The 115,343-nt window shown below is 33.5% G+C and carries 88 protein-coding genes, 4 tRNA genes and 3 rRNA genes (2 of these 95 cut by a window edge); 70 read left to right on the top strand and 25 right to left on the bottom strand.

Going from position 1 to position 115,343, the window contains the following annotated elements; genetic code table 11:
* The 27 genes from O5O44_RS13845 to O5O44_RS13715 all read left to right on the top strand — a co-directional run.
* Window positions 1-1,149: the 3' portion of a putative porin gene (locus tag O5O44_RS13845; protein ID WP_289194828.1), read on the top strand. 843 nt of this gene lie to the left of the window's left edge; 1,149 of the gene's 1,992 nt are visible here — the last part of the coding sequence; the start codon falls outside the window, past its left edge; the stop codon is at window positions 1,147-1,149.
* A gap of 730 nt (window positions 1,150-1,879) precedes the next feature.
* A 16S ribosomal RNA gene (locus O5O44_RS13840) occupies window positions 1,880-3,401 on the top strand.
* A gap of 143 nt (window positions 3,402-3,544) precedes the next feature.
* Window positions 3,545-3,618: transfer RNA gene (locus tag O5O44_RS13835), tRNA-Ile, on the top strand.
* Between the two features lie 165 nt (window positions 3,619-3,783).
* Window positions 3,784-3,857 (top strand) — tRNA-Ala (locus O5O44_RS13830).
* 260 nt (window positions 3,858-4,117) lie between these two features.
* Window positions 4,118-6,940: ribosomal RNA gene (locus tag O5O44_RS13825) — 23S ribosomal RNA — on the top strand.
* Between the two features lie 134 nt (window positions 6,941-7,074).
* A 5S ribosomal RNA gene (gene rrf, locus O5O44_RS13820) occupies window positions 7,075-7,182 on the top strand.
* Together the 16S, 23S and 5S rRNA genes with 2 tRNA genes alongside form the textbook arrangement of a ribosomal RNA operon.
* A gap of 573 nt (window positions 7,183-7,755) precedes the next feature.
* Window positions 7,756-9,051, top strand: coding sequence for a site-specific integrase (locus O5O44_RS13815; protein ID WP_289194827.1), 1,296 nt, complete (start codon window positions 7,756-7,758; stop codon window positions 9,049-9,051).
* Window positions 9,052-9,065: 14 nt separating this feature from the next.
* The gene (locus O5O44_RS13810) at window positions 9,066-9,824 is read left to right on the top strand and encodes a hypothetical protein (RefSeq protein ID WP_289194826.1); all 759 of its coding nucleotides are present in this window, start codon (window positions 9,066-9,068) and stop codon (window positions 9,822-9,824) included.
* A 98-nt stretch (window positions 9,825-9,922) separates the two neighbouring features.
* Window positions 9,923-10,210, top strand: coding sequence for a helix-turn-helix domain-containing protein (locus O5O44_RS13805; protein ID WP_289194825.1), 288 nt, complete (start codon window positions 9,923-9,925; stop codon window positions 10,208-10,210).
* Window position 10,211: 1 nt separating this feature from the next.
* Complete coding sequence (locus tag O5O44_RS13800) at window positions 10,212-10,877, top strand: hypothetical protein (RefSeq protein ID WP_289194824.1); 666 nt, start codon at window positions 10,212-10,214, stop codon at window positions 10,875-10,877.
* A gap of 7 nt (window positions 10,878-10,884) precedes the next feature.
* Window positions 10,885-11,616 (top strand): hypothetical protein, encoded by a 732-nt coding sequence (locus tag O5O44_RS13795; protein ID WP_289194823.1) that lies wholly within the window; start codon window positions 10,885-10,887, stop codon window positions 11,614-11,616.
* A gap of 56 nt (window positions 11,617-11,672) precedes the next feature.
* Window positions 11,673-12,122, top strand: a complete 450-nt coding sequence (locus O5O44_RS13790; RefSeq protein ID WP_289194822.1) for a hypothetical protein — start codon at window positions 11,673-11,675, stop codon at window positions 12,120-12,122.
* Between the two features lie 75 nt (window positions 12,123-12,197).
* Entirely contained in the window at window positions 12,198-15,329 is a 3,132-nt protein-coding gene (locus tag O5O44_RS13785) for an Eco57I restriction-modification methylase domain-containing protein (protein ID WP_289194821.1), read from the top strand.
* Between the two features lie 81 nt (window positions 15,330-15,410).
* Window positions 15,411-15,806, top strand: coding sequence for a hypothetical protein (locus tag O5O44_RS13780; protein ID WP_289194820.1), 396 nt, complete (start codon window positions 15,411-15,413; stop codon window positions 15,804-15,806).
* Between the two features lie 122 nt (window positions 15,807-15,928).
* A complete protein-coding gene (locus tag O5O44_RS13775; protein ID WP_289194819.1) occupies window positions 15,929-20,263 on the top strand; it encodes a CusA/CzcA family heavy metal efflux RND transporter in 4,335 nt (1,444 codons plus the stop codon).
* A 4-nt stretch (window positions 20,264-20,267) separates the two neighbouring features.
* Entirely contained in the window at window positions 20,268-21,473 is a 1,206-nt protein-coding gene (locus O5O44_RS13770) for an efflux RND transporter periplasmic adaptor subunit (RefSeq protein WP_289194818.1), read from the top strand.
* 2 nt (window positions 21,474-21,475) lie between these two features.
* Window positions 21,476-21,892, top strand: a complete 417-nt coding sequence (locus O5O44_RS13765; RefSeq protein ID WP_289194817.1) for a Fur family transcriptional regulator — start codon at window positions 21,476-21,478, stop codon at window positions 21,890-21,892.
* 53 nt (window positions 21,893-21,945) lie between these two features.
* Window positions 21,946-22,530, top strand: a complete 585-nt coding sequence (locus O5O44_RS13760) for a methyltransferase family protein (RefSeq protein ID WP_289194816.1) — start codon at window positions 21,946-21,948, stop codon at window positions 22,528-22,530.
* A gap of 30 nt (window positions 22,531-22,560) precedes the next feature.
* Window positions 22,561-24,513 (top strand): heavy metal translocating P-type ATPase, encoded by a 1,953-nt coding sequence (locus tag O5O44_RS13755; RefSeq protein WP_289194815.1) that lies wholly within the window; start codon window positions 22,561-22,563, stop codon window positions 24,511-24,513.
* Window positions 24,514-24,530: 17 nt separating this feature from the next.
* The gene (locus O5O44_RS13750; RefSeq protein WP_289194814.1) at window positions 24,531-25,142 is read left to right on the top strand and encodes a class I SAM-dependent methyltransferase; all 612 of its coding nucleotides are present in this window, start codon (window positions 24,531-24,533) and stop codon (window positions 25,140-25,142) included.
* A 119-nt stretch (window positions 25,143-25,261) separates the two neighbouring features.
* Entirely contained in the window at window positions 25,262-25,675 is a 414-nt protein-coding gene (locus O5O44_RS13745) for an HYC_CC_PP family protein (RefSeq protein WP_289194813.1), read from the top strand.
* Window positions 25,676-25,784: 109 nt separating this feature from the next.
* Window positions 25,785-29,492 (top strand): efflux RND transporter permease subunit, encoded by a 3,708-nt coding sequence (locus O5O44_RS13740; protein ID WP_289194812.1) that lies wholly within the window; start codon window positions 25,785-25,787, stop codon window positions 29,490-29,492.
* Window positions 29,489-30,724: a TolC family protein gene (locus tag O5O44_RS13735; RefSeq protein WP_289194811.1), complete on the top strand. Its 1,236-nt coding sequence runs from the start codon at window positions 29,489-29,491 to the stop codon at window positions 30,722-30,724. Before O5O44_RS13740 ends, O5O44_RS13735 begins: the two co-directional genes overlap by 4 nt.
* Window positions 30,725-30,727: 3 nt before the next feature.
* Window positions 30,728-33,106 (top strand): multicopper oxidase domain-containing protein, encoded by a 2,379-nt coding sequence (locus O5O44_RS13730; protein WP_289194810.1) that lies wholly within the window; start codon window positions 30,728-30,730, stop codon window positions 33,104-33,106.
* A gap of 16 nt (window positions 33,107-33,122) precedes the next feature.
* Window positions 33,123-35,645, top strand: coding sequence for a heavy metal translocating P-type ATPase (locus tag O5O44_RS13725; RefSeq protein ID WP_289194809.1), 2,523 nt, complete (start codon window positions 33,123-33,125; stop codon window positions 35,643-35,645).
* Between the two features lie 4 nt (window positions 35,646-35,649).
* Window positions 35,650-37,422, top strand: coding sequence for an efflux RND transporter periplasmic adaptor subunit (locus O5O44_RS13720; RefSeq protein ID WP_289194808.1), 1,773 nt, complete (start codon window positions 35,650-35,652; stop codon window positions 37,420-37,422).
* A 21-nt stretch (window positions 37,423-37,443) separates the two neighbouring features.
* The gene (locus O5O44_RS13715; RefSeq protein WP_289194807.1) at window positions 37,444-37,851 is read left to right on the top strand and encodes a heavy-metal-associated domain-containing protein; all 408 of its coding nucleotides are present in this window, start codon (window positions 37,444-37,446) and stop codon (window positions 37,849-37,851) included.
* A gap of 86 nt (window positions 37,852-37,937) precedes the next feature.
* Here O5O44_RS13715 and O5O44_RS13710 read toward each other — a convergent pair.
* Window positions 37,938-38,010: transfer RNA gene (locus tag O5O44_RS13710), tRNA-Phe, on the bottom strand.
* A 180-nt stretch (window positions 38,011-38,190) separates the two neighbouring features.
* On the opposite strand from O5O44_RS13710, the gene O5O44_RS13705 reads away from it, so the two are divergent.
* The 7 genes from O5O44_RS13705 to O5O44_RS13675 all read left to right on the top strand — a co-directional run bounded on the left by O5O44_RS13705 (window position 38,191) and on the right by O5O44_RS13675 (window position 46,085).
* A complete protein-coding gene (locus O5O44_RS13705) occupies window positions 38,191-38,919 on the top strand; it encodes a type III pantothenate kinase (RefSeq protein ID WP_289194806.1) in 729 nt (242 codons plus the stop codon).
* On the top strand, window positions 38,919-40,223 hold the full coding sequence (gene bamG, locus O5O44_RS13700; protein ID WP_289194805.1) for a BamG family beta-barrel-assembly machinery protein: 1,305 nt from the start codon (window positions 38,919-38,921) through the stop codon (window positions 40,221-40,223). The genes O5O44_RS13705 and bamG overlap by 1 nt, the downstream gene beginning before the upstream one ends.
* Window positions 40,224-40,242: 19 nt before the next feature.
* Window positions 40,243-41,625, top strand: coding sequence for a tetratricopeptide repeat protein (locus O5O44_RS13695; RefSeq protein WP_026010067.1), 1,383 nt, complete (start codon window positions 40,243-40,245; stop codon window positions 41,623-41,625).
* The gene (lptC, locus tag O5O44_RS13690) at window positions 41,625-42,179 is read left to right on the top strand and encodes an LPS export ABC transporter periplasmic protein LptC (RefSeq protein ID WP_289194804.1); all 555 of its coding nucleotides are present in this window, start codon (window positions 41,625-41,627) and stop codon (window positions 42,177-42,179) included. The genes O5O44_RS13695 and lptC overlap by 1 nt, the downstream gene beginning before the upstream one ends.
* Window positions 42,180-42,245: 66 nt before the next feature.
* The gene (locus O5O44_RS13685) at window positions 42,246-42,440 is read left to right on the top strand and encodes a hypothetical protein (RefSeq protein ID WP_019387946.1); all 195 of its coding nucleotides are present in this window, start codon (window positions 42,246-42,248) and stop codon (window positions 42,438-42,440) included.
* Complete coding sequence (locus O5O44_RS13680; RefSeq protein ID WP_289194803.1) at window positions 42,441-43,733, top strand: hemolysin family protein; 1,293 nt, start codon at window positions 42,441-42,443, stop codon at window positions 43,731-43,733.
* A 222-nt stretch (window positions 43,734-43,955) separates the two neighbouring features.
* Window positions 43,956-46,085 carry a peptidylprolyl isomerase gene (locus O5O44_RS13675; RefSeq protein WP_289194802.1) on the top strand — a complete coding sequence of 710 codons (2,130 nt, stop codon included), beginning with the start codon at window positions 43,956-43,958 and terminating at the stop codon, window positions 46,083-46,085.
* Between the two features lie 57 nt (window positions 46,086-46,142).
* Here O5O44_RS13675 and O5O44_RS13670 read toward each other — a convergent pair whose 3' ends face one another.
* Together O5O44_RS13670 and O5O44_RS13665 are read right to left on the bottom strand one after the other, a co-directional pair.
* Window positions 46,143-47,075 carry a GYDIA family GHMP kinase gene (locus tag O5O44_RS13670; protein ID WP_289194801.1) on the bottom strand — a complete coding sequence of 311 codons (933 nt, stop codon included), beginning with the start codon at window positions 47,073-47,075 and terminating at the stop codon, window positions 46,143-46,145.
* Window positions 47,065-48,393, bottom strand: coding sequence for a hydroxymethylglutaryl-CoA reductase, degradative (locus O5O44_RS13665; RefSeq protein ID WP_289194800.1), 1,329 nt, complete (start codon window positions 48,391-48,393; stop codon window positions 47,065-47,067). The genes O5O44_RS13670 and O5O44_RS13665 overlap by 11 nt, the downstream gene beginning before the upstream one ends.
* A 240-nt stretch (window positions 48,394-48,633) precedes the next feature.
* On the opposite strand from O5O44_RS13665, the gene O5O44_RS13660 reads away from it, so the two are divergent.
* From O5O44_RS13660 to O5O44_RS13640, 5 genes are all read left to right on the top strand, one after another.
* Entirely contained in the window at window positions 48,634-50,868 is a 2,235-nt protein-coding gene (locus O5O44_RS13660; RefSeq protein ID WP_289194799.1) for a S9 family peptidase, read from the top strand.
* A 21-nt stretch (window positions 50,869-50,889) separates the two neighbouring features.
* Entirely contained in the window at window positions 50,890-52,443 is a 1,554-nt protein-coding gene (locus O5O44_RS13655; protein ID WP_289194798.1) for a peptide MFS transporter, read from the top strand.
* A gap of 56 nt (window positions 52,444-52,499) precedes the next feature.
* Window positions 52,500-54,284 (top strand): peptide MFS transporter, encoded by a 1,785-nt coding sequence (locus O5O44_RS13650; protein WP_019387939.1) that lies wholly within the window; start codon window positions 52,500-52,502, stop codon window positions 54,282-54,284.
* Window positions 54,285-54,372: 88 nt separating this feature from the next.
* On the top strand, window positions 54,373-54,921 hold the full coding sequence (locus O5O44_RS13645; RefSeq protein WP_289194797.1) for a thioredoxin family protein: 549 nt from the start codon (window positions 54,373-54,375) through the stop codon (window positions 54,919-54,921).
* Window positions 54,922-54,936: 15 nt separating this feature from the next.
* A complete protein-coding gene (locus O5O44_RS13640; RefSeq protein ID WP_289194796.1) occupies window positions 54,937-55,407 on the top strand; it encodes a thioredoxin family protein in 471 nt (156 codons plus the stop codon).
* 5 nt (window positions 55,408-55,412) lie between these two features.
* On the opposite strand, the gene O5O44_RS13635 is transcribed toward O5O44_RS13640, so the two are convergent.
* The 5 genes from O5O44_RS13635 to surE all read right to left on the bottom strand — a co-directional run bounded on the left by O5O44_RS13635 (window position 55,413) and on the right by surE (window position 60,303).
* A complete protein-coding gene (locus tag O5O44_RS13635) occupies window positions 55,413-57,452 on the bottom strand; it encodes a ComEC/Rec2 family competence protein (RefSeq protein ID WP_289194795.1) in 2,040 nt (679 codons plus the stop codon).
* 24 nt (window positions 57,453-57,476) lie between these two features.
* Window positions 57,477-58,025 (bottom strand): C40 family peptidase, encoded by a 549-nt coding sequence (locus O5O44_RS13630; protein WP_289194794.1) that lies wholly within the window; start codon window positions 58,023-58,025, stop codon window positions 57,477-57,479.
* A gap of 7 nt (window positions 58,026-58,032) precedes the next feature.
* Complete coding sequence (gene lpxB, locus O5O44_RS13625) at window positions 58,033-59,145, bottom strand: lipid-A-disaccharide synthase (protein ID WP_289194793.1); 1,113 nt, start codon at window positions 59,143-59,145, stop codon at window positions 58,033-58,035.
* Between the two features lie 86 nt (window positions 59,146-59,231).
* A complete protein-coding gene (locus tag O5O44_RS13620) occupies window positions 59,232-59,513 on the bottom strand; it encodes a hypothetical protein (protein ID WP_019387933.1) in 282 nt (93 codons plus the stop codon).
* A 19-nt stretch (window positions 59,514-59,532) separates the two neighbouring features.
* Window positions 59,533-60,303 (bottom strand): 5'/3'-nucleotidase SurE, encoded by a 771-nt coding sequence (gene surE, locus O5O44_RS13615; protein WP_026010065.1) that lies wholly within the window; start codon window positions 60,301-60,303, stop codon window positions 59,533-59,535.
* 174 nt (window positions 60,304-60,477) lie between these two features.
* On the opposite strand from surE, the gene O5O44_RS13610 reads away from it, so the two are divergent.
* Window positions 60,478-62,616, top strand: coding sequence for a carboxy terminal-processing peptidase (locus O5O44_RS13610; RefSeq protein ID WP_289194792.1), 2,139 nt, complete (start codon window positions 60,478-60,480; stop codon window positions 62,614-62,616).
* A gap of 8 nt (window positions 62,617-62,624) precedes the next feature.
* Window positions 62,625-63,719: an ABC transporter permease gene (locus O5O44_RS13605; protein ID WP_289194791.1), complete on the top strand. Its 1,095-nt coding sequence runs from the start codon at window positions 62,625-62,627 to the stop codon at window positions 63,717-63,719.
* A 43-nt stretch (window positions 63,720-63,762) separates the two neighbouring features.
* Here the strand turns inward: O5O44_RS13605 and yihA are convergent, their stop codons facing one another.
* A complete protein-coding gene (gene yihA, locus O5O44_RS13600; protein ID WP_019387929.1) occupies window positions 63,763-64,374 on the bottom strand; it encodes a ribosome biogenesis GTP-binding protein YihA/YsxC in 612 nt (203 codons plus the stop codon).
* A 44-nt stretch (window positions 64,375-64,418) separates the two neighbouring features.
* Window positions 64,419-65,186 carry an alpha/beta fold hydrolase gene (locus tag O5O44_RS13595; RefSeq protein ID WP_289196451.1) on the bottom strand — a complete coding sequence of 256 codons (768 nt, stop codon included), beginning with the start codon at window positions 65,184-65,186 and terminating at the stop codon, window positions 64,419-64,421.
* A gap of 311 nt (window positions 65,187-65,497) precedes the next feature.
* Here O5O44_RS13595 and mraZ point away from each other — a divergent pair, with 311 nt between their 5' ends.
* From mraZ to O5O44_RS13510, 17 genes are all read left to right on the top strand, one after another.
* Window positions 65,498-65,968 (top strand): division/cell wall cluster transcriptional repressor MraZ, encoded by a 471-nt coding sequence (gene mraZ, locus O5O44_RS13590; RefSeq protein ID WP_289194790.1) that lies wholly within the window; start codon window positions 65,498-65,500, stop codon window positions 65,966-65,968.
* A complete protein-coding gene (rsmH, locus tag O5O44_RS13585; RefSeq protein ID WP_289194789.1) occupies window positions 65,943-66,851 on the top strand; it encodes a 16S rRNA (cytosine(1402)-N(4))-methyltransferase RsmH in 909 nt (302 codons plus the stop codon). The genes mraZ and rsmH overlap by 26 nt, the downstream gene beginning before the upstream one ends.
* Window positions 66,852-67,169: an FtsL-like putative cell division protein gene (locus O5O44_RS13580; RefSeq protein ID WP_019387925.1), complete on the top strand. Its 318-nt coding sequence runs from the start codon at window positions 66,852-66,854 to the stop codon at window positions 67,167-67,169. It begins immediately after the preceding gene.
* 64 nt (window positions 67,170-67,233) lie between these two features.
* On the top strand, window positions 67,234-69,195 hold the full coding sequence (locus O5O44_RS13575) for a penicillin-binding protein (protein WP_289196450.1): 1,962 nt from the start codon (window positions 67,234-67,236) through the stop codon (window positions 69,193-69,195).
* Window positions 69,192-70,655, top strand: coding sequence for a UDP-N-acetylmuramoyl-L-alanyl-D-glutamate--2,6-diaminopimelate ligase (locus tag O5O44_RS13570; protein WP_289194788.1), 1,464 nt, complete (start codon window positions 69,192-69,194; stop codon window positions 70,653-70,655). The genes O5O44_RS13575 and O5O44_RS13570 overlap by 4 nt, the downstream gene beginning before the upstream one ends.
* Window positions 70,656-70,697: 42 nt before the next feature.
* Window positions 70,698-71,939: a phospho-N-acetylmuramoyl-pentapeptide-transferase gene (gene mraY / locus O5O44_RS13565; RefSeq protein WP_019387922.1), complete on the top strand. Its 1,242-nt coding sequence runs from the start codon at window positions 70,698-70,700 to the stop codon at window positions 71,937-71,939.
* Window positions 71,940-71,981: 42 nt separating this feature from the next.
* Window positions 71,982-73,319 carry a UDP-N-acetylmuramoyl-L-alanine--D-glutamate ligase gene (gene murD, locus O5O44_RS13560; protein WP_289194787.1) on the top strand — a complete coding sequence of 446 codons (1,338 nt, stop codon included), beginning with the start codon at window positions 71,982-71,984 and terminating at the stop codon, window positions 73,317-73,319.
* A gap of 12 nt (window positions 73,320-73,331) precedes the next feature.
* Complete coding sequence (locus O5O44_RS13555; RefSeq protein ID WP_019387920.1) at window positions 73,332-74,525, top strand: FtsW/RodA/SpoVE family cell cycle protein; 1,194 nt, start codon at window positions 73,332-73,334, stop codon at window positions 74,523-74,525.
* A complete protein-coding gene (gene murG / locus O5O44_RS13550) occupies window positions 74,526-75,626 on the top strand; it encodes an undecaprenyldiphospho-muramoylpentapeptide beta-N-acetylglucosaminyltransferase (protein WP_019387919.1) in 1,101 nt (366 codons plus the stop codon). It begins immediately after the preceding gene.
* On the top strand, window positions 75,623-76,975 hold the full coding sequence (murC, locus tag O5O44_RS13545) for a UDP-N-acetylmuramate--L-alanine ligase (protein WP_289194786.1): 1,353 nt from the start codon (window positions 75,623-75,625) through the stop codon (window positions 76,973-76,975). The genes murG and murC overlap by 4 nt, the downstream gene beginning before the upstream one ends.
* On the top strand, window positions 76,965-77,684 hold the full coding sequence (locus O5O44_RS13540) for a cell division protein FtsQ/DivIB (protein ID WP_289194785.1): 720 nt from the start codon (window positions 76,965-76,967) through the stop codon (window positions 77,682-77,684). Before murC ends, O5O44_RS13540 begins: the two co-directional genes overlap by 11 nt.
* Before the next feature lie 3 nt (window positions 77,685-77,687).
* Window positions 77,688-79,001 (top strand): cell division protein FtsA, encoded by a 1,314-nt coding sequence (ftsA, locus tag O5O44_RS13535; protein ID WP_019387916.1) that lies wholly within the window; start codon window positions 77,688-77,690, stop codon window positions 78,999-79,001.
* A 91-nt stretch (window positions 79,002-79,092) separates the two neighbouring features.
* Window positions 79,093-81,081 (top strand): cell division protein FtsZ, encoded by a 1,989-nt coding sequence (gene ftsZ / locus O5O44_RS13530; RefSeq protein ID WP_289194784.1) that lies wholly within the window; start codon window positions 79,093-79,095, stop codon window positions 81,079-81,081.
* A gap of 133 nt (window positions 81,082-81,214) precedes the next feature.
* Complete coding sequence (locus tag O5O44_RS13525; RefSeq protein ID WP_289194783.1) at window positions 81,215-81,664, top strand: GatB/YqeY domain-containing protein; 450 nt, start codon at window positions 81,215-81,217, stop codon at window positions 81,662-81,664.
* Between the two features lie 22 nt (window positions 81,665-81,686).
* Window positions 81,687-81,760, top strand: a tRNA-Arg gene (locus O5O44_RS13520).
* Window positions 81,761-81,986: 226 nt separating this feature from the next.
* Window positions 81,987-82,406 (top strand): CBS domain-containing protein, encoded by a 420-nt coding sequence (locus O5O44_RS13515; RefSeq protein WP_289194782.1) that lies wholly within the window; start codon window positions 81,987-81,989, stop codon window positions 82,404-82,406.
* A 101-nt stretch (window positions 82,407-82,507) separates the two neighbouring features.
* Window positions 82,508-82,924, top strand: a complete 417-nt coding sequence (locus O5O44_RS13510; RefSeq protein ID WP_289194781.1) for a CBS domain-containing protein — start codon at window positions 82,508-82,510, stop codon at window positions 82,922-82,924.
* On the opposite strand, the gene rpe is transcribed toward O5O44_RS13510, so the two are convergent.
* The 3 genes from rpe to O5O44_RS13495 all read right to left on the bottom strand — a co-directional run bounded on the left by rpe (window position 82,921) and on the right by O5O44_RS13495 (window position 85,079).
* The gene (gene rpe, locus O5O44_RS13505; RefSeq protein WP_289194780.1) at window positions 82,921-83,583 is read right to left on the bottom strand and encodes a ribulose-phosphate 3-epimerase; all 663 of its coding nucleotides are present in this window, start codon (window positions 83,581-83,583) and stop codon (window positions 82,921-82,923) included. The two genes, O5O44_RS13510 and rpe, sit on opposite strands and share 4 nt — an antisense overlap.
* 47 nt (window positions 83,584-83,630) lie before the next feature.
* Window positions 83,631-84,041 carry a BLUF domain-containing protein gene (locus O5O44_RS13500; RefSeq protein WP_289194779.1) on the bottom strand — a complete coding sequence of 137 codons (411 nt, stop codon included), beginning with the start codon at window positions 84,039-84,041 and terminating at the stop codon, window positions 83,631-83,633.
* Between the two features lie 174 nt (window positions 84,042-84,215).
* The gene (locus O5O44_RS13495; RefSeq protein WP_019387909.1) at window positions 84,216-85,079 is read right to left on the bottom strand and encodes a sigma-70 family RNA polymerase sigma factor; all 864 of its coding nucleotides are present in this window, start codon (window positions 85,077-85,079) and stop codon (window positions 84,216-84,218) included.
* A 369-nt stretch (window positions 85,080-85,448) separates the two neighbouring features.
* Here O5O44_RS13495 and O5O44_RS13490 point away from each other — a divergent pair, with 369 nt between their 5' ends.
* The 5 genes from O5O44_RS13490 (at window position 85,449) to O5O44_RS13470 (ending at window position 92,155) form a co-directional block, all read left to right on the top strand.
* Window positions 85,449-86,762 (top strand): TolC family protein, encoded by a 1,314-nt coding sequence (locus O5O44_RS13490; RefSeq protein WP_289194778.1) that lies wholly within the window; start codon window positions 85,449-85,451, stop codon window positions 86,760-86,762.
* 137 nt (window positions 86,763-86,899) lie between these two features.
* On the top strand, window positions 86,900-87,109 hold the full coding sequence (locus tag O5O44_RS13485; RefSeq protein ID WP_289194777.1) for a hypothetical protein: 210 nt from the start codon (window positions 86,900-86,902) through the stop codon (window positions 87,107-87,109).
* A gap of 71 nt (window positions 87,110-87,180) precedes the next feature.
* Complete coding sequence (locus O5O44_RS13480) at window positions 87,181-88,356, top strand: protein kinase domain-containing protein (protein WP_289194776.1); 1,176 nt, start codon at window positions 87,181-87,183, stop codon at window positions 88,354-88,356.
* A gap of 114 nt (window positions 88,357-88,470) precedes the next feature.
* Window positions 88,471-90,861, top strand: a complete 2,391-nt coding sequence (locus tag O5O44_RS13475; protein ID WP_289194775.1) for an ABC transporter transmembrane domain-containing protein — start codon at window positions 88,471-88,473, stop codon at window positions 90,859-90,861.
* 1 nt (window position 90,862) lies between these two features.
* Window positions 90,863-92,155, top strand: a complete 1,293-nt coding sequence (locus O5O44_RS13470) for an HlyD family secretion protein (protein WP_289194774.1) — start codon at window positions 90,863-90,865, stop codon at window positions 92,153-92,155.
* Between the two features lie 7 nt (window positions 92,156-92,162).
* On the opposite strand, the gene O5O44_RS13465 is transcribed toward O5O44_RS13470, so the two are convergent.
* Both O5O44_RS13465 and O5O44_RS13460 read right to left on the bottom strand, forming a co-directional pair.
* Complete coding sequence (locus O5O44_RS13465) at window positions 92,163-92,537, bottom strand: hypothetical protein (RefSeq protein ID WP_289194773.1); 375 nt, start codon at window positions 92,535-92,537, stop codon at window positions 92,163-92,165.
* A gap of 71 nt (window positions 92,538-92,608) precedes the next feature.
* Window positions 92,609-93,610: a hypothetical protein gene (locus O5O44_RS13460; protein WP_289194772.1), complete on the bottom strand. Its 1,002-nt coding sequence runs from the start codon at window positions 93,608-93,610 to the stop codon at window positions 92,609-92,611.
* A gap of 176 nt (window positions 93,611-93,786) precedes the next feature.
* Between O5O44_RS13460 and O5O44_RS13455 the strand changes: the two genes are divergently transcribed.
* On the top strand, window positions 93,787-94,281 hold the full coding sequence (locus O5O44_RS13455; RefSeq protein ID WP_289194771.1) for a hypothetical protein: 495 nt from the start codon (window positions 93,787-93,789) through the stop codon (window positions 94,279-94,281).
* A 68-nt stretch (window positions 94,282-94,349) separates the two neighbouring features.
* On the opposite strand, the gene O5O44_RS13450 is transcribed toward O5O44_RS13455, so the two are convergent.
* Window positions 94,350-96,605, bottom strand: coding sequence for a polyribonucleotide nucleotidyltransferase (locus O5O44_RS13450; RefSeq protein WP_289194770.1), 2,256 nt, complete (start codon window positions 96,603-96,605; stop codon window positions 94,350-94,352).
* 318 nt (window positions 96,606-96,923) lie between these two features.
* Window positions 96,924-97,193 (bottom strand): 30S ribosomal protein S15, encoded by a 270-nt coding sequence (gene rpsO / locus O5O44_RS13445; protein WP_019387903.1) that lies wholly within the window; start codon window positions 97,191-97,193, stop codon window positions 96,924-96,926.
* Between the two features lie 138 nt (window positions 97,194-97,331).
* On the opposite strand from rpsO, the gene O5O44_RS13440 reads away from it, so the two are divergent.
* The gene (locus O5O44_RS13440) at window positions 97,332-98,432 is read left to right on the top strand and encodes a sensor histidine kinase (protein WP_289194769.1); all 1,101 of its coding nucleotides are present in this window, start codon (window positions 97,332-97,334) and stop codon (window positions 98,430-98,432) included.
* 74 nt (window positions 98,433-98,506) lie between these two features.
* On the opposite strand, the gene accD is transcribed toward O5O44_RS13440, so the two are convergent.
* The 3 genes from accD to tamL all read right to left on the bottom strand — a co-directional run bounded on the left by accD (window position 98,507) and on the right by tamL (window position 103,497).
* Window positions 98,507-99,364, bottom strand: a complete 858-nt coding sequence (accD, locus tag O5O44_RS13435; RefSeq protein WP_019387901.1) for an acetyl-CoA carboxylase, carboxyltransferase subunit beta — start codon at window positions 99,362-99,364, stop codon at window positions 98,507-98,509.
* Between the two features lie 312 nt (window positions 99,365-99,676).
* Window positions 99,677-100,744, bottom strand: coding sequence for a class II fructose-bisphosphate aldolase (gene fbaA / locus O5O44_RS13430; RefSeq protein WP_019387900.1), 1,068 nt, complete (start codon window positions 100,742-100,744; stop codon window positions 99,677-99,679).
* Window positions 100,745-100,947: 203 nt separating this feature from the next.
* The gene (tamL, locus tag O5O44_RS13425) at window positions 100,948-103,497 is read right to left on the bottom strand and encodes a translocation and assembly module lipoprotein TamL (protein ID WP_289194768.1); all 2,550 of its coding nucleotides are present in this window, start codon (window positions 103,495-103,497) and stop codon (window positions 100,948-100,950) included.
* Window positions 103,498-103,614: 117 nt separating this feature from the next.
* Here tamL and O5O44_RS13420 point away from each other — a divergent pair, with 117 nt between their 5' ends.
* Window positions 103,615-104,337: a TrmH family RNA methyltransferase gene (locus O5O44_RS13420; RefSeq protein WP_289194767.1), complete on the top strand. Its 723-nt coding sequence runs from the start codon at window positions 103,615-103,617 to the stop codon at window positions 104,335-104,337.
* A gap of 55 nt (window positions 104,338-104,392) precedes the next feature.
* On the opposite strand, the gene porT is transcribed toward O5O44_RS13420, so the two are convergent.
* Together porT and ubiE are read right to left on the bottom strand one after the other, a co-directional pair.
* Window positions 104,393-105,124, bottom strand: a complete 732-nt coding sequence (gene porT, locus O5O44_RS13415) for a type IX secretion/gliding motility protein PorT/SprT (protein WP_289194766.1) — start codon at window positions 105,122-105,124, stop codon at window positions 104,393-104,395.
* Between the two features lie 4 nt (window positions 105,125-105,128).
* Entirely contained in the window at window positions 105,129-105,854 is a 726-nt protein-coding gene (gene ubiE / locus O5O44_RS13410) for a bifunctional demethylmenaquinone methyltransferase/2-methoxy-6-polyprenyl-1,4-benzoquinol methylase UbiE (protein ID WP_289194765.1), read from the bottom strand.
* A gap of 137 nt (window positions 105,855-105,991) precedes the next feature.
* Between ubiE and trkA the strand changes: the two genes are divergently transcribed.
* On the top strand, window positions 105,992-107,341 hold the full coding sequence (trkA, locus tag O5O44_RS13405) for a Trk system potassium transporter TrkA (protein ID WP_019387895.1): 1,350 nt from the start codon (window positions 105,992-105,994) through the stop codon (window positions 107,339-107,341).
* 13 nt (window positions 107,342-107,354) lie between these two features.
* Window positions 107,355-108,848, top strand: a complete 1,494-nt coding sequence (locus O5O44_RS13400) for a TrkH family potassium uptake protein (protein ID WP_289194764.1) — start codon at window positions 107,355-107,357, stop codon at window positions 108,846-108,848.
* A 191-nt stretch (window positions 108,849-109,039) separates the two neighbouring features.
* Here O5O44_RS13400 and O5O44_RS13395 read toward each other — a convergent pair whose 3' ends face one another.
* Both O5O44_RS13395 and O5O44_RS13390 read right to left on the bottom strand, forming a co-directional pair.
* Window positions 109,040-110,224: a pyridoxal phosphate-dependent aminotransferase gene (locus O5O44_RS13395; protein WP_289194763.1), complete on the bottom strand. Its 1,185-nt coding sequence runs from the start codon at window positions 110,222-110,224 to the stop codon at window positions 109,040-109,042.
* 36 nt (window positions 110,225-110,260) lie between these two features.
* Complete coding sequence (locus tag O5O44_RS13390) at window positions 110,261-111,355, bottom strand: fatty acid desaturase family protein (RefSeq protein ID WP_019387892.1); 1,095 nt, start codon at window positions 111,353-111,355, stop codon at window positions 110,261-110,263.
* A 226-nt stretch (window positions 111,356-111,581) separates the two neighbouring features.
* On the opposite strand from O5O44_RS13390, the gene rsmG reads away from it, so the two are divergent.
* Window positions 111,582-112,211, top strand: coding sequence for a 16S rRNA (guanine(527)-N(7))-methyltransferase RsmG (gene rsmG, locus O5O44_RS13385; RefSeq protein WP_289194762.1), 630 nt, complete (start codon window positions 111,582-111,584; stop codon window positions 112,209-112,211).
* On the opposite strand, the gene O5O44_RS13380 is transcribed toward rsmG, so the two are convergent.
* Entirely contained in the window at window positions 112,212-113,171 is a 960-nt protein-coding gene (locus O5O44_RS13380; protein WP_289194761.1) for a tetratricopeptide repeat protein, read from the bottom strand.
* Between the two features lie 265 nt (window positions 113,172-113,436).
* On the opposite strand from O5O44_RS13380, the gene O5O44_RS13375 reads away from it, so the two are divergent.
* Window positions 113,437-115,343: the 5' end (the start) of a DUF8202 domain-containing protein gene (locus O5O44_RS13375; RefSeq protein ID WP_289194760.1), read on the top strand. 3,037 nt of this gene lie beyond the right edge of the window; only the first 1,907 of its 4,944 coding nucleotides appear in the window; its start codon is at window positions 113,437-113,439; the stop codon falls past the right edge of the window.

The raw sequence follows: 115,343 nt of genomic DNA, 5'->3' as shown, positions 1-115,343 counted from the left end.
CTTCCTAACACCTTAAACGATTCTACTTCAAAAAGCAGACTTAGTGTAAGACACATCATGACTTTTGAAGATAAATACTATCAATATAAACAAACAACAGCGAATACGACTATTTTTGGAGATGCATTCAAATCAAGAAGTTTATCAGATAAAGCAACACTAGAAAATTTCTATAACGAGCTGCAACTAGATTACTATAATAACGTATTAGGTAACGTTCAAATAAATGTAAACAATACCAACTATAACTACGGTTATAATAAGTTAGTAGTTTTAAACAGTAATACTATTGTAAATCGCTTAAAAGGAAATGTGTTTGGTGTAGGCGGTAAATATAGTAAACGCTATAAAGGCTTTCGATTAAACGGAGAGTTGGGAGTAAATGTCACTGGAGATTTTGAAGGCAATTACCTCAAAGCAGATGCAACCTTTAAATTAAACGACGATATTTCGGCATCGGCATCCTTAAATCACAGTTCAAAAGTGCCAAACTTTAATACATTATTATACCAAAGTGATTATTTAAATTACAACTGGCAAAATAATTTCAATAATATCGAAGCCCAGCAAATAGGGTTCAATCTTAAATATAAAGAACTTGCAAACATCACCGCAGATTTCTCAACAATAAATGATTACGTATACTTTAAAAAAGACGAAACCACAGCACAAGTCAATCCATTTCAAAACAATAAATCCATATCCTACTTTAGGGTTAAGTTAGAAAACGAAATAAAATTCGGAAAATTCGCCCTAAACAATACTATAATGTATCAAAACGTAAAGGACGATAATCAGGTATTAAACGTTCCCGAAATAAACACCCGAAACACATTCTATTTCTCAAGTCACCTATTCAAAAAAGCCATGTATCTTCAAACCGGTGTAACATTAAATTACTTCTCAAAGTATTATATGGATGCTTACAGTCCATTACTATCAGAATTTTATGTACAAAACGAAACCCAATATGGCGATTTTCCAAGGTTAGATTTTTTCTTAAACGCAAAAATCCGTCAAACCCGTATCTATTTCAAGCTCGAACATTTCAATTCCTCATTCACAGGCTATAACTTTTATTCAGCACCAACGTATCCATACCGCGATTTCGCAATACGTTTCGGCTTAGTATGGAATTTCTTCCTATAAAATTTTTTTATTAGTGCGTTCCCCAAAGGGGTCGGGCTGAATTTTATCCTGAGCGGAGTCTAAGGGTTTCAAGTGCTCGCGTCGTACCTCCGCTGTGGGCTATCCACTACAATCCCTAACGCGGGCATAACGATATAATGATTAAATACGATAACAATACCGTTCACATAATAAAAGAACAATTCAAGCCTACAAGATTCACAGGTCAAAATAGCTGATCAATTAACAGTATATAATCCGTACCTAGATGCTTTTAGTCATAAGATTAAAAAAAAGTTAAATAAAATTAAGGGTTATAAATAACAGAAAACAAGGCAGTTAAAAGTGATATAAAAAAAAGGCAAAAAAAAGTTTAAAAAAGCCATTGCGTAATTAAAAATAGGTAGTATGTTTGCACCCGCTAAAAACAGCAGTAGAGTTGTTTGGCGAAGTTCATAAAATGTTACTTATTTAGTTGGGAAAGAAAAAGGTTCATATTTTTTTCAAAAAAGATTAAAAAAGTATTGTGGAGTTTAAAAAAGGGTTTTATATTTGCACCCGCTTAAGGAGGAAAGACTTTAAGAAAAGATAAAAAAAGTTCATAAACATATTGAATTGACAGCGTAAGAAAGTTATTGGAAACGATAATTTTCAACAAAGAGAATAGACCATTTTGAGTACTAGAGATTCTGATTAGTTGTTAAAAGTTGTTGCATTGTATTATAAATATGATAGTAACACACAAAAATTAACGATGAAGAGTTTGATCCTGGCTCAGGATGAACGCTAGCGGCAGGCCTAACACATGCAAGTCGAGGGGTAACAGAGAGAAGCTTGCTTCTTTGCTGACGACCGGCGCACGGGTGCGTAACGCGTATACAATCTACCTTGTACTGGGGGATAGCCTTTAGAAATGAAGATTAATACCCCATAGTATGTTAAGTTCGCATGGACCTAATATTAAAGGTTACGGTACAAGATGAGTATGCGTCCTATTAGCTAGTTGGTATGGTAACGGCATACCAAGGCAACGATAGGTAGGGGCCCTGAGAGGGGGATCCCCCACACTGGTACTGAGACACGGACCAGACTCCTACGGGAGGCAGCAGTGAGGAATATTGGACAATGGAGGCAACTCTGATCCAGCCATGCCGCGTGCAGGAAGACTGCCCTATGGGTTGTAAACTGCTTTTATACAGGAAGAAACATCGCTACGTGTAGCGACTTGACGGTACTGTAAGAATAAGGATCGGCTAACTCCGTGCCAGCAGCCGCGGTAATACGGAGGATCCAAGCGTTATCCGGAATCATTGGGTTTAAAGGGTCCGTAGGTGGATAATTAAGTCAGGGGTGAAAGTCTGCAGCTCAACTGTAGAATTGCCTTTGATACTGGTTATCTTGAATTATTATGAAGTAGTTAGAATATGTAGTGTAGCGGTGAAATGCATAGATATTACATAGAATACCAATTGCGAAGGCAGATTACTAATAATATATTGACACTGATGGACGAAAGCGTAGGTAGCGAACGGGATTAGATACCCCGGTAGTCTACGCCGTAAACGATGGATACTAGCTGTTCGGATTTATCTGAGTGGCTAAGCGAAAGTGATAAGTATCCCACCTGGGGAGTACGTTCGCAAGAATGAAACTCAAAGGAATTGACGGGGGCCCGCACAAGCGGTGGAGCATGTGGTTTAATTCGATGATACGCGAGGAACCTTACCAGGGCTTAAATGTAGATTGACAGGTTTAGAGATAGACTTTTCTTCGGACAATTTACAAGGTGCTGCATGGTTGTCGTCAGCTCGTGCCGTGAGGTGTCAGGTTAAGTCCTATAACGAGCGCAACCCCTGTTGTTAGTTGCCAGCATGTAAAGATGGGAACTCTAACAAGACTGCCAGTGCAAACTGTGAGGAAGGTGGGGATGACGTCAAATCATCACGGCCCTTACGTCCTGGGCTACACACGTGCTACAATGGTAGGGACAGAGAGCAGCCACTGGGTGACCAGGAGCGAATCTATAAACCCTATCACAGTTCGGATCGGAGTCTGCAACTCGACTCCGTGAAGCTGGAATCGCTAGTAATCGCATATCAGCCATGATGCGGTGAATACGTTCCCGGGCCTTGTACACACCGCCCGTCAAGCCATGGAAGCTGGAAGTGCCTGAAGTCCGTCACCGCAAGGAGCGGCCTAGGGTAAAGTCGGTAACTAGGGCTAAGTCGTAACAAGGTAGCCGTACCGGAAGGTGCGGCTGGAACACCTCCTTTCTAGAGAAAGACGACTAAAAAGTATCATAACTATTACGAGAGATAGTTTATTCTCATTGCTGTTAATTTAAAAAATAAGTCACCAGAAAACGGTGGTCGGTAATAAATATATTACTGAAAACTGAACACTGACGACTATAAACAGTCTCATAGCTCAGCTGGTTAGAGCGCTACACTGATAATGTAGAGGTCGGCAGTTCGAGTCTGCCTGAGACTACAACCTAAGGTTGATTTTATTATTAGATAATTATTATTTAATAAAGAATTGATTTTAGACGTTCATTACAAATTGAAAAGGAAATTCTAGAAGAGGACTATCCACCAACGAGTCGGCAACAAGCGACTGCATACTGCAGACTGTGGACTGTCAACTTAAAGAAACGGGGGATTAGCTCAGCTGGCTAGAGCGCCTGCCTTGCACGCAGGAGGTCATCGGTTCGACTCCGATATTCTCCACGATTCTAGATGGTTAGAAAGTTAGACCATTAGATGTTTAGATATTGTCTAGCAATCTAAAAATCTAACGTTCTAAAAATCTTTAGAAAAACGTTCATTGACATATTGAAAAAAGATACATGAAAATATGATTAGATTAGTCTAATCATATTTAAGTAATAATTAGGATTAATTAGAATCACGAGCGATATCTAATTAATCATATTATGTTTATCAAATCGTTGATAGACATAGTAAACTCATTAAAAAAGCAAAAAGTACAATAAGCTAAATAAGGGCGTATGGGGAATGCCTAGGCTCTCAAAGGCGAAGAAGGACGTGATAAGCTGCGAAAAGCTGCGGGGATCAGCACACATGAATTGATCCGCAGATATCCGAATGGGGCAACCCACTATATTGAAGATATAGTATCCGCAAGGAGGCGAACCCGGAGAACTGAAACATCTAAGTACCCGGAGGAGAAGAAAACAAAAGTGATTCCGTTAGTAGTGGCGAGCGAACGCGGATTAGCCCAAACCAGTGTTGTTACGGCAATACTGGGGTTGTAGGACCACGACATTAGAAGCATAATGAATTAGAACTGTTTGGAAAGACAGGCCATAGACGGTGATAGCCCGGTATAAGTAAAGCATGTGGATATAGTGGTATCCTGAGTAGTGCGGGGCACGTGAAACCCTGTATGAAACAGTCGGGACCATCCGATAAGGCTAAATACTCTTGAGAGACCGATAGTGAACTAGTACCGTGAGGGAAAGGTGAAAAGAACCCTGAATAAGGGAGTGAAATAGAACCTGAAACCATACGCTTACAAGCGGTCGGAGCAGACTTGATCTGTGACGGCGTGCCTTTTGCATAATGAGCCTACGAGTTACCGTTGCTAGCAAGGTTAAGCACTTCAGGTGCGGATCCGTAGCGAAAGCGAGTCTGAATAGGGCGCTTTAGTTAGTAGTGGTAGACGCGAAACCGTGTGATCTACCCATGGGCAGGTTGAAGCAGTAGTAACATACTGTGGAGGACCGAACCGGTTGACGTTGAAAAGTCTTCGGATGACCTGTGGGTAGGGGTGAAAGGCCAATCAAACTCGGAAATAGCTCGTACTCCCCGAAATGCATTTAGGTGCAGCGTTGATTAATAGTTTTATAGAGGTAGAGCTACTGATTGGATGCGGGGGCTTCACCGCCTACCAATTCCTGACAAACTCCGAATGCTATAAAATGTTTATCAGCAGTGAGGGCATGGGTGCTAAGGTCCATGTCCGAGAGGGAAAGAACCCAGACCATCAGCTAAGGTCCCAAAATATATGTTAAGTTGAAAAAACGAGGTTGAACTGCTTAGACAGCTAGGATGTTGGCTTGGAAGCAGCCATTCATTTAAAGAGTGCGTAACAGCTCACTAGTCGAGCGGTTCGGCATGGATAATAATCGGGCATAAACATATTACCGAAGCTATGGGATAGAAATATCGGTAGGGGAGCATTGTAGTGTCGTCGAAGGTGTGTTGTGAGACATGCTGGAGAAGCTACAAAAGAAAATGTAGGCATAAGTAACGATAATGCGGGCGAGAAACCCGCACTCCGAAAGACTAAGGTTTCCTCAGCTATGCTAATCAGCTGAGGGTTAGTCGGGACCTAACGCGAACCCGAAAGGGGTAGTGGATGGACAACAGGTTAATATTCCTGTACCCGCTCTCAATAAAAGTGACGGAGGCGTATATTTGGTGCGAACTGACGGAATAGTTCGTTGAAGCCAGTGGTAACACGGCGATAGTACACTGAGGTTTCGGCCAAGGTGATAATCCAGAGAAGCGACTTCCAAGAAAAGCGAGAGAAGCGGCCCGTACCCTAAACCGACACAGGTAGTTGGGATGAGAATTCTAAGGAGCTCGAGAGATTCATGGCTAAGGAATTAGGCAAAATAGACTCGTAACTTCGGGAGAAGAGTCGCCACCCTTCGGGGTGGCCGCAGTGAAAAGGTCCAGGCGACTGTTTATCAAAAACACAGGGCTATGCTAAATTGAAAGATGATGTATATGGCCTGACACCTGCCCGGTGCTGGAAGGTTAAGTGGAGTTGTTAGCTTCGGCAAAGCAATCAAATGAAGCCCCAGTAAACGGCGGCCGTAACTATAACGGTCCTAAGGTAGCGAAATTCCTTGTCGGGTAAGTTCCGACCTGCACGAATGGTGCAACGATCTGGACACTGTCTCAGCCATGAGCTCGGTGAAATTGTAGTATCGGTGAAGATGCCGATTACCCGCTGTGGGACGAAAAGACCCCGTGCACCTTTACTATAGCTTAGTATTGGTTTTGGATAAGTAATGTGTAGGATAGGTGGGAGACTTTGAAGTGGCGTCGCTAGGCGTTGTGGAGTCATTGTTGAAATACCACCCTTTGCTTATCTAGAGTCTAACCTTCTTAGGAAGGGACAGTGCTTGGTGGGTAGTTTGACTGGGGTGGTCGCCTCCAAAAGAGTAACGGAGGCTTCTAAAGGTTCCCTCAGCACGCTTGGTAACCGTGCGTAGAGTGCAATGGCATAAGGGAGCTTGACTGAGAGACCTACAAGTCGATCAGGTACGAAAGTAGAGCATAGTGATCCGGTGGTTCCGCATGGAAGGGCCATCGCTCAAAGGATAAAAGGTACGCCGGGGATAACAGGCTGATCTCCCCCAAGAGCTCATATCGACGGGGGGGTTTGGCACCTCGATGTCGGCTCGTCACATCCTGGGGCTGGAGAAGGTCCCAAGGGTTGGGCTGTTCGCCCATTAAAGTGGCACGCGAGCTGGGTTCAGAACGTCGTGAGACAGTTCGGTCTCTATCTACAGTGGGCGTTAGAAATTTGAGTGGATCTGACTCTAGTACGAGAGGACCGAGTTGGACAAACCTCTGGTGTATCTGTTGTTCCGCCAGGAGCATTGCAGAGTAGCTACGTTTGGAAGGGATAAGCGCTGAAAGCATATAAGCGCGAAACCCACCACAAGATGAGATTTCTTTAAAGGGTCGTGGGAGATGACCACGTTGATAGGCTATAGGTGTAAAGGCAGTAATGTCATAGCCGAGTAGTACTAATAACCCATAGGCTTATTGTACGCCTGTTTTTTTATAAAGTTCAATAGAATTATTACAATCATGTTCTTATTTTCAATATGTTAAGATATTTGTTCCGATTTTAATCGGAACGCTGAAGACTAGAAGCGAAAGCCGACAGTCAGCAGCTATAACTTAAGGTGGTTATAGCGATGGGGCTCACCTCTTACCATTCCGAACAGAGAAGTTAAGCCCATTAGCGCCGATGGTACTACATTTGTGGGAGAGTAGGTCGTTGCCTTTTTTGAAAGCCCTTCATGGAAACATGGAGGGTTTTTTTGTGCTTTAAATCGAAATAGTATTGAAAAGCAAACCATCGGTGCCGATGGTACTACATTAGGGGAGCTTAGAATAGTTGCCTTTTATGGATCCCAATTCTTATTCTAGAATCGGGATTTTTTTTGATCTAAACTCAAAACATACCAAAACGGTATTAATGGCAAGCGGGAAGTTAACACAGACTTGCGGGAGTGATAGTAGAGGATAGCTTTTGGCGAGGCGAGCATCGAGCCAAAACTAGTAACGGATAGCGCGGTTTTTGCTTTTTCTGGAAAAACCCGCCCTAAAAATCATTATGAATATTTTAAAAACAAAAAATCCCGTAAACATTAAAGTTTCGGGATTTTTTTGTGGTACCTCCAGTACCATTATTTGCTTGAATCTATGTTATGCTATTTTATATAATAATCTTTTTGTGCCTTTATTTATAATACTTATGAGATATTTTAAATAATTTATATACTTTTGAAATAACAATAGTTAAAGGAGATGTTGTCCCTTTTGTTGTCCCTTTTTATATAAATCATTTATTGAAATTATGAGTAAATCAATTAAACCTACTTCGGGAACGATTAAATATAGATTAAAAGATGGTAATTCCAAAAAGGAAACCTCTATAATTTTAGATTATAGTTTTGGTAGAAACAATCGCATAAAATTTGCCACGGGTTATAAAGTTTTACCTAAAAATTGGGATAAAACATACCAAAGAATTAGAGCGGTATCTACGATAAGAAATAGGGAAAAAGTTAATAGTGATTTATTGAACTTCTCTTCAGAATTTGTAGATGCAGTATCTAAATTAGATGACTTAGAAAAACAAAACAAGAATGTGTTAAAATCACTTCTTTTCAAAATTGTTCGAAAAAATGAAAACAATGACAGCTTAATTACTACTTTTTTTGAATATGCAGATGATTATATTGAAAAAAGAGAAAATCAAGCTAAGAATATTGATGCTGTAAAATTAAGTCCAATTACTATTAGGTCTTACAAGCAAACTGTAAATAGGCTAAAAGAATTTAATAGTCGTGTTAACTATAATTTAGATTTTGATAATATTAATATGAATTTTTATTATACGTTTATAAAATATTTGGAGGATAATAATTATTCTGTGAATACTATAGGTAAGCATATAAAGAATTTGGTAACTATTTTAAATAGAGCTACTGAAGACGGAATTAATACTAATCTTAAATATAAGCACTCTGAATTTAAAATGGTTTCTGAAGAAACTGTTTCAATTTATCTTACCGAAGCTGATATAGATGCTTTATATAAAACAGACTTGTCGAAAACAAAAGATTGGGAACTAGCTAGAGATATATTTTTAATTGGCTACTACACAGGGCAGAGAGTTTCAGATTATAATGGAATTACTAAAGACCAAATAAAAACGTTTAACGGAAAAGAAGTGTTTGAATTTAAGCAACAAAAAACTAGTAAGCGTGTTTATGTTCCAATTCATAGACGTGTTAAAAAAATAATGGAACAACGTTATAATGGTTTTCCTCCTCGTAAATTAAATAATCCAGATATTAACGAATATATTAAAGAAGCAGGAAGAAAAGCAGAGATAAATGAGCAAGTCACAATTCAAAAAACGGTTGGTGGAAAAAAGACTTCAGAAACAGTACCTAAGCACAAGCTCATTGTTTCACATACTGCAAGAAGATCATTTTGTACAAATGCTTATTTATCTAAAATGCCAACAATTGATATTATGTCTATCAGCGGTCATTCTACAGAGCGAGAATTTTATAAATACATAAAAGTGACACCTCAAGAAAGAGCTGTAAAAATTGCTGATAGTGCCTTTTTTAAAAATTAATTAATAACCTATAAATGAATTACAAAGATGCATTTGCAATTGATGAAAAGTCAAGTTTAGATCAAGGAAATAAAGATTATAAGTTTAACCTAAAAAATTACAGTAATTACGAGCCGAAATTAGTTGACGACTTCTATTTAAAGTACTTTATACGTTTGCTGCTTTTTGAAACTCGAATTTTAGAACTACATGGTTTTTTACAACATCATTACGATTATTGTAACGACCCAGAGCTCTACTATTCGGTTCTTGATCTTGAGGTTGTACCTAAAATTGAGGAGATTATTGACCATGCACAGGTGCGCCTAGAAGGACGAGGCTACTACAAAGAAGTAAAGTTAGAAAACGGTTTCACAGAAAGTGAAGGTATAATACAAAATTATGATTTAGATTACCCCCTAATGTTTCATCAGACATCTTTGAGCAGAAAACATAAAGAATTTGCGAAAAGAGTTGAAATCATCAATAAATTTATTTTAGACTACAAAGGTAAAAAAGAGAAAAGACCATTAAAGTGGATAGCAGGTCCATCCCAGTTAGCTGTGATTATTCAGGAGTTAATTTTACAAGGTTATATGGAAGGTGATATGCGAAATGGCGATGTAAATTGCCGCAAATTAGCACGAGAACTTTATGATGTTTTTGATATTAAAGATTGTGATTCAGCTAGCTCTATAGAAATATATCTCAGTCCAGGTAATAAGCGACATAAAGGAGCAAAACAAAAATTTGATGATAGAAACTTTCTTATTCCTCCAGCACGTTTAACATAGTTATTTAATACTGTTTATAAACTGGCGTATACACCTAAAGTCTAAATTAGGTGATGTTAATTGTAATATTGTACTATTAAGAATTAAACATAGTACAAATGAAGTCAACACAACTGCATGTTATTGAAACTACTCCCGAGGAGCTTACTGAAAATATCTTGATTGGTGTTGATTGTAAGTTAAAGGAGTTTTTTGATAAATATAAGCCACCTAAAAAAGATGAAGAAGAGCTACTCACAGTTGATGAAACTCTTGAAATTCTAAAATGTTCCAAACAAGCACTTTGGAATTGGCGCAAAAACGGTATACTCCCTAGTTATCGATTAGGGAATCGTGTCTACTACAAAAAGAGTGATATTTTTTCGAAACTCATTAAACAGGAATAGTATGATAAACAAAGGATTTATAATGCTACATCGTGAGTTAATCGATTGGGAATGGTATACGGATGTTAATGTTTGCAAATTGTTTGTGCATTGTTTGCTAAGGGTTAACTACAGCAAAAAAAAATGGCAGGGGATTGTTGTGAATAAAGGAGAGTTTATTACATCTTACGATAAACTTGCAGTCGAAACGGGGCTAACGGTAAGTAAGATAAGAACAGCTTTATCAAAATTAGAAAAAACAAATTACCTCAAAGTAGAAACTACAACAACTTATACTAAAATCAGCTTTCCAAAATTAAATGATTTTGTTGTTGAAGTTGGTCAGTCACAAAATGACACGCCAAATGACATACCAAATAGCAATGAAGTGGCAAACATTTCACAATCAAATGACAATCATTTAGCAACAACGAATACTAATAATAATTTAATAAAAAATAGAAAAAAGATATTTAGAGACAAGGTTTTCTCTCACTCCACTTTTGATAATATAATTTTAGAATCTTTTTTTGATTACTGGAGCGAGCTTAACACTAATAAAACAAAAATGCGTTTTGAAACAGAACGATTTTTTGAAATTGAGAAACGTTTAAAAAAATGGGCTGCAAATGAACGACCTAAAATGATTTCAACAAAAGTTAAACCTGAATTATTAACCAATAGATAATGAAATTATGAGACTTAACCAAACACAAAAAATCGGGGAAGTAGTCAGCAATTTTAAAACACAAAAAGTGAAAACTGATTGTCCGAAATTGATAATGCATCCACAACAAATCTTCACCAAACAGCAGTTATGGGAAGAATTTGTTATCGAGTTTCAAATGGAATATCGTAGAGAATTTAAAGGGTCTACTGATAACTTGACAAATATTAAGGTGCTGTTTTACTACTTTTTAAATGATTTGGAGTTCTTTAAATGTGAAAACCTTATACATGCTGAAAATGAACCATCTTTTAAGAAAGGATTGATGGTAGTGGGGAGTTATGGCATTGGCAAAAGCGCATATTTTAAGGTGTTTGAGAAAATATTTAATAAGCATAAAGTATTAAGGTTTAAAGGCTATGGTGCAAAAGATTTGGTAAAAAGTTATGAAGTATGTCCTACACCATTTGAAAGGAGTTATATGTTGGATAAAACAGTAAGGCCAAAGTTGTTTATTGACGATATTAATTCAGAACGAATTGCAAGCAACTACGGAAATTGTGATGTAATTGAGGAAATTCTCTTTAAACAAAACGAAAAAAAATACATGACTTATGTAACGTGCAACCATACCAATCACGAAAACAACATAGAGCAAACATTGTTCGATTTAGGTAATAGGTATGGTGGAAGGATGCACGACCGTTTCTTTGAAATGTTTAACATTGTTGTTTTTAAAGGAAAGAGCATGAGAAGATAAAAGGTTAAATTAAACTTTATTTTACGTTTTAATCAATTAAAATCTTGAAAACGACTATGAAAACAACAAAATTATGCAAACATTGTTGCCAAACTTTTGAAGCTAGAAGAAGTAATCACGTCTATTGCACCACAAGTTGTAAAACAAAAGCAAGCTATAAAAGAAATGACTATAAATATGTTTCAGGTCACTATCAAAAGGAAGAAACATTACCCAAAGGGGAAGGTTTAAGCCTACCTGTAAAAACCGATATTATAGATTCCATAAAAATCTTAGAAACTAAGATTGAAAGTATTCAAAAAGCACCAAAGATTAATGCAAATTCTATTTCAAATACGGCTATAGGATCTGCTACAGCAGATGCTGCAGTTTTTGCAGCAAAGAAATTATTTGCGCCAAATTCTCTACCTGCTACAAAAGGAGATATTGCAATTTTAAAGAATGAGTTAAATCAACTAAAAAGAATGATTCAGAATAGTACACCTAATAAGTCGTCATTATTTTGAAATTAGATATTTATTTAATCTATTTCTCATGAGATTTCTTACTTTTATGCAACCGCATTATTGGTAATTTAATTTATGGCATTATTCCAAACTTCAGTATTAAAAACCTATTTAGCCCAACGAGATAATTTAGCAGTAGAACGTGCTTATAAAAAATACATCAAGTATTTTCATAACCCTATAATTCAAGAAAATATTAAAAACTCTAAAGAAGAGCAATATCAAGCTAAATTCTTAGACGAGCTTTTTGTAAATATTCTAGATTACACCTTAAACCCAAAGCCCAACTTCAATATTACCACTGAGTTTAAAAACCAAAAAGGGGCAGGGAAAGCAGATGGAGCAATTTTAAGTAAAGGAATCGCTGTTGGTGTTATAGAATTAAAAGGTACAAATACTAAAGATTTAGAAAGCATTCGTAAACAAGCATTCGATTATAAAGCCAACCAAAAAGATTGTGTTTATGTTGTTACATCTAATTTTGAAAAATTACGTTTTTACATTAACGATGCTACCGAGTTTTTAGAGTTTAATCTCTTTCAGTTAGCACCAGAGGAATTTGCTTTAATGTATTTATGTCTTCAAAAAGACAATATTCTTAACAATCTACCACTCACTATTAAAGAAGCCTCCTTAGTAGAAGAAGATAAAATAACCAAGCAGTTTTATAACGATTACTCGGTATTTAAACGCGAACTTTTTAGAGACCTCGTAAAACGCAATGCCAAACGGATTAAAACGGAAGCTGTCATTGCGAGCGAAGCGCGGCAATCTCATGAAGAGAACAACGCTAATGAAAACAAAGCCCTCGAAAAAAACGTCAAACTATCCCTATTCAAAAAATCGCAAAAACTAATAGACCGTTTCCTGTTCATTTTCTTTGCTGAAGATAGAGACCTGTTACCTCCAAACTCAACCATCCAAATTTTGGATAAGTGGAAAGCCGACATCGATTTTGGAGACGAACGCCCACTGTATAACCTCTTTAAGCAATACTTTCATTTTTTAGATGAAGGTAGAAAAGGCACCACCTCAAGGGCAGAGATTTATGCCTACAATGGCGGTCTCTTTAAACCCGATGCCATTTTAGATAATTTGGAGATTGACGATGCTTTGCTCTACAAACACACCTACAAATTGGCTAAATACGATTTTAGCTCTCAGGTGGATGTTAATATTTTAGGGCATATTTTTGAAAACTCACTCAACGAAATTGAAAGCGTTAATGCCGAAATTGAAGGTGGTGCGTTCGATAAACAAAAAAGCAAACGTAAAAAAGATGGTGTTTTTTACACACCCAAATACATCACCAAATACATTGTAGAAAATACCGTTGGCAAACTCTGCCAAGAGAAAAAAGAAGCACTTGGTTTTAAAGAAGAAGCATATTTTGAAGTAAAAAAAGGCACACACCAAAACACCAAAAAACAACTGTTGGAAGTACTGGACAGCTATCGCGATTGGCTACTGCAAATAACCATTTGCGACCCAGCCTGTGGTTCGGGCGCATTTTTAAACCAAGCGTTGGACTTTTTAATAAAGGAACACCGCTATATTGACGAGCTAAAAGCAAAAGTTTTGGGTGGTGGCATGATATTAAGCGATATAGAAAACACTATTCTGGAAAACAATATTTACGGGGTAGACCTTAACGAAGAAAGCGTAGAAATAGCCAAACTCTCCTTATGGTTGCGTACCGCACAACCACGCCGAAAACTGAACGATTTAAGCAACAACATAAAATGTGGCAACTCGCTTATAGATAGTAAAGCCGTAGCAGGCGATAAAGCGTTTAATTGGCAGGAGCAATTCCCACAAATATTTAAAAACGGGGGTTTTGATGTGGTGATTGGGAATCCGCCATATGTTGCAAGGTCTCTTGACGATGGTACAAAAAAATATATTAACAAACATTTTCAAACTGCACAATATCAAATTGACCTATATGTTTCATTTATGGAAAAAGGAACTGAAATTTTAACTAATAATGGAGCAATAAGCTACATAGTTCCAAATTCTTGGTTGAAAAATCTTAAAATGTCTGATTGTAGAAAGTATGTGTTAAATAATCTTCATTTTACAGTTTTAATTCCAAATTTAGATAATGTATTTCCTGACGCTTCAGTAGACACCTTGGTGTTTGTTGCTCAAAAGAACGCTAATACTAACGGTAAGATAGATATTGTTGAGATTGCTGAAAAACAAACTTTTTTAAAACACGAAATAAAGCAAAATAGATTCTTAAATAATGATGGGTACATATTTGATGTTGAAATAAGCGAATCTATTCTACCAATTATTCAAAAAGTTAGAAGCGAAGTTATTTCAGTTGGAGAAATAATGGATGTAACAAGGGGTGTAAATCCTTATGATAAATATACTGGTCAAAGTGATGAAGTAATTAAAAATAGAGCTTACCACGCAAATTATAAGAAAGATGAATCATTTGTTCCAGAATTAAAAGGAAAGCACGTAAGTACCTATAATTATAATTGGGATGAAGAGCATTATATAAGTTATGGAGATTGGTTAGCTGCACCACGTCAAGAGAAATACTTCAAAGGCCCAAGAATTGTTTTTAGAGAAATATTAGGAAAGACACTCGTTAGTACTTTGATTAGAGAGCGATTTATTATTGACCGCAGTTTGTATATCGCTCGAATAGATGATGAGACTCAATCAAACTTCATTATTGAATATATAATAAGTATATTAAATTCAAAATTAATGTCATTTTATTTTCGTTATTCGAATAATGAGTTCGATACTTTGTTTCCAAAAATAAGAGTTGCAGAATTTAAAAAGCTCCCTATTAAAATAACCAGACCGGAAGTTCAACATAAGGCAAAAAAAGTAGTGGATGATTTATTATCAGGAAAGTCGAATCTAATTACTACTATTGAAAAATTCAAAATCTTTTTTAATCATAGCTTTTCATTAAACAAAATTCCTCGCAAACTCGAAAACTGGCACGATTTAAACTTTTCAGAATTTATAAAAGAACTCAACAAAGCCATTAAAAAAGCAGGCGGTACGCCACTTACCAAAAAAGACGAGTTTGAGTGGCTGGAGCTTTTTAAAGACAACAAGAAAAAAGCCCAAGACCTACAAACCCAAATTACCCAAACAGAAAAAGAAATTGATGCTATGGTGTATGAGCTGTATGGCTTAACAGAGGAGGAGATTGCTATTGTTGAGCAATCATAATTTTAACGGGGTATAATTGACTTGTTATAAAATTTTTGCACAACCATTGCATTAAATAATTGATATATTTGTATAAATTATATGAAAATCTTTTTTTCCATATCAATGTCTATTTTACTCTTTTTTCAAGGGATTAGCATAGATATGGACTTTTGTGGCCCAATTAAAGAAATTTCAAACGTTATTAACCATTATCAAGACCATAAAGTTTATGGTGACTCTTTCCTTGAATATGTAGTTGAAGATTACTTTGGCAGTGATACTCAAAATGAAGAGCATCATCATAACCCAGATAGGGAAAATACACCTGTTCATTCCCATAATCAATGTTGTCATCCTTTAGTATTAATTATTGCTAACAACAATTTGGCTTTAACCCATCGATTAAAATTTGAAGAGAAAAAACAGTATAATTTACATAAAGTAAACTTCACTTCCAGATATTTGGAATCACTTTTCCAGCCACCAAGGGCATAATTCAGTTTTTTTAAGGATAACTATATCCAATTTTGAGCCTATATGGTTCTTTTCATTTCGTGTAATTCTATTTCTTATATCAGAATTGTACCGAAAAGTTTAACTGAATTAATACATTTTCTATGATTAATAAAATCATTGATTTTTCAATCAATAACAAATTCATTATTGGTTTGCTAACGCTTACCATTGTTGGAGCAGGTATTTGGAGTATGACCCAAGTACCCATCGATGCTGTTCCAGATATTACTAACAATCAAGTACAGGTCATTACACAAGCGCCAAATTTAGGTACAGAGGACATTGAACAATTTGTAACCTATCCAGTAGAAGTGGCAATGAGCAACTTACCTGATGTGAAGGAAATCCGTTCTATTTCTCGTTTTGGTTTATCTGTGGTCACTATAGTTTTTGACGATGATATGGGAACGTATCTACCGCGTCAATTAGTAGCTGAAAAACTAAACGAAGTCAAAGAACAAATTCCGAGTGGTTTTGGCGAGCCAACTATGGGACCTATCTCTTCTGGTTTAGGAGAAATCTATCAATACACACTAAAAGTAACACCAGAGTATAAAGACACATATTCGGTGACTGATTTACGCACCATGCAAGATTGGATTGTGCAACGTCAAATGGCAATGGTGGAAGGTGTAGTTGAAGTAAACGCCATAGGTGGAAAAATTAAACAGTACGAAGTTGCTGTTGACCCAAACGAACTAAAAGCTATTGGTTTAACAATTACCGATGTTTTTGAAGCACTTGAAGCCAACAACCAAAACACAGGTGGTGCATACATTGAAAAGAACCATCAAGCCAATTTTATTCGTGGCGAAGGTTTGGTGCGTAGTTTAGAGGATATTAAAAAGATTACGGTTAAAAACACAAATAATATTCCAATTACCGTTGGTGACATTGCTACGGTACAATTTGGTGCTGCTATTCGTTATGGCGCTTTAACCCAAGATGGAGAAGGCGAAGTAGTTGGTGGTTTGGTTATGATGCTTAAAGGCGCTAATTCAAACGATGTTATTGAGAATGTAAAAGTGCGAATGGCTCAAATTGAAAAATCGCTGCCAGAAGGAGTCATTATCGAACCTTTGTTAGACCGAAGCAAATTAATAGCAGAAACAACTTCAACGGTTGCTACCAACCTAATTGAAGGCGCATTGATAGTCATTTTCGTTCTTATTTTCTTATTAGGTAATTGGCGAGGTGGTTTAATAGTAGCTTCAACAATTCCATTATCACTATTATTCGCATTTATACTAATGAATGTGTTTGACGTTTGGGCTAATTTGATGAGTCTGGGTGCAATAGATTTCGGAATTATTGTCGATGGTGCTGTAATTATTGTAGAAAGTACTGTATTTCTGATTGCTTCGCAAGTCTTAAAGAAAAGGAAATTGACATCCAAAGAACGTGATGGTGTTGCGGCAGATGCCTCAAAAAAAATGATGAATGCTGCCTTTTTTGGTCAGTTAATTATTCTAATTGTATTTCTACCAATATTAGCATTAGAAGGTATTGAAGGGAAAATGTTCAAACCAATGGCATTGACCTTTATTTTTGCGATGATTGGTGCAATGGTACTCTGTTTAACCTACGTTCCAATGATGTCTGCATTGGTATTAAGAGCACCAAAAAGCGATAAAAAATCGTATGGAGATAGATTTGTGCATTGGGTTGAAGATAAGTATCAACCATTATTGGTAAAGGCATTGCAAAAAGGAAAATGGATTATTGGTATTGCAGTCGTGCTATTCGGTATTACAGTCTTTATGTTCACAAAAATGGGTGGCGAATTTATTCCACAATTGGATGAAGGCGACATTGCATTTCACGCCATTTTAAAACCCGGAAGCTCGCTTACTGAAACGATTGAAACAACCACAAAAATTGAGCAAATTGTAAAAGCTAAATTTCCAGAAGTTGAAAAAATAGTCAGTCGAATTGGTGTTGCAGAAATTCCAACCGATCCCATGCCAATGGATTTAGCAGATGTATTTGTAATACTGAAACCTAAAAGCGAATGGACAACTGCCGAAACTAAAGACGAACTGATTGAAAAAATGAAAGAAGCGGTAGAAATCGTACCGGGCGTTAATTATGAATTTACCCAACCCATTGAAATGCGATTTAATGAGTTGCTTGAAGGTGTTAGAGAAGACATTGCCATTAAACTTTATGGTGAAGATATTGAGGTACTCTCTCAAAAAGCAGAAGAAATATCTAAAATTATAGCTGGTACAGAAGGAATTGGAGATATGAAAGCGGAAGCTACAACAGGGTTGCCACAAATGACCATTTCGTATAACAGAAATAAATTGGCACAATACGGACTTCAAATAAATACCTTAAACCAAATTGTACAATCAGCATTTGCAGGAGGAACAGCGGGCGTTATTTTTGAAGGTGAAAAGCGATTTGATTTAGTGGTTAGGTTAAGTTCTCATAATCGTAAAGACATAACTGATGTTCAAAATTTGTTTATCAACTTGCCTTCTGGTGCACAAATTCCACTTCGCGAAGTAGCTGATGTAAGTTACAAAGGCGGTCCAATGCAAATCAGTAGAGACAATACCAACAGAAGAACCTACGTAGGTATCAATGTAAGAGGGCGTGATGTAAAATCGTTGGTAACTGAAATAAAATCAAAATTAGATACACAATTAGAACTGCCTTCTGGTTATTTCATTCGCTATGGTGGTGCATTTGAAAATTTAGAACGTGCCAGTAACCGTTTACAAACTGTTGTTCCTATTGCCTTGTTACTCATTTTTGTACTGATTTATTTTGCATTAAAATCCTTACCACAAACGTTGATGATTTACATCGCAATCCCCATGGCAATCATTGGTGGTGTAGTAGCATTGTGGTTACGAGATATACCATTTAGTATTTCGGCAGGAGTCGGTTTTATCGTTTTATTTGGTGTTGCGGTATTAAACGGATTGGTAATGATTAGTGGTTTGAATGAATTAAAAGAAGAAGGTGTTACCAATCTAAAAGATAGAATCATTGAAGGTACAAAGCGAAGAATTAGACCAATTATGTTAACCGCTTTTACAGATGTTTTAGGCTTTTTGCCTATGGCAATTTCAGCATCAGCTGGTGCAGAAGTTCAACGACCTTTAGCAACCGTTGTAATTGGTGGTTTATTAACGTCTACCTTATTAACATTATTCGTTTTACCTATATTATACCATTGGGTAGAAAACAAATCTTTCAAGTTTAGAGTAAATAAAAAAGTAATTCCAGTTACTGCGATGGTAGCTTTTATGTTTTTGTTACCAATAACAGGAAATGCGCAACAAATAAATGATTCGTTACCTATTATTTCGATGCAAGAAGCTGTAAAATTGGCTAAAGAAAACTATCCAAGTTTAAAACAGCAACAACTTGAAATTGATAAGCAACAACAATTAAAAGGAACTGCTTTCGATTTTGGTACTACTCAAATTTTTACGGGAGGTGAAGAAATTAATAACGGAAATGGTATTTACACCACTATTGGAGTTGGTCAATCGAATATTGATGTATTTGGTATAGCACCAAAGAGAAAATTACTGGAGCAACGCATTCAATCAGCTCAAAAAGCGTTTCAGCTTTCAGAATTAGATTTAGAATTGGAAGTAAAGAAAGCGTGGGCAAATGCTTTACAGAGTAAAAGGAATTATAATTTATACAAAGAGTTAGATTCTATTTATACCAACTTTGAAAAAGCAGTAGCATTAAATTATGAAGTCGAAGCCATTTCTAAATTAGAATATTCAGCAGCCAAAAATCAAGCTTTACAGATTCAGAATAAATTAATGCAATCAAAAAGTGAATATGCTATTGCATTACAACAGTTAAACCTTTGGTTGGTTTCAGATGATTTTTTCACGGTTTCAGATGAAATTGATATAGAGAGCGAAATAAATGTAGAATCCTTTAGTATAGAAGCACACCCTTTATATACTGTTTCTCAACTTCAACTCGCAGAGGCAGAAGCAAACTTTAAAGCTGCCAAAGCTGAAAATTTACCAAAGTTAAACCTGCAAGGTGGTTTGCAAAAAGTAAACGGAAATTCAGGGTTTTATACCTATCAAGCTGGTATTTCCATACCGTTTTTATCTGTTACAACAAAAGCACAAGTTAGAACTGCAAAAATTGATAGGCAAATTGCCGAATCAAATATGCAGTTCAAGCAAAAGGAAGTGCAATCTAAATTTAATCAAGCCAAAGAAAATCACCAAAAATGGAAAACATCTTGGCTGTTCTATAAGAATGAAGTATTACCACTTATTAAAGAACAAAAAACTGGTGCTTTGTTTGCCTATAGAGAAGGAGAGATTGATTACACGGCGTTTACACAACTTATAAAAGAAGCTATTCAATCTGAATTACAAGCTCAAGAAGCATTAATAAATTATTTAGAAAGCACATTTCAACTACAATATTTTAATCAATAAGACAATGAAATACACACAATATATAATTTTAGCATTACTAACAGTTTCATTTTTAGTTGTTGCTTGCGGAAATAAAGAAAGCCACAAAGAAGGTGATGGTCATTCTCATAACGAAGAACAAAAGATTGAAGAAAAAGATGACCATAGCGAAGGCGAAGAAGTGATGCTTTCAGAACAACAGTTTGAAGCCTTAAAAATGAAAATAGACACCATTGCATTGCGTAATATGAGTGGTTATGTAGAAGCCAATGGCACATTGGAAGTACCACCACAAAGTGAAGCAGCAATAACTTCTGTAGTTGGTGCAAATGTATTATCCATAAAAGTGATTGAAGGAGACAAAGTGAATAAAGGTCAAGTTGTGGCATATCTTTCACATCCAAATATTATTCAAATGCAAACCGATTATTTGAATGCTTTTAGCAATAGTAATTTTTTAAAGAAGAACTTTGAGCGTCAGCAAAAATTATATGATGCAGGAGTTGGCTCTGGTGCAAATTTTCAAAAAGCTGAAGCCGAATATGAGGCTTCTAAAGCTATGGTAAATGGTTTGGAGGCCCAGTTGAAACTATTAAACATTAATACGTCATCAGTACGAAATGGAACAATTGCTCAAAGTATTTCCTTACGCAGTCCTATTGAAGGCTATGTGCAAAAGGTAGAAGTAAAAACAGGACAGTATGTTGAACCTCAAACCGAACTCTTTGAAATAGTAAATACACATCACGTTCACGCTGATTTAATGGTGTTTGAAAAAGATGTGTATAAAGTTAAGAAAGGTCAAAAAGTAACCTTTAATGTACAAACAATGCAAGATGAAGAATTAACAGCTGAAATTTATTCGGTAAGTAAAACTTTCGAAGACAATCCCAAAGCGGTACACGTGCACGCAGAAATTGAGAATAAAAAAGGGATTCTTATTCCTGGAATGTATATCCAAGGTAAAATCCAAACTAAAAATACGAAAACTACAGCATTGCCCGAAAGTGCGATAGTAAAAGAAGGTGATAAATTTTTTGTGTTTTCGGCAGAAAAAGAAAATGACGATTGGAGTTTTAAACCAGTTGAAGTGCTTTTAGGAGCGAAAGATGGCAATTGGATAGCAGTTCAATTTACTGAAGAACAAGATAAAATCACAAAATTCGCTTATAACAATGCGTATTATTTAATAGCCGAAATGAAAAAAGGCGAAGCAGAACACGAACATTAATTATGCAAACAATAGAACAATTATTAGAGTCAAAAGATATACGTGTTACGGCAATGCGTTTATTGATTTATAAGTTTCTTGTAGAGAAACAAGTAGCAGTAACATTAAGTGATATTGAAAATGCTTTTGATAAAGCAGATAGAACTACGCTTTACAGAACCATAAAAACTTTTGAAGAAAAGGATATTGTACATCAAATAGACGATGGTACAGGTATTACCAAATACGCTTTATGTGAACACGGTTGTAGTTGTGATATAAAAACCGATTTACACTTACATTTCCATTGTAACAATTGCAATGAAACCATTTGCTTAACAGAACATAAAATCCCACAGATTAAAGTTCCTGATGGTTTTGTTTCGGAAAATGTAAACTTGGTGGTAAAAGGTATCTGTGATAAATGTAGTGGACAATAATTGCACTTCCATTGCATTGATAATTAAAGCATTTTTGTATCAAATTAGAAACTATGTTATTATTTGCTTATCTCGTATTGTATTTTTTATTAGTCTTTGTATTAAGGTCTTTATTACTTTGGAAAAAAACAGGTATAAACCCATTAACGTTTAATAAAACTGATGATGCTCACGGTTTTAATAGCAAGGTATTTACATTAATCACGTTTTTGGAATTAATAGTTGTTGGAATCTATGCTTTTAAAAGTGATTGGTATGAATACTTGCTTCCATTTTGGTGTATAGAAAACTCTACTTCACAAAAGATTGGTTGGACACTTTTGTTTCTATCGTTAATCGTAGTATGGATTTCTCAAAGCCAAATGGCGAATTCTTGGAGAATTGGGATTGATGAAAATAACAAAACTAAATTAGTAACAAATGGAATGTTTTCAATTTCAAGAAACCCAATTTTTCTTGGTATTATGATAGCAAATATCGGATTGTTTTTAGTGATACCAAACGCTTTTACATTATTAATAATTTCATTATCAACAATAAGTATAAACACCCAAATAAGATTAGAAGAAGAGTTTTTAAAAAGAGAATTCGAGAATGATTATTTAGAGTATGCAAAAAAAGTGAGACGTTGGATATAAATATTTTGTATTTGAAGAATTAGAATAATAATGAAAAAAAAGAAAATAAATTTAAGAGACTTAAAGCCCAGTTCAGAAAAAGAACATAGTCACTATGATGGTCACAATCATAGTGGCAGTTCAAGTAATATTAAAGCCTATATTCCAGCAATCATAAGTTTTTCAATCCTTATTATTGGTATTGGGTTAGACTATTTTGATGTTACCTTTTTCAAGGATTGGATTCGCATTATATGGTATGGTATTGCTTATTTACCAGTTGGACTTCCTGTTGTAAAAGAAGGTTGGGAAAGTATTAAAAAAGGCGATGTATTTACAGAGTTCTTTTTAATGTCTATAGCCACTATTGGAGCCTTTATTATTGGCGAATATCCTGAAGGTGTTGCAGTAATGTTGTTTTATGCAGTTGGGGAATTATTCCAAAATGCAGCAGTTAACAGAGCAAAAGGAAATATAAAAGCCTTATTGGATGTAAGACCAAATGAAGCTCTGGTATATCGCAACAATGATTATGTGTCTGTAAGTCCAGAAACGGTTGAAATTGGTGAAAAAGTGCAAGTACGTGTTGGAGAAAAAATCCCTTTAGATGGTATTCTACTTTCCGACAAAGGTTCATTCAACACAGCAGCATTAACAGGCGAAAGCAAACCTGATACGATTGTAAAAGGCGAAAAAGTATTTGCAGGAAGTATTAATTTGGATGGAGTAATTGAAATTGAAACCACCAAAGAATTTAAAGATAGTTCCATAGCCAGAATTTTGGATATGGTACAGAACGCAACAGCTCGCAAATCTAAAACAGAATTGTTCATTAGAAAGTTTGCACGTATTTATACACCAATAGTTGTGTTTTTAGCAATAGGTGTTACGTTTCTACCATACTTTTTTGTGGATGATTATGTTTTTAGAGATTGGCTATACAGAGCCTTAATTTTCTTGGTGATTTCCTGTCCGTGTGCTTTGGTAATCTCAATTCCGTTAGGCTATTTTGGTGGTTTGGGAGCAGCTTCAAAAAACGGAATTTTATTTAAAGGAGCGTCCTTTTTAGATGCAATGACCAAGATAAATACATTGGTAATGGACAAAACAGGAACAGTTACCAAAGGTGTTTTTAAAATCAAAGAAGTAAAAGCAATCGGTTGGAATGAAACCGAATTTATGCAATACTTAATGGCGATGGAAGAACAATCCACGCATCCAATTGCTAAAGCAATTTTAGAGTATAAAGCAGAAGGAGAAGATTTTGAAGCTACCGAAGTATCTGAAATTGCAGGTAAAGGTTTAAGAGGGATTGTAAATGGTAAAACAGTTTTAGTAGGAAATAAAGCCTTAATGACTTCTAATAATATTGATGTTCCATCTGAAACGGAATCTATTGTAGAATCTATCGTTTTAGTTGCAATCGATAATCAATTTGCAGGTTATGTAGTCATAGCAGATGAATTAAAGGAAGATGCAAAAGAAACTATTACAGCATTACACAAAGTAGGTATCAAAAATATTATGATGCTTTCCGGTGATAAAGATTCCATCACGCAACAAGTCGCTAAAGAGTTGAATATCAAAAATGCTAAAGGTGGTTTACTTCCAGAAGATAAATTAAACGAAGTTGAAATTTTAAAGAAAAATTCTGAAAATAAAGTAGCTTTTATAGGTGATGGTATTAACGATGCACCAGTTTTAGCAGCGAGTAATGTTGGTATTGCAATGGGTGGTTTAGGTAGTGATGTCGCTATTGAAACAGCAGATGTCATCATTCAAACAGACCAACCTTCAAAAGTCGTGAGAGCGATTAAAATAAGTCGTTCCACACGAAAAATAGTTTGGCAGAATATCATTTTAGCTTTTGGTGTTAAAGTCATTGTCTTGATATTAGGAGCTGGTGGTTTAGCCACAATGTGGGAAGCAGTTTTTGCAGATGTAGGAGTAGCATTATTAGCAATTTTAAACGCAGTCAGATTACAAAGAATGACTTGGAGTTAAAGTTTAAATACTATGCTATGAATAGAAAAGAGCATTGGGAAAACGTTTTTAAAACAAAATCTTTAGATGAAGTGAGTTGGTATGAGGTGGTACCAGAAACTTCTTTATCCTTTTTTAAGGAATCGAATATTTCAAAAGGAGCAAAAATTATCGATATTGGTGGTGGCGATAGTTTTTTAGTAGATAACTTGTTAAAGTTGGGGTACAAAGATATTACAGTTTTAGATATTTCTAAAGCGGCGTTAGATAGAGCAAAACTTCGTTTGAAAGACAAATCGAAGCATGTTAAATGGATAGTGGCAGATGTAGCGAATTTTTCACCAACTGAAAATTATGATTTTTGGCACGACAGAGCAGCATTTCACTTTTTAACAGATAAACAAAGTATAGACAACTATGTTAAAACGGTTCAAAACTATCTAAACAAGAATGGTAATTTAGTTATAGGTGCTTTTTCTGAAAATGGCCCCAAAAAGTGTAGTGGTTTAGCGATAAAGCAATATTCAGAAGCGACAATGACTAATCAATTTAAAATGTTTTTTGATAAAATTAGGTGCATTAAAATAGACCATATAACTCCTTTTGATACAAATCAAAATTTTATATTTTGCTGGTTCAAAAGAAAATAATGTCTTTTAATATGACGTATGGTTTAACTTTTTTTACCATTGTTGTTTAAATTTCAAGGTTTTAAATTTCTGTTAAACAAAATCGACATTTGTTAAAATTTCGTAACTTCGCAAATAGTATGAAACAAGTATTCCATAAAATAATGTCTTTAGCAATGGCTTTTGTAGTGTTATTCTCTACAATGTCATTTACTATGAATATGCATTATTGCGGAGATACTTTAGTAGAAACAGCTATTTTCCATAAAGCCAAAGGTTGCGGTATGGAAATGGAAAAACCTTCTACTGAAGGTTGTTCTATTACCAAGAAAAATTGTTGCGATGATAAACAATTAGCAATTGAAGGTCAAGACGAACTTCAATTACAAGTTGACAAAATTTCATTTGAACAACAGGTATTCATTGCTTCATTTGTTCACACATATATTAACCTTTTTGAAGGTTTAGAAAATAATGTATCTTCTTACGAAGAGTACAAACCACCACTCGTCATACGGCAACTCTACAAAATAGACGAGACTTATTTAATTTGATTTTTAAACAATAGACTTTTTTATCCTATGACTGCAATGTCGTAAGGATAAGTTGTTGTATTCGGTGTTCTCCAAACACTAATGTCTAACTGTTTAATAATAAAACTATATGCTTAATAAAGCAATCAAATTTCTTATAGAGAATAAACTCGTTGCAGTACTACTACTCGTTCTTTTCGTAGGATGGGGAACAGTAAATGCGCCTTTCAATTGGGATACAGGATTTTTACCAAGCAATCCTGTAGCTGTAGATGCAATTCCAGATATTGGAGAAAACCAACAAATTGTATTTACAAAGTGGGATGGTCGTTCACCACAAGATATTGAAGACCAAATTACCTATCCATTAACCACATCCTTGTTAGGTATTCCTGGAGTAAAAACTATTCGTAGTTCGTCTATGTTCGGCTTTTCAAGTATCTATATCATTTTTGAAGAAGACATAGAATTTTACTGGAGTCGAAGTCGTATTCTCGAAAAACTAAACTCATTACCAAGTGGTTTACTCCCTGAAGGTGTTAATCCTGCATTGGGTCCAGATGCTACAGGATTAGGACAAATATTTTGGTATACACTTGAAGGTCGAGATGAAAGCGGAAATGTAACAGGTGGTTGGGATTTACAAGAATTGCGAAGTATTCAAGATTACTATGTTAAATATGCACTATCCTCTGCAAGTGGAGTATCAGAAGTCGCTTCTATTGGTGGTTATGTTCAGGAATATCAAGTAGATGTTGATCCAGAGTTGATGCGCCAATATAATATTGGATTACAACACGTTGTAATGGCAGTTAAAGAAAGTAATAAAGATATTGGTGCTCAAACTATTGAAATCAATAATGCAGAATATTTAGTGCGTGGTTTAGGTTATGTGAAATCTATTTCAGACATAGAAAATGCAGTCGTTACTTCCGAAGATTATACAGCAATACGAATTAAAGATATTGGAAAAGTATCATTAGGTCCTGCAACCAGACGTGGCTTATTAGATAAAGAAGGTGCAGAAGTTGTTGGTGCTGTTGTAGTAGCGCGTTATGGTGCAAACCCAATGGAAGTTATCAATAATGTAAAAGAGAAAATTAACGAATTAAGTGCAGGATTACCTTCAAAAGTATTAGCAGATGGTAGAACATCACAACTAACCATTGTACCATTTTACGATAGAACAGTATTAATTCAAGAAACATTAGGTACACTTAACGAAGCATTGACTTTAGAAATTCTAATAACCATTTTGGTTATTGTCATTATGGTGTTTAATCTTCGAGCTTCGGTATTAATTTCTGGCTTATTGCCTGTAGCAGTATTGATGGTTTTTATAGCCATGAAACTCTTTGGAGTAGATGCAAACATCGTCGCTTTATCTGGTATCGCTATTGCCATTGGTACAATGGTTGATGTTGGTGTCATACTTTCAGAAAACATTATAAGGCATCTAGATGAAGATGATGGAACACAATCTATTAATGCGGTAGTTTATAACGCCACAGCTGAAGTATCTGGTGCCATCGTTACCGCGGTAATGACCACAATAATCAGTTTCATTCCTGTATTTACAATGATTGGAGCAGAGGGAAAACTATTCAGGCCATTAGCTTTTACAAAAACCTTTGCTTTAACAGCATCTATTATTGTCGCTTTATTTTTAATTCCACCGTTTGCCGCCTTTTTATTCAGAAAGAAAAGCATTAAAAACACTTTTAAAACTATTTTAAATGGGGTTTTAATAGTATTGGGTATTGCAGCGATAATCTACGGTTATTGGTTAGGGTTAGTGTTGATAGCATTTGGAATTACGGCACTTCTCAATCTTCAAAATAAAATAACAGACAAACAAGCTAATCTTGTCAATATCATTATTTCAGCATCAGCAATCATATTTCTGTTAGCTGAATATTGGAGACCATTAGGCGTTGATAAAAGCATCTTCTGGAATCTCATTTTTGTTAGTGTTATATGTTTTGGTTTATTAGGTGTTTTTTCGCTATTCATCAAATACTATACTCGTATTTTAAGTTGGTGTTTAGATAATAAATTATTGTTTCTATCTGTACCAACAGCTATTGTAATTGCAGGATTTTTTATTATGAAGAACACAGGTAAAGAGTTTATGCCATCCTTAAACGAAGGCTCATTTCTACTTATGCCAACATCAATGCCACATTCTGGCGTAGAAGAAAACAAACTAGTTTTACAGCAATTGGATATGGCAGTAGCCAGTATTCCAGAAATTGAAACAATTGTAGGTAAAGCAGGTAGAACAGAATCAGCGTTAGACCCAGCACCTCTATCAATGTATGAGAACATCATTCAGTATAAATCAGAATATATGCTGAATGCAGATGGAGAAAGGCAACGCTACAAAGTAAATGATGATGGTTTGTTTGAATTAAAAGATGGTCGTACTATTTCTAATCCAAATAATTCCGAAAATGTTGCTTTTAGCACAGTTAAAAGGTCTCAACTAATTGAAGATTACGATGGTGAATACTATCGCAATTGGCGACCAGAAATTGAATCACCAGACGATATTTGGAATGAAATTGTAAGAGTCACCAAATTACCGGGAGTTACGTCAGCACCAAAACTACAACCTATTGAAACCCGATTGGTAATGCTTCAAACAGGAATGCGAGCACCTATGGGAATAAAGGTAAAAGGACAAGACTTAAAGCAAATTGAAGCGTTTGGCGTCCAATTAGAGAACATCATCAAGGAAGCTGAAGGTGTTAAAAAAGAAGCTGTTTTTGCAGACCGTATTGTTGGTAAACCGTATTTGTTGATTGATATTGATAGAGAGAAAATCGCACGATATGGCATTTCAATACAAGATGTTCAAGATGTATTGAAAGTCGCAGTTGGTGGTATGGTTTTAACACAAACGGTTGAAGGTCGAGAGCGATATGGTGTTCGTGTGCGATACCCAAGAGAATTACGAGCAAACCCAACAGACTTACAACAGATTTATGTGCCAGTTGAAAAAGGCAGTCCTGTTCCATTAAGTGAATTGGCAACCATTCGCTACGAACAAGGACCACAAGTCATAAAAAGTGAAGACACCTTTTTAGTAGGTTATGTCTTGTTTGATAAATTAGATGGTTTTGCAGAAGTAAGCGTTGTTGAAAATGCACAAGCATTGATTCAAGAAAAGATAGATTCTGGTGAGTTAATTGTGCCAAAAGGTATCAATTATGCATTCACAGGAACTTACGAAAATCAATTACGAGCAGAAAAAACGCTATCCGTTGTTGTGCCATTAGCCTTGGCAATCATCTTTTTAATACTGTATTTCCAATTCCGTTCTGTTGGCACATCATTAATGGTGTTTACAGGTATCGCAGTAGCGTTTGCAGGTGGCTTTATAATGATATGGCTCTATGGTCAAGATTGGTTTTTAAACTTCAACTTCTTTGGCGAAAACCTACGTGATTTATTCCAGATGCATCCCATTAATTTAAGTGTAGCAGTTTGGGTTGGGTTTATTGCACTTTTCGGTATTGCAACAGATGATGGTGTAGTAATGGCTACCTATTTAACGCAAACTTTTAATAGAAATACACCAGAGAATAAAAAGGAAGTAAGAGCGTCCATAGTAGAAGCAGGAGAAAAACGTATCAGACCTTGCTTAATGACAACAGCTACTACCATATTAGCATTATTGCCAGTATTAACCTCTACAGGACGAGGAAGCGATATTATGATTCCAATGGCAATACCAAGTTTTGGCGGAATGCTCATAGCCTTAATAACCTTATTTGTAGTTCCAGTATTATATAGCTGGAAATCCGAAGTTCAACTTAAAAGAGCAACAAAATGAAATATATAAAATTCAATATAAAAACAGTCTTTGTGCTTTGTTCTTTATGCTTTGTTCTTTCTGCACAAAGTCAAGAGTTAGAAACGCTTATTGATGTAGCATTAAATAACAATCCAGAAATTCAAAAATTTGAGTTGCAATACAAAAGAGTTTCCGAAAAGGTAAACGAAGTCAATACGATTCCTAATACTGAATTTGGTGTAGGTTATTTTGTAAGCGAACCAGAAACGAGAACAGGAGCGCAACGATTTAAAGTATCTGCCAAACAAATGTTACCGTGGTTTGGCACAATTACATCAAGAAAAAATTATGTCAGTTCATTAGCTGATGCTAAATATGAAGACATTGTTATTGCAAAGCGAAAATTGATGGCTTCTGTATCACAATCCTATTATAATCTTTACGCTAATAAAGCAAAACAAGAGGTTTTATGCGAGAATATTAAACTACTGGAAACCTATGAGACATTGGCTCTAACATCGGTTGAGGTTGGTAAAGCATCTGCTGTAGATGTGTTGCGATTACAAATGCGTCAAAATGAAATGCAACAATTAAAAGATGTTTTAAGTCAACAGTTTTTAGCAGAACAAACGAATCTTAATAATCTTTTGAATAGAGAAAATGATGTTGCTGTTACTGTGGTAGATAGTTTAATGATGCCTTCAGAAGACTTTGAAATCATTACTGAAAATTTAGCATTACATCCTGAATTGTTGAAGTATGATAAACTATATCAATCCATAGAACAATCAGAATTATTAAACCAAAAAGAAAGCAGTCCTTTGATTGGTTTTGGCTTGGACTATATCAACGTTTCTGAAAGACCAGATATGAATTTCTCGGATAACGGTAAAGATATTGTGATGCCAATGGTTTCGGTATCCATCCCAATTTTTAATAAAAAATATAAATCTCAAACCAAGCAAAATGAGTTAGAACAGCAAGAAATAACAGCTCAAAAACAGGAACGCTTAAACACTTTGGAAACACTTTTAAGCAAGACGATTAATGAGCGTATTTCGGCAAGAATAAGTTATGAGACTCAAACCAAGAATTTAAAACAAGCTAAAGATGCAGAAGACATCTTAATCAAAAGTTACGAAACAGGAACTATAGATTTTAATGATGTTTTGGATATTCAGGAATTGCAACTAAAGTTTCAAATGAACCAAATAGAGTCTATTAAGGGCTACTATGTGCAAAGCACAATTATTAATTATTTAATTCAGTAAACAATGAAAATATTAAACACAATACTTCTTTTATTCCTAACGTCAATCGCATTTGCCCAAGTAGGGACTAATGGAGATGATAGAAACGAAGAAGGAAGGAAAATAAAAGAATATAACCTCACTATAGAAGAAAATGAAATGACACTTGCTGGTGTAACTGCAAAAGGTATGACAATCAATGGTAGTATTCCTGGGCCAGTTTTAGAATTTAATGTAGGAGACCTCGCCATTATTAATGTTACCAATAAAATGGATGAAGAAACCTCTGTGCATTGGCACGGATTAATTCTTCCTAATTTTTATGATGGTGTGCCCTATTTAACAACGCCACCAATAAAACCTGGTACAACATTTCAATACAGAATCCCTATCAATCAATCTGGTACATATTGGTATCATTCCCATACCATGTTACAAGAACAGATAGGAGTATATGGCTCAATTGTTATTCAGCCTAAAGAAAAAACATTGGAATATGATACAGATTTAGTCGTAGTGCTTTCGGATTGGACAAATGAAAAACCAATGAATGTGCTTCGTAACCTTAAACGAGGTAACGAATGGTATCAAGTTAAAAAAGGAACAGCAGTACCGTTAAGTAGAGTTGTAAAAGAAGGTGCATTAGGCGCGCAATTTAAATTTTGGCGTGATAGAATGGAAGGTGCAGATATTGCAGATGTTTACTATCCTGCTTTTCTTTCAAATGGTAAAAAAATGGCGCAATATCCAGAGTTTAAACCTGGAGAAAAAGTAAGACTTCGTTTCATCAACGCTTCTGCATCGACTTATTATTGGATGGATTTTGGAGCAGGTAATCCAACAATTGTTTCTAGTGATGGTGTTGATGTAACACCAGTCAATAAAAGCAGATTTCTCTTTGGTATCGCAGAAACCTATGATGTTATAGTGACTATTCCTAACGGTACATTGGAAGTTATAGCAACAGCACAAGATGGCTCTGGCAGTACATCCATTCGTTTAGGAAGTGGCAAACTTTTTCCTGCAACTGTAATAGATAGACCAGACAAAGTTGCGATGATGAAGCAAATGGCTAAAATGGATATGAAAATGGGAGCACCTGCAATGGTAGGAAATCAAAAGAAAAATACACCGGAAGCTTTAATGAAAAGGTATGGAATGCAAATGGATATGAAAGATGGCAAGATGAATATGGATATGAATAATAAGATGTCGATGCAAGATGGTAAGATGGATAATCAAATGAGTATGAAAAAGGACGACCAAAAACCTATGAATGATAATCATATGCAAATGGAAATGGACAAAAAGATGGATATGAAAAAGGATTCTATGCCAATGAACCATAATATGTCTATGATGCCAAAAGACAGTTCGTCGTTTGATTATAATACACGTAAAACTTATTTCAACTATGATTTTTTAAAGGCAAAAGAAAATACGACTTATAAGAAAGATTTACCTGTAAATGACCTTTTGCTCAACCTAACAGGTAATATGCAACGCTATGTGTGGAGTATTAATGGTGTGCCATTATCCGAAACAGATAAGATTAAAATTAAAGGTGGAGAAGTAACCAGAATAACCTTAAATAACTTAACAATGATGCACCATCCAATGCATCTTCACGGTCATTATTTTAGAGTTATTAACGAAAATGGAGAACGTTCGCCTTTAAAACATACGGTCAATGTGCCACCAATGCAAAAAGTGATTATTGAATTTTATAACGAAGAATATGGCGATTGGTTTTTTCATTGCCACATATTATATCATATGATGGGTGGTATGGCAAGAGTGTTTAGTTATGATACACCAAGGGATGAAAGAATGGAAGCCTATCCAGTTCAAAAACTCATCAATGAAACAGACCATTATTATTCTTGGGGAAGAGCTCGTGCAGGTTCAAATTTCACAGAATTAAACCTTATGTCCAGTAATATTAGAAATGAATTTGGCTTGCGTGCCGAATTTGACTATGACCGAAATGCTGAAGTAGAAGTAAATTATAACCGATACTTAAATGATTGGATGCGTGTGTATGCAGGTGTAAATACCGAAACGTCAATACCAAATTCTTATGATACGTTTAATACTGTTGGTTTAGTTGGTATTAAATACTTTACACCATACAGGTTTAATGTTGATGTGAGTATGGACCATCAATTGCGTCCAAGAATCCGTTTAGATAGAGAGCTTTTACTTTTTCCAAGGCTTTTTATAGAGGGCGAATATGAATACAGAGCAGACTTTGGTTGGGTCAATGATATAGGGAATACATCCTATCAAGGTGAAACCCAATGGTTAGTTGGAGCCTCTTATATTTTATCACGAAATTTTTCAATACAAGGCAACTATAACAACCGATACGGTTGGGGTGGCGGACTTTTGGTAAGATTTTAATTAAAAAAAATAGACAATGAAACACACATATCACATACACGGAATGACTTGCAACGGTTGTCGCAGTCACGTAGAAGAAACACTTTCAAAAGTAGAAGGTGTTTCAAAAGCAACAGTCAATTTAGAAAAGGCAGAAGCTACAATCGAAATGGAATCGCATATTCCTATAGAAACATTTCAAGAAGCCTTAAAAAATGATGGTGGGAGATACAGTATTCATAAACAAGGTGAACAGCTCCATCTAACTTCCCCGAAGGGGAAGAAAAATAAACGTCGCGAAAAAGCCCCCTTTGGGGGTTTGGGGGATGGCACATTTTATTGCCCAATGCATTGCGAAGGTGATAAAACCTACGATAAACCTGGCGATTGTCCTGTTTGCGGAATGGATTTGGTTGAAGAACAAAATCTATCATCAGCTACAACAGAACAATGGACGTGTTCAATGCACCCAGAAGTAGTAAAGGATGAAGCAGGTTCGTGTCCTATTTGCGGTATGGATTTAGTACCAATACAACCAGACCTTTCTGCTGAAGAAAAGACCTATAAAAAATTATTGAAGAAGTTTTGGATAGCAACTGCATTCACATTACCAATATTCTTAATGGCTATGAGCGAAATGCTCAATAACAATCCATTGTACAATATAATGGAACAGAAATATTGGAATTGGATTCAGTTTGCATTATCTATTCCAGTTGTATTTTATGCGACTTGGATGTTCTTTGAACGTGCTTATAGAAGTATAAAAACGTGGAATCTCAATATGTTTACACTCATTGGAATAGGTGCAGGTGTAGCTTGGTTATTTAGTGTTTTTGGCATGTTTTTTCCAGATGTATTTCCCGCACAGTTTAAAACAGAATCAGGTGCAGTACACGTCTATTTTGAGGCTGCAACGGTTATTCTAACCTTGGTGCTTTTAGGACAGTTGTTAGAAGCGCGTGCGCATAGTAAAACCAATTCGGCAGTCAAAGAGTTACTAAAGTTAGCACCTAATAAAGCCATTAAAATGGTAGATGGTTCAGCAATTGAAGTCAGTATAGATAAGATAGAATTAAATGATATTCTAAAAGTAAAACCGGGCGATAAAATTCCTGTAGATGGAGTGATAGCCGAAGGTGATACAACCATTGACGAATCTATGATTACAGGAGAACCCATTCCTGTAAATAAAACTATAGGTGATAAAGTAACTAGTGGAACAATTAATGGTAATCAATCTTTCTTAATGAAAGCTGAAAAAATTGGCAGCGATACATTGCTTTCACAAATCATTCATATGGTTAATGATGCTAGTAGAAGCCGTGCACCAATTCAGAATTTAGCAGATAAAGTATCGGGTTATTTCGTACCAGTTGTAGTTATCATATCGATAATCACATTTATTGTTTGGGCTATTTGGGGTCCACAACCAGTTTATGTGTATGCGTTTGTGAATGCAATTGCAGTACTAATCATTGCGTGTCCGTGTGCTTTAGGTTTGGCAACACCTATGTCTGTAATGGTTGGTGTTGGTAAAGGTGCTCAAAACGGTGTATTGATTAAAAATGCCGAAGCTCTTGAAAAAATGGACAAGGTAGACGCTTTAATTATTGATAAAACGGGAACGATTACAGAAGGTAAACCTACTGTAGAAAAAGTAGGCTCTTTCAGTGAAAGTTATAGTGAAAGCGAAGTGCTTCAATACATTGTATCATTAAACAGCAACAGCGAACATCCATTAGCCGAAGCAACAGTTAAATATGGAAAAGAGCATAATGCTGAAATAATAAAATCTGAAAACTTTAGTGCTGTTACAGGAAAAGGCGTTGAGGCCATAATAAACAATAAAAAAGTAGCATTAGGAAATCCTAAAATGATGGAATATGCCAAGGCAGATATTACTTCTAAAATGAAAGACGAAGCTAAAACGTATCAAAAGCAAGGCAAAACAGTTTCTTATTTATCAATAGATGAAACCGTTGTTGGGTATGTAGTTATAGGCGATAAAATAAAAGAAACAAGTGTCAAAGCGATTAAAGTACTTCAAGATAAAGGTATTGACGTTATAATGCTAACAGGCGATAATCACGACACAGCACAAGCAGTAGCATCAGAGCTTAATCTTGCAGATTTTAAAGCCAGTATGTTACCAGAAGATAAACTCAAAGAAGTAGAGAAACTGCAAGAAAAAGGAAAAGTGGTTGCAATGGCAGGTGATGGTATTAATGATGCACCAGCATTGGCAAAAAGTGATGTAGGTATTGCGATGGGTACAGGAACAGATGTAGCGATAGAAAGTGCAATGATTACCTTGGTAAAAGGTGATTTACACGGAATAGTAAAGGCTAAAAATTTAAGCCATTCCGTAATGAAGAATATAAAGCAGAATCTATTTTTCGCACTTATTTACAACACATTAGGAGTACCTATTGCAGCAGGTGTTTTATTTCCTTTTTTCGGAATATTACTCTCACCAATGATAGCAGCGTTAGCAATGAGTTTTAGCTCTGTTTCAGTAATAGTAAACGCATTACGATTAAGAAATATTAAAATATAACACTATGAAAAAATATATAATTTACTTCGGAATATTGTTAGTTGGGTTGTTGTTAGGATGGTTGATTTTTGGTGATTCATCAAAAAAAGAAGCAGAACATAATCACAATGAAGTTTCAGAAACCAATCAAATCTGGACGTGTTCAATGCATCCACAAATTATGCAACCAGAACCAGGCGATTGTCCTATTTGTGGTATGGATTTAATTCCTGCCGAAAGTGGAAGTGATGGTCTATTAGCAGACCAATTCAAATTAACCAAAAATGCTATGGCTTTAGCCAATATCCAAACAACCATAATCGGTAATGGAAATGTTGATGGCAACACAATTAAATTATCTGGTAAAATTGCTGAAAATGAAGAAGCTAATGCAGTACAAGTAAGTTATTTTTCGGGTAGAATAGAACGTTTGAATGTCAGTTTTACAGGAGAAGATGTCCGTAAAGGTCAATTATTAGCAACCATTTATTCGCCAGAATTGTATGCAGCACAACAAGAGTTAATTACAGCATCATCTTTAAAGGAATCGCAACCTACATTGTACAAGGCGGTTCGCAATAAATTGAAGTTGTGGAAGCTATCTGAAAATCAAATCAATCAAATAGAAGAAACTGGAAAAGTAAAAGAAAACTTTCCAGTTTATGCAACCGTTTCAGGAACAGTTACCGAAAAATTAGTAGAACAAGGCGATTACATTAAACAAGGTCAACCATTACTTAAAATTGCAAATCTCAATACGGTTTGGGCAAACTTTGATGTCTATGAAAATCAAATCGATTTTTTTAAAAAGGGACAAGAAGTTTTAGTGACTACAAACGCTTATGCTAATAAGGAATTTAAAGGGAAAGTAGATTTCATTGAACCAATATTGAATACCAAAACAAGAACGGTAACCTTACGTGTGGTGCTTAATAATAAAAACGATGTATTTAAACCAGGAATGTTTGTAACCGCCAATATTGAACGAGTTTCAAGAAGTAATGATGAGGTATTAACAATCCCAGCATCTGCTGTACTTTGGACAGGTGAACGTTCTGTTGTCTATTTAAAAACCAATCCAGACCAAACCGTTTTTGAAATGCGTGAAGTTGTTTTAGGTAATCAAATTGGTAATGAATATGAAGTTTTAGAAGGATTATTTGTTGGAAATGAAATCGTAACTAACGGAACTTTTACGGTTGATGCAGCAGCTCAATTAAAAGGTAAAAAATCAATGATGAATAAAGATGGTGGCAAAGTAATGACTGGTCACGAAGGACATTTAGGAATGGATAATAATGCATCAAAAAAAGAAAGTGGTCATACTAATATGAACGAAAGATTGACAGTATCAGAGAAATTTCAAGAACAACTAAAAGTTGTTTACATTGACTATATCAATTTAAAAGATGCTTTAGTTAAAGAAGATTCAAAAAATACTTCAGTTAATGCAACAAGTTTATTAAACAATTTGAGTAAAGTGGATATGAAATTATTATCAAACAATAATGCTCATACACATTGGATGTCATTAGTAAAAGAAATACAATCTTCTGCGACATCTATTTCTAAAACCTCTGATATAAAGGCTCAAAGAGACCATTTCAAGCATTTATCATCACATCTAATCAATACGGTTCAATTATTTGGTGTCAATGAAAAAGTGTATGTAGAATTTTGTCCAATGGCAGATAATAACAATGGTGCATACTGGTTGAGCAAAGAAGAAAAAGTAATCAATCCATATTTTGGTGAAGCAATGCTAACCTGTGGAGAAGTAAAACAAGTAATAGAATAATAACAATTAAATTTTAAAACAATGAAAAGAGTAATTTTAAGTGTAACTGTAATAATGGCTATAGGTTTAACAAGTTGTAAAAACGAAGCCAAGCAAGAAAAAGAAACAACAGAAACAAAAACAGAAGTATCTGAAGATATGGCTATGGCAGATATATCTTTTGGTGTTAGAGGTAATTGTGGAATGTGTAAAAGTACCATTGAAAAAGCTGCCAATAGTGTTGAAGGTGTTGCAAGTGCCAATTGGGATGTCGATAAAAAGAAGATTGATGTTTCTTTTGATGATACCAAAACAGATGCAATGGCAATTCATAAAGCAATAGCAGCTTCAGGTTACGACACCGAAAAAGTTGCAGGAAGTGAAGAAGCCTATAAAGATTTACCAGGTTGTTGTCAATACGATCACGAAATGACGATGAATCAAAAATAAAGAAGTAAAATTGTGTATACTGTCCCTTATGTTGTCCCTGTAAAAACAAAAAACCCCGTAAACATTGAAGTTTCGGGATTTTTTCGTGGTACCTCCAGGAATCGAACCAGGGACACAAGGATTTTCAGTCCTTTGCTCTACCAACTGAGCTAAGGTACCTCGCCAAAGCGGTTGCAAATATATATTCAATTTTGTTATTCGCCAAGAGAAAATTGTAAAAAATTAAATATTTTGCTGGAAAATTTTAATATGAACAGATAACTTATTTCTAATTAATAATATAGATAAACTTGGACTGGTTATTGTGTGTCATTTTGTAAATTTAAGTTTTTTAGAGATATGAATTTAATAATTGATGTTGGGAATTCTTATGTAAAACTTGCTGTTTTTAAAGGCATAGATATAAAATATAAGACAACCGTAGAACTGAATAGGATTTTAAAAGAACTTAAGGCTATTAAAAAGGAGTTTAAGCTAATTGAGCACGCGATAATTTCATCGGTAGGAAAACTTGAAAAAAGGGATTTAAGTGCTATTTCAAAATATTTTGATATAATTATTTTAGATGCTAATATAAAGGTTCCATTTAAAAACTTATATAAAACGCCAAAAACGCTAGGTGTTGATAGAATTGCATTGGTTTGCGCTTCAATGATAAACTACTCAAATAATAATGTTTTAATTATTGATGCTGGCACCTGTATTACATACGATTTTATAAATAATAAGAATGAATATTTGGGTGGAGCTATTTCTCCTGGAATAAGAGTACGCTATAAATCGTTAAATAATTTAACTGCGAATTTACCGTTATTAGAAACGGAAATGCCTAAAAATATTGTTGGAGAGTCTACTGAGGAGTCTATACATTCTGGAGTTATTCATGGCGTTTTGAATGAAATTGATGGGGTTATTGAATCTTATAAAATGAATTATTTAGATTTAACAGTAATTTTAACAGGTGGCGATGGTAAATTCTTGTCTAAACAATTAAAAAGTAGCATATTTGCCAATCCTAATTTTCTTTTAGAAGGATTGAACTTTATTTTACAATATAACTCAAACTAATGATTAAAAAACTTGTACTAGTTTTTATTGCAGTAACCGCTATTAATAGTTACGCACAACAAGGAACAACATCACCTTATTCTTTTTATGGTATTGGAAGTTTAAAATTTAAAGGGACTGTTGAAAATAGAAGTATGGGAGGTTTGAGTATTTATACCGATAGTATTCATGTGAATTTGAGAAATCCAGCATCTTACGCAGGTGAAAACTTAGAAATGTGGGGAGGCGAAAGCAGGCCCGTAAAGTTTGCTGTTGGAGGGAGTTATTCTAATACGAATTTAGAAAGCGATAAAGGCAGTGATAAGGCCTCGTCTTCAACCTTTGACTATTTAGCACTAAATATTCCAGTTGGAAAGTTTGGTTTTGGCTTTGGTTTATTGCCATATACAGCTGTTGGTTATAAACTAGAATCGTTAAATGCTAGTGAAGATCCTGCATATAAATTTGAAGGAGAAGGGGGTTTAAATAAAGCTTTTTTAGGTTTCGGCTATCTTTTGGCTAAAGGATTATCAGTTGGAGTAGATATACAATATAATTTTGGAAATGTTCAAAATAGTATCATTGCTTACCAATATTCTGATGGCTTACCTACACAATATCAGTCTCTTGAAAAAAATAGATCGGATTTAAGTGGGTTAAATTTAAATTTTGGAGTATCTTATAAAACCATGTTAAACCAGAAATTAGAATTAGTTTCTAGTTTGGCTTATAGACCTGAAAGTAATTTAACATCGAAGAACGAAAGATCGTTATCTACGGTAACAATAAATAGTTCAGGTCAAGTGTTTGAAAGAAATACTATAGAAGCAGATTTGGCTGCTTCGAATTTAGATGAGACAGATTTAATCTTACCTTCGAGGCTGTCATTTGGTGCAGGTATAGGTGAACCTAGAAAGTGGTTCGTTGGAGCAGAAACCACCTTTTTAAAGTCTGGTGATTTTTCGTCTGAATTATCGAGCAACAACACAGCCTATGAGGATGCCTACTCGTTGTCTATTGGAGGATTTTATATCCCGCAGTATAGTTCTTTTTCAAGTTATTGGAAACGGGTTGTATATCGTGCAGGATTTAGAACTGAAGAAACTGGGTTAAACATTAATAACGAATCCATTAAAGAGTTTGGCATATCTTTTGGTATAGGTATACCAGTTGGAGATGCAAGATTACTGTCAAACGCAAATTTAGGCTTCGAAATTGGACAACGAGGTACAAAAAACAGTAATTTAATACAAGAGAATTTTATTAATTTCCAATTAAGTTTATCTTTGAACGATAGATGGTTTAATAAAAGGAAGTATGACTAAACAGGACAAAATTAAAATCATGAAAACAAAAATTACATTATTACTAGCTTTTTTATTTTTTGGGTTGAACTTAGGTTTTGCGCAACAAGATGAAGAATGTATGACGAAGCTTTCGATATTCCATGAATATACTAAAGCGAAAAACTTCGATGCTGCTTATGAGCCTTGGATGGCGGTAAGAAATAAGTGTCCTAAGTTTAATAACGCAATATATGTTGATGGTGAAAAAATTCTAGAACATAAGATTGATAATGCAACTGGTGCGGAAAAAGTGGCTTTTATTAATGACCTTATTAAATTATGGGAACAAAGAGCAGAACATTTTGCAAACAAAACACCAAAAGGTGAATACGCTGCACAATCTTGTCAATTAATGTATGACAATAGAAAAGAGTTAGGGAAATCAGATCAAGAATTATACGATTGTTTTGATGCTGCTTATAAGTTAGATAAAGAAACATTTTCAAACCCTAAAAGCTTATACACCTATTTTTCTTTAATGGTTGATTTGTATGATGCCGGTAAAAAGCCTGCTGCAGATTTATTTAATAAATATGATGATGTTGTTGAAAAGGTTGAAGATGAAGTAAAGAGTTTTTCTGGAAAGTTAAATAAGCTTATTGAAAAAGAAGAAGCTGGTACAGCTTTAACTAGTAAGGAAGGTAAATACAAAAAGTATTATGAAAGCTATTTAAAGGCTTACGATCAAATTTCTGGAAGTATAGATGGAAAGCTAGGTGATAGAGCAAATTGCCAAAACTTAATTCCATTATATAAGAAAGATTTTGAGGCAAATAAAGGCAATGCAGTTTGGTTACAAAGAGCAGCTGGAAAAATGTCTGAAAAAGAATGTACAGATGATCCATTATTCTTTGAATTAGTAAACGCTTATCATAATTTAAGTCCTTCGGCTAATTCAGCTTATTACTTAGGTCTTTTAAAAGATAAAGATGGAGATACAAATGGTGCCATATCATTTTTTGAGCAAGCCATTGGTTTAGAAACAGATGATTTCAAGAAATCTAAACTATATTATAAAATTGCTACGAAACTTAAAGCTAGAGGAAGCTTTGGAAAGGCAAGAAACTATTACAGACAAGCTTTAAAGTTAAATCCATCAAATGGAAGACCTTATATAGCTATAGCATCTATGTACGCTTCAAGTGCTAATAACTGTGGCGATACTAATTTTGATAAAAGAGCAGTGTATTGGTTAGCGGCAGACGAGGCTAGAAAAGCGGCTCGTGTTGACCCAACATTAAGTAAAGCAGCTGGACAATCAATTGCTAACTATATGGCTAAAGCACCTCAAAAAGCTGAAATCTTTAGTTCGGGAAGAGCTGGACAAACTATTAAAATTAATTGTTGGATTGGAGCTTCTGTTACAGTGCCAAATATTTAATGAAAAAAAGAGTAACATATTATATATTAAACATAGTCACAATATTTATTGTGACTATGTTTTTTTCATGTAATGATAGTTTTAAACAAGTACAGAAAATAGGTATTTCTGAAAACGAACCTATAGGTGTAGATTATAATATTAATGTGAAGTATACGGATTCTGGTAGGGTTTCTGCAAACCTCATTAGTTCAAAAATGTTAGACTATTCCAACAGAGATTTTCCATTTCATCAGTTTACAGATGGTGTAACACTTTATGTATATGATAAGCAAAATAAAAAAAGTACCGTAGTGGCAGAAAATGCCTTTGTATACGCGAATACAGATTTAATTGATATGCAGGATAATGTGGTGATTACTACGCATGATAATAGAGTACTAAAAACGGATCAATTGTTTTATGATCAAAAAAAAGAATGGTTGTACACGAATAAACCCGTAAGTTTCAAAACCGATCAAGATCTCATAAATGGCAATGGTTTTGATTCCAATGCCGATTTTACAAATGCCGAAGTATTAGAAGTAACTGGAATTATTACTTTGGAAGATTAGTTTTATCAAATTAATCGAATTTACCTTTCTCAATTTTAAGTATCTTTACGCTTTAAATTTTAAATGATGAAATATTCTAAGATTTTTCAGTACGCTTACCTGGTTTTTGCGGTATTATTTATTTATGATGGCATAACTAAATGGGGTAACGGTACTAATGGTGCTTACATTTCTTTGGGATTAGCTGCATTGGCTATTTTTATGTACTTCTTTAGAAGACGCTTTAGTGATAAATTTGAGAAAAGAGACAATTCTAAATAAATGAGCATTTATGTTATCATTATAATTTTATCACTAATCCTTTCTGCATTTTTTTCAGGGATGGAGATCGCTTACGTGTCTTCAAATAAAATTCATATTGAAATTGAGAAAAAACAGGATGGTATTCTTGCTAAAGCTCTAACAAAACTAACTGCGAAACCCTCTAAATTTATAACTACAATGCTTATTGGAAACAATATTGCACTAGTTATTTATGGGTTTTTTATGGGCGATTTGTTAGTGGGTTGGTTTCAGTCTTTACTGCCAACAAGTTATGGCTTACTTGATTATATGTTAACCGATTTGAGTTTGTTAACACAAACTATCATTTCAACATTTATTATTTTAATTACCGCCGAGTTTTTGCCGAAAGTTTTTTTTCAGATTTATGCGAATACTTTAATTAAAGCATTGGCAATACCTGCCTATATTTTTTATATCGGATTTTCATTAGTATCAGAATTTGTGATTTGGATTTCAGATTTTGTGTTGAAAGTGCTTTTTAAAACGGATGGAGATCAGATTCAATTAGCTTTTACAAAAGTGGAGTTAGGTAATTACATAAGCGAACAAATGGAGTCGGTTGAAGAAAAAGATGATGTAGATAGCGAAATTCAAATTTTTCAAAATGCACTTGAATTTTCAGAAGTAAAAGCTCGAGAAGTAATGATTCCAAGAACTGAAATTATTGCTGTAGAAATTTCAGACTCTGTAAAATCGCTAAATACCTTATTTACAGAAACAGGAAGAACTAAAATATTGGTTTATAAAGATACTGTTGATGATATTGTAGGATACGTTCACTCTTTTGAGTTGTTTAAAAAACGTAAAACCATAAAGTCTATGTTAACACCAGTAGAGTTTGTGCCAGAAACTGTGTTAATTAAGGATGTGTTGAGTGTACTCACTAAAAAGCGCAGAAGTATTGCAGTAGTTCTAGATGAATACGGTGGTACTTCTGGGATAATGACCGTTGAAGATATTGTTGAGGAGTTATTTGGAGAAATTGAAGATGAACACGATTCGGTTGATTTGATAGAAGAAACATTAGAAGCTAATAATTATAAATTTTCGGCGCGTTTAGAAGTGGATTACATAAATGAAACTTATAAGATAAATTTGCCTGAAAGTGAAAATTATGAGACACTTGGGGGGCTTGTAGTGAATCATACTGAAGAAATTCCTGCACAGAATGATGTTGTAATTATAGATAACTTTCAATTTACAATTTTAGAAGTGTCAAATACAAAAATTGATTTGGTTGAAATTAAACTACTCATAGAAGATAAATAAGTGGTTTTAATATCCGAAACATTAAATAAATTTCAGAGTTGAACTTCCAAACTATCATTAACAACTTTTTGGTTTTTTACGATTACAATAAAACAAATATCCCTTTTATTATTGAATAGAAAATGGTATTTTCGCGCACGATATTTTTTTCAGTTAGAAATTAATTGATACCAACTTAACAAGCAAATCCCTACTATCGGGCATTAAAAATTTAATTTACAAATGGCAGTTTTAAATAAAATAAGACAACGTTCACTTTTTTTGATATTAATTATCGCTTTAGCGTTATTCTCTTTCGTATTAGCAGATTTATTCAAAAACAGTGATGCGCTAACATCGAAGTCTCAAAATATTGTTGCAACCATAAACGGAAAAGAAATTTCTCGTGAAGACTTTATGTTTAAAGTAGAACAGTTACAACGTCAAATGGGACCGAACGCAACCACTACCCAAGTGATGAATAGAGTATGGGAACAGGAAGTGAGACAAGCCGTTATGGAAACTCAATTCGAAGAGTTGGAAATTTCTGTTGAAAAAGACCAAATGAGAGATTTACTTAAAACGTCTTTAGCAACAAACCCTAATTTTTTAAATGAAGCAGGTGTATTCGATGAAAATAAAATGAATGAATACATCGCTAATTTAAAAGAAACATCACCTGCAGGATTTGAGAGTTGGATTAATTATGAAAATCAATTAGCATCAAATGCCTTAAATCAAAACTATTTCAATATGGTTAAGGCAGGATTAACAGGAACATTAGCAGAAGGAAAATTAGAGCATGAACTTGAAGGAAATAAAGTAGATATAAAATATGTTCAAATTCCTTTTTCTTCGATTCCAGATAGTATTGTTGAAGTGTCAAAATCAGAGATTGCCACATACATCAAAAAGAATAAAAAACAATTTGAAGTTGAGGCATCAAGAGATATTCGATTTGTAGAATTTAAAGAGGTAGCTTCAGTTGAAGATGAAAATGTTATAAAATCAGAATTAGAAACATATATCAACGGAAGATTGGTTGACGAAAGAGGTAGAAAAGATACTATAGTTGCTTTTTCAAAGGTAAAAGATAATGAAGCTTATATTAATTCAATTGCCGCTTCAGATATTAAGTTTGATGAGCGTTTTGTATTTAAATCGAGTTTACCGACAGAATTTGCGGATGCTATTTATAATTTAAATGAAGGTGAAGTTTATGGACCTTATAAGCACGACGGAAGTTTTAAAGTAACAAAAGTTATTGCCGTAAAACAAATTCCAGATTCAGCTAAAGTAAGACACATTTTAATTCCTTTTAAAGGCGCGCAAAGTGCTGATCCTGAGGAAACAAAAACTGAAGCGCAAGCAAAAGCAACTGCTGATAGCTTGTTAACTATTCTAAAAAGAAATCGCTCAAAATTCCCAGAGTTTGTTACGGCGTTTTCTTCTGATAAAGGAAGTGTTGAAAAGGGAGGTCGTTACGATTGGCACCCATATAACACGATGGTACCTGAATTCAATGATTTTGAATTTGAAGGTAAAACAGGTGATTTGGGCGTAGTAAAGACGGTATTTGGCTTCCACATTATTGAAATAGAGGGTCAAAAAAACAAAACCAAAGCTATTCAGGTAGGTACTATTGCTAGAAAAATAGAACCCTCAGAAGCAACTACCGATAAAGTTTTCAGGGATGCTTCTAATTTTGAAATTAAAGCAGGTGATGGCGATTTTGAAGCACTTGCCATTGAGAAAAAATATACAGTAAGACCAGTAAATGGCATCAAAGTTTTAGATGAAAATATACCAGGAGTTGGAAATCAAAGACCAATTGTACGTTGGGCTTTTGAGGAAGATGTTGAAGTTGGTGATATTAAACGATTTAATATTCCTAATGGTTATGTAATTGCACAATTAGTTGCAAAGCACGAAAAAGGTTTAATGTCTGTTGAAGATGCCACAGCTAGAGTATTGCCAATTGTTAGAAAAGAAAAGAAGGCAAAACTTATTAAAGATAGAGTGTCTGCTACAACTTTGGATGCTTTAGCCACAGCTGAAAAAACAAGTGTAAGAACTGCGAGTGGTATCAATATGAAAAACCCAACCATTTCTGGAGCTGGTAGAGAGCCGTTAGTAGTTGGTGCTGCATTCGGTTTAAAGGAAGGTGAAACTTCTGGACTAATTGAAGGTGCAAATGGTGTATATATGGTGCAAGTTACTAAAGTTACTCCAGCAGTAGAATTAGATAATTATCAAGCTGCTGCTAATAGAGTTGAACAACAAAAGGCTAGTGCTGTAAATACAAAACTTTATAATGCATTAAAAGAAGCTGCTGAAATTGAAGACAATAGAGCAGCAAGTCAAATACAATAGTTATATTATTATAGATAAATAAAAAAAGCCTCGATTATCGAGGCTTTTTTTATACGTCTAAAATACCATATTCTTATATGGTAATATGGTAGTAAAACCTTTTTCTTTAAAATATTGTTGAGGATTGATTTTTGATGCAACCATTATAAAATCTCCACCCCAAGCTCCTAGGCTTTTTATAGCGCCATCAAAATCATGAAACATAGCTTCTTTTAAAGGTATTTGGTTAGTTAATTTTGAAATGATGGTTTCATGTTCATACATTAAGTTTTGAAAATGTTCTAACGATTTAGAATGTATCATTTCTAAAGTCATTTTGTTAATTATTTCAATGGCTTCTTTGGTATTGACTTTATTTTTATGATAGTGTTGTATCCCATCGCGACTGTTTTGTTTTTTATTTAAATGCACGAAATAAATTTGTTCCTTAAAGATTGGATTAAAGTCAATCTCAGTAATTATCCTTTTATCTATTTGAACTTGATTAGTGCTTTTATTAAGATGAAGTTGATAAGTTATAGCATTATTGTTTTGCGCACAAGCAATGTCGTATCCACTCCCGCCAAATGTTTTATCTAAAAGCTTGAATGGGTCAATATTTGCCCACTGTGCTATATTATTTATAAGCGTAGATGATGTCCCTAAGCCCCAGTTTTTTGGAAATTCTAAGTTCGTTTTAATATTAAAACCTTGTTGAGTGTTTAAAAATTCGGGATTTAAATTTTTGGTAGCGTTTAAAATTTGAGACAATCGTTTTGAAATCGCATCTTCATTTTTTGGTTTGAATTGATTTAATTCAAAATCATTTTCAAACCAGACCTCATTATTTTCATCAAAACTTTGCCATACTAATTTAGTTTCTTCAATGGGTTTGATACTTAATGATTGTCCAAATTTTGTTGGAATAGCCAAAGCTAATGCACCATCAAGAACGACATATTCTCCAGAGAGTAGGAGCTTGCCATGACTGTAAAAGGTTTTACTTTTCACTATTCGCTCTTAATTTTGTTAAAGCTTCAGTTACCGCACTATGCGTAACAGGATTGGTTTTAAAATGTTCAGTCAAAGCCAGCTTTTCGTCGTCATTGGCTTCAAACTGATTTAGAATATTCATTAAGTGCATTTTCATATGACCCTGTTGAATGCCAGTTGTTGTTAATGAACGTAATGCCGCAAAATTTTGAGCTAAACCCGCTACGGCAACAATTTGCATCAATTCCTTAGCAGATGGTTTGTGTAATAATTCTAAAGCTAGTTTCACCAAAGGGTGAAGCCCTGTAAGTCCACCAACGGTTCCTAAAGCTAAAGGCAATTCGGTCCAAAAAGTAAAAATGCCGTTTTCTATTTTAGCATGAGTCAAGCTACTGTAACTTCCGTTTCTCGCAGCGTAAGCATGTACACCTGCTTCAACAGCCCTGAAATCGTTTCCTGTAGCCAGTACAACCGCGTCAATACCATTCATAACTCCTTTGTTATGGGTTACCGCTCTGTATGGCTCTATTTCAGCAATATTTACAGCTTGTATAAATTTGTTAGCAAAGTCTTCACCAGAAATGGAGTCTTTTTCACTTAAGTCTTCAATAGGGCAACTCACTTCTGCACGCACTAAGCAATCAGGCACGTAATTAGAAAGGATACTCATTACAATGTCTATCTGTTTTTCTTCTTCAGAAAATAAGGCAAACTGCAAAGCTTCCTGTTTAAAAGTTTTTGCAAACTGCTCTAAGCAAGAATTTATAAAATTAGCGCCCATAGCATCTAAAGTTTCGAATGATGCATGCAGCTGGTAATAGTTGTTTATGCTTGATGATTTATCCCGCAGTTCAATATCAATAATGCCACCACCACGCTTTTTCATATTTCGAGTGATGGCTTCAGTATCATTAATTAATTTTGATTTTACTTGATTGAAAAACTGTTTTAATTTTTCAAAATCACCTTGATAAATAAAATGTACTTGACCAATTTTAGTGGTTGCTATGACTTTTGTCTTAAATCCACCTCTTTCTAACCAAAATTTAGCTGCTTTACTTGCAGCAGCAACAACTGAACTTTCTTCTATAGCCATTGGAATAGTATAAAGTTTGTTGTTGATTAGAAAATTAGGAGCAACACCAAGTGGTAAATAATAGTTTGTAATCGTATTTTCTATAAACTCATCGTGTAATTTTTGTAGCTTTATATTAGAATTCCAATATTGTTTTAAAATCTCTTTAGCGTCTTCAGCATCTGAAAAATAAGTATCAACTATCCAATCAATCTTTTTTGATTTTGATAATTTAGAAAAACCAGCAATCGTTTTACTCATAGTCTTACAAATTTGCAGTGCAAAGATACTACTCTTGGTATGAATATTGAATACCTAGTTAAAAACCGTATTATTAAGTGTTAATAATTAGGGTTTTTTGCATAATTTTTAGTAAACTTGACATCAATTTATGAAATAAATAGTTTTTTTGATGATACACTTCTAATTGATTAATTTTTTCAAGTTAAAAGTCAGTTTATTAGTGCAACTTAAGATTAAAAAAATAATTATTATAACTACATGAAACATATTAAATTCTCCTATTTCGTTTGCATTTTCATTACAACATTTTTATCGGCACAAACAAAAGAAATTACTTTAGAAGACATTTGGAAAGATGGCACTTTTAGAACTGAACGTATGGATGTATTGCATTCGATGCAAAACGGTCAGCAATATTCAGTTTTAAATTTTGATAGAGATAGTAGAAGTACCTCGATAGATATTTATGATTACAAAACTTTGAAAAAGGTAAAGACCTTGGTAAGTTCTGAAAATCTTGAAGACATTCCATATTTTACAGATTATACGTTTAGTAATGACGAACAAAAAGTAATTTTAGCCACGAATGAAAAAGCTATTTACCGACGATCAGCACTCGGAAATTACTATATTTATAATGTAAAGGATGCATCTTTAGATTTAATATCAGAAGATAAAATTCAAGAACCTACATTTTCGCCCGATGGTAATAAAGTGGCCTTTGCTAAAGACAATAATCTTTATGTCAAAAATCTAGAAAGTGGAGCAATTACTCAAATAACTACTGACGGTGAAAAAAATAAAGTTATAAACGGTATCACAGACTGGGTTTATGAGGAAGAATTTAGTTTTGTACGCGCTTTCGATTGGAATGCCGATAGTAACAAGATTGCATTTATTCGTTTTGATGAAACTCAGGTTCCTGAGTTTTCTATGGATGTTTATGGTACTGAACTTTATCAAACGCAACACGTTTTTAAATACCCAAAGGCGGGTGAAGCTAACGCTTTAGTTTCATTACATATTTTCGATTTAACCTCTAAAAATACCGAAGAAGTTAAGTTGGATAAAGCTTATGAGGATTTCTATATTCCTAGAATAAAATGGACAAATAGCCCCGATGTTTTAAGTGCACAATACATGAATAGGCACCAAAATGAATTGGACTTATGGATGATTAATGCAAAAACTAACAATTCAAAATTAGTGTTAGCGGAAACAGATAAAGCTTATGTTGACGTTACAGATAACTTAACTTTTTTAAAGGACAATAGTTTTATTTGGACGAGTGAAAAAGATGGTTTCAATCACATTTATCATTATGATAAAAATGGAAACTTAATCAATCAGGTAACAAAAGGAAATTGGGAAGTAACCAATTACTATGGTTATGATGAAAAGAATAATACAATCTTTTATCAATCTGTTGAAAATGGCTCGATAAATAGAGATGTTTATTCAATAAGCCTTAACGGAAGAAATAAGAAGCGCCTAACTAAAAGTGATGGTACAAATAGCGCATCCTTTAGTGCCGATTTTTCATTTTTTATTAATACTTTCTCTAGTGCTACAACACCACCTGAGTATACTTTGAATAGTTCAGTATCGGGTAATTTAATCAAAAGCATTAAGGATAACGATAAATTAGCTCAAACACTTTCTGAATATAAAACATCTAAAAAAGAATTCAGTACCATTCATATTAATGGGAACGATTTAAATATGTGGATGATAAAACCTGCAGATTTTGATGCTTCTAAAACATATCCTTTATTAATGTATCAATACTCAGGTCCTGGTTCTCAGCAAGTGGCAAATAGATGGAACGGTGCTAACGATTATTGGTATCAACATTTAGCACAACAAGGCTATGTTATTGCTTGTATTGATGGTAGAGGCACTGGTTTTAAAGGAGCCGATTTTAAAAAGGTTACACAGAATGAATTAGGTAAATACGAAGTTGAAGATCAAATTGCGGCAGCAAAACAATTAGGCGAGTTAGATTATATTGACGCTGAAAGAATTGGTATTTGGGGTTGGAGTTATGGTGGTTTTATGAGTAGTAACTGTTTATTTAAAGGTAACGATGTTTTTAATATGGCAATTGCAGTCGCACCAGTTAGTAGCTGGAGATTTTACGACACAATCTATACAGAACGTTACATGACCACTCCTCAAGAAAATGCTAGTGGTTATGATGAAAATTCACCAATAAACCACGTTGATAAATTAAAAGGCGAATTTCTTTTAGTGCATGGTTCTAGTGACGATAATGTGCATTTACAAAACACCATGCGTTTAGCAGAGGCCTTAATTCAAGCCGATAAGCAGTTTGACTGGGCCATTTATCCAGATAAAAACCACGGTATTTATGGTGGAAACACAAGACTACACTTGTATAAAAAAATGACAAACTTTATACACGAAACGCTTGGAGATAAAATACAGAAAGAAGAAGAATCGAAAGTGAATCAAAATAAAATTAAAGGATAAAAACTAACCAAAAATAAACATATGTCTGCGTCAGCTTTAAAACCACATCAAAAGGAATTATTTGGACAACCAATAGGATTATACATACTATTCTTAACAGAAATGTGGGAACGTTTCTCATATTATGGAATGCGAGCACTTTTGGTGCTTTACATGACCACTCAAACTATGGGTGATGATAGAGGACCTGGTTTAGGTTGGAGCAATCAAGAAGCATTGGCGCTTTATGGTTGGTATACCATGTTGGTTTATGTAATGTCTATTCCTGGAGGGATGATAGCTGATAAAATCATAGGGCAAAAACGAGCAGTGCTTTACGGTGCTATAATATTATGTTTAGGACATGGTGTTTTAGTGCTTACCGATATTTGGGCGTTTTACACGGGATTAGGACTTGTTATACTTGGTGTTGGATTGTTAAAACCTAATATTTCTACCATGGTAGGAGGGTTGTATAAGCAAGGAGATATTAGGCGAGATAAAGGATTTAGTATTTTTTATATCGGAATTAATTTAGGCTCGTTATTAGCTACTCTTACAGTAGGATTGGTAGTTGCAGAATGGGGATGGCATGCAGGATTTGGACTTGCAGGAGTTGTAATGGTTATTGGATTGCTAAACTATATTGCAGGTCAAAAATATTTAACTGAGGTCGGGAATTTCATTCCAAGTACAAATGATGAAAATGAAGTGTCTTATGGTGATTTATACTCTAAATTATTTAGCTCACCAAAACAATTAATGTTTGCTGGAATATTATTGGTTGCATCATTAATTGGTTGGTACACCATGGGTTGGAGTTACGGATTATTATTTTTGTTTTTAACCGCAATTGCATCATTACTTATGATGATTTATAAAGAATTAGATACACAAATATTTAAAGATCGATTCTTAGTACTTCTTTTGTCATTTATAATGGTAATTATATTTTGGGGTGCTTTTGAACAAGCAGGAGGTTTAATGAATCTTTACACAGAAACCAATACGAATAGAATGTTGTTTGGATGGGAAATTCCAACGGTAATGTTTCAAAGTTTAAATGCAGGGTTTATCATTATTTTTGCCACGGGTGTTGCAAGCGTTTGGGCTAAGCGAAAGTTAAAAGGTAAAGAAGCTTCGTCATTATTTAAAATGGCATTAGGTATTATCATTATGGGATTCGGATTTCTATTTATGGTTTTCGCTGCAATGGAGTTTGATAAATCTGGAACGTCAAGTATGATTTGGTTGGTGTTAGCTTATTTATTTCATACCATTGGTGAGTTATGTATCTCTCCAGTTGCATTATCATTTATTACAAAATTGGCGCCAGTTAAATATGCGTCGTTAATGATGGGGGTGTACTTTGCTGCAACAGGTTTGGGTAATAAAGTGGCAGGAATTGTAGGAGAATCGGCCTCAGAGTTTGGCGAGTTAACTATTTTCTCAGGCATTGTAATCTTCACCGTTATTATAGGTTTATTGTTTATTATGATTTTAAAACCTTTAAAACGATTAACACATGGTGCTGAAGAAAGCGAAAGGATATTAAAAAATGAAGAAGCCGAAGGTTTCGAATTAGCTGATAATTAAAATTTAAAACCCTATTTTAGTAGGGTTTTATTCATTATAAATTTAACTAATCTTTTATGAATACGGATATTGAAAATCTTTTTAAAGACAAGGTCATTGGTCATCCTGCGGGTCTTTTTGTAATATTTTTTACTGAAATGTGGGAGCGTTTTTCATTTTACGGAATGAAAATTCTGCTAGTTCTATTTTTAACGGCTCCGTATTTAAGCGATAATCCGGGGTGGGAATGGTCAAGAGAAAATGCTTTAGCTTTAATTGGCACCTATTCTTCGTTATTATACTTAACACCAATTGTAGGAGGTTGGTTAGCGGATAAAATTACGGGTTATAAGTGGGCTGTAATTATAGGGTGTTTCATCATGATGTTAGGTCACGCGGCGATGGTTTTCGAAACCACGTGGTCCTTATATCTAGGTTTGGCGTTGTTAGTTATTGGTACTGGGTTTTTTAAGCCAAACATGACGTCTATGATTTCTGAAATGTACAAAGGCAAAGAATCAAAGAAGGATGGCGCTTATACCATTTATTATATGGGTGTTAACGCAGGTGCGTTTTTTGGCATGATGCTTTGCGGTTATTTGGCTGAAAATATTGGTTGGAGTTATGGATTTGGGTTAGCGGGGATATTCATGCTTGGTGGATTAGTACAATTTTGGTTAGCTAAAGATTTGTTTGGACAAATTGGTGAAAGACCTTCAAAAGTTTATGAAGTTGAATTACCACAAAATATAAATGAAGAATCACCTTCTGTGAGCATAGAGAAGCAAGAAGATGAAAAACTAAATCCGTTTACATCTATTGATAAATTATTAATTGTTTTATCTGCAATTGGAGGACTCTTGTATCTGTTTAATGATCCGATATCAAAAATAGGAAACATCAATTTATTACCATTTAGCTTAGGTAATTTAGATGGTTCAAGCGCCACAATTTTAATAGCTTTGGTCTTGTTCTTGTATCTAATTATTTCAAGAATGTCTAGGTATAATGCTGTAATAAGAGACAAGATTATCGCAGTTTCAATTTTTGGGATTTTCACAGTATTCTTTTTTGGAGCTTTTGAGCAGTCATTAGGTTCTATGACGCTTTTTGCTAGAGATTATACGGCCAGAGCATTAACAGGAAATTCAGCTTTAATATTTAAAATTATTGATACTGTTCTGACTATAGTTCCGTTGGCAATAATAACTTGGGTATTGTATTTATTATTTAAAAAAACATACTCAAAAATACCATATTCAAATATCGTGCTTGGAGCAACATTTGTCTTTTTATGGTATGTTGTTTATTATAAAATTAATAATGAGTTTAGTAAAGAAACTACAGAGGTTGGTGCTTCTTGGTTCGGTATCTTAAATTCATTCTTCATTATTACATTAGCGCCTCTATTTTCAAAATGGTGGGAAAGTAAATATAACCCCAGTGTAGCAATGAAATATGGTATTGGATTAATTCTATTAGGTTTAGGATTTGGGATATTAGTTTTTGGAACGCTAGGAATACCACAAGGAGCAAAAACAGCTTCTGTAAGTATGATTTTCTTAATATTGGCCTATTTATTCCATACCATGGGTGAATTGTGTATTTCTCCTGTAGGGTTATCTTATCTCAGTAAATTGGTTCCAGGTAGAATGATTGGATTTATGTTTGGTATTTGGTATTTAGCCATTGCCATTGGTCAGAAGGCGGCAGGCACCATGGGCGGAATGATTGACAAAATAACTGAACAATACTCATTAAGTACATTTTTCTTAATATTTACGTTGGTTCCCGCTGGTGTAGGTGTGATTTCCATGTTATTAAATCCGATATTAAAAAAATTAATGCATGGTGTTCGTTAATCGAATAAATAGTTAAATAACTATCAAAATGCTCCTAATTAGGAGCATTTTTTGTAAGTTCGGAACAACTTTTGCAACAGAGTTAGTCATGAAGAAGATTATATTTTTACTCCTAGCTACGGCCTTCGTAAGTTTTAACGCCATAGCTCAAAAGATAAATTGGGTATCTTTAGAAGAAGCTGTTAAACTTCAGAAAAAGAATCCTAAAAAAATTATGATTGATGCTTACACCAATTGGTGCGGACCTTGTAAAATGCTTGATAGAAACACGTTTCAAAATCAAGATGTTGCCGATTATGTGAATAAACATTATTACGCTGTAAAGTTTAATGCAGAAGGTAACGAGGTTGTGAATTTTAATGGACAAGAATTCTCAAATCCTAATTACAATCCAGATTTAGCAAATAGAAGAAATTCGCCTCACGAATTATCGCGTTATTTTCAAATTCAAGTATTCCCTACCATTGTTTTTTTAGATGAAAATTCAAATTTAATTTTCCCTTTAAAAGGTTATAAAACGCCGCAGCAAATAGAGCTTTATTTGAAAATGTTTAAACGAGATGATCATAAAACTCTAGATACCCAAGAAAAATTTAATGCTTATTATAAGGCATTTCAAAACGAATTTAAAGGGTAACCTAAAACAATAAAAATGAAAAAAATTATATTTATTTTGATTTTAATTGGATTCATGTCTGTTCAAACTTTCGCTCAGAAAAGGATAACATGGCATACCGATTTTAATGAAGCACTAGAATTAGCTCTGAATGAAGATAAAAAAGTAATGCTGTTTTTTACAGGCTCAGATTGGTGTGGTTGGTGTATTAAATTACAAAATGAAGTGTTTAAAACTCCTGACTTTGAAAAATGGTCTGACGATTTGGTGTTAGTAGAATTAGATTTTCCAAGACGAACACCTCAAGACCCTAAACTGAAAGGGCAAAATCGTCAATTACAAGCAATGTTTAAAGTAAGAGGGTATCCTTCAGTCTATTTCGTGCAACCAGAAAAAATGCCTGATGGCAAAATGAATTTGAATAATCTTGGTAAAACAGGTTATGTAAGAGGAGGAGCCGGTAAATGGCTCGAGGTTGCAAATAACATCGTTAATAAAACAATCTAGAGGTTTTAATAATTTATAATAAAAGCTCCTTTTTTACTTGTATGGTGAAAAGGGAGCTTTCTTTTATTACATATATTTTCCCAATGGTCTATATAAGATTTATAGTTACTTCCATCGGCAATAATTTGTTTTGGTTTTAACGAATCAATCAATCTATTTAAGTTAATTTTTGGCGATTGCCTAAGTAATACATATTCTGGATTTATAGACTTTATATTGTAAACTCCTAAACTATCAATAATTAAAAGATGCTTCTTATTTAGCTGGTAAATTGGTTTGATGCTATCTTCTAAAACTGTTTTTATATGATTGCCAACAGTGTAATCTTTTATAATTTTATTATGAGCACGAGTTATGCTATCAAAATCGTTTGCAATAACTATTTTGTTATTTGAGAGGTTCCCTAATAAACTATTTCTGCTTTTGTGAAACACAATAAATTCATTTGAATGTTTATTGAAAGTATTATAGAATAATGCCCCTTGAGCAATAAGTATTGCACTTAAAAACAGCTTTAAGTTTAAATAATTTTTTTTGAAAAGCAGTCGAATAAAAGTGATAATGACTAAATAAGAAACAAGCACATTAAGTAGGCTAAAAGAAATGTCTTTAAATAAGAATGCTTCTTGTTTAGATACCCAACCAACAAAACTATTCATTAAATAAATAACATGTCCGAACACATCTGCTAAAAATTGTGGAAGCATGTTTAAAACAGCTAACAAAATGACTAGTATGCCAAAACCTAGAATAATTCCTAAACCTGGAATGATTACTAAATTCGAAATAAAAAATAAACTTGGAAACTGATGAAAGTAATATAAACTAACAGGAATAATACCAAATTGAGCTGAAATGGTTATGGTGAATGTATGCCAGAATACATTTGTGAGCCAGTATTTGGGTTTCCATATACGATAAAGCAATGGGTCAATGGTTACTATTGCAAATACGGCGAGATAACTCAATTGAAATCCAACATCAAAAATAAATAGTGGTTTAAAAAGCAAGATCACAAATATGCTTATGGCAAGCGTGTTAAATATGTTAGTTGGTCGTTTCAAGTTAATTGCGATGGCAACAATACTAAACATAGTTACGGCTCGAGTAACCGAAGCAGAAAGACCTGCAAGCAAGGCAAAACTCCATAAAATACTTAACAGTAAAATAGTTTTTATAAGTTTTCCATGTTTAAGTCGTTCTATTGGTTTTAAAATGAACCCAAGAATGATTAGTATAATACCCACATGCAATCCTGAAACAGCTAATATATGTATGGCTCCAGCATTGGTGTAGCTGGTGTAAACTTCGTCGCTAATATCTTGGCGTTGCCCCATTAAAAGTGCATTAATAATGGCAAGTTCGTCTGGATTAAAATGATAGAGTTTTAGCTTATCGTTTACATGCTGCCGAATATCATCTGCTATTCCTAGGAGTGTTTTGGTATTAGATTCAACTGGGAATAAGACATCTTCATTAATAAAGAGTTGATGATAGATGTATTTTTTCTTTAAATAATTTTTATAATCAAATTGGTGTGGGTTTAAAGGATGGATTAAATTTTTGAATTCGGCTTTACTAATAAAAACATCATCAACTTTTAAAGGATTTTGCAAGCTGTCTTTCTGTATGTTTAGAAGCGTTTTGCCAGTTGTTTGTTTACCTTCTATTTCTAATATGTCAATAACATATTTATCATAAAAGTTACCTGGTTTTAAAACCTCACGAACTCTAAATGTAATGGTTTTTAAAAGGTTGTTTTCAGCAGCAATAACATGAGTGTAATGATTCGAAAAGTTTTTCTGGTTATGGAAATTAGTAGTTAATACACCGATGGATATGGTTACAAAAAAAGTAATTAATCCAAACCAGATAGATTGTGTAAATTGTTTGTGAGTTATAATATAAATAACAGCTAGAAGTATCAATAAAATAGCTGTTAGTGCAATTGAAAGTTGCAGCGAAATATCAATTAAATAGCCAATAATGATGCCTATAATGAGGCAAAAAGTTAGTTTAATTATGGCGAAATTGAGTAACCTCATACCCTTGAAAGATATAAAATAATCTTATAAGATACGTCTAGCTTCATGAAAAGCGTTAAGCCAATAATTTTCATTGAGTCTAGATATGGTTACACCTTGGCTTGTAGTAGCATGAATAAATTCGATATCGTTATTTTTTATGGCAATTATAAGGCCGACATGATTGATTGAATTTCTTCGATTCTTACCTGTTTTAAAAAATAATAAATCACCAGCAGAAACATCTTTTAAAGAAATTTTTCCACCTCTTTTTGCCATGTCTCGAGACATCCTTGGTAGGATAATATTATTAGATTTGAAAGATTCATATATCAAACCAGAGCAATCCATCCCAGATTTAGTTGTGCCTCCCCATTTATAACGTGTACCTTCAAACTGTTTAGCATATTCAATAATATCGTCCGCTTTAGTCCTATTTTCAACTGAACTAGTAACAACAGGTTGGTTACGTTCTGTTTTGCTCTTTTTCGTGATTATTTTTGTGCTTGAAGTTTTTCTGTCTTTAGCACGTTTAGAAGATTTACAACTGCCAAAACTTAAAATTAGAAGAAGACATATTACGACTATTCTCATCTCATTATTAAGTTTTTATAGCTTCGTATATTAAACGAGCTGTTTTTTCGCTGGCGCCTTTTCCGCCCAAAGTCTTTTCTAATTCGTAATAGGCTAAAAATAGTTGTTTACGATATTCAGAATCCAATATATGGTCTAGTTCTTCCTTCAATCGTTTTTTATTGAATTCATTTTGTATCAGTTCTGTAACTACTTCTTTGTCCATTATTAAATTTACTAACGAAATAAACTTAAGGGTTATTATCCGGTAAGCGATTTGGTACGAGATTGTACTTCCTTTATAACAGACTACTTGAGGCACTTTAAAGAGAGCAGTTTCAAGGGTTGCAGTTCCCGATGTAACTAAAGCTGCATAAGAGATACTCAATAAATCATAAGTTTTATTTTCGATGAATTTTACATTGGTCGATTTTATAAATTGTTGGTAAAAACTGAAATCTTGACTCGGTGCGCCTGCAATAACAAATTGATAGTCTGGATAATCATCTATTAAGCTCAGCATAACTGAGAGCATTTTTGTTATTTCTTGCTTTCTACTACCAGGTAGTAAGGCAATAATAGGTTTGTCTCCAAGATTATTGTCTTTTCTAAAATTAAGTTCATTTACCTGATTTCTATTTGCGATAGCATCAATTAAAGGATGCCCCACAAAGGTAACTTCATACCCATGTTTTTTATAGAAAGGTTTAACAAAAGGAAGTATAACAAACATGGCATCAATATCTCGCTTTATGGCTTTTACTCTGCTCGCCCTTGAAGCCCAAACTTGAGGTGAAATGTAATAATTGGTTCTAAAGCCTTTTTGTTTTGCCCATTTCGCTATACGTAAATTAAAACCTGAATTGTCAATAAAAACGATAACATCAGGATTAAAATTTTCAATATCAGATTTACAAAATGAAATATCTTTAAAAATCTTGTTGAGGTTCATTAAAACTTCAGCAAAACCCATAAATGCTCGTTCTTTATAGTGTTTTACTAAGGTTCCGCCAGCTTGCTCCATAAGGTCGCCACCCCAAAATCGAATATCTGCATTAGTATCTAGTTTTTTTAATGCGGATATAAGATTGGATCCATGTAAATCACCTGATGCTTCTCCAGCAATAATGTAATATTTCATATTCCAGTGAACAGGTTATGCGCAGTCCAACCTTTCTATTCAATTTTTAAGTAATATCCTCTCGTCTGCGCTCGAGGGAAAAGAAATTAAAAGAGTTTAAAAACAAAGGTAAAAACAGCAATAAATACAGTTATTAACAGCACACCTCTTGCTCTATAATCTTGCTTTTTTTTAATAAAAATAAAGAACGCGATTAAGTTTAAGATAGCTCCAAGACTAATGAGTTTCCCTAAAAATCCCTCTTGAGCGGCGGCTTTAATTACGTCCGTGAAATCATCGCCCTTTCCCAATAAATTAGATGCAATAAATAAACCTATAGCATTAGCAATAAGCCCTACTAACATACCAATAAAAATATCTTTCTTCATTAATTATATATTTCTGTTTTTATAAATTCCAGTTATTTAAATCCTTTAAAAAATAATGTGCGGTTAAATCAAATTGTGCAGGAACTAAAGAGATATAACCGTTTTCAAGTGCCCATTCATCAGTATCTTCACCACCATCTAAATTTACAAACTTCCCGGTAAGCCAGTAGTAATCTTTTCCTTGAGGGGTTTTGCGTTTATCAAATTCTTCAACCCAATTTGCTCTGGCTTGTCTACATACTTTAATTCCTTTAATTTCCTTTTCTTCGATGTTTGGAATATTAACATTTAAAACAACACCGTTAGGTAATCCATGCTCCAAAACTTGTTCTGTTATTTTTTTTACAAAAGACTTAGAGGCTTCAAAGTTAGCATCCCAACTGTAATCTAATAACGAAAAACCTATGGCAGGTATGCCTTCAATTCCAGCTTCAATAGCAGCACTCATAGTGCCCGAATATATCACATTTATCGATGCATTCGAACCGTGATTTATTCCAGAAACACAAAGATCTGGTGTTCTGCCTAGAATTTCTCGAATTGCCAATTTAACACAATCGGCAGGAGTTCCTGAACAACTAAATTCTTTTTGAGGTCCGTTGTCAATATTTACTTCTGTGGCATACAATGTGGCATTTAAAGTAATGGCGTGCCCCATACCACTTTGAGGGGAATCTGGAGCAACAACTACAACATCACCAATAGTCTTCATTACAGTAATTAACGTCCTGATTCCTGGGGCATTAATACCGTCATCATTCGTTACAAGTATAAGTGGCTTTTTGCTCATATTTTTGTTAAAAATCATCGCTAAAATACGTAATTTCGTTAGTAAATGGTTAAATTCTTTGGTTTAACAAAAAATTAATAACGATTCCCATAAATGGCATGGTTTTTTCTTTATTTTAGTGAAAATTATGCTGTGCTTACTAGAAGCAAAAAAGATTTAAACATGAAAAATATTATGAAAAGGAATTATAAAGTGCTATCGCTGTTGCTTTTGCTAGCTTTTGCGTCGTGTAGCTTCACATCAAAAAAATTCAGTAATCCAGATAAAGATAAATTGTTAATTCAAATAATTACGTTTGTAATTGAACAAGGTCATTTTGACCCTATCGCTATAGATGACGCTTTTTCAGAGGAATTATTTGAGGATTTCGTTGAGGTGATGGACCCTGTAAAACGATATTTTTATAAGTCTGATTACGAAGATTTTGCAAAATTTAAGCACATTATTGATGATCAATTAAAAGTTACAGACATTACCTTTTTTAATGTAGTTCATGATCGTTTCCTAAAACGAATTGAAGAATCAAAAGAGATATATAAAGAGATTTTGTCTCAGCCCTTTGATTACAGTATTGATGAGAGTTTTGATACTAATTACGAAAACACTGATTTTGTAAAAAATAAAAAAGAGATGAAGGATCGATGGAGAAAACAATTAAAGTTTTCTACACTTTCTAATTATGATGATATTTTAGACGAAGAAAAAAGGCTTAAAGAAAAGGACCCTTCTTACATTATGAAATCAATCGAGCAAATCGAGAAAGAGGCAAGAGAGGCTACGTTAAGATCTATAAACATTTATTTTGAAGATTATATTGACGATCAAAAACGTGAAGATTGGTTCGCTTTATATGTAAATACAATTGTTGAAGAGTTTGATCCTCATACTTACTATCTAGCCCCAAAAGGTAAAGAAGATTTCGATCAGCGTATGTCGGGTAAATTAGAAGGCATTGGTGCAAGACTTCAGAAGCGAATGGATTATATAAAAATTGTAGAATTAATATCAGGTGGTCCAGCGTGGAGAAATAAAGAGCTTGAAGTTGAAGATGTGATTTTAAAAGTAAAACAAGAAGATGAACAGTTTCCAGTAGACATTGTTGGAATGCGAATAAATGATGCGATTAAATATATAAAAGGCCCTAAAGGGACAAAAGTAACACTAACCGTAAAGAAAGTTGATGGCACTATTAAAGATGTAACCATAACCAGAGATGTTGTGGAGGTATTTGATACTTATGCGAAATCATCAATAGTTGAAAAGGATGGTAAAAAGTTTGGAATTATAGATTTGCCAGCTTTTTATGTTGATTTTGAAGACTACAAAAATATTAATGCCGCTAAAGATGTAAAGCATGAAATTGAGCGATTAAAAGAAGAAGGCATGGAAGGATTGGTGCTCGATTTACGCAATAATGGTGGAGGTTCTTTGCCAACAGTTGTAGATATGGCTGGTTTATTTATTAAAGATGGCCCTATCGTACAGGTGCGTTCTACAAACGAGCCAAAAGAAGTTTTAAAGGACAGAGATAAATCTATTGTTTGGGATGGTCCGTTAGTAATTTTAGTTAACGAAATTTCAGCTTCGGCATCCGAAATTTTGGCTGCGGCAATGCAAGATTATAAGCGTGCAATCATTATAGGAAGTAAGCAAACATATGGAAAAGGTACAGTGCAAAATGTTATTAATTTAAATAACATGATTAGAACAAATACTAGCGGCGATTTAGGAGCTTTAGCCCTTACAAGACAGAAGTATTACAGAATTAATGGAGGATCGGTTCAATTGGAGGGCGTTAAAAGCGATATTACAGTTCCAGGTAGATTTAGTTTTATTGATGTAGGTGAAAAAGACAAAGAAAATCCATTGCCTTATGATGAAATAGATGCTGCGGATTACACACCATGGGAATACTACTTTGATTATGATGCTACAATTACTAAAAGTAAGCAACGTATGAGTAATAATGAACAATTAAAGCTTATTGAAGAAAACGCCAAATGGGTAAAAAGTAAAATTGATGAGACGGTTTTCTCATTAAATTATCAAACATATAAAGCGCAAGTTGAAGCAAATGAACTTGAATCTAAAAAGTACGATGCTATTACAAATTATAATTCTGATTTAACTTTTGATTCTACTAGATTTGAAAAGCAACTCATTGCTCAGGATACTACAGATTTAAAAGAAAAACGCAAGCGCTGGCATGAAAGTTTAAGTAAAGATGTTTATGTAGAAGAAGCTTTAAACGTTTTAGAAGATTTAAAAACCGCTTATCCAATTAAAAAAGTAGCATCCACGGTACAGAAATAATTTAGTTTATGAGTCAAAAAACAAACTCACTAAAACAATTAGCGCTCCAAAAGTTTAAAAAAAACTTTTGGGGCGTTTTAAGTTTTTACTTCATTGCGTCGGTGGGGTTGATTTCAATTTTTGCATATGTGTTCGCTCCAGACAATTCGCAATATGCCAACCAAATGCATTTAGCAATTCATTCAAAGCAACCCGGTTTTAAGGTTCAAATGCTTACCATTCCATCAAAAATCACAATGAATCAAAGCCTAATTGATAGGGTTTTTTTTGGAAAGAAAAATACAAATACGGAAGTTCCTATTTCAGAATATACTATCACAGAAGATGAATTAGTTTATAAAGAATTTGCCTCTGATGGATTGCAAGGTGCTGAAAAAGAGCTTAAACTAAATATTTTTGCCAATAACTCCCCTAAAGAATATATAGAGCATAAGACTTTTCTTTTCGGAACAGATAAATATGGTAGAGATTTATTAAGCCGTGTATTAGTAGGCGCAAGAATTTCCTTTTTTATAGGATTTGTCGCGGTTCTCATTTCCCTAATTATTGGTGTAACCTTGGGAAGTATTGCGGGTTATTTTGGTGGAAAAATAGATGCCTTAATCATGTGGATTATCAATGTTACATGGTCTATACCTACGCTTTTATTGGTAATTGCTATAACGCTAGCTTTAGGTAAAGGCTTTTGGCAAGTTTTTATTGCTGTTGGTTTAACAATGTGGGTGGAGGTCGCAAGAGTGGTTCGTGGGCAAATTATAAGCACCAAAGAAATGCAATATGTAACGGCCGCAAGAGCGTTGGGATATAATGATTTTAGAATTATAACGAAGCATATTTTACCTAATATAATGGCGCCAGTAATTGTTATTTCAGCGGCTAATTTTGCCGCTGCTATTTTAATAGAAAGCGGACTCAGTTTTTTAGGTATTGGTGCCCAACCACCAATGGCTAGTTGGGGTGCTATGATAAAAGATCATTATAATTATATTATACTTGGTAAACCTTATTTAGCCGTTATACCAGGACTTTGTATCATGAGTTTGGTTATGGCATTTATGCTCATTGGGAATGCGTTAAGAGATGCTTTTGATGTGAAAAGCTAAGGTAGAAGAGAAGCTCAATTTTAATTGAGTTTAGATCATAAAATTAATTAGAATCTATTTGCATGTTTTCATTCAACGAATCAATATAATTTAAAACATCATCTTTCCCAATATCTTTAGAAGAGGAGGTGATAAAGTAATTTGGCATGTCTTCCCAAGTTTCTAAAAGTACAGATTTGTAATCTTCAACATGTCTTATAATAGCATTGGGTTTCAATTTGTCAGCTTTTGTAAAAATGATAGAAAAAGGAATGCCATTTTCCCCGAGCCACTGCATAAATTCTAAATCTATGGGTTGAGGTGTGTGTCTTATATCCACTAGAACAAATGCCGTTACAAGCTGTTCGCGGAGAGAAAAATACTCGGTAATAAATTTTTGAAATACTTTTTTAGAACTTTTAGATACACGTGCATAACCATACCCAGGTAAATCTACCAAGTGCCAATTTTTATTAATTAAAAAATGATTGATAAGCTGAGTTTTACCAGGTCTGCCAGATGTTTTAGCTAAACTTTTTCGGCTGGTAAGCATGTTAATCAAAGAAGATTTTCCAACATTGCTTCGTCCTATAAAAGCGTATTCGGGTAGTCTGCTTTTAGGGCATTTTGCAACATCAGAGTTGCTCATAACAAATTCGGCAGATTTAATGTGCATATACGTTTTGAGTTTCGGATTTGGAATAACTTGATTGGAAAACTCTAATGAAATTTTCTTTTTTGTAACCAAGAGTCTAAAATTTCATTAAACTCTTTAGGGTGTTCCATCATAGCAGCGTGCCCACATTTATCAATCCAAAACAATTCCGAATCCGGTAAAAGTTCATTAAATTCTACCGCAACTTCAGGTGGTGTTACTGTATCATTTTTACCCCAGATAATGCATGTTGGTGTTTTGATTGTTGGTAAGTCTTTAGACATATTATGCCTAATGGCACTTTTTGCAATGGCTAATGTTTTTATAAGCTTATTTCGGTCGTTTACAGTTTCATAAACTTCATCAACTATTTCTTTTGTGGCTATAGCAGGATCGTAAAAAACATCTTGCGCCTTCTTCTTAATGACTTCATAATCGCTGCGTTTGGTGTAACCTCCACCCATAGCGTTTTCATACAATCCAGAACTGCCAGTAATGATAAGTGCTTTAACGCTTTCTGGAAATAGTTTGGTGTGGTACAAACCAATGTGCCCTCCTAAAGAATTCCCTAATAGAATCACTTCTTTATAGCCTTTAAACTCAATAAAGTCGTGCAAATATTTTGCAAAATGCTTCACGTTTGTTTTTAATAAAGACAGTGTGTAAAGTGGTAGTTCGGGTATAATTACTTTATAACCCTTATTACTAAAATATTGAGTAACTGCATCAAAATTACTTAAACCTCCCATAAGGCCATGTAATACAATGATTGGTGTCCCTTCACCTGCTTCTATATAGCTATAGTTTTGTTCTTTTTTTAAACGATGCGTCATTAATCGGTTAGTCATTCATTCGTTAAAAACAAATATAGGTATTTCATTCATAATTCCACCATAATAATTGTTTTCGAGAAAAAAAGTGAATGATGATCATTTCAAAATTAAAATATCAACTATGTAAAGACGGAAAAGTAGTAATACATATAAAATATTCAAGTAGTCTCATCATGTGGTTTTGGATTTATAAATCGGATAAAAAACAACTTTCATCAAAAATTTATTAACAAAGTGGTATTAAGTGGTATAATGTGGGATATTTTTCAATATATTTGACACTTAATCGTTTAAAAGTCAACAAACCTTCTTTGGATTTAATTACAGGAACATACGATTGCAAAGTGGATGCTAAAGGCAGATTAATGATGCCTGCGTCTATCAAAAAGCAACTTTCTGCTGTTTTGCAGGATGGTTTTGTGCTGCGTCGTTCGGTGTTTCAAAAATGTTTAGAGCTATACCCGATGGGTGAATGGCAGGTGTTGATGCAAAAGATGAATAGGCTTAATAAGTTTAAAAAGAAGAATAACGATTTCATAAGAAGGTTTACTGCTGGTGCAAAAATGGTTGATGTTGATGTGAATGGCAGGTTATTGATTCCAAAAGATTTAACAGTGTTTGCTAATATTTCAAAAAATATTGTAGTGGCTTCGGCTATTAACATTATTGAAATTTGGGATAAAGATTTATACGAACAAGCTATTGATGATGCAGCATTAGATTTTGCTGATTTGGCTGAAGAGGTAATGGGACAAGATGATGACGACCATGGAATATCATAATCCTGTGCTCTTAAAAGAAACTGTTGATGGGCTGAATATAAGTCCAGATGGCATTTATGTAGATGTCACTTTCGGTGGTGGTGGACATAGTAAAGAAATATTAAAACGACTTGGTGATAAAGGAAAGCTATTTGCTTTTGATCAAGATTCAGACGCTCTTAAAAATACAATTGATGATGATAGGTTTACGCTAATTCATGAAAATTTTAGATTTCTAAAACGGTTTTTAAGATTTCATGGTGTGAGGCAGGTTGATGGAATTTTGGCCGATTTTGGAGTGTCATCTCATCAATTTGACGTGGCAGAACGAGGTTTTTCAACACGTTTTGAAGCAGATTTGGATATGCGAATGAATCAGGCTAGCGAGCTTTCTGCATTTCATGTGGTTAATGAATATGATGAAGAACAAATAAAGCAAGTGTTATTGCAGTACGGTGAGTTGCGTGCAGCTCCTGCCATGGCAAAATTAATTGTTGAGAGTAGAGCAAAGGAGCCAATTGTAACAAGCGAACAATTAAAAGCAGTGCTTAAAAAGTTTTTGCCACCGCGTTTTGAAAATAAAGTGTTGGCCCAGATTTATCAAGCTATTAGAATAGAGGTCAATCAAGAAATTGAGGTTTTAAAGGAGTTTTTGATGCAAACTCCAGAAGTGTTGAAACCAGGAGGTCGTTTAAGTTTGATATCCTATCATTCTCTTGAAGATCGATTGGTGAAACGATTTATAAGAAACGGTATGTTTAGTGGTGAGCCAGAGCGCGATATGTATGGCAATTTTGAAGTGCCACTTAAAAAAGTAAATGGGTTAATTGTACCAACGGCAGAAGAAATAAAAATGAATAACAGGGCAAGAAGTGCGAAACTGAGAATTGCTGAGAAATTATAAATGAAGAAGAATATCTATAACATATTAAAAGGGACTTTTTTAGTTAGTGATGATTCATTTAGAAACTGGCGTTTCATAATATTTATTTCAGGTCTTGCAATAATCATGATTGCTAGCTCGCATAGTGCAGATAAGAAAGTTTACGAAATAGCCAGGTTAAAAAATGAAGTTAAAGAAATGCGATCGGCTTTTGTTGATGGGCGTTCAAAACTTATGAGACTTAAAATGGAGTCGCATGTTATAGCTGTAATGAAAGAAAAAGGGTTGGCGCCCTCCGTAATTCCGCCAAAAAAAATAAAAGTTAAAAAGCAAAATTGATAACGCACCCTTGGCAGTAAACGAGAGAAACATATTAAACCGTTTGTATTTTATAGCTGGATGTATGTTCATCTTCGGTCTTGCTGTGGTGTTTAAATTATTAAGTATCCAGTTTCTTCAAGGAGATGTTTATAGAGCTAAAGCCACAGAGCGTGTTGTAAAAAATGTTATTATTCCTGCCAACAGAGGAAATGTGTATTCGGTTAACGGCAATTTATTAGCCACGTCAATCCCTAAATACGATATTCGTTTAGATGCACTTACCCCTTCATCAAAAACTTTCGAAAAACACATCAAGACGCTTTGCGATTCTCTTTCAAAATTTACAGGTAAATCCTCTAATCAAATAGAAAAGGATGTGAGACGGGCACGTGCAAATAAAAACAGATATTTTTTATTGGCTAGAAATATTGGGTATTCAGATTATATCCGATTAAGAAATTTTCCATTATTAAACCTCGGTGCTTTTAAGGGTGGTTTAATAGTAGAGCAAACTACGAAGCGCGAACATCCTATGGGTGGTATCGCTCAAAGAACAATTGGTTACGAGCGAATTGATGATAATGGAAATGTGACTAGACCTGGAATTGACGGTGCTTTTGGAGTGAAATATTTACGAGGTGTCGACGGGCAACGTAAAAAACAACAAATAGGGAAAGGGCAGTGGAAACCTTTAAGTGATGCCAATGAAATTGAGCCAAAAGATGGGTATGATGTTTATACAACCATTGATGTTAACATTCAAGATATAGCGCATCACTCATTGCTGGAACAATTAGAAAAATACAAAGCAGACCATGGCTGTGTTGTAGTAATGGAAACTAAAACGGGCGAAATTCGTGCCATTTCAAACCTTGGAAGAAATAAAAACGGACATTATTATGAGCGTTTAAATTACGCTGTAGGTGAAAGTCATGAGTCAGGTTCTACATTTAAACTTATGGCGCTTGCCGCAGTTTTTGAAGACAAACTTGCTGATACCAGTGATGTAGTGGATACAGAGAAAGGCATTGTAAAATATTATGGAAAATCAGTTCGAGATTCTAAACATGGTGGCTACGGAAAAATTAGTGTTGCCAAAGCTTTTGAGGTGTCATCAAACACTGGTATTGTCAAAGTAATAGATAAAGCCTACAGAAAACAGCCAGAAAAGTTTGTTGATAGATTGTATGAAATGAATCTTCAAGACAACTTGAATCTCCCTTTAATTGGTGAGCCAGAACCTATAATTCCAGATCCTAGGGTAAAAAATGGGCGTTGGAGCGGTATTGCTTTACAGTGGATGGCTTATGGTTATGGCGTTCAGTTTACCCCATTACAAACCCTTACGTTTTATAATGCCATTGCGAATGATGGAGTTATGGTTAAACCTAGGTTTTTAAAAGAGGTTAAAGAGTTTGATAAAGTTATTGAGCCTTTTAATAAAGAGGTAATCAACAAACAAATATGCTCTAAAGAAACCATCGCTAAATTGCAAACATTGCTCAAAAATGTTGTTGAAAAGAAACATGGAACAGGCCACAGGTTGTATTCTGAAAACTTTTCAATGGCAGGAAAAACAGGTACTTGTCAAAAAAATTATAGAGATAAGGAAAAGCTCAACTACATCTCGTCTTTTGCTGGATATTTCCCTGCTGAAAACCCAAAATATTCTTGCATTGTAGTTATTCATGAGCCTGATAAGAGCGTTGGGTATTATGGTGCCGATGTTTCTGGTCCTGTGTTTAAAAGAGTCGCGCAAAAAATCTACACAGATACACCATTAATTGATGAGATAGAATCTTTAGAAGTTCAAATTGGTTCAGTTGAAGAAGATTATGAAAGCTATTATAAAACAGCGCAAACTTATAAAACAATTATGCCAAATGTTGTTGGCATGCCAGCAATGGATGCCTTAGCATTGTTAGAAAATATGCAAGTAAATGTTGCTGTAAAATTAGAAGGTAGCGGTGTTGTTAAGGCGCAATCAATCAATAAGAACACAAAATTAAAAAACAATCAAACTATAGTCTTAAAAGCCTCATGAAAGTTTTAAAAGACATATTATATAAGGTTACTTTAAACGCTGTCGTTGGTTCGACTAGTGTCGAGTTGTCTACTATAGAATTCAACTCTAGAAAAATAATAAAGGGCAGTTTGTTTGTGGCAATTCGAGGTTCAATCACAGATGGTCATGAGTATATTGATAAAGCAATAAAAAATGGTGCCACTAGTGTGGTTTGTGAAGCGATTCCAGAAAAATTGGTAGATGGTATTACCTATATAGAAGTTGATAATACTAGTAAAGCATTAGCGGTAATGGCATCAAATTACTATGAAAACCCTTCAGAGAATTTAAGGCTAGTTGGTGTTACAGGGACAAATGGAAAAACTACAGTAACAAGCTTGCTGTATCAATTATTTAAAAAAGCAGGATATAAAGTTGGGTTGCTATCAACTGTGAAAATTATGGTAGATGAAACTGAGTATAAGGCAACTCATACTACTCCAGATTCTTTAACCATAAATAAGTATTTAAGAGAAATGAATGATGAAGGTGTTGAGTTTTGCTTTATGGAAGTGAGTTCTCATGGTATTCATCAATATAGAACCGAAGGTTTGCATTTTGAAGGTGGAATCTTTACAAATCTTACACATGATCATTTAGATTATCACAGCACATTTGCTGAATATCGCGATGTTAAAAAGAAGTTTTTTGATGAGCTTCCTAGTAATGCATTTGCACTATCAAATGTCGATGATAAGAACGGTTTAGTGATGTTGCAGAATACAAGAGCTAAAAAATACACCTATGCTTTAAAGCAATATGCAGACTACAAAACTCAAATTTTAGAAAATCAATTTGGAGGCTTATTACTAAAAGTTAATGATAGTGAAGTTTGGACAAGACTTATTGGAAATTTTAATGCCTACAATGTTTTAGCTATTTACGCTACTGCTGAATTGTTGGGGTTAGAACGAGTTGAAATACTACGCTTAATAAGCGATTTGGAAAGTGTGAGTGGAAGATTTCAGTACGTGGTATCAAGTGATAAAATTACCGCCATTGTTGATTATGCTCATACTCCTGATGCTTTAAAAAATGTATTAGAAACTATTAATAGCATTCGAACTAAAAACGAAGAGTTAATAACAGTTGTGGGTTGCGGTGGAGACAGAGATAAAACCAAACGACCAAAAATGGGACATATCGCCACGGCCTTAAGTACCAAAGTCATTTTTACAAATGATAATCCCAGAACCGAAAACCCTGATCAGATTTTAAAAGAAATTGAATCTGGAGTAGAGCCACAAAATTTCAAGAAGGCATTAACCATTGCGGACAGAAAGCAAGCCATAAAAGCAGCATGCCAAATGGCGCAACCCAACGATATCATATTAATTGCTGGCAAAGGCCATGAAACCTATCAAGAAATTAATGGTGAGCGATTTGATTTTGATGACCTTAAAATAGTAAAAGAACTTTTAAAACAATTACAGAAGTAAATGTCATTCTAAGCTTAAGCAAAGAATCTCAAAAATAATAAGATGTTATACTACCTATTTGAATATTTAGAACAACAGTTTCAACTTCCAGGGGCTACTCTTTTTGGGTTTTTAACCTTTAGAGCTGCAATGGCAATGATTTTGTCGCTGTTAATTTCTACAATTTATGGTAAAAGAATTATCCGTTTTTTACAAAGACAACAAGTAGGAGAAACGATTAGAGATTTAGGGCTTGAAGGGCAGAAAGAAAAAGCAGGAACCCCTACTATGGGTGGTGTAATTATCATTTTGGCTACGCTTATTCCTGTACTGTTATTGGCAAAATTGGAGAACATTTATATCATTCTTCTCATAGTAACCACATTATGGATGGGAACTATAGGGTTTATAGATGATTACATTAAGAAGTTTAAAAAAAATAAAGAAGGACTTAAAGGGCGCTTTAAAGTTTTAGGGCAAGTAGGATTAGGAATTATTGTTGGAGCAACTTTGTTTTTCCATCCTGAAGTAACGATGAAAGAAAAACTGCCCATTGCAGAACAGCGAGCGTTGTTGGCTGAAAATCCAGATATCGAGCCTTTTAAATTGTTTAAAGATGAAGTTAAATCCACCAAAACTACCATTCCTTTTGTTAAAGGAAACGAATTTGACTATTCAATGGTCATTACTTGGATAAGCCCAAATCTTGAAAAATACGCGTGGATAGTATTTATTTTGGTTGCCATTTTTATAATTACAGCAGTTTCTAACGGCGCAAATCTTACCGATGGAATAGATGGGTTGGCAGCTGGAACTTCTGCAATAATTGTGCTCACTTTAGGGATTTTTGCCTGGGTATCGGGTAACATAATTTTCTCAGAGTATTTGAATATTATGTATATACCAAGAGTTGAAGAAATTACAATTTATATCACAGCATTTGTAGGTGCATTAATTGGTTTTTTATGGTATAACACATTTCCTGCTCAGGTTTTTATGGGCGATACGGGAAGTTTGACTATTGGTGGAATTATAGCAGTAATAGCTATTGCAGTTAGAAAAGAATGGTTAATTCCAGTGTTATGCGGCATCTTTTTAGCAGAAAACCTTTCTGTAGTAATGCAGGTAAGTTGGTTTAAATACACCAAAAAGAAGTATGGAGAAGGACGACGAATTTTTAAAATGTCACCATTGCATCACCATTATCAAAAATCTGGATATCACGAAAGTAAAATAGTTACACGTTTTTGGATTGTAGGCATATTGCTCGCAATCCTTTCAATTGTAACATTGAAAATTAGATAATACTTGTTGTGCTGAGTGTAACCAAAGCATTTCATAAAAAGAATGAAAAAACAACGATTAGTCATATTAGGAGGGGGAGAAAGTGGTGTTGGAACAGCACTTTTAGGAAAAGCGAATGGATATGATGTTTTTATTTCTGATAAAGGAAAAATAAAAGAGAAGTACAAACAAGTTCTTTTACATAATGAGATTGAATGGGAAGATGAAACGCATACGGAATCAAAAATTCTAAATGCTGATATCGTCATGAAAAGCCCTGGCATTCCTGATAAAGTTGTATTGGTTAAAGCTATTCGTGATAAAGGAATTCAAATCGTTTCAGAAATTGAATTCGCGTCTAAATTCACTAATGCTACAGTTGTTGGGATAACAGGAAGTAATGGTAAAACTACCACGGCAACGTTAACGCATCATATTTTAAAACAAGAATTAAATGTAGGGTTAGCAGGAAATATTGGAGATAGTTTTGCAAAACAGGTTTTAGAAAATGATTATGAAAATTACGTGCTAGAAATAAGCAGTTTTCAGTTAGATGATATCATTGATTTCAAGCCTAAAATTGCCGTATTACTCAATATTACACCCGATCATTTAGATAGATATAATTATGAGTTTGAAAATTATATCCGTTCAAAATTTAGAATTGCCATAAATCAAACAAAAGATGATTATTTGATTTATGACGCTGATGATGAGGTGATAACAAATCATCTTAAAAATAACCCAGTTCAATCTCAATTATTGCCATTTTCATTAACAAAAACTATTGAGAATGGTGCGTATTTAGACAAAGAAAACATAAAACTAACAATAAATAACAATCAATTAATTATGCCAACAGCAAACATAACTTTAGAAGGAAAGCACAATATTAAAAATGCCATGGCAGCTTCCACTGTGGCACATTTACTAAAAATTAGAAAACAAACTATTCGTGAAAGTTTAGAGAATTTTCAAGGTGTCGAACATCGTTTAGAGCAGGTACTTAAAATCAACAAAGTGCAGTACATAAACGACTCAAAAGCCACAAATGTAAATGCAACGTATTATGCGCTTGAAAGTATGGATGCTCCAACGGTTTGGATTGTAGGGGGTGTCGATAAAGGAAATAATTATGAAGAGTTGTTTCCGTTTATAAATGAAAAAGTGAAAGCCATTATATGTCTAGGTGTTGATAATGAGAAACTAATGAACACTTTTGGTAATATGGTTGATGTGATAATTGAGACGCAATTTATGAGTGAAGCTGTGAAAATAGCTTATAAAATAGCTGAAGCTGGCGATAATGTTTTACTGTCTCCTGCTTGTGCTAGTTTTGATTTATTTGAAAACTATGAAGACCGCGGTCGTCAATTTAAAAATGCAGTAAGAAACTTATAATATTAGTTAAAAGTGCAAACCCTATTTAAAAACATAAAAGGCGATAGATTAATTTGGGCAATAGTAGCGTTATTGGCTATTCTTTCGTTTTTACCTGTTTACAGTGCCGCTAGCAACTTAGCTTACAAAGGTGCAGGCAGTAGTACTTTTACTTTTTTTATTAAGCACTTTGTGCATTTGGTTTTAGGATTTGCTATTATTTATGGTGTGCATAAAATTCCATACAGGTATTTTAAAGGCTTGTCATTAATAATGATACCAGTGGTTTTAGTTTTGTTAGGCTTAACCATTCTTCAAGGAAAAACTATTGATGGTGCGAATGCTAGCAGATGGATTCAAATTCCCTTTGTCGGTATGTCTTTTCAAACATCTACCCTAGCTGCTGTTGTGCTTATGGTGTATGTGGCAAGATACATGTCTAAAATTAAAGACGAAATTATCACCTTTAAAGCATCTATATTACCGCTATGGCTGCCTGTTTTTCTCATCTTAATCTTGATTTTGCCTGCCAATTTCTCAACGGCGGCAATCATGTTTTTAATGGTGTTAATGTTGGTATTTTTAGGTGGATATCCACTGAGGTATTTAGCCGTAATTGTTGGTTCGGGTATTTTGGTTTTAACTCTTTTTATTTTAATAGCGAAAGCGTTTCCAGATGCTATGCCTAATAGAGTTGATACGTGGATGGGACGAATTGAAAGTTTCTCTAACCCTGAAGATACAGAAGCTGATTATCAAATAGAAAAGGCAAAAATTGCCATTGCTACCGGAGGAATTAAAGGTGTAGGTCCAGGAAAGAGTATGCAAAAGAACTTTTTACCACAGTCGTCTTCAGATTTTATTTTCGCCATTATTATTGAAGAATATGGATTAATAGGCGGGTTTGTAATCATGACATTATACTTGTGGTTGCTATTTAGAATTGTAATTGTTTCACAAAAAGCCGACACCATTTTTGGTAAACTTTTGGTTTTAGGTGTTGGGTTGCCTATTGTGTTTCAGGCTTTAATTAATATGGCTGTTGCAGTAGAATTGTTTCCGGTTACAGGTCAAACCTTACCATTAATAAGTAGTGGAGGTACATCTATCTGGATGACGTGTTTAGCCATAGGAATAATTTTAAGTGTTAGTGCAAAACGAGAAGAAATAAAAGAACAAGAGATAAACGAAGACAATCCGTTAGAAATTCTATCGGAAACTATATAAATGAGCAACTATAAAATCATATTATCTGGTGGAGGTACAGGAGGACATATTTATCCTGCCATTGCCATTGCAAACGAGTTAAAATCGCGTTTTCCTGATGCTGAATTTTTGTTTGTGGGTGCTAAAGATAGAATGGAAATGGAAAAAGTTCCTCAAGCCGGATATCGTATTGAAGGATTATGGATTTCTGGTGTTCAGCGTAAGCTTACCATGAAGAATTTAAGTTTTCCTTTTAAAGTGATGAGTAGTCTTTTAAAAGCTCGAAAAATCATCAAAACATTTAAGCCAGATGTTGCCATTGGTACAGGTGGATTTGCAAGTGGGCCATTGTTGCAAGCAGCGGTTTCTAATAAGATTCCTTCGTTAATACAAGAGCAAAATTCATATCCTGGAATAACCAACAAGATTTTAGCAAAAAAAGCTAAAAAAATATGTGTCGCTTATGATGGGTTGGAACGATTTTTTCCAAAAGATAAAATTATAAAAACAGGAAATCCTGTACGTCAAAGTTTATTAGATATTGAAACCAAAACCGTTGAAGCAAAAAAATTTTTCGATTTAGATGCTAATAAGCTCACGTTATTGATAATTGGCGGGAGTTTAGGTTCTAGAAGAATAAACCAACTCATAGAAAAGGAGCTCGACTTCTTCGATACTCAAAACATCCAAATTATATGGCAGTGCGGTAAGTTGTATTATCAGCAATATAAACTTCACGGTAACACGAAAAGTATTCAGGTTTATGAATTTTTAAATAATATGGATTTTGCTTATGCCGCGGCAGATATAGTGATTTCAAGAGCAGGGGCGGGGTCGGTTTCAGAGCTATGTATTGTTGGGAAGCCTGTGATTTTTATTCCATCGCCAAATGTGGCAGAAGACCATCAAACCAAAAACGCCATGTCTATTGTGAAAGAAGACGCAGCTTTAATGATTAAGGAAGAAGATTTAGATGCAAATTTTGAAAACACGTTATCACAGCTTATCCATTCAACTGAAAAGCAAAAAACATTAGGCAAAAACATAAAAGCACTGGCATTGGTAAATGCTACAAAAGATATAGCAGACGAAGTCGAAAAACTTCTCAAGGAAAGTAAATGAATTTAAAAGATATCCATAACATCTATTTTATTGGCATTGGCGGTATAGGCATGAGTGCTTTGGCTCGCTATTTTAATGCCAATAATAAGCTTGTTTCTGGTTACGATAAAACACCAACAGATATCACTAATGGATTAAAAGAATTAGGTATTGAGGTTAATTTTACAGATTCAGTCGAAAATATTAAATCTGTGTTACAAAATAAGGAAACAACATTGATTGTCTACACGCCTGCGATACCTAAAAACCATGAACAATTAAATTATTTTAAAAACAACGGATTTAAAGTATTTAAACGTTCTCAAATCTTAGGATTAATTACAGAAAATACATTTTGTTTAGCAGTTGCGGGTACACACGGAAAAACAACGACAACAAGTATTTTAGGACATCTAATGCATGAATGCCAAGTGCCTTTAACTGCTTTTTTAGGTGGAATTAGTGAGAATTATAATTCAAATTTAATTTTGGGTGGTAATGAAGTTTCTGTTGTTGAAGCCGATGAGTTCGATCGTTCGTTTTTAACCCTCTCACCGAATTTAGCTTGCATTACCTCTATGGATGCAGATCATTTGGATATTTACGGTGATGCTTCAGAATTAAAAAAATCCTTTGAAGATTTCACGAAAAGGATAAAACCCAACGGGAAATTGTTTATTAAAAATGGCTTACCTCTAAGCGGTATAACTTATGGGATAGAAGACGATTCAGATTATACAATTCAAAATATAAAAATATATAATGGTACTTATGTTTTTGATGTAAAAACTCCAAAAACAGAACTAGAAAATTTAAAATTTAACCTACCTGGTAGACACAATTTGTCGAATGCGTTAGTAGCCTTGGCGATGGCTGTAGAATATGGTTGCCCAAACCAACAGCTCGCCAAAGCTTTAGCATCTTATAAAGGTGTAAAACGCAGATTTACGTATCACATTAAAACTGATGATTTTGTGTTTATTGATGATTATGCTCATCACCCAGAAGAAATAAACGCAGTGCATCAAGCGGTTAGAGAAATGTATCCTAACAAGAAAGTATTAGCCATTTTTCAGCCTCATTTATATAGTAGAACGAATGATTTTGCAGATGAATTTGCAAAAAGCTTATCTCAGTTTGATGAGCTGTTATTATTAGATATTTATCCAGCTAGAGAATTGCCGATTCCTGGTGTTACCTCTGCTTGGTTATTAGAAAAGGTAAGTCATAAAAACAAGCAACTCATTGGTAAAAATGAATTGCTCACTAAAATACACGAATCTCAAGCTCAAGTTATTTTAACAATGGGCGCTGGAGATATTGGAGAAGAAGTAAGACATATTAAAAAGGAATTTAGTTATGCGAATTAATTGGGGCTACATAAAATTAGTGGTTTTGTTTGCTGTGGTGGTCTTTTTGTTTGCCTTTGCTACGATAAGAAATGGTGAACGACAAATTACAGAACCAAGCATAAAATTTGTTGGCGAAAACAATTTGTTCTTAACAAACGAAACTGTTAGTAAATTGTTAATACAAAATTATGGCGCTCTTAAAAACGTGCCTAAAGAAACTTTAGTTTTGGATGAATTAGAAAAAGCCCTCAAATCTAATCCTATGGTTAAAAATGCTGAAGTGTATGTGTCTGTAAATGCTACACTTAACGCGGAAATAGAACAAAAAACACCTATTGCAAGAGTAAGTACAAATGCGTCTTATTATATTGATGATGAAGGTTCATTCATGCCATTGTCAAAAAATTATTCTGCACGAGTGCCATTAGTTACTGGTTATGTGGAAAAAAATAATTTAAAAAACGTCTATAAAATAGCTCGAAAAATTAAAGAAGATGAGTTTCTAAAAAAACATGTTTTTGAGATTCATCAAGAAAGAGATAAGAAGCTTTATTTAAGACTAAGGAAGTGTGATTTTTTGGTGCAATTAGGGGATGAAAAATTTTTGGATAAAAAAATAAATAACCTCAAAGCATTTTATAAAAAAAATCAAAAGGATAATACACTAAACAGTTATAGTAAAGTGAATTTACAGTTTGAAAATCAAGTAATATGTACCAAAATTTAAACTATGGAGCATAATTTAGCAGTAGGATTAGACATAGGAACCACAAAAATTGTGGCAATGATTGGGCGTAAAAATGAATACGGCAAAGTTGAAATTTTAGGTATAGGTAAATCTAAAAGTTTGGGAGTGCATCGTGGTGTTGTAAACAACATAACCCAAACTATTCAGTCTATTCAACAAGCTGTTCAAGAAGCAGAAGTTGCAGCAGATTTAAAAATAGAAGATGTAACTGTTGGGATAGCAGGACAACATATAAGAAGTTTACAACATAGTGATTATATCACCAGAGCGAATTCTGAAACGGTGATTGACGAAGATGATATTGATAGACTTATCAATCAAGTTCATAAACTTGTAATGCTTCCGGGTGAAGAAATTATTCATGTACTGCCTCAAGAATATAAAGTTGATGGTCAAGCCGAAATAAAAGAGCCCATTGGTATGTATGGTGGTAGATTAGAAGCTAATTTTCATGTTGTTGTTGGTCAAGTATCATCCATTAGAAATATAGGGCGTTGTGTACAAAGTTCTGGATTGAACCTTGAAGGAATTACCCTCGAGCCTTTAGCATCTGCTAATGCTGTTTTAAGTCAGGAAGAAAAAGAAGCAGGTGTTGCCTTAATTGATATAGGTGGTGGAACGACAGATTTGGCCATTTTTAGAGATGGAATCATACGTCATACGGCAGTAATTCCATTTGGAGGTAATGTGATTACGGAAGATATTAAAGAAGGTTGTTCTATAATTGAAAAGCAAGCCGAATTATTAAAAATAAAATTTGGTTCTGCGTGGCCAGGGGAAAATAAGGATAATGAAATCGTTTCTATTCCTGGGTTAAGAGGAAGAGAGCCTAAAGAAATAACCTTAAAAAACTTATCTAAAATTATTCACGCCCGTGTTGTTGAAATAATCGAGCAAGTGTATGTCGAGATAAAGAATTACGGACACGAAGAACAAAAGAAAAAATTAATAGCCGGAATAGTTTTAACAGGAGGAGGAAGTCAACTTAAACATTTAAAGCAATTAGTTGAATATATCACAGGCATGGATACTAGAATTGGGTACCCTAATGAGCATTTAGCAGGCGATAGTGATGACGATGTTACGAGCCCGCTTTTCGCAACTGCGGTTGGTTTAGTGTTAGATGGTTTAAAACGTCAAGAAAGAAAAAAAGTTGAACTGCAAGAAGAGATAATAAGTCATGAAGAAGAATCGGAAGATGAAGACGAAGTAAAAGAAAAACCATTAAAAGAACGACGCTCTTTTCTTGATAAGTTAACCGAGCGTGTTAAAGACTTTTTAGATAATGCAGAGTAGAACTATAAAATAAAAAGTCTTTAAGACTTAGTGAGAAAAAAATCCATTTGAATTAAAATATTAAGTACAAAACCCCAAAAAACAGAATTTTATGAGCAGCAAAAAAGAATTCGAAACAAACATATCATTTGATTTGCCTAAAAACCAATCAAATGTCATTAAAGTCATAGGTGTTGGTGGCGGTGGCAGCAATGCCATTAATCATATGTTCCAGCAAGGTATAAAAGGTGTAGATTTTTACATTTGTAATACCGATGCACAGGCATTACAAAATAGTGGTGTGCCTAATAAAATCCAGTTAGGTCTTAATTTAACCGAAGGATTAGGGGCTGGTGCAAATCCAGATATAGGCGAGCAATCTGCTGTTGAGAGTTTTGATGACATTTCTCAAATGCTAGACTCAAACACAAAAATGGTTTTTATTACTGCAGGAATGGGGGGTGGAACCGGTACTGGGGCAGCTCCAATTATTGCTAAAATGGCTAAAGATTTAGACATTTTAACTGTTGGAATTGTAACAATGCCATTTCAGTTTGAAGGGAGAATGCGTATTGAGCAATCTCAAAAAGGAATTGAAAAATTAAGAAAAGTAGTCGATTCGTTAATCGTTATCAATAATAATAAACTTCGTGAAGTATACGGAAACCTAGGTTTTAAAGCAGGTTTCTCGAAAGCCGATGAGGTGCTATCTACTGCTGCTCGTGGTATAGCCGAAGTTATTACACATCACTACACTCAAAACATCGATTTACGCGACGCTAAAACTGTTTTAAGTAATAGCGGAACGGCCATAATGGGTTCTGCCTTAGCTTCAGGTCAAGATCGTGCACAAGATGCCATTCGTAAAGCGCTCGATTCTCCATTATTAAACGATAATAAAATAACAGGTGCTAAGAACGTATTATTATTAATCGTTTCTGGCACCCAAGAAATAACAATTGACGAGATTGGAGAAATAAATGATCACATTCAAAATGAAGCTGGTCATGGTGCTAACATCATTATGGGTGTTGGCGAAGATGAATCTTTAGAAGAGTCAATTGCTGTAACCATTATAGCTACAGGATTTAATATAGAACAACAAGATGAAATTTCCAATACAGAAACTAAGAAGGTTGTTCATTCTTTAAGTGAAGATTTAGAATTAGATGCAAAAGAAAAAGAACCAGTTGTTATCGAACCAACAATTGTTCTTGAAGAAAAGAAGGAGCCGCCAGTAGTTCGTCACACTTTAGAGATTGAAGAAGAGGAAGTTACTTTTGTTAAAAAGGAAGAGATTGAAGAAAAACATAGCGATATTGAACTCATTCCAACTTCAGAAATTATAAAAAACATGAATGTGGTTTATGATGAAGTAAAAGCTGATTATGGCACATTTGAAGAAGATGAAGATTTCATTATCAAACCAGTTACTAGAATGGTTGCAGACGTTGAAAATGTCCAGGATATTGAAGTTATTTCAGATAGTATTGAAGAAGAGCAACAAATCACATTAACCTTTGATTTGCCATTGTCAAATTCAAGCGAATCCAAAGAAGAAGAAATAGAAAATGAAGATTTAGTAACTTATGATTTAACCGATGATGTAAAAGATATATCTGTTAATGACTATGTGGAGTTAATCACTGTAAACGAGACAAACGAAGAAGGCGATATTCGTTATGCATTGGATGATTATGTTGAGGTAGAATCTTCAATGAATAATACTCAGAAAGTAACTAAAGTTGTTGAAGAAGAAGTAGATGAGGAAGTTGTCTTTGAAAAGAAAGTTGTTAAAGAACCTGAATTAGGAGAAGATACAGCGGAAGAAATAGACCCAATGAATAGTCCAATTTCAGAGTTGTTAAAAGAGCGTGCGGAAGAGCGCAGACGTAAAATGAAGGACTTTAATTATAAATTTAATAATGCCAAAATTGATGATATTGAAAAAGTGCCTGCTTACAAGCGTCAAGGTGTCGATTTAAAAGAAACTAAGCATTCATCAGAAACAGATTTATCTAGAACAAGTATTGGTTTAGATGATAATGATGATCTTCAATTAAGAAATAATAATTCATTTTTACATGATAATGTAGATTGATTTATTCGAATTTAACCTAGTGTGTTATTTAATGACCCGAAAAGTTCCCTCAACTTTTCGGGTTTTTTTCTGGTCTTTAATGCAAAGGCAGAAATCTATTTTTTATCTTCGCAAACAGCAAATATTAAAAACTATGAGTTTACAACAAGAAGTAATGACAGCTTTAAAAGCAGCTATGAAATCTAAAGATCAAACAGCGTTAACAGCATTACGAGCTGTAAAATCGGCTATTCTTTTAGCTCAGACAGAATCAGGTGCAAAAGAAGAATTAACGCAAGAGCAGGAGCTTAAAATACTCCAGAAGCTAGTTAAACAACGTAAAGATAGTGCTGCAATTTATTTAGAGCAAGGTAGAAAGGATTTGGCATTACCTGAAATTGATGAAGCTGAAGTTATAAGTCAGTTTTTACCTGAAGCACTAACTGATGACGAAATTGAGAAGGTTGTTGTGGCTATAATTGAGCAAACAGGAGCTAACGGCATGAAGGATATGGGGAAAGTTATGGGAATGGTTAGTAAAGAATTAGCTGGACAAGCAGATGGTAAAACCATTTCTAATATTGTAAAGGCTAAGTTATCTTAAGTTATTAAACATAAATTATAATGGCTGCGTAGTTCAACTGGATAGAATATCAGATTTCGGCTCTGAGGGTTGGGGGTTCGAATCCCTTCGCGGTCACAAATAAAAAGCAACTAAAAAATAATCTCAATATTTTGGGATTAGTTTTTAGTTGCTTTTTGCATATCGTAAAAACTTAGAATGTTTTTTAGGGCATTTTAAAATTCCAACTATTTTAATTCAAGAATATAACCATAAAAGGATCTAAATCACCATGACTTTTATCATGCTTTATTTAGAATTAGTTTAATAATTTTAGTGAACTAATTATTTAAAACTTAATGTCATGATACGAAAAGCACCAGTTTCTATGATAATGACAGAGCATGTCATCACATTAAAAAAAACAGATAGCCTAGAAAAAGCCGAAAAGTTATTTAAGCGACATAAAATAAGACATATTCCTGTTGTCGATGACGATGCCATAATTGGAATGCTTAGTTATTCTGACTTATTACGATTAAGTTTTGCCGATGTTACCAATGAAGACGAAAACATTGTAGATGTAATGGTATATAATATGTTTAAAATAGACCAAGTAATGAAACGAAACTTAGTTACAGTATCGTCATCAAAATCTATAAAAGAGGTTGCTGAAATATTAGCTAAAAACGAATTTCATGCGCTACCGGTAGTGGATAATAATAAGTTAAGTGGCATTGTAACTACTACAGATTTAATTAAGTATTTACTTAAACAGTTTTAAATCATCTTAGTATGTCATCAAATAAGGTTTTATTATTTCAAATGATTTATTGATAAAGCCTCCTTATGAGTTAGTATTTTTTTTAATCTAAATGAAATCTCATGAAACATATTCCAGTATCTTCAATTATGACTAAAAAAATTGTAGCAATTACCCTTACGGAAGATTTAGAAAGGGCTGAATTGTTATTTAAGCGTCATAAAATAAGACATATTCCAGTCGTTTCCAATGAGGTTATAGTTGGAATGTTAAGTTATACAGATTTGATGCGAATAAGTATTGCAGAAACTGATGATGAAGCCGGAAATACAATTGATTCGATAGTCTTTAATACTTTTAAAATAGAACAAGTCATGGCAAAAAGTGTCGTGACTGTTAGTAGTGAAACGTCAATTAAAGAAGCTGCTAAAATTCTGGCTAATAACGAATTTCATGCTTTACCAGTAGTTGATAATGGCGAACTGGTTGGTATGATAACAACTACAGATTTACTCAACTATCTCATTAACGAGATTTAAGAATTAGCAAGAGCTTTTAATTCTTTGATAGTTTTAGGTTGGTCCTTACTTTTAAAAACATAGCTTCCTGCTACTAATACATCGGCTCCGGCATCAACCAGTTGTTTAGCATTTTTATTGGTTACTCCGCCATCAATTTCTATTTTGGTTGCAGCACCTTTTCTTGTAATTAATTCTTTTAGCTGCTTAACTTTATTATAAGTGTTTTCAATAAAACTTTGTCCGCCAAACCCTGGGTTAACACTCATTAAGCATACTAAATCAATATCATTTATAGTATCTTCCAAAAGACTAACATTGGTGTGTGGGTTTAGCGCGACACCTGCTTTCATGCCTTCTGCTTTTATGGCTTGTAAGGTTCTATGTAAATGTGTGCAGGCTTCGACGTGTACAGTTAAAATATGACTACCTAAATTGGCAAATGTTTTAATGTATCTATCTGGTTCTACAATCATTAAGTGTACATCAATGGTTTTATTGGCGTGTTTGTTAATAGCTTGTAGTACCGGCATCCCAAATGAAATATTTGGTACAAAAACACCATCCATAATATCAATATGAAACCAATCTGCATCACTCTTGTTCACCATTTCTATATCTCGTTGAAGGTTAGCAAAATCTGCTGCTAATATGGAAGGTGCAATTAATTTAGAACTCATTTTAAAATATTAAATATTGTGTAAAAATAAAGGTTTTAGAATCTTTTTTAACCAATGACACTAATAAAATTTTCAACCATTGAAATAACCTTATTTGCAATGTTATTATCGGCTTGTTTTAACCAATTAAGATATTCGTTTAATTGCTTAAATTCATCACTACTTTTTACTATCGAAAACCCGAAATTATAGTCTTCAAATATGCGTTGTTCAATATTGTTGTTTATTACTTTAATTATGTTTTTGTGTCTAGAATCAAATTTAATTTTTTCATAGGTAGTATCTACATGATCTTCAGCGCCTTCAAGAACTTGTAAAAAGTTGCCATTTTGGTATATTAAAATACCCGTAATATTTCGTTTTAAATTATTTTGTTTCGCCTTGGCGTATATTCTTTTTATGTTTTCTAACGACTCAGATTCATTTGAATCACTTATGTAACAAATCGTTTTTAACATATAAGGTTTATATTGGTTGGTGTCGCTAATGTAAAAAGATGTTTTGGTTATTTCGAATTTTTTTAAAAAATAAACCCGCGGTAATCAGCCGCGGGTTCTTTCATCAATCAAAAAACGAACAGTTATGTTTTGTAACTGTTGTTACTGTAATTTAGTCGTAATTATTGTTAATTACTATCCTAAATAAGTCTTTAATATTTTACTTCTAGACGTATGTTTTAATCTACGAATAGCTTTTTCTTTAATTTGTCTTACACGCTCACGAGTTAAATCGAAAGTCTCACCAATTTCTTCAAGAGTCATTGGGTGTTGATTACCTAATCCAAAGTATAAACGGATAACGTCGGCTTCACGCGGCGTTAATGTCTCTAGGGCACGTTCAATTTCTGTACGTAAAGATTCGTGCAATAATTCCTTATCAGGATTTGGCGATTCTCCAGAATTCAATACATCATATAAGTTAGAATCTTCACCTTCTACTAAAGGCGCATCCATACTTACGTGACGTCCTGAGTTTTTCATGGACTCTTTTACATCATTAATTGTCATATCCAATTCTTTAGCAATTTCTTCTGCCGAAGGAGGACGTTCATGACTTTGCTCTAAAAATGCAAACGTTTTATTGATTTTATTTATAGAACCAATTTTATTTAAAGGTAAACGTACAATACGAGATTGTTCAGCTAAAGCTTGAAGAATCGATTGACGAATCCACCAAACCGCATACGATATAAATTTAAATCCACGAGTTTCATCAAAACGTTGCGCTGCTTTAATTAAACCTAAGTTACCTTCATTAATTAAATCAGGTAATGTAAGTCCTTGGTTTTGGTATTGTTTAGCCACAGATACAACGAAACGTAAATTAGCTTTGGTTAACTTTTCTAAAGCAATTTGATCACCAGCTTTAATGCGTTGAGCTAATTCTACTTCTTCGTCGGCTGTAATTAAATCAACCTTACCAATTTCCTGTAGGTATTTATCTAACGAAGCGGTTTCTCTATTAGTAACCTGCTTCGTAATTTTAAGTTGTCTCATCTAAAGTTCTCCTGTATTAAATTGTGAATAAAATAGGTCGTTCAATAGTTATACGTAAGAATAACAGTTTTTGTTACAAAAAAATTCAAAATATTTGCCGTTTCTTATATTTATGACTCAAAACGACCTAAAAAGTCACTTAAATGTGTTAATTTTTAAAAATTTAACACGATTATAACTACAATATTTTTTTCATTTTATATCCTAAATGTATTATTTTTTGTTCTTTAATCGAACAATTTTGATTCTTAACTAATTTTTCAGGTTTTATACCATATTCAAACGTAATATAGCATCATATTAATAATATTGGTTTAAGATAAGATTAGGATCCCCCCAAACTAGCTTAAAATAAACTAGAATTAGAAAATGAAAAAAAACCTACTTATAATGTGCTTTGTATTGGCAATTATTCCTGCCAGCTCTCAAGAAAAACTTTCTTTGAACGATTGTATTATAATTGGTTTTAAGAACAATCTTACTCTTAAAAATAAATCGCTTGATATTGCCAAGGCGAAACTTGTAAACAAACAGAGTGTTTGGAATAACTTACCAAGAATTAATTTTGGCGCTTCACAGGATTACGAGTACGGTTTTAATATTGAGCCTACAACTAATACCAGAATTAACGAAGATTTCTTATCGAATGATCTCGCCTTAAACGCATCAGTTGATGTTTTTAATTTAGCTAAACTTAAACGACAATCCAAGACTAAAATAGATTTGTTAAAATCGGTAGTTGATTTAGATGCCGATCGTAAAATTCTGTTAATCAATATAGTTCAGTATTATTTAGAAGTGATGTTTAATAAAGAATACGTTAGTATTTTAGAAAACCAACTTTTAGAAAGTGAGAACCAATTAGATAGACTTAATAAAGCATTAAGTTTTGGATATATATCAAAAAGTGAATTGTATGATGCAGAGGCAGAATATGCAATTGATAAGAAAAATGTACTTATTGGAAAAAATAGTACGAGACGCTCGATATTAAACTTATTTAATTTACTAAACTATAAAGCAAATATTGACGAAGTTGAATTTGTTGATGTTAAGTTTGAGCTAGATACCACACCAATTGGAGATAAGCGTAAGTTAATTGCAAAAACGCTAAACAATAATAATCAAATTACAAGTGCAAAATATAATTTGGAAAGTGCAAAAAAACAAGTAGAAATCTATAGAGCACAATATTTCCCAACAATAAAACTTCAATATCAGTTAGAATCATTCTTTACTAAAAGTTTATCCAATCCGGATGACGACTATGATTCATTTAATAGTCAATTAAGAAATAATCAAACAAATTTTATTGGAGCTTCTATTAGTGTTCCCATATTTAATGGATTACAAAACCGCTATGATGTGCAGATTGCAAAAGTAGAATATGAGAAGGCTAAAATTGATCAAGAAATTGTTACAAATAACATTAATTATCAAGTACAGCAAACATTGCAAGATTTAGAAAATGCTATTTCAACTTACGAAACATCATTACAAGTGGTTCATGCTGCACTAGAATCATTTCGAATGTCTCGATTAAAATATGAACAAGGAAAAATTAATGCTTTCAACTTTGCCGCTGCTAAAGAAAACAGCTTGAAAGCAGAAATTGAGTTATTAGACTCAAAGTACAAAATTTACTTTTTTAGAGAAAAGCTTAAGATTTTTTCTATAAAGTAAAAACGACCTACTAGTAGTTTTTTATAAGTGTCTGGTTTTTAGATAAGTTGTAAGAAATACTCGTTAATGGACTACATAATAATAAGAATATAGTAGTACATTTGATATAAGCTATTATTAATAAAAAAGATGAAATTATGTTAAATTTAGACAAATTAATTAAGGACCTAAACTTTGAAAATATAGATGAAGTAATAGGTGGAGGAAAAAAGAAAAAAAAGAAAAAAAACAAATCTAGTAAAAGCAGTAAAAGCTCTAAAAGTAGTTCTAGTAGCTCAAGTAGTTCTAGCTCTAAAGGTGGAGGATGTGGTCTTCCAGCTGGGGATATTTTAGGAATTGGACACTAGATTTTAAAATAATTATAATATTTTTGAAAGCAGATTAATTTAATTAATCTGCTTTTTTTTGTGATTTAACAATGTATAAACTATCCGGCTACATAAAACTTTCGAAAGAAAAAAAGAAGAATAAAGAGATTCATTATTATGTAATAATGACAAGAAAAAGCGTTCGGCATTTTCTTATTAATCAATTCATCTTCGATTTTTTAGCTGCTTTTAAAAAACCAACAACGTTTGATAAAGTTTTAAATGAGTACACGTCTAAAATAACTAAAAAAGACGATCTAAAAGAGCTAGAAACGCAGTTACGCGTTTTTTACGATGACATGCGAAAACGCAATTGGATAGTTACAGAGCATGCTGTTGTTATAGAATCCAACGTTGAAACGCTATTTAATAAAAATGATGAATTTCTACATTACAAGGTTAAGAAAGTTTTAGCCAATAATAAGCGTACAGATGTTTATTTGGTGCGGGATAAATTAACAAATAAGCAAGTTGTAATCAAGTTGTTAAACAGATTAAAAGTTTCAAGCGATAAGCGCTACCACAAATACTTAAATGAATTTAAAATTGAGTATAATTTTTTAACCAAATTCAATTCCATATACATCAATAAAGCTCTAGATTTTTCTTTTTATAATGAGCAGGCGTTGATAGTTTTAAAATACGAAAGAGGCAAATCTGTAAACCGGTTTGTGGATGATCATTTTTTAAACTCAAAAGATAAAGCTAAACTGGTTTTAAAAATATTAAAAGCGTTTAGTTTGGTGCATGATGCTGGGGTGTTTCATGGCGATATTCATTTTAGTAACATTATGGTTAACAAAAATAAGCAACCTAGAATCATAGACTTTGGTTACTCGAATGCAGTCGAAGAAGTTAAAAATGAATCTAAAAATATTAGAAATGGTGGTGTTTATAGTTTTATCCCTCCAGAACGAGCAATAAGATCTTTGGACCGCCGATTTTCCTCAGTCCAGCAATTTCAGTCTGAAGTTTATCAAATAAGTTTAGTTTTATATTATATCTATATGAAAAAACTACCATTCAAGGCCATAACTTGGAAAACAATGGTAGATGAAAAACAAGCTTTTAATATTGAAACTTATCAGCCATTTTTAAAAAGACGAATGCCAGTTTTAATAAGAAATTTTATTATTAAAGGGTTTCAAAAAGAGCCTGAAAACAGATTTGAAACCGCACAAGATATGCACAGCAATTGGAAAAAAATTATTGATAAATTATCGTAGTATGCTGCCAAATACACTTTCTTCGTAGCATTTTACAATTCTACAGATAATTAAACTCGGTTTAAAAAAAAATACAATATATTTAGATGCCTTTTAGTAAAAAGGAATTTTTACATGATAGATCAGCAAATAAGACATAACGATTGTGGTGTAAGTGCCATTAAAACGGTTTATAACATATTAAATAAAAGTATAAGCCGAAACTATATAAAAGACGAGGTTTTTTTAAACGAATTTGGTTCTAGAATATCAGATCTAAAAAGTTTTTTTAATAATAATGGTTGTGTAGCAAATTTTAGTCTACTTGATGTAAATACTACAAAAAACAAAAAGGAATATTTTGCATCTCTTTTTCCGTTTATTGTGCCAATAGACCAAAAGGGTGAATTGCATTTTATTGTAATAAATGGGATAAAAAAGAATAAACTAAAGGTTTACGATTCAACCCAAGCCAAGGTATATTATCTCACTTTAGAAGAGCTTAAAAAAAGAGCTCATTTCTCAAACAGTTACTTAGAGCAAATACCACTAATAGAGAGGTTAGAAATACTTATTAGCCAAGAGCTATCAGAATATAATATAGATAAAAAAGCAGCTTTAAAAGACAACGATCTAGCAACGCTTTTTAATAAAATAACTTACTTTTCTTATTACAAAGAAAATTATCCTTTTGCGAGTCCAGAATTAGAAAAAAAGTTCATTGTAGACATTATTTTTAATCAAGAGATTAACTTATTGCCAGAGCATTTCAGAAGTCTGCAATACGAAAAGGAAATTATTAAAATTAATGCGCCTTTAATATTAACCGTTAAGGTTGATGAAGCTGCAGAACCACTTCCTCCTGAGAATTTAGAGGTTAAGGAAAATTTATATTACAAGTTGTTAGATGGCTTAAAGGGCAATAGAAAACTTTGGTATATTTATATTTTTACAGCCATTTTTGCTGCTTCAGTTACCCAATTGGCAGTATTTATTAATCAAATTTTAATTGATAAAGTCTTACCAAGTTTTCAAATTAACATACTAATTTTATTTGCTATAGGTGTTGGTATATTTAGCCTTTTTAACATGATAATTGGTTTGTATAAAAGTTTTATACAAATTCATTTAGGTAATATTCTAGATAAGTACTTTTTGGGTACCTTCGATCAAAAACTTAATGATTTTTCAATTGCATTTATTCAATCTTTTAAAAGAGGAGACTTAACAGAACGATTAAGCGATTCTACAAAACTTAAAACATTTTTCTTAAGGTTTTTTACTCGAATTTTGGTAGATGTTTTTGTTTCATTTTACTCTTTATTATTACTATTATTTATCAACTGGAAGCTTACTATAATTGTATTTGTAGTGATGCTCTTGTTTTACATTTGGTTTAGGGTAATGACCCCAATTTTAAAATCAAATGAAATGAAACGTTTTGCGATAAAAGCAAACTTTTTTTCAATTATGATTGAGAAAATTGAAGGTATTCAGGTTATAAAAAGTTTTAAAATTGAAAATTTAGTATCAAATAAGGTGCTTACTAATGTCGATAATTTAATAAGTATTCAAACCAAAGTAAAGTACTATAGTTTGATAAACAATTTTATTGTATCCATAATTACATTAATCGCTTCTTTACTTATACTCACGTTGCTTTCAAAAGAATCAATTGAAAATCAAACCATTACAATTGGTCAAATCATTACATTCGTCGCGTTATCGGCAAAAATATTTAGTTCCTTGAGCCGTATTTTATCTGAGAATTTAGATCTACAAGAAAACCTAGTTATTCTAAATAGGTTCTTTGATTTTAATGAGAAAAATACGTATGCTGACAATAAAAATAATATTAATGAAATTAATATCAATAGCATAGAATTTAAAGATGTCAAGTTTGAATATTTGCCAAATATGCCCATTTTAAAGGATATTAATATGACTATTAATCAGGGCGATAAAATTAAAATTGAAGGAAAAAATGGATCTGGTAAATCAACGTTTTGTAAAATTTTATCGTTGCTATATTCGCCTACTCATGGTGAAATTTTAATAAACAATATTGAACATAAATTATACAATAGAAATGTATTACGAGATACTATTTTATTAACAACAAACGAAGATATTTTATTTAACGAGTCGTTACTTTTTAATATCACTTTTGGGAAGAAAATTGAAACTGAAGCAATTGTTAACATGGCAAAACAAATTGATTTTTATGATTTTATTGCTTCTAATCCCGAGGGCTTAAATTATAGAATTAATGAAAATGGTAGAAACCTTTCGACAGGACAACGTAAAAAAGTACTTTTATTACGTGCATTGTTAAGCGATGCCGAAGTTATTATTTTAGATGAAGTCTTATCAGGCATAGATACATCATCGCGAAAAATAATTGAAAATACACTTACTGAATCAAACAAGACGGTTTTAGTAATTTCGCATGAGCCTACAGAAGGTATAGAATTTAATAAAACTTATTTATTAAATAAAGGTGAATTAACTTTAAACAACGCTTAAAATGAGTTTCTTAAAAATATATAAAGAATTTTTCGGCAAAAAGGAAAGCTTTTTGAACGAGGACTTTAATGTATACGACTCTAAAGAAATTAATTTTATAAAGATATTCTATAAGATTTTATTGGTGTTTTTAGCGATTGTTTCATTGTGTTTATTTGTAATTCCTGTTAACGATACTGTAACATTCAATTATGGAGAGATAGTTTCTAAGAATCCAGAAATCGATTTTAAAGCACCTTTTGAAATAGTTCCAGAAAAAACCTTAGTAAGTAAAGGCGATTTAGTTAAAAAAGGCGATACCTTAATGATTGTTGGTAACACAAGTGATGAATATGTAACCTTGTATCAGCAAAATAAATCGTTAGATATTGATAAATTAAATGTAGAAGAAAAAGTTGAGTTTTATAAACGAGAAATGGAACTCGGTTTTGATCAATACAATTTAAACCGAAAAAAAATAGGAAACGAAATTGAAGGTTTAAGGCAAAAGGTGAAATTATTACGCGAGCAAGAACGTATTAAACACGGTAAGCTTAAGTCTGACTCCATTATGTACAAACAGGAAGTAATAAGTTTAATTGAACTTAGAAATTCTTATGGTGATTATTTAAACGTAAAAAATCAGGTTGTTGAGAGTGAAAATCTTGTATCACAATTACGTGGACAGTATAGCACTCTAGAAAACGAGTATTTCCAGAAAAAGAATACTTTAGAAATTCAAATTTCAGATTTGTTAGCTTCACAAAATAGATTAGAACAACAAAAGGAAAACGTGAGTTCTAAGTTAGAAACCAAAGAAAAGTCCATTGTAATACTCCAATCAGAAATGAATAAACAATATATCGTTTCAAATATTGATGGTGTTGTTATTGATGTATTTACTGAAAATCAAAACGTTAGTTTTATAAATAAGGGGCAATCACTAATTACTATTTCACCAGAAAGTGAAGATTTTTATGCGCGTGTCAGAATAGATGAACAGTTTTTAAAATATCTAGAAGTTGGTCAAACCGCCCACTTAAAATTAGATGCTTACTACTTTTATCAATACGGACCAATTAAAGGCAAAGTAAGTTTTATTCCAGACAGAAAAGAAAAGGATAATAATTTTTATGTGCATGTAGATTTACCTAAAAATCATAGATTTAATTTACGGTCAGGGTATTCTGTACAAGGCGATATCATTTTAAATAAAATGATATTAGGTAGATATATTATTAAAAAATTATTCGAAAAGTACGACAATCAATTCACCACACAAAAACCGCCACCTGTAAAACAAGAGCTTAATTAGTTCAGTTTTAAATTTTGATTAAATAATTAGGCGTTAAGTTTATACTTTCCAGCATCTCTTCAGTATACTTATAATGACCGCGTACAGTAATGATTCTAAAACGAGACGATTTTAAATTACTAATAGTGTTCAAAAACAACCACTTCGATTTTAATAGTCTTGGTTTTTCGGATTTTAAGCTAATATCAAAATAATGCTTTCGACCCTCTTTGGTTGCAACAATATCTGGAGTTATACTAATATCGCTACCCGCTTTTATAAATGATTTCGGAGTTTCATAACCTTCAATATCGGCTTTAATATTTTCAAACCCTCTATTTTCTAGATAGGTAATTGAACTTTCTACTACGTCGGTGTTATCTATTTTATCTTCTTGTATCATAATTCATAAGATAATGAAAATCAACACATAAGCAAATAATTAACAAGGTTTAACTTTTGGAAGTACCTGATTTACTCAAAATCAAATGCGTCATTATCAATAATAATGCGATCTCGTAATCTATTAATTTTTTGGTGCATTCTATTGAAAAATAGAGAACGGTCTTTCTCTCCTGCATTAACCAATAATTTGGAAATGCTCATTTGTTTTTCAAAGAACTCATGCATGAGTTCGCAAGTTGGCTGGTGTTCAATTTTAAAATAACTTATTACTGTAAAAGGCGTAAAAAACACCTTTTGATGTGGAGTTTTCACCATAACGGTGTTACTCATTGTATGTATATCATTTATATAAAGATTGTAGATTGATTTATTTTTTGAACCAACTAAACATTGCTGGATAGCTTGTTTTTCAATAAGGAGTACAACATCTTCAATATCTTTACAAATTAGTAAAGCGAGTTCTTTTGAGAGCGCGCCAGCTTCAAAATAATAGAGTACTTGCTGCAAAGAACCATTAATAGTTGTGTTATTCCATATTTCAGTAATATTTATGTCTTTATATACTTGTCCTAATTTAAAAGCATTTTCTAACAGAGAGTCTGGAATGTTTTTTATAAAATGATCAAACGAAATTTTATTTCGAGTCATTTCTGGATCTACATCTTTTAACCAAACATACATTTTGTAGCGCGACAAGTACGAATCTTTTAAAGTGTGAAAAAGTGGAATGTCTTTAGCTGAATAAATTATGGTCGCACTTTTTAGTTTTGTTAATGGGTATACGTTGTTATAAGATTGTTTTAGCCACATTTCTAAACCCACAATGTTATGGATTGGTGGCGATAAGTCTGCAAGAATGGTTGTACTACTTCCAACCTCAAATAACTTATTTAATGAAATTTTATAATGTTTTGCGAGTTTTACTCCTTCTTCTAATGAAATACTTGTTTTTTGGTTGATTCTTCTATAAGCAGCATCGTAGCCAATATCTAGTACCGAAGCAATTTCGTCAACAAATGAAGTGTTATTATTGGATTTAGACTTTAAATATTTAATAAATAATTCTTGCATTTTTTCAAAAATTGCAAGTAGGAAGTAGAATGGTTTTGTGAAAATTAAGAAAAATAAATGAGTTTTTCAGACTATTTACGATATGCCTATGTGATTTTTACAACTAATTTTAAGTTATTAATCAATTGCATATCAGTTGCTAAGCAGTTTTTGTGTGATATTTAAATCAATTTATTATGAAAACAATTAAATATATTATTATCACCGCTCTTTTGATGCAAGGTGTTTGTGTTTATACCCAAACAGAAACAAATAGTTTATTCATTCGTGTATTTTCAGAATCAAGAAAAAAAATAGCTAAAGGTAAAATTGTGTTTATGAACGATAGTATTTTGTGTTTGAAAAGAGGTCAAAAAAAGCAGAATATTCAAGTGAAGGATATCTGGCGAATTAAAACGAAACGATCTGAAGGGAATAGTGTTTTAGCATCTACAGCAACAGGCGCAACTATTGGAATAGTATTGGGAGTTGCAACCGCAGATCCATCTGATTGGTGGGGTTACACAGCAGGCGAAGGCGCAATAGCTTTTGGGAGCTTAGGAGCTATTGGAGGAGCTGCAATAGGAGGAATCTCCAGTGCGTTTAAAAACTCTGAAACTTATGTTATAAATGGAGATATTGATAAATGGAGGCTTTTTAAAGAAATGATTGAGATGGTAAAGTATAAATAAATATATCTAAACAAATAAAAGCCCGTTTCAAATTGAAACGGGCTTGTTATTAAGATTTGAAAAATAAACTAATCCTCTTTTTTGTTGTCTCTTGGTCTTCTATCGTCACGACGGTTGTCGCGTCCACGATTATCTCTACCTCGGTTATCACGACCGCGATTATCTCTATTGTTATCTCTTGGTGGTCTTGCTACATAACCTTCTGGTTTTTCTAATAAAGCTTTACGAGATACTTTTTCTTTACGTGTTTTTGGATCAACTCCAAAATACTTCACGTTAAATACGTCTCCCATATTTACTACATCAGAAACATTTTCAGTACGTTCCCAAGCTAATTCACTTACGTGCAACAAAACCTCATTTCCTGGAGCCTGAATATATTCAACAACAGCACCAAAATCTAACATTTTAATAACTTTAACTTCGTAAGTACCTCCAACTTCAGGCTTAAACAATAAAGAATCTATTTTTGCCATTACAGCATCAATACCTTTACTTCCAACACCTAAAACTTCTACAACACCTTCTTCTGTAACTGGGTCTTCATTAATTACAATAGTCGTATCGGTTTCTTTTTGTAATTCTTGAATTACTTTTCCACCAGGACCAATTAATGCGCCAATAAATTCATTAGGAATACGTCTAGTTACCATTGTAGGCGCGTGTTCTTTAACTTCAGCATTAGGTGTAGCAATGGTCTCAGTAATTTTATCTAAGATATGTAAACGACCATCACGAGCTTGTTTTAAGGCATTTACTAAAATCTCGTAACTTAATCCTTTTACTTTTATATCCATTTGGCAAGCCGTTATACCATCAGCAGTACCTGTTACTTTAAAGTCCATATCACCTAAATGATCTTCATCACCTAAAATATCAGATAAAACAGCATATTTTCCAGAATCAGCATCAGAAATTAATCCCATGGCAATACCAGAAACAGGCTTTTTTAATTGAACACCAGCATCCATCATTGCCATAGTTCCAGCACAAACCGTTGCCATTGAAGAAGAACCATTAGATTCTAAAATCTCTGAAACGATACGCACAGTGTACGGGCAATCGTCAGGAACCATACCTTTTAATGCACGCTGCGCTAAATTTCCATGTCCTACTTCACGACGCGAAGTCCCACGAATTGGTCTTGCCTCACCGGTTGAAAAAGGAGGGAAGTTGTAATGTAAATAAAAACGCTCTTCACCTTCAAAAGATGGCATATCAATTTGGTTTGCTTCTCTACTTGTACCTAAAGTAACCGTAGCTAAAGCTTGAGTTTCTCCTCGTGTAAAAATTGAAGAACCATGGGTTGATGGTAAATAATCTACCTCACACCAAATTGGTCTAATTTCGTCAGTTTTTCTGCCATCTAAACGTAAACCTTCATTTAATGTTAAATCTCTAACTGCTGCTTTTTCGGCTTTACTGTAGTATTTAGAAACTAAATCACCAATATCTTCTAACTCTTCTTCAGAGAATGAAGCTTTTATTTCTTCTTTTATTTCTGCAAATGCAGCACTACGTTCATGTTTTGCAGAACCTGCTTTAGCAACAGCATATACTTTGTCATATGCCATATCATGAATTTTCTTAGCCAAATCTTCATCTTCGCGTTCTGGATCATACTCACGTACTTCTTTTTTACCGAAAGCTTCAGCTAATTTTACTTGAGCGGCACATTGTACTTTAATTGCTTCATGTGCAAACTTTATAGCTTCAGTCATTTCTTCTTCAGAAATCTCATTCATTTCACCTTCAACCATCATTACAGAATCAGCTGAAGCTCCAATCATCATATCGATGTCAGATTCTTCTAATTGTGATCTTGTTGGATTGATAATAAATTCGCCATTTACACGACCAACTCTGGCTTCAGAAATTGGGCATTCAAAAGGGAAATCAGATAATTGAATTGCTGCAGATGCGGCTAAACCTGCCATAGCATCTGGCATAACATCATCATCATGAGACATTAATTGAATCATCACCTGAGTTTCAGAATGATAATCTTTTGGGAATAACGGACGTAAAACACGGTCTACCAAACGCATAGTTAAAACTTCACCATCACTTGGTCTAGCTTCTCTTTTAAAGAAACCGCCAGGGTATCTACCAGCAGCCGCAAATTTTTCACGATAATCTACTGTTAAAGGTAAAAAGTCCACATCGGCTTGTTTGTAATTGGAAACAACTGTACACAAAAGCATACATTTTCCAGATTGCACAACAACACTACCATGAGCTTGTTTTGCTAATTTTCCGGTTTCAATAGAAATTTCTCTACCGTCACCAAGGTCTATAACCTCTTTAAAAACTTTTGGAATCATAAATTTTTTCTTGTAATTCAAGTATAATCATACTCAAATCATGTTAAACAATGGTCGTTGTGTTGTGTGTAGTTGTTGTGTGTGCGACTTAAAAGTCTTGACCAATGAAAAACTGTTTGTTCCGATTTCGCCTCGGAATCTAGCTTCTTCTAAAACGTTCTTTAAACTCTTACGCTGGAGTTGTTTTATTGGGCGTTACCCACAAGGGGTCGGGCTTTGTGCTATATCTTTTTTGCAGAAAAAGCAAAAAAGGATGCCACTACAATCCCTAACGCAAAAACAAAAAAGAGGCTAGAAATAGCCTCTTTTTTATAAATATTATTTTCTTAAATTTAATTCTTTTACTATGGCACGATATCTTAAGATATCTTTCTTAGTTAAGTAATCTAGTAAAGCACGACGCTTTCCTACTAATTTCACTAAAGAACGCTCAGTATTATAATCTTTACGATTATTTTTTAAATGCTCAGTTAAGTGATTAATTCTATGCGTAAATAACGCAATTTGTCCTTCTGCACTTCCAGTATCGTTCTTTCCTTTACCGTGTTTTGCGAAGAGTTTTTCTTTTGCTTCTTTTGCTAAATACATGCTAATATTATTGTAAATGATTGTTATGTACACGAAAGCCTTTCTTTCGAGCGGCAAAGATAGGTATTTTTTATAATTAAACAAGACTTCTTTTTCTGTAAAATTTTTATTAAATTAACATGAAAATACTTAATATCCATGGATAAAATATTTACCAATGCCATAGATACCAATTTATTACCCGAAATTTTTAACAATGCCTATCATGGTATTGCAATTGTGGGTTTAGATGGGAAGTGGCTATTGGTAAGTAAAAGTTTGTGTGATATTTTAGGTTATACCGAAAAGGAGTTATTAAGCCTATCTTTTCAAGATATTACTCATAAAGAAGACATTCCCTTAGATTTGCGTCAATTAAATCAACTTCTAAAAGGTGAAATAGAAAACTACAAAATGCAGAAGCGCTATTTTACCAAAAATGGGGACCTTATTTGGGCGCAATTATCTGTGTCTTTGGTGCGTGATGAAGAAAACAAACCAAAATATTTTATTTCACAAGTACAAGATATTACCAAGCGTAAAAGAAAAGAAAATAATAGGGCTATAATTGCAAAAGTCATTAAAGAGCAAAATCAGCGCCTATTAAATTTCTCAAGGATAATTACTCACAATTTAAAAACTCATGCAGGGAATTTAGATAATTTAACAAAATTTGTTGAAGAAGAAATCCCTGAAACTTCAACCAATGAGAGTTTTAAGGTATTGAAACAAGCGGTTCAAAATTTACAAGATACCGTCGCGCACCTTACAGAAATAGCTAAATTTTCCAAATACGACAAATCTCAACTTAGACCATTAAATTTATATGAATATGCTGTAAATGCCATTTATAATATAGCCTCATTAGCAAAAAATAATAATTGTGAAATCGAGAATTTAATTGGAAAAGATGTGAAAGTTATTGGAATTGAGGCTTATCTAGACAGCATATTATTAAATCTGCTAACAAATGCTATTAAATACCGAGAAGAATCTAGAACAGGGCATATTATTTTAAAAACCAAATTAAAAAATAATCGAATTGTTTTGACCGTACAAGATAACGGCATGGGCATAGACTTAAATAAACATGGAAAAAAAATGTTTTCGCTTTATCAAACCTTCCATAATCATAGCGATTCTACAGGTGTCGGTTTATTTATCACAAAAAATCAAGTTGAGACTATTGGAGGTCGAATCAAGGTGAAAAGTAAAGTAGGTAAAGGTTCTAAGTTTATGGTTTATTTCAGACCAGGTTAGTTTAATTGCTCAATTTCAAAAAAAAAGAGTCGGTAATTTTACCGACTCTTTTCTTTTTATATTTATACTACATTTTATTTTCTTAGAGGTTGATTCAATATCAAATCTAAATATTTATTTACCTTGTCTTTAAGCTCTTTACGCAGCGTTATAAAGTCAAGAAACCCGTGTTCTAGTAAAAATTCTGAAGTTTGGAATCCTTCTGGTAACTCCTTTCCAGTTGTATCTCTTACAATACGTGGTCCAGCGAATCCTATTAAAGCTCCAGGCTCTGCAATATTAATATCACCTAACATAGCAAAAGAAGCCGTAGTTCCTCCTGTTGTTGGGTCGGTACATAATGAAATGTAAGGCAATTGAGCATCGGCTAATTGCGCTAATTTTACAGATGTTTTGGCTAATTGCATCAATGAAAATGCAGCTTCCATCATTCTAGCTCCTCCAGATTTTGATATAACCATTAAAGGCAATTTGTTTTTAAGCGCATAATCTGCTGCTCGAGCAATTTTTTCACCTACAACACTTCCCATAGATCCGCCAATAAAAGCAAAATCCATACAAGCTACCACCAATTCTTTACCTTTAGATTTTCCAACGGCACATCTAACCGCATCTTTTAGTTTGGTTTTCTTCTGTGCAGCTTTTAAACGATCTGGATATTTTTTGGTGTCTTCAAATTTAAGTGGGTCTTTAGATTCTAGATTAGCATCTAACTCCTTAAATTTATTATCGTCAAAAAGAATTTCAAAATATTCTCTACTACCAATTCTTACATGGTACCCGTCTTCTGGACTAACGTAATAGTTTTTTTCTAACTCTTCTGTATCAACAATTTTACCCGTTGGAGATTTATACCACAGTCCTTTTGGGGTGTCTTTTTTCTCTTCGGTAGTTGTTGTAATTCCTTTTGTTTTTCTTTTAAACCAAGACATATATTGATTTATTTTTTAAGTTTTTACGATTTTTTGATTTATAATAAATCTAAAAATCATGGATTTTGGTTAGTTGATTTTTGCGTTTGCAAAGTGTACAAAATTACTATTTTTATTAATCAAACTCAAAATTTGTGACTCCAATCTCGAATCTTTAAATATAGTAAAAATAAAAATCCTGCTTTACACCAACCTAGTTAGTTGTAAAACAGGATTTTATATATTATATGTGTTAGAGAATCAAAGCAATGTTTGTTTCTGTTAACATTCGGGAAAGAATTAAAAATTCAACCCTTAACAAACGCTCAAATATTATAGAGTATTTACATTGTTTAAATCTTCAAAAGCCTTTTTTAAACGCTCCACAAAAGTTTTTTCGCCTTCACGTAACCAAACTCTTGGGTCGTAATATTTTTTATTAGGAACGTCGTCTCCATCCGGGTTTCCAATTTGTCCTTTAAGATAATCAGCTTTAGAGTTCATATAATCTCTAATACCACTCATAAATGCATATTGTAAATCGGTGTCGATATTCATTTTAATCACTCCGTAGCTAATACCCTCACGAATTTCTTCAACTGTAGAACCAGATCCGCCGTGGAATACAAAATCGATATGATTATGCTCTACACCGTATTTTTTCGAGATATATTCTTGAGAATTTTTTAAGATTTTTGGAGTTAACTTGACATTTCCTGGTTTGTAAACACCATGTACATTACCAAAAGCCGCAGCAATAGTAAATTGATCGCTTACTTTACTTAATTCTTCGTAAGCATAAGCCACCTCTTCTGGTTGTGTGTATAATTTAGAATCATCAACATCGGTATTATCAACACCATCTTCTTCACCACCTGTAATACCAAGCTCTATCTCTAAAGTCATGCCCATTTTAGACATTCTTTCTAAATATTGTTTACAAATTTCTATGTTTTCTTCAATTGGCTCCTCTGAAAGGTCAATCATATGTGAACTGAATAAAGATTTTCCAGTTTCTTTATAATGTACTTCACTAGCATCTAATAAGCCATCAATCCATGGCAATAATTTTTTAGCACAATGGTCTGTATGTAAAATAACAGTAACACCGTAAGCTTCCGCTAAAGTATGTACATGTTTTGCTCCAGCAACTGCTCCTGCAATGGCTGCTTTTTGCCCATCGTTGCTTAAACCTTTACCTGCATTAAATTGTGCGCCACCATTAGAGAATTGTATAATTACAGGAGCATTTAAATCTCTAGCCGTTTCTAAAACGCCATTTATAGTGTCTGACCCTATTACGTTTACTGCTGGTAACGCATAGTTATTAGCTTTTGCGTGGTTGAAAATAGCTTGTACTTCTTTGCCTGTTGCAACCCCTGGTTTTATGTTGTGTCCCATTACTTATGTTTTAAATTTAATTAGTGATTAGTAAAATTCAAAAGTAATCAATTTTATAATAATTAGTGTCGGTTTTTACCTTTGAAAGCGTAAAGTTTGACTAAAACGTTTTAGTAGAATTTTGAGTTTAGTGACTTGTTATTATGAGTTTTACAGTGGTAAAAAATAAGTTTAAATAGTGATAAAGGTAGAAACTGTATCTATTAAAAAGGGTAGTTGATACCAATATTATAAACAGCGTTGGTAAAGTTAAAGTCGTTTAACCACCTGTTACCCTCACTGTAAGAGGGGTCGTAGGATTTGAAACCAACATCAAATCTGAATATAAAAAAACTAAAATCGTATCGTAACCCAAAGCCAGAACCAACCGCAATGTCTTTTAATGAATTAAACCCTGAAAAAGTGGCAGCATCATCTTCAACATTGTCTAAAACATTCCAAATATTTCCGGCGTCAACGAAAATAGCGCCATTTAAATCGCCAAAAACATTGAAACGTTGTTCTACACTAAAAGCTAGTTTAAAATTTGCTTCATTGAACTCGTTCGTAGATTCTGAGCTTCCAGGACCTAAATTATAGGCGCTCCACGCACGATTATCGTTAGGTCCACCGGCAAAGAAACTCTTTGCAAACGGAATACTGTTGGAGTTGCCATATGGAATAGCTATACCCACAAATCCTCTGGCTGCAAGTACATTTTTTTTGCCTAAATCCCAGTGTTTAATATAATCGAGTTCGGTTTTAACGTATTGGGAATAGGCAACATCAAGAAATTGATAACGACCTTCATCATCTTTTTTCAATCCTAAAAGTTTTGAAGTGCTAGCTAATACATTTCCTGCCAGTTCAAGTTTTGCTCGAAAAATAGAAAAATCATTATCAAATAAATTCGTTCTATCATCTTTCGAATAACTAAAACTAGACGATAAAATTAAGTTGTTTTCTGTTAATCTGTTTTTACGTTCGCTGATGCCCGAAACGGCTTGATAGTCGGTTGCATTACTTGATTCATAGTTGGTATCACTCAAAACTAAATCGATAAAATCGTCTGCTTTTTCCTCTATTAAACTTTCAGCTCCAGCTTCATTTGTTGAAATATATTCTGAAGGAGTATTATAAGAGTCGAGTGCAATATCTTCCAAACTATCAAAGGCATTGGTATAGACACTAAAGTAGTTATTCGGGTTTTTATTGTTTACAAATTGAATATTAAACAAGTCTAATCTGTTTGTAACCTTCGTGCTTGGATACCAATTATAACTAAAATTACCACTAAAAGTTTGTTTATCTAATCCTATGTTGGTTTGACTGGTCGTAGCTAAGCCAATACTTGTACTAGGCGACATGTATTTTGGAATGATGTTTTCTGTATAAAACGGAGAAAACAATCTTGGGATGGTTAATTTTACGTTTAAACCATATTCTACGATATCAAAAAACGGGTCGCCTTTTTCTCGAGCATCTTCAGATGCACCAATAGAACCAATACCCGATAACGACAAGGTTTCAGCGCCTTTAAAAATATTTCTAATTTGTAAACTTGGGTTAAGCGAAAAACCTACTTGCTGAATATTACTTTGCGATACATCGGCACTAAAATTTAAATTAAACTTTTTTAAAGGCGACAGTCGAATGGTATCTGTTAATGTGTTATCTGGATTCTCAAAATATTCAATATTAGGATATTTAAACGTACGAAGCTCAGTTAAATAACGATAGGTTCTAGTTCGGTCTATGTTACGATAAACCGCTCCTGGAGATATAAAAATAGCATCTGTAATGGCCTTTGGTCTATATCGCATTTTACCATAACTGAACAATTTATAACCACCATAAGACACCGAATCTTGAAAGGGTTTGTTTCGGTTTTCATAACTATAATCGGTAATAATATTGACATCGCTAATTCTATAAACTTTAAAAGGTTCTCGTCTTATAGAATCAGGAGTTCTAATAGCTCTATCCTGTATTTTAACTCCAACATTTACTTTTTTGTTGGTGCCTATAGTATCCATTTCAAAGGTGATATAATCTTGATTGAAATGATAAATACCAGAATTTAATAACTCATTTGATATGCGTTCGCGCTCTTGTTCAAAATTTGTTACTCGATATTGTTCTCCAGTTTTTATTAATGCATTTTTCTCAAACCTTTTGTACAAGGAATCAATAATTGGCGACTTTATAGTTTCTGTTATTGAATCTATTAAAAAGGCTTGATTTGTAGCGACTTCGTAGGTTATTTGGGCACGTTTATTATCTTTTTTTTCAATACTATAGTCTGCTTCAACATCAAACCACCCATTGCTTATGTAATAATCTTTAAGTCTACCAACCGATCGTTTGGTTTTTTCTTCATTAACAATAACCGGGGCTTCTCCGGTTTCTTTAAGCCAATTATTAAAACCAACTGCAGTCTTTTTAAGCTTATCTACTTGCTTTTGCGAAAAACGTTTAGTTAGTTTTTCTCTTCGTTTAGGTTTTTTATCTAACCAAGCTTCAAAAAGAGAATCTCGATTCGGTCTGGCCTTATTGTAAATATGGAGGCGAAGTGGAATACCGGCTATTTTTCTGTTGGGTTTTTGATATAGTAAATTGTTTATGGTTTCGGTATTATCTTTTTTCTCATTAACAACAACAGTCGTGTTAGTTAGTAAATACTCGTCTTCAGCAACTCTTTTCACTGCGTTACAAGAGTATAAATAACCTGCAAGTAATGCTAAAATTAATATTTTTGAGAGCTGTTTTTTCAAATGAAATTAATAGTTAATTTAAGTTTTAGACTTTTATAGACGTCAGTATTTGTAAGTTTGTAATTGAAATGTTGATAATCGATTCAAAAATACATTATTTAAACATAAAAAATATAAATGCTTTCTAAAAGTCAAATAAAATTAATAACGAGTTTAAAGCAAAAAAAATATAGACAACAGCATGGATTTTTTGTTGTTGAAGGTATTAAAACGATAAAAGAATTATTACATTCAGATTTTAAGCTTCACTTATTATTTACTACAGAATCGTTCAATATTAATGCCAAAGATGAAGTTTTAATCACGGAATCAGATTTAAAACGCATTAGTTTTTTAAAGACCCCAAATAAAGCACTTGCAATTTTTAAAATACCAGAGTTTAAGGCTATAAATCAGTCTGGTCTTATTGTTGCTCTTGATGCCATAAGAGATCCTGGAAATCTGGGTACTATTATTAGGTTATGCGATTGGTTTGGTATTAATGAACTTGTTTGCAGTAAAGAAACTGTAGATTGTTATAACCCCAAGGTTATTCAAGCAACTATGGGTTCAATTACACGAGTAAATATTTCTTATGTTGATTTGGTTTCGTTTTTAAAAGAAAGCAATTTACTTGTTTTCGGTGCGTTTATGGATGGTGAAAATGTTTATAAAACCACACTCCCTGAAAAAGGTATTTTAGTGATGGGCAACGAAGCCAATGGCGTTTCAAACGAAGTTGAAAAGTTTGTAACAGAAAAAATATCAATTCCAAGGTTTGGAGATGTTCAAGCCACCGAAAGTTTAAATGTAGCTACAGCAACTGCTATTTTATTAAGCGAATTTTGCAGACGATTCTAAAATAACAATCACGTAACAAATTAAAAATAATTATTGATTCTTTTTTTCTTGTAGCTTATTGAAACGTAAAGTTGATAAAAACGCCACGTGTTTGCATACCTGCTATATTACTTGTCCAAGGGCTATTAGGGTCGTTATCTCTAACTAATTCATCGTTAATTCCGAAAAGCCCACGAATAGAAGGTGTAAATTTAAAGTTGTACAAATAGAAGTCGATACCAAAACCTAATTCGTAGAAAATAGAATTTTTGGTTGTTCTAAATTGCCCGTTGCTATTGTCTTCAGGGTTGTTTTCGTTGCTAGATAGATTGAGCGCCGTTGAAAACCCGCCAACAATAAAAGGTTTAAAATTATTAACTCGTTTCGTCGAAACTTTTAATAATAAAGGGATATGGATGTATGTCGATTTTACTTCTCTAACCAAATCTGAAGCTTTCACATCTGGTTCGCCCTGAAACCATTCTTGTCCATAATATAATTCTCGAGTCGTAATAAGCAAACCAGGTTCCAAACGCAAATCAATAAAACTATTAATACGTAAATTACCAATAAGGCCAACGCTAAAGCCTGGGCTTCGTTTTACATATATATCTCGTAAATCGGTGTTATAGTCAAAATTAAAATCGTAATTATTAATGCCTAAAAAGTACCCCCAGCGTAGTAAATTATTATCGGTAGATCCTCGTCCTTGGTTGGCGTCATAGGTTACTTTTTCTTTCTTAAATAACTGAGCGTTAGAAGTTTCTATGATGAATAAAAAAGAAATAAAGGCAAAAAAATACTTCATATAATTACTTAGACGATTTATAAATAGTTGCAACACCAAAGGTTTGAGGGAAATCTTCAACATTTATAAACCCAATATTACGTAAAATATTGTTTAAGGCTTCTCCATATGGAAATACAGATGCAGAATCACTTAAATATTTATAGGCACTTCGGTCTTTAGAAAAGGCTTTACCAATAAGCGGTAAAATATTTTTGGTGTAATACTTATAACCCTGTTTGAATGGTGTTTTTGTGGGAACAGAGGTTTCTAAAATCACAAATGTTCCATGAGGTTTTAAAACTCGGTAAATTTCTTTCAAACCGTTTTCAAGAGTTTCAAAGTTTCTCACACCAAATGCAACGGTAATAGCATCAAATGAATCATCTTCAAAAGGCATGTTTTCAGAATCACCTAAAACCATTTCAATTTTAGATTCTAATGATTTTTTATTAATTTTTTGTTTTCCAATTTCAAGCATACCACTGCTAATATCCAAACCTACAATTTTAGTTGCATTGGTTTCAGCAAGATTTATAGCTAAATCGCCGGTGCCAGTAGCGATATCTAAAACAGTGTCAGGATTCGACTTTTTAACTATTTCAACAACTCTTTTCCGCCATTTAATATCAATACCAAAAGATATCACGCGGTTCAAACCATCATAATCACCAGAAATGTTGTCAAACATTTGGGTAACCTGTTCTTTTTTACCTAAGTCGCTGTTTTTATAGGGCTTTACTTTCGACAAATCTTAAAATTTTTCAGCAAATATAATCTTTTAAGAAAGCTAAACATAATAAGAATTCTAAATATTATAATAATCAATTTCCATCTTCAATATTTATTTTATACTATCTTTGCTGTACTTTTTATGATAATTAAATAATGAAAATAATTATTGCTGGTGCTGGTGAAGTAGGATTTCATTTAGCAAAATTATTGTCTTACGAATCCCAAGAGATTACTTTAATAGACATTGATAAAGAAAGCTTAGCATACGCAGATACGCATTTAGATATTAAAGTTTTAAGAGGAGATACAACCTCAATTGCTATTTTAAAGGAAGCTAAAATAGACGTCTGCGATTTATTCATTGCCGTAACAGCAATTGAAACTACCAATATTACCGTTTGTGTTTTAGCGAAACAGTTAGGTGCAAAAAAAACCATAGCTAGAATTACCAATACCGAGTTTATAAATTTTAAAGATGAAGTCGGTTTTACAAAATTTGGTATAGATGAATTAATTTCTCCCGAATCGTTGGCAGCAGCAGAAATTGAACTGTCATTAAAACAATCTTCCTTTAATGAAACTTACGAGTTTGAAGATGGTGCGCTTACTATGGTTGGATTAACACTTTCTAGTTCTGCCTCTTTTGTTGGTAAAATGGTGAAGGAAGCAGCCGAAATTTTACCAGAAATTCATTTTATTCCTATAGCTATTCAACGATTTGGCACACAATATACTATCATTCCAAGAGGAGATACTGAGTTTAAACGAGGCGATAATGTGGTATTTATAACCTCTGAGGGTGGAGCCGAAGAACTTTGTAAACTTACAGGAAAAGATAATACAGATATTAAAGATGTTATGATTCTGGGCGGAAGCCAAATAGGTTTTAAATCGGCCAGAGATTTAAGCGATAAAGGTTTTAATGTTAAACTTTTAGAAGCGAATAAAGAACGTGCTTTTGATATTGCCGACGATTTACCAAACGTATTGGTTATTCAAAGTGACGGGCGAAATGTAGATATTCTTGATGAAGAAAATATAAGTGGTATGGATGCTTTTATTGCGGTTGGCGATAATTCTGAAACCAACATCATGTCATGCCTTGTAGCTAAATCAAAAGGAGTTAAGAAAACCATTGCACTTGTTGAAAACATGGATTATTTCGAGCTTTCGCATTCTGTTGGTATTGAAACTTTAATCAACAAAAAACTACTTGCTGCAAATAACATTTTCAGATATATTAGAAAAGGCGAAGTGCTTGCAATGACAAAGTTGAGCAACATGAATGCTGAAATACTAGAGTTTGAGGTAAAAGCTTCTTCGTCTATATGCAATAAATACATAAAAAATATCGACTTCCCTAGATCTGCGATTATTGGTGGCGTCATTAGAAACGACGAAGGTGTTATTGCTTTAGGCGATTTTAAAATTCAAGAAGGTGATAAGGTTGTAGTTTGCAGTTTATTACAATCCATTAAAGGTGTTGAAAAACTTTTCCGTTAGTATGCGCAGATCCATGAAGCTTAATTACAAAATTATTTTCCATTTTTTGGGATTGCTCATGTTGTTTAATGGTGGTTTTATGCTTTTGTCTTCTTTGGTAAGTTATATTTATAAAGATGGTGTATCACTTCAAATATTTTTAGCAGGTCTTGCTACTTTATTCTTAGGAGCTATCGCTATGGTTTTTACAAAAAATCATACCAAAGAAATGAATAAGCGCGAGGGCTATATCGTCGTTAGTTTTGGTTGGATAATCATGGCACTTTCAGGAACGTTACCGTATGTTTTTACAGAAAGTATTCCAAGTTTTACAAATGCTTTTTTCGAAACCATGTCGGGTTATACAACAACTGGAGCTTCAATTTTAAACGATATTGAAGCAGTGCCAAAAGGTGTATTGTTCTGGCGAAGTTTAACACATTGGATAGGAGGTATGGGTATTATCGTTTTAGCCATTGCCATTTTACCTTTGTTGGGTATTGGAGGTATGCAGCTTTTTGCTGCCGAAGCTCCTGGTCCAAATGCCGATAAATTGCACCCCAGAATTACCGACACAGCAAAACGTCTTTGGCTTATTTATTTTGGTTATACCGCCGCAGAAACTTTATTGCTAAGTGCTGCAGGTATGTCGTTTTTCGATGCTATAAATCATGCGCTTTGTACCTTATCTACAGGTGGGTTTTCAACCAAAAATGCGAGTGTTGCTTATTGGAATAGCCAGCCAATAATTCAATACATCATCATCCTGTTTATGTTTTTAGCAGGTACAAACTTCGTACTAAGTTATTTTGCATTCAAGGGTAAAGTTCAAAAAGTTATAAACGACGAGGAGTTTAAGCTCTACTTTAAATTTGTAGCTATTTTTACAATAATAGCCGCATTAATTATATATTTCAGAGCCGATGTTTCGGCGTCTTCAGTAAATCATCCTATGGTTTGGGGTGAGGGCGAAAGCGCCTTTAGGCATGCCTTATTTCAAGTACTTGCTATTATAACAACTACAGGTTTTGTAACTGCCGATTATACCATGTGGACCCCCTTTTTGGTGGTCTTCTTTTTCGGATTAATGTTTCTAGGTGGTTCTGCAGGAAGTACCTCAGGAGGTGTAAAAGTAGTACGTCATTTAATCCTAATTAAAAACGGATTTTTAGAGTTCAAACGCACCCTACACCCAAGTGCTATCTTGCCAGTTCGCTATAACAAACGCGCCATTTCTGGCGATATCGTATTTAATATCCTAGGGTTTTTCATCCTTTACATGCTCTCTTTCATTATTGGTTCTTTGGGCTTCTCTATTTTGGGCATCGAGTTTAAATCTGCCATCGGTTTAGCGGCCTCGACATTAGGTAATGTAGGTCCTGCTTTAGGCGATTATGGCCCTGTAAACAACTACGCACCACTGCCATCCTTAGGTAAATGGTGGGCATCATTTTTAATGCTAATAGGGCGTTTAGAGCTCTTTACCGTCCTCATTTTATTCACCCCATTTTTCTGGAGAAATAGATAGTTTTTTAGCGCGTTACCGCAAGGGTCGGGCTTTTCATTACTAGTTTTGGCTCGATGCGTGCCTCGCCAAAAGCTAACCATTACAATCCCTAACGCGAGTGTTTCGTGTTAGTTTTCACAAAAATAGAAATATCTTAAAACAAAAAAAAGCCATTAAAATAGTGGCTTTTTTTTGTTTTGTGTTATATCAACTTAACTAACAGCATCTTTAATTCGCTTAATAGCTTCAATTATTTGTTCTTGCGAAGCAGCATAAGAAATTCTAATACAATCAGGGTTTCCAAAAGCTTCTCCTGTAACCGTTGCAACCAGTGCTTCTTCTAATAAATATAAAGAAAAATCAGTTGCATTATTAATCTTCTTTCCTCTTAAAGTTTTACCAAAAAAATAGGTAACGTCAGGGAAAATATAAAAGGCGCCATCTGGAGTGTTAGATTTAAATCCTTCAATCTCGTTAACTAATTTTAAAATTAAATCTCGACGTACCTTAAATTCATCAATCATGTATTGTACACGAGAAGCCGGTTCATTTAAAGCTGTAATTACCGCACGTTGTGCAATACAGTTGGCACCACTAGTTATTTGTCCTTGCATTTTATTACAAGCTCTAGCGATTTTTTCAGGAGCACCAAGGTATCCAATACGCCATCCAGTCATGGCAAAAGCTTTTGATACACCGTTTACTGTAATGGTGTTATTATACATGTCATCAAACTCAGCAATACTTGCATGTCCTTCACCGTAGTTTATGTGTTCATATATTTCATCAGAAACCACATAAATGTTAGGATGTTTCACCAATACATCAGCTAATGCTCTTAATTCAGATTTACTGTAAACAGAACCACTTGGATTACATGGCGAGCTAAACCATAACATTTTTGTTTTTGGTGTAATAGCGGCTTCCAATTGTGCCGGTGTCATTTTAAAATCGGTATCAATCGAAGTTTTTACCTCTACAGGAATACCATCATTTAATTTTACAATATCAGCATAACTTACCCAATACGGGCATGGTAGTATTACCTCGTCGCCCTCATTAAGCATCACACCTGCAATATTAGCTAAACACTGTTTAGCACCAGTAGATACAACTATTTGTGCAGGGGTGTAAGTTAAATTATTATCACGTTTAAATTTAGTGATAATCGCATCTTTTAATTCCCCATAACCATCAACGGGTGTATAAGAGTTGTAATTTTCATTAATAGCTTGAATTGCGGCTTCTTTTATAAAATCTGGAGTGTTGAAATCTGGTTCTCCTAGGCTTAAGCCAATAATATCTTTTCCTTCGCCTCTAAGCTCTCTAGCTTTTGCTGCCATTGCCAAAGTAGCAGACGTAGCCATGTTTAAAATTCTATCAGATAGTAATTGCATTTGTTTTTTTTAGGTATTTGATCGGTATATAAAAATTTAGGCTAAACTAGGTTTTTCTCCTAGTACTTTTAATTGGTTGTAATGTTCTGCTACAGCTTTCCAAAAGGTTTTGTACTCATTGTAAGGCAAGCTAAATTCTTGAGCAGTTTCTTTAACTATTTTAGCTATTTTGTTGTAGTGTATGTGGCTTATATTTGAAAACAAGTGATGCTCTACTTGTCGGTTTAATCCACCTGTATAAAATTCTACAAACCAACTTTTTGGCGAAAAATTAGACGTGGTATGTAATTGATGTATAGCCCAAGTGTTTTTCATGTTGCCTTCACTATCAGGAAGCGGCATTTCTGTATTTGGCATAACATGAGCCAATTGAAAAATAACACTTAGTATGATACCCGCAGTATAATGCATTACAAAAAATCCTATCAATACTTCCCACCATGCAAAACCTAATGATAAAGGTAAAATCACCCAAATAGAATAATACACTATTTTTCCAATTATAAGTTTAGTCCACTGCGTAGCTGGATTAGGCATTTTGCCATAAGCTAATTTTCTTTTTAAGTATTTATAAGTTTGCACAAAATCGGTAGTTATAGCCCAATTGGCAGTTAACAAACCATATAAAAAGAAAGCATAAAATCTTTGGTATTTGTGAATTTTAAGCCATTCAGCATGCTTAGAAAATCTAATGATTCTTCCGGCATCAATATCTTCGTCATGTCCTTGTATGTTTGTGTAGGTATGGTGTAATACATTGTGTTGTACTTTCCAATTGTAGTCGTTTCCAGCTAAGATGTAAATACTGCTACCCATGAGTTTGTTAACCCATTTTTTACTAGAAAAAGAGCCGTGATTGGCGTCGTGCATCACGTTCATGCCTACACCAGCCATACCAATACCAACAATTACCATTCCTAATATTTGAACCCAAGCAGGTAAATCTAAAGTTAAAATTAAAACCACAGGAACTATTAATAATGCAAACATCACTATAGCCTTTGTGTATAACTTCCAATTACCAGTACGTTTTAAATCATTTTCTTTAAAATAATCATTCACACGTTTATTTAAAGTTTTAAAAAACTTTGCAGGGTCTTTTCTTGAAAACGAAAGTGCTTGCTTACTCATATTTTTTAATTTAGTTTAATCTGTATGGTATTTATAATCGATACCATGGGGCAAAGATATGTATTATCCAACTCAACAAAGAACGTTTTTATGTAAAAATATGTATATAAAAAGTATATTTTTGTTGAAAATTTAACAGACGTAGAAAGTGTATAGGCCAAATTTTCTATGTTTTAAGGGCGTACATTACGTTTGCTTGCAACTACTCGATTAAATAAAACAGCTAATGAATCTTATTTTAAAATACTTTCCAAATCTAACAGAAGATCAAATAAATAAATTTGAAAAATTGGAATCTTTATATCAAGATTGGAACTTAAAAATTAATGTTGTTTCACGAAAAGATATTGATGAGCTTTATATACGCCATGTTTTGCATTCTCTAGGCATTGCTAAAGTAATAGAATTCAAACCTGGAAGTAAACTTTTGGATGTAGGTACCGGAGGAGGATTTCCGGGCATACCTTTAGCTATAATGTTTCCAGACTGTTCATTTCATTTGGTTGATAGTATTGCTAAAAAATTAAAAGTGGTAGATGAGGTTGTTGCAGGTTTAGGGTTAACCAATGTAAAAACAACACACAGCAGAGTGGAAAACATTGATGGTAAATACGAATTTATAATAAGTAGAGCTGTTGCCGCAATGCCTACGTTTGTGCATTGGGTAAAAGGCAAGATTGCCAAAGATCAGAAGCATGATATTAAAAATGGTATTCTGTATTTAAAAGGAGGTGATTTATCTGAAGAACTTAAAGATTACAGAACCACAACTATTTATAATTTAAGTGATTATTATACTGAAGATTTTTATGAAACGAAAAAAGTAGTTCATTTGCCAATGAAATATAAAGGATAATTAATCAATCTTAACTAAGGCATTAATTGCATTATTAAAGTAAAAATATTGTTCATGAAACCAATATGTGTTATTATAATCTTCAATTGAAGAGGCTTGTTTATCGGGATTTAATATGCCATTAGCCTTATCGAAATTTAATTTCGCATTGGCAGTATCATTAATTTTTACATAAGCCATTGCTAGACCTAAGTAGGCATCAAAATCTAGTGAATCAAATTTTATGGCTTCTTGAAAATCAGAAATAGCTTCGTCGTATTTGCCAATAAATAAAGTAGCAGCACCTCTGTAAAAATATGCGTAGGGGTTGTTTTTGTTAATTCTTAATGATTTTGTTAAATCGATATAGGCATCTTTATAATATTTCATTTCCATTAAAAAGGCGCCTCTATTAAAATAATTATCGGCGTTAGGCTGAATTGAAATGGCAGTAGTGTAATCTTTTAAAGCATTAGTATACTGCTCAATTGCCGAATAAGCTGTAGCTCTTAAAGCAAATACGTTGGCTGCTTCCGGAGCCTGTTTTATTATTGCAGTGAAATCTTTAATAGCACTCTCATATTCATTTAAATCTAATTTTACGCAAGCTAAACTATAAAGGGCATCAATAAATTTCTCGTCAAGCATGTAGGCTTTAGCATAATCTTCTTTTGCACCTGTAAAATCTTTTAAGCTGTATCGCGAATTTCCTCTGTTAAAATAGGTGTCGGCGTCAGGCTCTTCAACAATAATTTTTGAGTAATCAACGATTGCGCCACTATAATCGCCCATATCATTTTTAGCAATAGCCCTATAAAAGTAAAAGTCTAAATTTTCTGGTTCTAGTTTTATGGCTTCATTATAAAGCTTAATTTTTTTATTTAAATCTGTTTCACGGGAAGCTTGTCTTATAATTTTATTCGCTTGCCCAAAATAAAGTGTAGGGAATAAAATTAGAAAAAGTAGAAAGATTTTTTTCATAGTAGAATAGAAACAAATAATATGCCGTTTTATTATTAAAGTTAATATTTTTTTTTCAATAAATGATTTAAAGAATTTTATGTTTTTGTGAATTTTAGATAAAAAATTGTTAGAAATATCGACATAATACTCACAAAATAAAATTTTTTTGTTTTTTACCGAATAAATTTGCGTTATATCGATTTTTATTTTTATTATTGTGCATCGATTATTACATAATTGAACGTCTCTCATTATAATTTTAATGCCCTAAATCTAAATTAATATGAGAAGATCTTTACTTCAGAGTCTTTTAAGAAAAATTGTTTTTGTATTTGTTTTACTACTTGGTTTTGTAGGTAAAGCTCAAATTATCCAGGTTGAAATTATTGGAGGAGCCGTTATAACAGATGGTTCAACTATTTCAATAAATGAAGGAACACGAGTCGATTTTAGGATAACTAATATTGAACCTGGAAGTTGTGATAATGATAAACGGTTAAATGTTGAAGATGTGGATATCGACAATACTGCAGACTTCGATATTACACCTAATAACCCTAAAAGAAAGATAAAACAAGCATCATGTAATGGTAATGGAAGTAAATATCTTGATTTTGAAATTGAGAATACTAGTGGTAACTGTCCTTCAACAAGTACTTTAGTAACCATTGAGCTTAAAGATCAAGCCAATTTTACCTTTACTGTGGATGTTGAATCTACACCTGAAATTTTTGTATTAGGAGGCGTTCCATATGCCGATATATATCATGGAGATACTACAACTGAAGATGATAATGGTACATTTTTTGGTGTTGTTGAAGAAGGGGCTTCAGTCACTAGAACATATGTTATTTCGAATATAGGAAGTTGTAATCTTGATATTTCATCGGTAGTTAGTAGTAATACTGATTTTGCAGTATCATCACCATTTTCAATTCCTTATAATGATATATTGCCATTTGGGTCTATTATTTTTAATGTAACTTTTACAGCTCCTGCTTCTACTGGTACGCAATCTTCTATAATAAGTATTGGTAATAGTGATAACACAACATTTACGTTTACAGTGAGTGCTGAAATGTATGATTTTAATATCCCTGGACCTGGTGGTATAACTGCAGATTTTAGACTTTGGTTAAAGTCTACAAGAGGAATAACTGAAACGGCATCGAAAGTTTCAACTTGGGCAGATTTAGGTACAAATGGTAAAGACGCGATTCAACCTGTAGGAGCAAATCAGCCAACATATTTAGACAATGCAACTGACAATATAAATTTTAACCCTGTAATTGAGTTTGAAAATGATGGCGCAACTGTAGAACAATATTTGTATAATGCTACCAATGGATTTTACAGTCAGGATATATTTATCGTTATGATTCCTGATGCGACCATGACGAGTGCCTCGTCAAGAAACACTATTTTTGCAGGTATAACTGTAGGTACTGTTGGAGATATCACAGGTGTTGGCTTCGGTGATTATTCATCTGAATTTACAAACGAATCATTATCATACAACCAAGATATTGCTGGTGGAGGTAATTTTAATGGAGTTGCTGAAATCAATTCAACATACTCTAATGCTGGTATTATTAATGTAAGAAATAATTCAGTCACTGTACTCACTGGCCAAGAGATTTTATATAACTCTAATTTATTAACAACATCTGAAGTTAACGATGCTCCTTATGCGAATGTAACTTCTGTAGATCCAGGTCCGCCACCAACAGTTTTAGGAACTCGTTATTGGATTGGAAGAAATTATGATTTACAGGGAAGCTTAAATGGCAGAGTTGCAGAAATATTTACTTTTGCGGAACGTGTCCCAGATGCCGATCGCCAAAAAATTGAATCCTACTTAGGAATTAAATATGGTATCACTTTAGGTGCTGCCACCGAAGCTCAAAAAGACTACATAAATTCTTTTAATACTTCCGTTTGGGATATTTCAGCAAATGCTGGATATAATTACCATGTTGCTGGAATTGGAAGAGATTCTATTTCCGATTTAAATCAAAAACAATCTAAGACTATCAATTTAATAAACGAAGTAACTATAGGTTTAGGTGGTGTTTTTAATACCAACAGTGCTAATACTCACGAATTTAAAAAAGATGGTGATTTTTTAGTGTGGGGTAATGATAATGGTGCGTTTTCTGGGACTAATACCAACACTGTAACCGTAGCTTC

Source organism: Algibacter luteus (assembly GCF_030344935.1).
Classification (GTDB): Bacteria; Bacteroidota; Bacteroidia; order Flavobacteriales; family Flavobacteriaceae; genus Arenitalea; species Arenitalea lutea.
This window is presented reverse-complemented; position numbering and strand designations above follow the sequence as displayed.

Excerpts from the sequence above, each read along its gene's own strand:
- O5O44_RS13765 (WP_289194817.1), top strand. The coding sequence starts at position 21,476 with ATGCAAACAATAGAACAATTATTAGAGTCAAAAGATATACGTGTTACG.
- O5O44_RS13515 (WP_289194782.1), top strand. The coding sequence starts at position 81,987 with ATGATACGAAAAGCACCAGTTTCTATGATAATGACAGAGCATGTCATC.
- O5O44_RS13400 (WP_289194764.1), top strand. The coding sequence starts at position 107,355 with ATGAAGCTTAATTACAAAATTATTTTCCATTTTTTGGGATTGCTCATG.
- accD (WP_019387901.1), bottom strand. The coding sequence starts at position 99,364 with ATGTCTTGGTTTAAAAGAAAAACAAAAGGAATTACAACAACTACCGAA.
- O5O44_RS13750 (WP_289194814.1), top strand. The coding sequence starts at position 24,531 with ATGAATAGAAAAGAGCATTGGGAAAACGTTTTTAAAACAAAATCTTTA.
- O5O44_RS13510 (WP_289194781.1), top strand. The coding sequence starts at position 82,508 with ATGAAACATATTCCAGTATCTTCAATTATGACTAAAAAAATTGTAGCA.
- O5O44_RS13580 (WP_019387925.1), top strand. The coding sequence starts at position 66,852 with ATGAAGAAGAATATCTATAACATATTAAAAGGGACTTTTTTAGTTAGT.
- O5O44_RS13420 (WP_289194767.1), top strand. The coding sequence starts at position 103,615 with ATGCTTTCTAAAAGTCAAATAAAATTAATAACGAGTTTAAAGCAAAAA.
- lpxB (WP_289194793.1), bottom strand. The coding sequence starts at position 59,145 with ATGAAATATTACATTATTGCTGGAGAAGCATCAGGTGATTTACATGGA.
- O5O44_RS13395 (WP_289194763.1), bottom strand. The coding sequence starts at position 110,224 with ATGCAATTACTATCTGATAGAATTTTAAACATGGCTACGTCTGCTACT.
- O5O44_RS13470 (WP_289194774.1), top strand. The coding sequence starts at position 90,863 with ATGAGTTTCTTAAAAATATATAAAGAATTTTTCGGCAAAAAGGAAAGC.
- O5O44_RS13715 (WP_289194807.1), top strand. The coding sequence starts at position 37,444 with ATGAAAAGAGTAATTTTAAGTGTAACTGTAATAATGGCTATAGGTTTA.
- O5O44_RS13630 (WP_289194794.1), bottom strand. The coding sequence starts at position 58,025 with ATGAGAATAGTCGTAATATGTCTTCTTCTAATTTTAAGTTTTGGCAGT.
- O5O44_RS13815 (WP_289194827.1), top strand. The coding sequence starts at position 7,756 with ATGAGTAAATCAATTAAACCTACTTCGGGAACGATTAAATATAGATTA.
- murD (WP_289194787.1), top strand. The coding sequence starts at position 71,982 with ATGAAAAAACAACGATTAGTCATATTAGGAGGGGGAGAAAGTGGTGTT.
- O5O44_RS13780 (WP_289194820.1), top strand. The coding sequence starts at position 15,411 with ATGAAAATCTTTTTTTCCATATCAATGTCTATTTTACTCTTTTTTCAA.
- O5O44_RS13525 (WP_289194783.1), top strand. The coding sequence starts at position 81,215 with ATGAGTTTACAACAAGAAGTAATGACAGCTTTAAAAGCAGCTATGAAA.
- O5O44_RS13665 (WP_289194800.1), bottom strand. The coding sequence starts at position 48,393 with ATGAGTAAAACGATTGCTGGTTTTTCTAAATTATCAAAATCAAAAAAG.
- O5O44_RS13775 (WP_289194819.1), top strand. The coding sequence starts at position 15,929 with ATGATTAATAAAATCATTGATTTTTCAATCAATAACAAATTCATTATT.
- O5O44_RS13805 (WP_289194825.1), top strand. The coding sequence starts at position 9,923 with ATGAAGTCAACACAACTGCATGTTATTGAAACTACTCCCGAGGAGCTT.
- O5O44_RS13455 (WP_289194771.1), top strand. The coding sequence starts at position 93,787 with ATGAAAACAATTAAATATATTATTATCACCGCTCTTTTGATGCAAGGT.
- O5O44_RS13790 (WP_289194822.1), top strand. The coding sequence starts at position 11,673 with ATGAAAACAACAAAATTATGCAAACATTGTTGCCAAACTTTTGAAGCT.
- O5O44_RS13680 (WP_289194803.1), top strand. The coding sequence starts at position 42,441 with ATGAGCATTTATGTTATCATTATAATTTTATCACTAATCCTTTCTGCA.
- O5O44_RS13740 (WP_289194812.1), top strand. The coding sequence starts at position 25,785 with ATGCTTAATAAAGCAATCAAATTTCTTATAGAGAATAAACTCGTTGCA.
- O5O44_RS13475 (WP_289194775.1), top strand. The coding sequence starts at position 88,471 with ATGATAGATCAGCAAATAAGACATAACGATTGTGGTGTAAGTGCCATT.
- O5O44_RS13655 (WP_289194798.1), top strand. The coding sequence starts at position 50,890 with ATGTCTGCGTCAGCTTTAAAACCACATCAAAAGGAATTATTTGGACAA.
- murC (WP_289194786.1), top strand. The coding sequence starts at position 75,623 with ATGAATTTAAAAGATATCCATAACATCTATTTTATTGGCATTGGCGGT.
- O5O44_RS13640 (WP_289194796.1), top strand. The coding sequence starts at position 54,937 with ATGAAAAAAATTATATTTATTTTGATTTTAATTGGATTCATGTCTGTT.
- O5O44_RS13570 (WP_289194788.1), top strand. The coding sequence starts at position 69,192 with ATGAAAGTTTTAAAAGACATATTATATAAGGTTACTTTAAACGCTGTC.
- O5O44_RS13540 (WP_289194785.1), top strand. The coding sequence starts at position 76,965 with ATGCGAATTAATTGGGGCTACATAAAATTAGTGGTTTTGTTTGCTGTG.
- surE (WP_026010065.1), bottom strand. The coding sequence starts at position 60,303 with ATGAGCAAAAAGCCACTTATACTTGTAACGAATGATGACGGTATTAAT.
- rpsO (WP_019387903.1), bottom strand. The coding sequence starts at position 97,193 with ATGTATTTAGCAAAAGAAGCAAAAGAAAAACTCTTCGCAAAACACGGT.
- lptC (WP_289194804.1), top strand. The coding sequence starts at position 41,625 with ATGAAAAAAAGAGTAACATATTATATATTAAACATAGTCACAATATTT.
- O5O44_RS13755 (WP_289194815.1), top strand. The coding sequence starts at position 22,561 with ATGAAAAAAAAGAAAATAAATTTAAGAGACTTAAAGCCCAGTTCAGAA.
- O5O44_RS13610 (WP_289194792.1), top strand. The coding sequence starts at position 60,478 with ATGAAAAGGAATTATAAAGTGCTATCGCTGTTGCTTTTGCTAGCTTTT.
- yihA (WP_019387929.1), bottom strand. The coding sequence starts at position 64,374 with ATGCACATTAAATCTGCCGAATTTGTTATGAGCAACTCTGATGTTGCA.
- O5O44_RS13465 (WP_289194773.1), bottom strand. The coding sequence starts at position 92,537 with ATGATACAAGAAGATAAAATAGATAACACCGACGTAGTAGAAAGTTCA.
- bamG (WP_289194805.1), top strand. The coding sequence starts at position 38,919 with ATGATTAAAAAACTTGTACTAGTTTTTATTGCAGTAACCGCTATTAAT.
- trkA (WP_019387895.1), top strand. The coding sequence starts at position 105,992 with ATGAAAATAATTATTGCTGGTGCTGGTGAAGTAGGATTTCATTTAGCA.
- O5O44_RS13810 (WP_289194826.1), top strand. The coding sequence starts at position 9,066 with ATGAATTACAAAGATGCATTTGCAATTGATGAAAAGTCAAGTTTAGAT.
- O5O44_RS13495 (WP_019387909.1), bottom strand. The coding sequence starts at position 85,079 with ATGAGACAACTTAAAATTACGAAGCAGGTTACTAATAGAGAAACCGCT.
- mraY (WP_019387922.1), top strand. The coding sequence starts at position 70,698 with ATGTTATACTACCTATTTGAATATTTAGAACAACAGTTTCAACTTCCA.
- O5O44_RS13620 (WP_019387933.1), bottom strand. The coding sequence starts at position 59,513 with ATGAAGAAAGATATTTTTATTGGTATGTTAGTAGGGCTTATTGCTAAT.
- O5O44_RS13760 (WP_289194816.1), top strand. The coding sequence starts at position 21,946 with ATGTTATTATTTGCTTATCTCGTATTGTATTTTTTATTAGTCTTTGTA.
- O5O44_RS13675 (WP_289194802.1), top strand. The coding sequence starts at position 43,956 with ATGGCAGTTTTAAATAAAATAAGACAACGTTCACTTTTTTTGATATTA.
- O5O44_RS13720 (WP_289194808.1), top strand. The coding sequence starts at position 35,650 with ATGAAAAAATATATAATTTACTTCGGAATATTGTTAGTTGGGTTGTTG.
- O5O44_RS13745 (WP_289194813.1), top strand. The coding sequence starts at position 25,262 with ATGAAACAAGTATTCCATAAAATAATGTCTTTAGCAATGGCTTTTGTA.
- ftsZ (WP_289194784.1), top strand. The coding sequence starts at position 79,093 with ATGAGCAGCAAAAAAGAATTCGAAACAAACATATCATTTGATTTGCCT.
- O5O44_RS13635 (WP_289194795.1), bottom strand. The coding sequence starts at position 57,452 with ATGAGGTTACTCAATTTCGCCATAATTAAACTAACTTTTTGCCTCATT.
- O5O44_RS13730 (WP_289194810.1), top strand. The coding sequence starts at position 30,728 with ATGAAAATATTAAACACAATACTTCTTTTATTCCTAACGTCAATCGCA.
- O5O44_RS13595 (WP_289196451.1), bottom strand. The coding sequence starts at position 65,186 with ATGACGCATCGTTTAAAAAAAGAACAAAACTATAGCTATATAGAAGCA.
- O5O44_RS13770 (WP_289194818.1), top strand. The coding sequence starts at position 20,268 with ATGAAATACACACAATATATAATTTTAGCATTACTAACAGTTTCATTT.
- O5O44_RS13660 (WP_289194799.1), top strand. The coding sequence starts at position 48,634 with ATGAAACATATTAAATTCTCCTATTTCGTTTGCATTTTCATTACAACA.
- O5O44_RS13800 (WP_289194824.1), top strand. The coding sequence starts at position 10,212 with ATGATAAACAAAGGATTTATAATGCTACATCGTGAGTTAATCGATTGG.
- O5O44_RS13645 (WP_289194797.1), top strand. The coding sequence starts at position 54,373 with ATGAAGAAGATTATATTTTTACTCCTAGCTACGGCCTTCGTAAGTTTT.
- murG (WP_019387919.1), top strand. The coding sequence starts at position 74,526 with ATGAGCAACTATAAAATCATATTATCTGGTGGAGGTACAGGAGGACAT.
- rsmG (WP_289194762.1), top strand. The coding sequence starts at position 111,582 with ATGAATCTTATTTTAAAATACTTTCCAAATCTAACAGAAGATCAAATA.
- O5O44_RS13735 (WP_289194811.1), top strand. The coding sequence starts at position 29,489 with ATGAAATATATAAAATTCAATATAAAAACAGTCTTTGTGCTTTGTTCT.
- O5O44_RS13785 (WP_289194821.1), top strand. The coding sequence starts at position 12,198 with ATGGCATTATTCCAAACTTCAGTATTAAAAACCTATTTAGCCCAACGA.
- O5O44_RS13485 (WP_289194777.1), top strand. The coding sequence starts at position 86,900 with ATGTTAAATTTAGACAAATTAATTAAGGACCTAAACTTTGAAAATATA.
- O5O44_RS13705 (WP_289194806.1), top strand. The coding sequence starts at position 38,191 with ATGAATTTAATAATTGATGTTGGGAATTCTTATGTAAAACTTGCTGTT.
- ftsA (WP_019387916.1), top strand. The coding sequence starts at position 77,688 with ATGGAGCATAATTTAGCAGTAGGATTAGACATAGGAACCACAAAAATT.
- O5O44_RS13685 (WP_019387946.1), top strand. The coding sequence starts at position 42,246 with ATGAAATATTCTAAGATTTTTCAGTACGCTTACCTGGTTTTTGCGGTA.
- rsmH (WP_289194789.1), top strand. The coding sequence starts at position 65,943 with ATGATGACGACCATGGAATATCATAATCCTGTGCTCTTAAAAGAAACT.
- O5O44_RS13650 (WP_019387939.1), top strand. The coding sequence starts at position 52,500 with ATGAATACGGATATTGAAAATCTTTTTAAAGACAAGGTCATTGGTCAT.
- rpe (WP_289194780.1), bottom strand. The coding sequence starts at position 83,583 with ATGAGTTCTAAATTAATTGCACCTTCCATATTAGCAGCAGATTTTGCT.
- O5O44_RS13450 (WP_289194770.1), bottom strand. The coding sequence starts at position 96,605 with ATGATTCCAAAAGTTTTTAAAGAGGTTATAGACCTTGGTGACGGTAGA.
- O5O44_RS13380 (WP_289194761.1), bottom strand. The coding sequence starts at position 113,171 with ATGAAAAAAATCTTTCTACTTTTTCTAATTTTATTCCCTACACTTTAT.
- O5O44_RS13575 (WP_289196450.1), top strand. The coding sequence starts at position 67,234 with ATGTTCATCTTCGGTCTTGCTGTGGTGTTTAAATTATTAAGTATCCAG.
- fbaA (WP_019387900.1), bottom strand. The coding sequence starts at position 100,744 with ATGGGACACAACATAAAACCAGGGGTTGCAACAGGCAAAGAAGTACAA.
- O5O44_RS13440 (WP_289194769.1), top strand. The coding sequence starts at position 97,332 with ATGGATAAAATATTTACCAATGCCATAGATACCAATTTATTACCCGAA.
- O5O44_RS13725 (WP_289194809.1), top strand. The coding sequence starts at position 33,123 with ATGAAACACACATATCACATACACGGAATGACTTGCAACGGTTGTCGC.
- O5O44_RS13500 (WP_289194779.1), bottom strand. The coding sequence starts at position 84,041 with ATGTTAAAAACGATTTGTTACATAAGTGATTCAAATGAATCTGAGTCG.
- O5O44_RS13490 (WP_289194778.1), top strand. The coding sequence starts at position 85,449 with ATGAAAAAAAACCTACTTATAATGTGCTTTGTATTGGCAATTATTCCT.
- O5O44_RS13390 (WP_019387892.1), bottom strand. The coding sequence starts at position 111,355 with ATGAGTAAGCAAGCACTTTCGTTTTCAAGAAAAGACCCTGCAAAGTTT.
- O5O44_RS13795 (WP_289194823.1), top strand. The coding sequence starts at position 10,885 with ATGAGACTTAACCAAACACAAAAAATCGGGGAAGTAGTCAGCAATTTT.
- O5O44_RS13695 (WP_026010067.1), top strand. The coding sequence starts at position 40,243 with ATGAAAACAAAAATTACATTATTACTAGCTTTTTTATTTTTTGGGTTG.
- O5O44_RS13460 (WP_289194772.1), bottom strand. The coding sequence starts at position 93,610 with ATGCAAGAATTATTTATTAAATATTTAAAGTCTAAATCCAATAATAAC.
- O5O44_RS13605 (WP_289194791.1), top strand. The coding sequence starts at position 62,625 with ATGAGTCAAAAAACAAACTCACTAAAACAATTAGCGCTCCAAAAGTTT.
- O5O44_RS13480 (WP_289194776.1), top strand. The coding sequence starts at position 87,181 with ATGTATAAACTATCCGGCTACATAAAACTTTCGAAAGAAAAAAAGAAG.
- porT (WP_289194766.1), bottom strand. The coding sequence starts at position 105,124 with ATGAAGTATTTTTTTGCCTTTATTTCTTTTTTATTCATCATAGAAACT.